At 59.6% G+C, this 114,026-nt stretch carries 106 protein-coding genes (1 of these 106 only partly in view); 68 read left to right on the forward strand and 38 right to left on the reverse strand.

All coding sequences use genetic code 11. The features are described from left to right. The 8 genes from AC07VO_RS15260 to yaaA form a co-directional block, all read right to left on the reverse strand. Window positions 1-57: the 5' portion of an alginate O-acetyltransferase gene (locus tag AC07VO_RS15260; protein WP_018927129.1), read on the reverse strand. The gene continues 1,395 nt to the left of window position 1, outside the view; the window shows 57 of its 1,452 coding nt (coding positions 1-57); the start codon lies at window positions 55-57; its stop codon lies beyond the left edge, outside the window. A 10-nt stretch (window positions 58-67) separates the two neighbouring features. Further along, window positions 68-1,657, reverse strand: coding sequence for a mannuronan 5-epimerase AlgG (gene algG / locus AC07VO_RS15265; protein ID WP_064620193.1), 1,590 nt, complete (start codon window positions 1,655-1,657; stop codon window positions 68-70). A 26-nt stretch (window positions 1,658-1,683) separates the two neighbouring features. Continuing rightward, a complete protein-coding gene (locus tag AC07VO_RS15270) occupies window positions 1,684-3,171 on the reverse strand; it encodes an alginate export family protein (protein WP_086944728.1) in 1,488 nt (495 codons plus the stop codon). Further along, entirely contained in the window at window positions 3,168-4,592 is a 1,425-nt protein-coding gene (gene algK / locus AC07VO_RS15275) for an alginate biosynthesis TPR repeat lipoprotein AlgK (protein WP_018927126.1), read from the reverse strand. The genes AC07VO_RS15270 and algK overlap by 4 nt, the downstream gene beginning before the upstream one ends. Window positions 4,593-4,601: 9 nt before the next feature. Next, window positions 4,602-5,771 carry an alginate biosynthesis protein Alg44 gene (locus AC07VO_RS15280; RefSeq protein WP_086944729.1) on the reverse strand — a complete coding sequence of 390 codons (1,170 nt, stop codon included), beginning with the start codon at window positions 5,769-5,771 and terminating at the stop codon, window positions 4,602-4,604. Between the two features lie 35 nt (window positions 5,772-5,806). Beyond that, window positions 5,807-7,288: a mannuronan synthase gene (gene alg8 / locus AC07VO_RS15285; RefSeq protein WP_370741111.1), complete on the reverse strand. Its 1,482-nt coding sequence runs from the start codon at window positions 7,286-7,288 to the stop codon at window positions 5,807-5,809. A 199-nt stretch (window positions 7,289-7,487) separates the two neighbouring features. Continuing rightward, window positions 7,488-8,804 (reverse strand): nucleotide sugar dehydrogenase, encoded by a 1,317-nt coding sequence (locus AC07VO_RS15290; RefSeq protein WP_064620187.1) that lies wholly within the window; start codon window positions 8,802-8,804, stop codon window positions 7,488-7,490. 835 nt (window positions 8,805-9,639) lie between these two features. Then, the gene (yaaA, locus tag AC07VO_RS15295) at window positions 9,640-10,419 is read right to left on the reverse strand and encodes a peroxide stress protein YaaA (RefSeq protein WP_064620184.1); all 780 of its coding nucleotides are present in this window, start codon (window positions 10,417-10,419) and stop codon (window positions 9,640-9,642) included. A gap of 322 nt (window positions 10,420-10,741) precedes the next feature. Here yaaA and AC07VO_RS15300 point away from each other — a divergent pair, with 322 nt between their 5' ends. The 6 genes from AC07VO_RS15300 to AC07VO_RS15325 all read left to right on the forward strand — a co-directional run bounded on the left by AC07VO_RS15300 (window position 10,742) and on the right by AC07VO_RS15325 (window position 15,932). Next, on the forward strand, window positions 10,742-11,866 hold the full coding sequence (locus tag AC07VO_RS15300) for a polysaccharide deacetylase family protein (protein WP_018927121.1): 1,125 nt from the start codon (window positions 10,742-10,744) through the stop codon (window positions 11,864-11,866). Between the two features lie 335 nt (window positions 11,867-12,201). After that, entirely contained in the window at window positions 12,202-13,593 is a 1,392-nt protein-coding gene (locus tag AC07VO_RS15305; protein WP_018927120.1) for a PhoH family protein, read from the forward strand. Window positions 13,594-13,748: 155 nt separating this feature from the next. Next, window positions 13,749-14,222 carry a cyclic pyranopterin monophosphate synthase MoaC gene (gene moaC / locus AC07VO_RS15310; RefSeq protein WP_086944730.1) on the forward strand — a complete coding sequence of 158 codons (474 nt, stop codon included), beginning with the start codon at window positions 13,749-13,751 and terminating at the stop codon, window positions 14,220-14,222. Then, entirely contained in the window at window positions 14,219-14,461 is a 243-nt protein-coding gene (gene moaD / locus AC07VO_RS15315) for a molybdopterin converting factor subunit 1 (RefSeq protein WP_086944731.1), read from the forward strand. Before moaC ends, moaD begins: the two co-directional genes overlap by 4 nt. Before the next feature lie 3 nt (window positions 14,462-14,464). Continuing rightward, entirely contained in the window at window positions 14,465-14,917 is a 453-nt protein-coding gene (gene moaE / locus AC07VO_RS15320) for a molybdopterin synthase catalytic subunit MoaE (RefSeq protein ID WP_018927117.1), read from the forward strand. 238 nt (window positions 14,918-15,155) lie between these two features. Next, the gene (locus AC07VO_RS15325; RefSeq protein ID WP_064620181.1) at window positions 15,156-15,932 is read left to right on the forward strand and encodes an ABC transporter substrate-binding protein; all 777 of its coding nucleotides are present in this window, start codon (window positions 15,156-15,158) and stop codon (window positions 15,930-15,932) included. An 86-nt stretch (window positions 15,933-16,018) separates the two neighbouring features. Here the strand turns inward: AC07VO_RS15325 and AC07VO_RS15330 are convergent, their stop codons facing one another. The 5 genes from AC07VO_RS15330 to AC07VO_RS15350 all read right to left on the reverse strand — a co-directional run bounded on the left by AC07VO_RS15330 (window position 16,019) and on the right by AC07VO_RS15350 (window position 21,259). After that, the gene (locus AC07VO_RS15330; protein ID WP_018927115.1) at window positions 16,019-16,660 is read right to left on the reverse strand and encodes a helix-turn-helix transcriptional regulator; all 642 of its coding nucleotides are present in this window, start codon (window positions 16,658-16,660) and stop codon (window positions 16,019-16,021) included. A gap of 93 nt (window positions 16,661-16,753) precedes the next feature. Continuing rightward, window positions 16,754-17,881 carry an NAD(P)/FAD-dependent oxidoreductase gene (locus AC07VO_RS15335; protein ID WP_086944732.1) on the reverse strand — a complete coding sequence of 376 codons (1,128 nt, stop codon included), beginning with the start codon at window positions 17,879-17,881 and terminating at the stop codon, window positions 16,754-16,756. 60 nt (window positions 17,882-17,941) lie between these two features. After that, a complete protein-coding gene (locus AC07VO_RS15340; protein ID WP_173861136.1) occupies window positions 17,942-18,889 on the reverse strand; it encodes an ornithine cyclodeaminase family protein in 948 nt (315 codons plus the stop codon). A 140-nt stretch (window positions 18,890-19,029) separates the two neighbouring features. Then, entirely contained in the window at window positions 19,030-20,517 is a 1,488-nt protein-coding gene (gene rhlB, locus AC07VO_RS15345; protein ID WP_018927112.1) for an ATP-dependent RNA helicase RhlB, read from the reverse strand. A gap of 85 nt (window positions 20,518-20,602) precedes the next feature. Beyond that, window positions 20,603-21,259, reverse strand: a complete 657-nt coding sequence (locus AC07VO_RS15350) for an alpha/beta hydrolase (protein WP_018927111.1) — start codon at window positions 21,257-21,259, stop codon at window positions 20,603-20,605. A gap of 469 nt (window positions 21,260-21,728) precedes the next feature. On the opposite strand from AC07VO_RS15350, the gene AC07VO_RS15355 reads away from it, so the two are divergent. The 4 genes from AC07VO_RS15355 to AC07VO_RS15370 all read left to right on the forward strand — a co-directional run bounded on the left by AC07VO_RS15355 (window position 21,729) and on the right by AC07VO_RS15370 (window position 25,891). After that, the gene (locus AC07VO_RS15355) at window positions 21,729-22,760 is read left to right on the forward strand and encodes an amino acid ABC transporter substrate-binding protein (protein ID WP_018927110.1); all 1,032 of its coding nucleotides are present in this window, start codon (window positions 21,729-21,731) and stop codon (window positions 22,758-22,760) included. Window positions 22,761-22,825: 65 nt separating this feature from the next. Beyond that, complete coding sequence (locus tag AC07VO_RS15360; RefSeq protein WP_018927109.1) at window positions 22,826-24,007, forward strand: amino acid ABC transporter permease; 1,182 nt, start codon at window positions 22,826-22,828, stop codon at window positions 24,005-24,007. 10 nt (window positions 24,008-24,017) lie between these two features. Continuing rightward, window positions 24,018-25,115 carry an amino acid ABC transporter permease gene (locus AC07VO_RS15365; RefSeq protein ID WP_018927108.1) on the forward strand — a complete coding sequence of 366 codons (1,098 nt, stop codon included), beginning with the start codon at window positions 24,018-24,020 and terminating at the stop codon, window positions 25,113-25,115. Window positions 25,116-25,126: 11 nt separating this feature from the next. Next, window positions 25,127-25,891: an amino acid ABC transporter ATP-binding protein gene (locus AC07VO_RS15370; protein ID WP_007936266.1), complete on the forward strand. Its 765-nt coding sequence runs from the start codon at window positions 25,127-25,129 to the stop codon at window positions 25,889-25,891. Between the two features lie 142 nt (window positions 25,892-26,033). Here the strand turns inward: AC07VO_RS15370 and AC07VO_RS15375 are convergent, their stop codons facing one another. After that, window positions 26,034-26,492 (reverse strand): REP-associated tyrosine transposase, encoded by a 459-nt coding sequence (locus AC07VO_RS15375; protein WP_086944734.1) that lies wholly within the window; start codon window positions 26,490-26,492, stop codon window positions 26,034-26,036. Window positions 26,493-26,702: 210 nt separating this feature from the next. On the opposite strand from AC07VO_RS15375, the gene AC07VO_RS15380 reads away from it, so the two are divergent. The 5 genes from AC07VO_RS15380 (at window position 26,703) to AC07VO_RS15400 (ending at window position 30,624) form a co-directional block, all read left to right on the forward strand. After that, window positions 26,703-27,362 carry a FadR/GntR family transcriptional regulator gene (locus AC07VO_RS15380; protein ID WP_086944735.1) on the forward strand — a complete coding sequence of 220 codons (660 nt, stop codon included), beginning with the start codon at window positions 26,703-26,705 and terminating at the stop codon, window positions 27,360-27,362. Then, a complete protein-coding gene (locus AC07VO_RS15385; protein WP_086944736.1) occupies window positions 27,352-28,668 on the forward strand; it encodes a CynX/NimT family MFS transporter in 1,317 nt (438 codons plus the stop codon). The genes AC07VO_RS15380 and AC07VO_RS15385 overlap by 11 nt, the downstream gene beginning before the upstream one ends. A 100-nt stretch (window positions 28,669-28,768) precedes the next feature. Next, complete coding sequence (locus AC07VO_RS15390; protein WP_086944862.1) at window positions 28,769-29,239, forward strand: nuclear transport factor 2 family protein; 471 nt, start codon at window positions 28,769-28,771, stop codon at window positions 29,237-29,239. A 40-nt stretch (window positions 29,240-29,279) separates the two neighbouring features. Next, complete coding sequence (locus tag AC07VO_RS15395) at window positions 29,280-29,600, forward strand: GIY-YIG nuclease family protein (RefSeq protein WP_018927103.1); 321 nt, start codon at window positions 29,280-29,282, stop codon at window positions 29,598-29,600. Window positions 29,601-29,688: 88 nt separating this feature from the next. Beyond that, the gene (locus AC07VO_RS15400) at window positions 29,689-30,624 is read left to right on the forward strand and encodes a glutathione S-transferase family protein (RefSeq protein WP_086944737.1); all 936 of its coding nucleotides are present in this window, start codon (window positions 29,689-29,691) and stop codon (window positions 30,622-30,624) included. Window positions 30,625-30,776: 152 nt separating this feature from the next. Here the strand turns inward: AC07VO_RS15400 and AC07VO_RS15405 are convergent, their stop codons facing one another. Further along, a complete protein-coding gene (locus tag AC07VO_RS15405) occupies window positions 30,777-31,127 on the reverse strand; it encodes a glutaredoxin family protein (RefSeq protein ID WP_018927101.1) in 351 nt (116 codons plus the stop codon). Then, entirely contained in the window at window positions 31,127-32,131 is a 1,005-nt protein-coding gene (gene yejK, locus AC07VO_RS15410; protein ID WP_019581084.1) for a nucleoid-associated protein YejK, read from the reverse strand. The genes AC07VO_RS15405 and yejK overlap by 1 nt, the downstream gene beginning before the upstream one ends. A gap of 397 nt (window positions 32,132-32,528) precedes the next feature. On the opposite strand from yejK, the gene AC07VO_RS15415 reads away from it, so the two are divergent. Continuing rightward, window positions 32,529-32,810 carry an HU family DNA-binding protein gene (locus AC07VO_RS15415; protein ID WP_007905514.1) on the forward strand — a complete coding sequence of 94 codons (282 nt, stop codon included), beginning with the start codon at window positions 32,529-32,531 and terminating at the stop codon, window positions 32,808-32,810. A 100-nt stretch (window positions 32,811-32,910) separates the two neighbouring features. Here AC07VO_RS15415 and rlmF read toward each other — a convergent pair whose 3' ends face one another. The 5 genes from rlmF to AC07VO_RS15440 form a co-directional block, all read right to left on the reverse strand. Then, window positions 32,911-33,933 (reverse strand): 23S rRNA (adenine(1618)-N(6))-methyltransferase RlmF, encoded by a 1,023-nt coding sequence (gene rlmF / locus AC07VO_RS15420; protein ID WP_018927099.1) that lies wholly within the window; start codon window positions 33,931-33,933, stop codon window positions 32,911-32,913. Window positions 33,934-34,108: 175 nt separating this feature from the next. After that, window positions 34,109-36,955: a valine--tRNA ligase gene (locus AC07VO_RS15425; protein ID WP_086944738.1), complete on the reverse strand. Its 2,847-nt coding sequence runs from the start codon at window positions 36,953-36,955 to the stop codon at window positions 34,109-34,111. A 265-nt stretch (window positions 36,956-37,220) separates the two neighbouring features. After that, a complete protein-coding gene (locus AC07VO_RS15430; protein ID WP_018927097.1) occupies window positions 37,221-37,604 on the reverse strand; it encodes a hypothetical protein in 384 nt (127 codons plus the stop codon). An 8-nt stretch (window positions 37,605-37,612) separates the two neighbouring features. Next, complete coding sequence (locus AC07VO_RS15435) at window positions 37,613-38,041, reverse strand: DNA polymerase III subunit chi (RefSeq protein ID WP_018927096.1); 429 nt, start codon at window positions 38,039-38,041, stop codon at window positions 37,613-37,615. A 60-nt stretch (window positions 38,042-38,101) separates the two neighbouring features. Beyond that, window positions 38,102-39,592, reverse strand: a complete 1,491-nt coding sequence (locus tag AC07VO_RS15440) for a leucyl aminopeptidase (RefSeq protein ID WP_086944739.1) — start codon at window positions 39,590-39,592, stop codon at window positions 38,102-38,104. A gap of 295 nt (window positions 39,593-39,887) precedes the next feature. Here AC07VO_RS15440 and lptF point away from each other — a divergent pair, with 295 nt between their 5' ends. From lptF to pdxJ, 8 genes are all read left to right on the forward strand, one after another. Next, entirely contained in the window at window positions 39,888-41,006 is a 1,119-nt protein-coding gene (gene lptF / locus AC07VO_RS15445; protein WP_064620163.1) for an LPS export ABC transporter permease LptF, read from the forward strand. Next, window positions 40,999-42,060 carry an LPS export ABC transporter permease LptG gene (gene lptG / locus AC07VO_RS15450; RefSeq protein ID WP_064620160.1) on the forward strand — a complete coding sequence of 354 codons (1,062 nt, stop codon included), beginning with the start codon at window positions 40,999-41,001 and terminating at the stop codon, window positions 42,058-42,060. The genes lptF and lptG overlap by 8 nt, the downstream gene beginning before the upstream one ends. A gap of 237 nt (window positions 42,061-42,297) precedes the next feature. Next, complete coding sequence (gene lepA, locus AC07VO_RS15455) at window positions 42,298-44,097, forward strand: translation elongation factor 4 (RefSeq protein ID WP_018927092.1); 1,800 nt, start codon at window positions 42,298-42,300, stop codon at window positions 44,095-44,097. 5 nt (window positions 44,098-44,102) lie between these two features. Further along, window positions 44,103-44,957: a signal peptidase I gene (gene lepB, locus AC07VO_RS15460; protein WP_018927091.1), complete on the forward strand. Its 855-nt coding sequence runs from the start codon at window positions 44,103-44,105 to the stop codon at window positions 44,955-44,957. 184 nt (window positions 44,958-45,141) lie between these two features. Beyond that, the gene (gene rnc, locus AC07VO_RS15465; RefSeq protein WP_018927089.1) at window positions 45,142-45,831 is read left to right on the forward strand and encodes a ribonuclease III; all 690 of its coding nucleotides are present in this window, start codon (window positions 45,142-45,144) and stop codon (window positions 45,829-45,831) included. Then, the gene (gene era, locus AC07VO_RS15470) at window positions 45,824-46,726 is read left to right on the forward strand and encodes a GTPase Era (RefSeq protein ID WP_018927088.1); all 903 of its coding nucleotides are present in this window, start codon (window positions 45,824-45,826) and stop codon (window positions 46,724-46,726) included. Before rnc ends, era begins: the two co-directional genes overlap by 8 nt. 230 nt (window positions 46,727-46,956) lie before the next feature. Next, a complete protein-coding gene (gene recO / locus AC07VO_RS15475) occupies window positions 46,957-47,646 on the forward strand; it encodes a DNA repair protein RecO (protein WP_018927087.1) in 690 nt (229 codons plus the stop codon). 50 nt (window positions 47,647-47,696) lie between these two features. Then, entirely contained in the window at window positions 47,697-48,443 is a 747-nt protein-coding gene (gene pdxJ / locus AC07VO_RS15480) for a pyridoxine 5'-phosphate synthase (protein WP_007936221.1), read from the forward strand. Between the two features lie 129 nt (window positions 48,444-48,572). Here pdxJ and mltF read toward each other — a convergent pair whose 3' ends face one another. Continuing rightward, complete coding sequence (gene mltF, locus AC07VO_RS15485; protein ID WP_018927086.1) at window positions 48,573-50,033, reverse strand: membrane-bound lytic murein transglycosylase MltF; 1,461 nt, start codon at window positions 50,031-50,033, stop codon at window positions 48,573-48,575. Window positions 50,034-50,307: 274 nt separating this feature from the next. Between mltF and purL the strand changes: the two genes are divergently transcribed. Beyond that, a complete protein-coding gene (purL, locus tag AC07VO_RS15490) occupies window positions 50,308-54,204 on the forward strand; it encodes a phosphoribosylformylglycinamidine synthase (protein WP_018927085.1) in 3,897 nt (1,298 codons plus the stop codon). 19 nt (window positions 54,205-54,223) lie between these two features. Beyond that, complete coding sequence (locus AC07VO_RS15495; protein WP_018927084.1) at window positions 54,224-54,535, forward strand: YqfO family protein; 312 nt, start codon at window positions 54,224-54,226, stop codon at window positions 54,533-54,535. A 185-nt stretch (window positions 54,536-54,720) separates the two neighbouring features. On the opposite strand, the gene AC07VO_RS15500 is transcribed toward AC07VO_RS15495, so the two are convergent. Next, the gene (locus AC07VO_RS15500) at window positions 54,721-55,224 is read right to left on the reverse strand and encodes a L,D-transpeptidase family protein (RefSeq protein ID WP_086944740.1); all 504 of its coding nucleotides are present in this window, start codon (window positions 55,222-55,224) and stop codon (window positions 54,721-54,723) included. 66 nt (window positions 55,225-55,290) lie between these two features. Then, window positions 55,291-55,842, reverse strand: a complete 552-nt coding sequence (locus AC07VO_RS15505) for an NUDIX hydrolase (RefSeq protein ID WP_086944741.1) — start codon at window positions 55,840-55,842, stop codon at window positions 55,291-55,293. A gap of 146 nt (window positions 55,843-55,988) precedes the next feature. Here AC07VO_RS15505 and AC07VO_RS15510 point away from each other — a divergent pair, with 146 nt between their 5' ends. The 5 genes from AC07VO_RS15510 to purT all read left to right on the forward strand — a co-directional run bounded on the left by AC07VO_RS15510 (window position 55,989) and on the right by purT (window position 59,354). Next, a complete protein-coding gene (locus AC07VO_RS15510) occupies window positions 55,989-56,588 on the forward strand; it encodes a CoA pyrophosphatase (protein ID WP_018927081.1) in 600 nt (199 codons plus the stop codon). A 68-nt stretch (window positions 56,589-56,656) separates the two neighbouring features. Beyond that, window positions 56,657-57,181 carry a gamma carbonic anhydrase family protein gene (locus tag AC07VO_RS15515; protein ID WP_007936184.1) on the forward strand — a complete coding sequence of 175 codons (525 nt, stop codon included), beginning with the start codon at window positions 56,657-56,659 and terminating at the stop codon, window positions 57,179-57,181. Beyond that, window positions 57,178-57,399, forward strand: coding sequence for a DUF1289 domain-containing protein (locus tag AC07VO_RS15520; protein WP_018927080.1), 222 nt, complete (start codon window positions 57,178-57,180; stop codon window positions 57,397-57,399). The genes AC07VO_RS15515 and AC07VO_RS15520 overlap by 4 nt, the downstream gene beginning before the upstream one ends. A 215-nt stretch (window positions 57,400-57,614) precedes the next feature. Continuing rightward, entirely contained in the window at window positions 57,615-58,082 is a 468-nt protein-coding gene (locus AC07VO_RS15525) for a VUT family protein (protein WP_018927079.1), read from the forward strand. 90 nt (window positions 58,083-58,172) lie between these two features. Then, on the forward strand, window positions 58,173-59,354 hold the full coding sequence (purT, locus tag AC07VO_RS15530) for a formate-dependent phosphoribosylglycinamide formyltransferase (RefSeq protein ID WP_018927078.1): 1,182 nt from the start codon (window positions 58,173-58,175) through the stop codon (window positions 59,352-59,354). Window positions 59,355-59,467: 113 nt separating this feature from the next. Here purT and AC07VO_RS15535 read toward each other — a convergent pair whose 3' ends face one another. From AC07VO_RS15535 to AC07VO_RS15545, 3 genes are all read right to left on the reverse strand, one after another. Continuing rightward, window positions 59,468-60,784, reverse strand: a complete 1,317-nt coding sequence (locus AC07VO_RS15535) for an MFS transporter (RefSeq protein ID WP_086944743.1) — start codon at window positions 60,782-60,784, stop codon at window positions 59,468-59,470. 252 nt (window positions 60,785-61,036) lie between these two features. After that, window positions 61,037-62,269, reverse strand: coding sequence for a transporter associated domain-containing protein (locus AC07VO_RS15540; RefSeq protein ID WP_064620151.1), 1,233 nt, complete (start codon window positions 62,267-62,269; stop codon window positions 61,037-61,039). A 12-nt stretch (window positions 62,270-62,281) separates the two neighbouring features. After that, window positions 62,282-63,094, reverse strand: coding sequence for a cytochrome C assembly family protein (locus tag AC07VO_RS15545; RefSeq protein WP_018927074.1), 813 nt, complete (start codon window positions 63,092-63,094; stop codon window positions 62,282-62,284). A 210-nt stretch (window positions 63,095-63,304) separates the two neighbouring features. On the opposite strand from AC07VO_RS15545, the gene ffh reads away from it, so the two are divergent. From ffh to rplS, 5 genes are all read left to right on the forward strand, one after another. After that, complete coding sequence (ffh, locus tag AC07VO_RS15550) at window positions 63,305-64,681, forward strand: signal recognition particle protein (RefSeq protein ID WP_007941401.1); 1,377 nt, start codon at window positions 63,305-63,307, stop codon at window positions 64,679-64,681. Between the two features lie 250 nt (window positions 64,682-64,931). Beyond that, a complete protein-coding gene (gene rpsP / locus AC07VO_RS15555) occupies window positions 64,932-65,183 on the forward strand; it encodes a 30S ribosomal protein S16 (RefSeq protein ID WP_003198088.1) in 252 nt (83 codons plus the stop codon). Window positions 65,184-65,188: 5 nt separating this feature from the next. Then, window positions 65,189-65,725, forward strand: a complete 537-nt coding sequence (gene rimM / locus AC07VO_RS15560) for a ribosome maturation factor RimM (protein ID WP_086944744.1) — start codon at window positions 65,189-65,191, stop codon at window positions 65,723-65,725. After that, window positions 65,707-66,480: a tRNA (guanosine(37)-N1)-methyltransferase TrmD gene (gene trmD, locus AC07VO_RS15565; protein ID WP_172901170.1), complete on the forward strand. Its 774-nt coding sequence runs from the start codon at window positions 65,707-65,709 to the stop codon at window positions 66,478-66,480. Before rimM ends, trmD begins: the two co-directional genes overlap by 19 nt. Window positions 66,481-66,525: 45 nt before the next feature. Next, a complete protein-coding gene (gene rplS, locus AC07VO_RS15570) occupies window positions 66,526-66,876 on the forward strand; it encodes a 50S ribosomal protein L19 (protein WP_003175895.1) in 351 nt (116 codons plus the stop codon). Window positions 66,877-67,274: 398 nt separating this feature from the next. Here the strand turns inward: rplS and suhB are convergent, their stop codons facing one another. Beyond that, window positions 67,275-68,093, reverse strand: a complete 819-nt coding sequence (suhB, locus tag AC07VO_RS15575) for a type III secretion system regulator SuhB (protein ID WP_007941397.1) — start codon at window positions 68,091-68,093, stop codon at window positions 67,275-67,277. A gap of 146 nt (window positions 68,094-68,239) precedes the next feature. Here suhB and trmJ point away from each other — a divergent pair, with 146 nt between their 5' ends. The 21 genes from trmJ (at window position 68,240) to AC07VO_RS15680 (ending at window position 87,172) form a co-directional block, all read left to right on the forward strand. Further along, a complete protein-coding gene (gene trmJ, locus AC07VO_RS15580) occupies window positions 68,240-69,010 on the forward strand; it encodes a tRNA (cytosine(32)/uridine(32)-2'-O)-methyltransferase TrmJ (protein WP_018927071.1) in 771 nt (256 codons plus the stop codon). Between the two features lie 2 nt (window positions 69,011-69,012). Beyond that, entirely contained in the window at window positions 69,013-69,789 is a 777-nt protein-coding gene (gene cysE, locus AC07VO_RS15585) for a serine O-acetyltransferase (RefSeq protein ID WP_026286494.1), read from the forward strand. A gap of 184 nt (window positions 69,790-69,973) precedes the next feature. Next, on the forward strand, window positions 69,974-70,465 hold the full coding sequence (iscR, locus tag AC07VO_RS15590; RefSeq protein ID WP_003227911.1) for a Fe-S cluster assembly transcriptional regulator IscR: 492 nt from the start codon (window positions 69,974-69,976) through the stop codon (window positions 70,463-70,465). A 50-nt stretch (window positions 70,466-70,515) separates the two neighbouring features. Then, entirely contained in the window at window positions 70,516-71,730 is a 1,215-nt protein-coding gene (locus tag AC07VO_RS15595) for an IscS subfamily cysteine desulfurase (protein WP_007941393.1), read from the forward strand. An 85-nt stretch (window positions 71,731-71,815) separates the two neighbouring features. Further along, entirely contained in the window at window positions 71,816-72,202 is a 387-nt protein-coding gene (gene iscU, locus AC07VO_RS15600; protein WP_003443374.1) for a Fe-S cluster assembly scaffold IscU, read from the forward strand. 34 nt (window positions 72,203-72,236) lie between these two features. Further along, on the forward strand, window positions 72,237-72,560 hold the full coding sequence (iscA, locus tag AC07VO_RS15605; RefSeq protein ID WP_007941391.1) for an iron-sulfur cluster assembly protein IscA: 324 nt from the start codon (window positions 72,237-72,239) through the stop codon (window positions 72,558-72,560). Window positions 72,561-72,568: 8 nt separating this feature from the next. After that, window positions 72,569-73,090, forward strand: a complete 522-nt coding sequence (gene hscB, locus AC07VO_RS15610; RefSeq protein ID WP_018927068.1) for a co-chaperone HscB — start codon at window positions 72,569-72,571, stop codon at window positions 73,088-73,090. A 51-nt stretch (window positions 73,091-73,141) separates the two neighbouring features. Then, window positions 73,142-75,004, forward strand: coding sequence for a Fe-S protein assembly chaperone HscA (hscA, locus tag AC07VO_RS15615; RefSeq protein ID WP_064620145.1), 1,863 nt, complete (start codon window positions 73,142-73,144; stop codon window positions 75,002-75,004). A 3-nt stretch (window positions 75,005-75,007) separates the two neighbouring features. Next, window positions 75,008-75,349: an ISC system 2Fe-2S type ferredoxin gene (gene fdx / locus AC07VO_RS15620; RefSeq protein ID WP_018927066.1), complete on the forward strand. Its 342-nt coding sequence runs from the start codon at window positions 75,008-75,010 to the stop codon at window positions 75,347-75,349. Window positions 75,350-75,363: 14 nt separating this feature from the next. Further along, entirely contained in the window at window positions 75,364-75,564 is a 201-nt protein-coding gene (iscX, locus tag AC07VO_RS15625; protein ID WP_007941386.1) for a Fe-S cluster assembly protein IscX, read from the forward strand. A gap of 92 nt (window positions 75,565-75,656) precedes the next feature. Continuing rightward, complete coding sequence (gene ndk, locus AC07VO_RS15630; protein ID WP_018927065.1) at window positions 75,657-76,082, forward strand: nucleoside-diphosphate kinase; 426 nt, start codon at window positions 75,657-75,659, stop codon at window positions 76,080-76,082. Window positions 76,083-76,110: 28 nt separating this feature from the next. Continuing rightward, entirely contained in the window at window positions 76,111-77,259 is a 1,149-nt protein-coding gene (gene rlmN, locus AC07VO_RS15635) for a dual-specificity RNA methyltransferase RlmN (protein WP_007941385.1), read from the forward strand. 12 nt (window positions 77,260-77,271) lie between these two features. Beyond that, window positions 77,272-78,030 carry a type IV pilus biogenesis/stability protein PilW gene (gene pilW, locus AC07VO_RS15640; protein ID WP_086944745.1) on the forward strand — a complete coding sequence of 253 codons (759 nt, stop codon included), beginning with the start codon at window positions 77,272-77,274 and terminating at the stop codon, window positions 78,028-78,030. Continuing rightward, window positions 78,030-79,067, forward strand: coding sequence for a RodZ domain-containing protein (locus AC07VO_RS15645; RefSeq protein WP_477743269.1), 1,038 nt, complete (start codon window positions 78,030-78,032; stop codon window positions 79,065-79,067). The genes pilW and AC07VO_RS15645 overlap by 1 nt, the downstream gene beginning before the upstream one ends. 3 nt (window positions 79,068-79,070) lie before the next feature. After that, window positions 79,071-80,180, forward strand: coding sequence for a flavodoxin-dependent (E)-4-hydroxy-3-methylbut-2-enyl-diphosphate synthase (gene ispG, locus AC07VO_RS15650; protein WP_003185136.1), 1,110 nt, complete (start codon window positions 79,071-79,073; stop codon window positions 80,178-80,180). 37 nt (window positions 80,181-80,217) lie between these two features. Further along, on the forward strand, window positions 80,218-81,507 hold the full coding sequence (hisS, locus tag AC07VO_RS15655) for a histidine--tRNA ligase (RefSeq protein ID WP_018927062.1): 1,290 nt from the start codon (window positions 80,218-80,220) through the stop codon (window positions 81,505-81,507). Window positions 81,508-81,547: 40 nt separating this feature from the next. After that, the gene (locus AC07VO_RS15660) at window positions 81,548-82,189 is read left to right on the forward strand and encodes a tetratricopeptide repeat protein (RefSeq protein WP_018927061.1); all 642 of its coding nucleotides are present in this window, start codon (window positions 81,548-81,550) and stop codon (window positions 82,187-82,189) included. Next, window positions 82,182-83,333 carry an outer membrane protein assembly factor BamB gene (gene bamB, locus AC07VO_RS15665; RefSeq protein ID WP_064620135.1) on the forward strand — a complete coding sequence of 384 codons (1,152 nt, stop codon included), beginning with the start codon at window positions 82,182-82,184 and terminating at the stop codon, window positions 83,331-83,333. Before AC07VO_RS15660 ends, bamB begins: the two co-directional genes overlap by 8 nt. 135 nt (window positions 83,334-83,468) lie before the next feature. Beyond that, window positions 83,469-84,941 carry a ribosome biogenesis GTPase Der gene (gene der, locus AC07VO_RS15670; RefSeq protein ID WP_018927059.1) on the forward strand — a complete coding sequence of 491 codons (1,473 nt, stop codon included), beginning with the start codon at window positions 83,469-83,471 and terminating at the stop codon, window positions 84,939-84,941. Between the two features lie 303 nt (window positions 84,942-85,244). Next, window positions 85,245-86,393, forward strand: coding sequence for a pyridoxal phosphate-dependent aminotransferase (locus AC07VO_RS15675; protein ID WP_086944746.1), 1,149 nt, complete (start codon window positions 85,245-85,247; stop codon window positions 86,391-86,393). Continuing rightward, complete coding sequence (locus AC07VO_RS15680; RefSeq protein ID WP_086944863.1) at window positions 86,381-87,172, forward strand: amidohydrolase; 792 nt, start codon at window positions 86,381-86,383, stop codon at window positions 87,170-87,172. Before AC07VO_RS15675 ends, AC07VO_RS15680 begins: the two co-directional genes overlap by 13 nt. 68 nt (window positions 87,173-87,240) lie before the next feature. On the opposite strand, the gene leuA is transcribed toward AC07VO_RS15680, so the two are convergent. The 4 genes from leuA to AC07VO_RS15700 form a co-directional block, all read right to left on the reverse strand. Continuing rightward, window positions 87,241-88,920 (reverse strand): 2-isopropylmalate synthase, encoded by a 1,680-nt coding sequence (gene leuA / locus AC07VO_RS15685; RefSeq protein WP_018927056.1) that lies wholly within the window; start codon window positions 88,918-88,920, stop codon window positions 87,241-87,243. Between the two features lie 429 nt (window positions 88,921-89,349). Beyond that, window positions 89,350-90,171, reverse strand: a complete 822-nt coding sequence (locus AC07VO_RS15690; RefSeq protein WP_064620122.1) for a peptidoglycan DD-metalloendopeptidase family protein — start codon at window positions 90,169-90,171, stop codon at window positions 89,350-89,352. Window positions 90,172-90,174: 3 nt separating this feature from the next. Next, on the reverse strand, window positions 90,175-91,554 hold the full coding sequence (gene xseA, locus AC07VO_RS15695) for an exodeoxyribonuclease VII large subunit (RefSeq protein WP_018927054.1): 1,380 nt from the start codon (window positions 91,552-91,554) through the stop codon (window positions 90,175-90,177). Window positions 91,555-91,651: 97 nt separating this feature from the next. Then, window positions 91,652-92,548: a LysR family transcriptional regulator gene (locus AC07VO_RS15700; protein ID WP_086944747.1), complete on the reverse strand. Its 897-nt coding sequence runs from the start codon at window positions 92,546-92,548 to the stop codon at window positions 91,652-91,654. A 100-nt stretch (window positions 92,549-92,648) separates the two neighbouring features. Here AC07VO_RS15700 and AC07VO_RS15705 point away from each other — a divergent pair, with 100 nt between their 5' ends. The 4 genes from AC07VO_RS15705 (at window position 92,649) to guaA (ending at window position 97,339) form a co-directional block, all read left to right on the forward strand. Beyond that, window positions 92,649-93,416: a sulfite exporter TauE/SafE family protein gene (locus AC07VO_RS15705; RefSeq protein ID WP_086944748.1), complete on the forward strand. Its 768-nt coding sequence runs from the start codon at window positions 92,649-92,651 to the stop codon at window positions 93,414-93,416. An 86-nt stretch (window positions 93,417-93,502) separates the two neighbouring features. Next, window positions 93,503-94,051: a hypothetical protein gene (locus AC07VO_RS15710; protein ID WP_018927051.1), complete on the forward strand. Its 549-nt coding sequence runs from the start codon at window positions 93,503-93,505 to the stop codon at window positions 94,049-94,051. Window positions 94,052-94,192: 141 nt separating this feature from the next. Further along, entirely contained in the window at window positions 94,193-95,662 is a 1,470-nt protein-coding gene (gene guaB, locus AC07VO_RS15715; RefSeq protein ID WP_018927050.1) for an IMP dehydrogenase, read from the forward strand. Between the two features lie 99 nt (window positions 95,663-95,761). Further along, window positions 95,762-97,339 carry a glutamine-hydrolyzing GMP synthase gene (guaA, locus tag AC07VO_RS15720; RefSeq protein WP_018927049.1) on the forward strand — a complete coding sequence of 526 codons (1,578 nt, stop codon included), beginning with the start codon at window positions 95,762-95,764 and terminating at the stop codon, window positions 97,337-97,339. 89 nt (window positions 97,340-97,428) lie between these two features. Here guaA and AC07VO_RS15725 read toward each other — a convergent pair whose 3' ends face one another. Both AC07VO_RS15725 and treR read right to left on the reverse strand, forming a co-directional pair. Next, complete coding sequence (locus AC07VO_RS15725; protein WP_086944749.1) at window positions 97,429-100,476, reverse strand: membrane-targeted effector domain-containing toxin; 3,048 nt, start codon at window positions 100,474-100,476, stop codon at window positions 97,429-97,431. Between the two features lie 99 nt (window positions 100,477-100,575). Then, window positions 100,576-101,280 carry a trehalose operon repressor gene (gene treR / locus AC07VO_RS15730; protein WP_018927047.1) on the reverse strand — a complete coding sequence of 235 codons (705 nt, stop codon included), beginning with the start codon at window positions 101,278-101,280 and terminating at the stop codon, window positions 100,576-100,578. A gap of 237 nt (window positions 101,281-101,517) precedes the next feature. On the opposite strand from treR, the gene treP reads away from it, so the two are divergent. From treP to tadA, 7 genes are all read left to right on the forward strand, one after another. Continuing rightward, entirely contained in the window at window positions 101,518-102,960 is a 1,443-nt protein-coding gene (gene treP / locus AC07VO_RS15735) for a PTS system trehalose-specific EIIBC component (protein ID WP_064620096.1), read from the forward strand. Between the two features lie 40 nt (window positions 102,961-103,000). Then, a complete protein-coding gene (treC, locus tag AC07VO_RS15740; protein WP_086944750.1) occupies window positions 103,001-104,650 on the forward strand; it encodes an alpha,alpha-phosphotrehalase in 1,650 nt (549 codons plus the stop codon). Window positions 104,651-104,743: 93 nt separating this feature from the next. Next, the gene (locus tag AC07VO_RS15745) at window positions 104,744-105,967 is read left to right on the forward strand and encodes a maltoporin (RefSeq protein WP_086944751.1); all 1,224 of its coding nucleotides are present in this window, start codon (window positions 104,744-104,746) and stop codon (window positions 105,965-105,967) included. A gap of 62 nt (window positions 105,968-106,029) precedes the next feature. Beyond that, complete coding sequence (gene ptsP / locus AC07VO_RS15750) at window positions 106,030-108,558, forward strand: phosphoenolpyruvate--protein phosphotransferase (protein ID WP_086944752.1); 2,529 nt, start codon at window positions 106,030-106,032, stop codon at window positions 108,556-108,558. Between the two features lie 2 nt (window positions 108,559-108,560). Then, window positions 108,561-108,848 (forward strand): PTS sugar transporter subunit IIB, encoded by a 288-nt coding sequence (locus AC07VO_RS15755; protein WP_086944753.1) that lies wholly within the window; start codon window positions 108,561-108,563, stop codon window positions 108,846-108,848. 102 nt (window positions 108,849-108,950) lie between these two features. Then, window positions 108,951-110,327: a multicopper oxidase family protein gene (locus tag AC07VO_RS15760; RefSeq protein WP_086944754.1), complete on the forward strand. Its 1,377-nt coding sequence runs from the start codon at window positions 108,951-108,953 to the stop codon at window positions 110,325-110,327. Next, window positions 110,327-110,824, forward strand: coding sequence for a tRNA adenosine(34) deaminase TadA (tadA, locus tag AC07VO_RS15765; protein WP_018927040.1), 498 nt, complete (start codon window positions 110,327-110,329; stop codon window positions 110,822-110,824). The genes AC07VO_RS15760 and tadA overlap by 1 nt, the downstream gene beginning before the upstream one ends. 35 nt (window positions 110,825-110,859) lie before the next feature. Here tadA and cmoB read toward each other — a convergent pair whose 3' ends face one another. The 4 genes from cmoB to AC07VO_RS15785 all read right to left on the reverse strand — a co-directional run bounded on the left by cmoB (window position 110,860) and on the right by AC07VO_RS15785 (window position 113,838). Next, on the reverse strand, window positions 110,860-111,816 hold the full coding sequence (gene cmoB / locus AC07VO_RS15770) for a tRNA 5-methoxyuridine(34)/uridine 5-oxyacetic acid(34) synthase CmoB (protein ID WP_007940467.1): 957 nt from the start codon (window positions 111,814-111,816) through the stop codon (window positions 110,860-110,862). After that, window positions 111,813-112,592 carry a carboxy-S-adenosyl-L-methionine synthase CmoA gene (gene cmoA, locus AC07VO_RS15775; protein ID WP_018927038.1) on the reverse strand — a complete coding sequence of 260 codons (780 nt, stop codon included), beginning with the start codon at window positions 112,590-112,592 and terminating at the stop codon, window positions 111,813-111,815. Before cmoA ends, cmoB begins: the two co-directional genes overlap by 4 nt. A 215-nt stretch (window positions 112,593-112,807) precedes the next feature. After that, window positions 112,808-113,443 (reverse strand): lysoplasmalogenase, encoded by a 636-nt coding sequence (locus AC07VO_RS15780; RefSeq protein WP_086944756.1) that lies wholly within the window; start codon window positions 113,441-113,443, stop codon window positions 112,808-112,810. A 2-nt stretch (window positions 113,444-113,445) separates the two neighbouring features. Further along, entirely contained in the window at window positions 113,446-113,838 is a 393-nt protein-coding gene (locus tag AC07VO_RS15785) for a protease inhibitor I42 family protein (protein WP_018927036.1), read from the reverse strand. Between the last annotated feature and the right edge of the window lie 188 nt (window positions 113,839-114,026).

The raw sequence follows: 114,026 nt of genomic DNA on the forward strand, positions 1-114,026 counted from the left end.
GAGAATACCCGCGGTCAGGGCCGACAGGCTGAGTAATTTGATCAAGTGTGGGTGCATAAAATTATCCTCAGTCCCGCATTTCGGTCTGGCGTTCGACAGGGTCGATCAGCACGGCTTTCTGCTGGCGCACCAGCAGGTCGAGAATTTCATCCTGACGCTCGCCGAGAATTCCCGAGAAGCTGATGCCGCTGGTTTTGGTCGGTGCGAGCATCGACACGCGATACAACTCCACGCTCAGCGGCGAGTCGATCGACAGCGGTCCGCTGCCGTTGGCAGCCAGTTCACCACCGACCACGATCAGCGACACTTCGGCATCGAACGGGTCGAGCTTGATGTCCCGGTCGGTGTCGCTCAGGTCTTTGATGTGCCCGTAGACACCGGTCAGGCCGTTGGCCATCGAGACGTTTTCGTACAGGCGAATGTTCACGCTGTTACGAATACGGATGCCGTGGCGTCGGTTGCTGATCACCTGGTTGCCCCACAGCAGGTTGTCGGCACTCTCGTAGAGGGTGATGCCGTCGGTGTGGTTCTTGTAGATCTCGTTGTAGGCGATCAGGTTGTTCACGCTGTTACGGTCGATCACCAGGCCCGACAGGTGGTTGTCGTAGCTGCGGTTGTTGAAGATGAAGCTGTCGTTGACCTCACGGGAAATAATGATCCCGTGCTTCTTCTTGGTTCCGTACACCGTGTTGTCGGCGATGATCAGGCCGTGGGAACGGTCATGGGGGTCGATGCCGTAGACGATGTTGTCTTTGTAGGTGTTGCCCTTGACCACGAAGTCGCGGGTTTCGTAGCAGTAGAAGCCGTACCACATGTCCGAGAACTCGGAGCCGACGATCCAGCCGGTCGGTTCAGGGCGCTTGAGCACCTTGGCCATGTTCGGCGTGTACTGGGAAATACTCACGCCGTAGGACTTACTGTTGGCGTAACCGAAACTGGCGATCTTGCTGTTGGCGATGTAGGTCTCGGTGCCGCCCCAGGACAACAGGAACGGCCGGAATTCCTTGGGCGACGAGAAGGCCGCCGGACCGTTGGCCTTCTCGCTCCAGCCGGTGATCTTGGTATCACGCACAAACAGCTGACCATCGTTGACCAGGAATGAGCCGGCCTCTTGGGACAGGCGCAATTCCTGGGTCTGTTTGTCGATTTCCAGAATGCCGTGTCTGCCCACCACGATCGGCAACTTTGCCAGGAACACACCTGGCGACGTTTCGCTGAGGTACTGCTTGGGCAGCTTCTTGGTCAGGTCCTTGAGGTTCATGTAGCCGTCGTCGACGAAGATCGCCTGCGGGATGCCGTGCTGACGCACCACCCACTCGGCCATCTTGTTGTCGCCGCCGATGAAGTCCTTCAAGGCGTCTTCCTGCATCATCCGGCGTATGCTGATCTTGCCGGGCTTGGTGCGCACGATTTTCGCGGCAATGGCTTCGGCGGTGTAGCCAGAAGTGTCCGGCAGTTTCGGCTTGGCCAGGTCCAGCGGCGCAGTTGGCGCGCTGCTGACGGTGTAGGTCTTGGCCTGTTGCAGCCCCTTGGCTATGGTCGTCGATTTGCCCTGTTGCACAGACTTGGCCGGTTCGACGGTGGCGAAGGCGGCTGCGCTGGCCAGCAGCAGCGCGCCGGCCAGCAGGCTGATCGAGCCTTTCTTGGCGCTGTTCATGTCGGGCACTCCCTTCGCGGTTTGCATCAGAAGCGCCAGATCACGTCGATAAACGCACGGTGCATGTACGAGTCGACTTCTTTGCCATAGGCATCGCCGGGCTTGAACACACCGCCACGGAACCGCACCAGGGCCGAAGGCTCATCGATCGACTGGCTCAACGCTGCCGGCAACAGGCCTTGCTTGAAGTACTTGGTGACCACCAGGTCCATTTCCTGACCGAGGTCCTTGTTGCCATCTTCCAGCGGCAGGGAGGTGCTGGAGAGGATCGCGCCGGTCGCGTCGTCGGTGTTGTTTTCAACAGCGTTGATGCCGTTGTTGCCCACCGGCTTGTTGCCGTCCACACGCCAGAACTTGTGGTAGATCAGGCTGGCGTCGTATTCGTCGTTGAGCATCCAGGAGCCGAACAGCGTAGCGGTCTGCATGTTGTTCATTTCGCCACGGAAGGCTTCGCCGAAACGGTGAACCCGCGAGCGAGTACCGGTGTAGTTCGAGCGGTTGCTTTCCAGGCCGTTCTGTTGGTACTCGGCGCTGGCGCGGGCATAGGCTGCACCGACTTGCCACTGCGGATCGAGACGCAGACGAACACCCAGGTCGGTAGCCCAGCCGTTCAGGTCTTCACCACGCTTGGCTTCTGCCGGGCGAGTGCCGTCGGCATTCAACGGGTTGACCGTGTCACGGTCGCCGTTCATGCCGGTGATGCTGCCCCAGTAATTGACGGTGTTGGTGTTGCGCCAGTTGTAGGCATCACTGTCGGCGGTGAGGCCGAGCCAGCTGATGTCGCCGTTCTGTTTCTTGTCCAGGGTATCGCCAGCCACGCCCGGCTCCGGATAGTCGAGCTTGCCGTTATCGTGCGTGTGATGACCGCGAATGCCGACCCAGTTACCGGGTGTCCACTGATACGCCGCATCGGCGTAGGCGTGCAGGCGATCCTTGTCTTTGGGGGACAGTTCTTTCAGGTCGGTGCGATATTCGCTGAAGCGTTCGGCGATACCGACGTTGGCGCGCAACAGGGTGGTGTCGAAGGTCCAGTTCAGGGCTTCGATGTTGGTGTCGCGCCATTGGCCGTCGTCGTTTCGCAGGCGTTGGCGACCGAACTTGAGGATCTCGCCAGGGTAAGGCGTGAGGCCCTTGTAACCGACCCAGAACTCGCGCATCGCCAGGTAGTTTTTCCTGGTCTTGCGATCACCGCTGTCGGTGGTCTGGGTGCCGCTGTTGTCGGACTGTTGCAGGGTGTCGGTTTCGATGATGTCGGTGGACGTCACGGCCTGACCCATCGCGTAGGCGCTCCACGCGCCGCTTTCGCCATAGACCCAAGGGCGCAGGTCGAGGCCGACGCCGTTAACGTCGCCGCCACCGGCGGTGCCCAGGTCACTGTCGTTTTCGGACTGGCCGGTAACTTTGACTTCGAGACCGAAGTTCTTGTCTTCGGTCAGGGCCGCCAGGGTCGGGCACGACCACAGCAGGGCGAATGTCAGGCCAATACCGGCCTGCACGAATGGATTGAGTTTCATAGGGATTCCTCGCCGTCTTCTTCTTGCAAAGCGTGCAGTTCCAGCGTGTCCGGACTCACGGTGCTACGAATGGCTTGCTCTTGTTTGAGCAGGCGTTGGGCCTCGGCCAGCCGGTCAGGCGGCAGTTGCGCTTCGAGTGTTTGCGCAAGCTCAGTGGCTTGCGGGGTGTCTTGAGCCTTGGCCAATTGGCTGAAGACGTAAGCGTTGACCGGGTCGGGCCGGGTGCCCTTGCCTTGGGAGAACAGTTGGGCGATGGCGAAATCGGCGCTGTTCTGGCCGTTGCGCGCAGCGGTCAGCAGGTGATCCAGGGCTTTCTGCGGATAGACCTTGCCCAGGTAACCGCGACGGTAAATCTGGCCGAGGTAGTAATCGGCGGCGACTTCCCGGCCGAGGGCTTTCTTGAAGTGCTCTTCGGCGACCTTGGCGTCGGCCGGCACCATCTTGCCTTCGTAGTAGAGCTTGCCCAGCAACAGTTCGGCGCGCGGCTGGTCGGCGGCGCGGCCGTTGTCCAGGTACTTCATCATCGTGTCGACGTCGCCCAGTTCAGGGAAGTCGTAGAGCAATTGCGCCAGGCTGACCCAGGACGCCGGGTAGCCCGGGGCGATGCCTTCGAGCAGCGACTGAGCGGTTTTTTCGTCGGTCTTGCCCAGGCTCGCATCGCCCAGCACGCGGGCCACGCTGTCGACCCGTTGCGCGGAGACGGTGCCACGGCTGTGAGCGGCCTGCATCTGCTTGATCAGCTCGGCCTGTTGCTCGGGCTGGCCACGTTTCTGATAGACCGTGGCCAGTTCGACGTAGCAGATGTCGGTGGTGTTCAACGCCGCTTTGCAGATCTTTTCCACGTCATTCAGGTGTTGGTCGTAAGTGCCCTGGGTGCGATAGAGCAGCACCTGGGCCAGACCTGCTTCCGGTTTGCCTTCGGCGCGCCATTGGCTGATCTGCTGCTGTGCGTTGACGTTGGGGAAGCTGTGCGGGAATTGCAGATACAGCATCGCCAACGGGATCAGGGTGTTGCCTTCGCCATTGGTCGCGGCTTTCTTCAACAGTGCCTCGGCTTCGTGGTGTTCGGCTTCGGTGGCGCCAGGTTTGGCCACCAGCAGGCGACCCAGACGAGCCTGAGCCCGCGGCGAGACGCTGGCTGCGGCGCGGTAAGTCGCCTCGGCCTTTTTGATCTGCGCCGGGTCGCGGCTGTCGACCTGAATGTCGGCCAGCCCAACCTGGGCTTCGCTGTAGCCCAGGTCGGCCAGTTGCTGATAGTTCTGCGCCGCCAGCGTGGTATCACCGCGCTTGAGGGCTTCATTGGCCAGGCGCTGGTCGGGCAGGCCGGCGCAACCGGCCAGGCTTACGGCCAGTGCAACTGCACACAGTGATCCTATGTGGGTGCGCGGTGTTCTGAGGATTTGTGGAGTCGTCACGGGCATGTCCTCTGTTTAAAGACCGGCGGCCATGGCTTTGTTGATCAGCCAGTTCAGGTTCGGGCCACGGGTGCTGTTCACTTCCGCCGGGCGACCGGCGAGTGCGCTGTCCAGCGGCTCGTCAGGTTTGATCTGCACGCGGATATCGGATGACAGGTCTTCGCTTTTCAGGCTGGTGCTGCTGACGATCTTGCCGGTACGGGTCTGGTCTTCGCCGGCGATCTGGAAGCTGACCGTGGTGCCTGGGCGCACGTCGCCGAACTGGCGATAGGAGAAGCGTGCTTCAACGTTGGCTTCGGTATTGCGTGGCACCAGTTGGAAGATCACGTCACCTTTGTTGGCGTATTGACCGTTAGCCACCAGTTGCTGGGCCACGGTGCAATCGCACGGAGAGGTCAGGGTGCCGGTCATTTGCTTGCCGAAGAGCTCTTCAACCTTGGACGGTTGCAGTTGGTTTTCGTCCAGATGGCCTTTGAGTACGTCGAGCATGCTGGTGCTGAAGGTCGCCAGCGGGGCGCCTTTGGCGGCAACGCCGTCAGCCTTGATCAGGCTCTGCACGGTGCCGTCGCGCGGCATGGTGATGTTCATGCCTTGCACGCTGACCAGGCCAGCCTGGGCGTGGCTGACGAAGTACATGCCGTACACCGATTTGAAGATAAAACCGAACGCCACCAGGCCGACCACGAAGATACCGGCGCTGAAGGTCACCGCTTTCAGACGGCCGAGCGCGGTCATGCCATGACCGCCGTCCTTGACCTTGCGCGCCTTGGTGAAGTTGTCGCGTTGCAGGGTTGCGAGCATTTCACCCACGCTGACGATGTCACCGGCCAGGTGCGAAGTAATCAGGTGGCGCAGGGTGGAAATGTCCCGGGGTTCCAGGTTCTGGAACTGGCAACCTACGCGGCCGGTCTGGCGGTCGACGGAGCGGATCTGCAACTCCACGTCCATGGCCAGACCGAGGTTGTCGATGACGAATTGCAGGCGGGCCTTGTGCACATCGCCGACCTTCAGCGGCAACTGACCGGCGTTGAACGCCAGGCCGCCGGCGGAAAGGTCGATGACCCGGGCTTCGACCGGGGTCCGGTCAGGGCCGAAGAAACGCAGCTTGGCCGGAATTTTCACACGGGCGTGTTGGCGCTGGGCTTCGGATTCGTGCACTACGTTGCTGTTGACGGCGATATTCATATGGGCGATTTCCTAGTTAATTCAGGCGAGTTCGGTCAGACCATCATCAGCAGCACGGCGACAAAGATGCTGCCGGCGGAGAAGGTCATGGTCCGAGACGACCAGGTGTTGAACCAACGTTGAAAGCTGGCGAGATCACGGGTCAGAGAAGTGGGCTGGCGAGTCCAGGATTGTTGATCGAGGCGGAAGAACACGTAGATCTTCACCAGCGCGCCGACGATCTGGTTGTAATAGAGAATGGCCGGGTATGCCGGGCCGATCCGGTGACCGGAACAGGACAGCAACAGGGTCAGGATCAGGCGGGTGATGCCGATCCACAGCAGGTAAACCAGGATGAACGCGGTGCCGTACTTGAAGGTGGCGATGAGCGCCACCGTCAGGCCCAGCAGGGACGTCCACATCGACACGCGCTGATCGAACAGCACCACTGACGTGAACAGGCCGAGGCGTTTCATCCCCAGGCCCAGGGCGCGGGAGTTCTGCCGCAGGTTGTTGCCGTACCAACGGAACATCAGTTTGCGACTGGCCTTGATGAAGCTCTTTTCCGGCGGGTGTTCCACGGTATGGATCGCGGCGTCGGGCACATAGAACGTGTCGTAACCCAGGCGCATCAGGCTGAACCAGCTCGACTTGTCGTCACCGGTCAGGAACTTGAAGCGGCCCAGGCGCCAGTGTTGCAGCGAGTCGCTTTCCACGTCGGCGATGAAGTCCGGGTTGGTGACCACGGTGGCGCGGAACACCGACATCCGGCCAGTCATGGTCAGCACGCGCTTGGACAGGGCCATGGAGCACATGTTGATGTGGCGCTGGGCGAATCGCAGTTTGTGCCATTCGCTCATGATGTAGCCGCCGCGCACTTCGCAGAACTCGTTGGTGGTCAGGCCGCCGACATTGCCGAACAGCTGGAACCACGGCACGGTCTTGAGCACGACGCCTTCGGCCAGCACGGTGTCGCCATCGATCACGGCAACCACGGCACGGTCGTCCGGCAGGTGGCGGGAGATGGCGCGGAAACCATAGGCCAGCCCATCGCGCTTGCCGGTGCCGGGAATGCGCACGAAGTCGAGCTTGACCCGTGTCGGTGGGTTCATGCGTTTCCAGAGGCTCTTGACCAGCAGCTCATCGGACATTTCGACGATGGAGCACACCACGGTAGTCGGCAGGCCGCAGTCGATGGCCTCGCGGATCACCGAGCTGTAGACCTGCGCGGTGGTCAGCGCGTCGATACGGAAGCTGGTGACCATCAGGAACACGTGGGACGGGTCTGCCTCTTTGCCCAGCTTGCGCACTTTGCGCCGCAGGTGCGGGTAGACCACGTACAGAAACAGCATGCCGCGCAAAAAGTGCGTGGCACCCATCGAGTAGCGCCAGATACCGACGATACCGATCAGGAAGATGAAGTCCTTCGACTCGGAGTCGAACGTGGACGGAGGCAACGCCAGGGCGATGCCCATTAATAAACTTAGGTAAAACAGCCAACCGGCGGCCTGAAGTAGGCCGTGCTTTAGCCTGTGCATAATCTGCATCCGTCTCGATCTCGGGCGGAGCCCGATTGGGTTAAGGCAGGCTTGTGAAAACTGGCGCCACCCGGTTTGGATAACGCCAGAATCCCTGTAGGAGCTGGCGAAGCCTGCGATCTTTTGATCTTTCGCTTGGGATTCAAGTGAGCTGGGAAAGATCGCAGCCTCGTTTCACTCGACAGCTCCTACAGGCGTGTTACCAGCAGATACCTTCGGTGCGCTTGCTGACGCTGGTGGCTTGAGACATGAAGCCGACCAGGTCGACCACTTGCTTGCCGTGCGGTGCTTCCAGTGCCAGGGCGCGGAATTTCTCATCACGGTTGCCGAGGATGATCACGTCGGAGTTGTTGATCACTTCCTCGAAGTTCGAGTTGAGCAAGGACGAGACGTGAGGGATCTTCGACTCGATGTAATCCTTGTTCGCACCGTGGACACGGGCGTACTCGACGTTGCTGTCGTAGATGCTCAGGTCGTAGCCCTTGCCGATCAGCATTTCCGCCAGATCGACCAGCGGGCTTTCGCGCAGGTCGTCGGTGCCGGCCTTGAAGCTCAGGCCCAGCAGGGCGACTTTGCGTTTGTCGTGGCTGGAGACGATGTCGAACGCGTTCTGCACCTGGGACTCGTTACTGCGCATCAGCGAGTTGAGCAGTGGTGCTTCGACGTCCAGGGAACCGGCGCGGTAGGTCAGGGCGCGCACATCTTTCGGCAGGCAGGAGCCGCCGAATGCGAAGCCAGGACGCATGTAGTACTGGGACAGGTTCAGTGTCTTGTCCTGGCAGACCACTTCCATCACTTCACGACCATCGACGCCGACAGCCTTGGCGATGTTGCCGATCTCGTTGGCGAAGGTCACCTTGGTGGCGTGCCACACGTTGCAGGTGTACTTGATCATCTCGGCAACGGCGATGTCCTTGCGGATGATCGGTGCGTCGAGTTCTTCGTACAGCGATTGCAGAACGTCGCCCGAAGCCTTGTCGAACTCGCCGATGACGGTCATTGGCGGCTGGTCGTAGTCGGCGATCGCGGTGCTTTCACGCAGGAACTCAGGGTTCACGGCAACGCCGAAGTCGACGCCTGCTTTCTTGCCGGAGCAGTCTTCGAGAATCGGGATGACCACGTTTGCCACGGTGCCCGGCAACACAGTGCTGCGCACGACGATGGTGTGGCGGGTGGTTTTGTCACGCAGAACAAAACCGATTTCGCGGCACACGGCCTCGATGTAGTTCAGTTCCAGGTCGCCGTTCTTTTTGCTCGGCGTGCCGACGCAGATCATCGACAGGTCGGTGTCGCGAATCGCCTCGGCGAAGTTGGTCGTGCCGCGCAGGCGGCCAGTCTCGATGCCCTGTTTCAGAAGTTCGCCCAGGCCAGGTTCAACGATCGGCGAACGACCGGCGTTGATCATATCGATCTTGTCTTTGGCAACATCGACGCCAACGACGTCATGGCCCCGTGCAGACAGGCAACCGGCACAGACTGCACCGACGTAACCCAAACCAAATATGCTGATGCGCATCGCATTTACCTCTCAGTTAATCAAGACTGTGTTCAACAAGCCATTACATGGCCGGAGTTAATGGTGTTCAGCGGTCATAATGCACTCGCAAGTGCGGCCTTAAAGGCGTCACAATGCCGGGTGCAGGCATACTAAGTTCCGAGTGTCTAAATAAGTGCACTCAAGAAGTGCGCAACCAGGCCTTATTGTTATGACGTGCCCTGTTATGCAGCCGACCCTCTAATCAGAGGACGTTCGTGCAAAGGTCTTGCGCGCTCAATGCCAGGCCAGAAGCCCGTAAATCAAGCGGTTGGGTGCTCGGGTGAGCACGTTTATAGGGGCGCAGCCGTGGCCTTGTAGGGGATATTAATGATGCGTTATCTCCTGTCCTTCATGTGTTGCCCAAACAAGTGATCCATAAGTTCAAGTTAATATGACAACTTCGCTATCGGGACCGCTTCTCTGTGTAAGTTATCTCGTACGTTCGCCGAGAGAATCGTTACGGGTGGTATGAGCGACGCATTTGGACATAGTTCCAGTCCACCCATCGCGATTTCTGGAATTTCTTGAAATATTGAAAAAGATGGCACTGCTTTCATATTGATAGCACTTGCCGTTTCGCCCTTTATATATAGGGTGATTATTGCCTTGGGTACTTTTTTGCCACTACTCACAAAAATTTTCAGTGCCACTACTGAAAAAAATCAGCAAAGTCGAGTGAAACAAAAGTTAGAAAATCGAGTGCTTGTTTTTTGGCGCCAATAAGTCGGCGAAAAGGGCGGGGATTGTTCGAGGATCGAAGGGGTAGCGCACGACGAAGTTGTTGGTGTCGTGCGCGAATTGAGTGCGGGTCTGGTTACTCCGGTGCGTGATCGCGCAGGAACACCAGATTGTCCGGTTTAGACTGTTCGCTGCTGTAGCGATAACCCTGAACATCGAACTGCTGGAGGGCGACCGGGTCATTGATGCGTTCTTCGATGACGAAGCGGCTCATCATCCCGCGGGCCTTTTTCGCGTAGAAGCTGATGATTTTGTACTGGCCGTTCTTCAAATCCTTGAACTCGGTATTGATGATGCGCGCGTTCAAGGCGCTGCGTTTGACCGCCGAGAAGTATTCGTTGGAGGCCAGGTTCAGCAGCACATCGTCGCCCTGATCGGCCAGCGCTTCGTTCAGCCATTCGCTGATCCGCGTGCCCCAGAAGGCATACAGATCCTTGCCACGGGCATTGGCCAGCTTGGTGCCCATCTCCAGCCGATAGGGCTGCATCAGGTCCAGAGGGCGAAGCAGGCCGTACAGGCCGGAGAGCATGCGCAAGTGCTGCTGGGCGTAATCGAAGTCGGCTTCGCTGAAGGTTTGTGCATTCAGGCCGGTGTACACGTCACCCTTGAATGCCAGCAAGGCCTGCTTGGCGTTGGCAGGGGTGAAGGCCGGGGTCCAGCTGCCGAAACGTGCGGCATTGAGGCCGCCAATCTTATCGGAGACGTGCATCAGCTCGCTGATCTGCGCCGGTGTCAGGTCGCGCAGTTGCAGGATCAGTTCCTGGGAGTGGTCGAGGTATTGCGGCTGAGTGAAGCGCTGGGTCGCCGGCGGTGTTTCGTAATCGAGGGTCTTGGCGGGGGAAATCACCATCAGCATGAAGTCGGCTCCTTTAATCGTGGGGGCGATTCTAGGGGGTTGTCTGTGTTGACTCCAGCTATGGGTGTCATAGGTGATCGGTGGTGTCGCCAGGTTTTGTGGCAGAAGAAGATCCTGTGGCGAGGGAGCTTGCTCCCGCTCGAGCGCGAAGCGGTCGCAATACAGGCGCATGGTTTTATCCAGAGAAAGTATTTGTCGGTTTGGGGCTGCTTCGCAGCCCAACGGGAGCAAGCTCCCTCGCCACAATGAGTTCGGCGCAGATGCGGGAATTTGAACGCTATCGGCTATAGTGCCGCGCGGGTTTTGTTATGGAGACATCCCATTGCGTATCGTTTTTCTATTCTTCGCCTCGCTGTTGAGTTTCGTCGCCCAGGCGGCGCCGGGCGATGTGGCGACGCTGGATCGCAGCACCTGGCCTGAGCGGCTCAGCAACCCGACCCTGTTCGACGTTGCCTCCCGGGCCGAAATCCTCATGTTCGCCCGCGTCCTGCTCGCCAGCGAATCGCTCGATGAAGCAAGCCTGGCTCAACGCCTGGGCCTGCGCACCGTCAATCTGGAGTCGGTCAACCAGCTGCGCCAGCGCATGTGGCAGCGGTTGCTGAGCAACTACAACTTCGCCCAGCAGAGTTGCGATCAGGATGCCTCTTTCTGTTTCCTCGTCGAGGACATGGATACCTTGCGTGAGCAAGCGGCCAAGTTTCAGATCAGCAACGACAGCTACTACATCAAGTGGGCCGAGCCGAGCCGGTTGTTCCACGCCCAGTATCTGGACGAGCAATTGCGCAAGGCCGCGCTGTTCCCGCAGACCAGCAGCGAAGTCGATCGTTTTGGCGACTATGAGCGCAATGGCGATGCCATGAATGATCGCCTGTTCCTGCTGACTTTCGACAGCGCTGCCAATGCCGTGCCGGATAACACTGCCTGGGTCACCGAGTACCTGCGCAAATCGAACATGAGCGCGACGTTCTTCGTCCTCGGCAAGGACATCCAGGCCCGTCTGGCTGAAGGTTCGGCGACCAGCCTGCAAGGGACCTATTCGCAGCAATGCGTTGGTGTGCAGGGTTGGGAGTTCCGTTCCCACAGCCACTGGCAAGACTGGCAGGACTCGGTGCGGCGCAGCGCCGAGCTGGTCAAGGGCAAGCTGCCGGAGAATTACGTGCCGCTGTTTCGTCCGCCCGATGGCCAGCGTCGGTCCGATGCTGAAGGCTTCTTCAGGTCTCAGGGTTTGCAGGTGGCACTGTGGGACATCGATGCCCAGGACGGCGCCGGCAAGCTCAAGGGCAGCCAGAGTGCGCAACGGGTGCTGACCCTGATGCTGCTGTGGCGGCACGGGGTGATCAACTTCAATGTGAAGCAGGACGCGCTGAAAACCGCGATGCCCTGGCTCATCACGCAAACGGCGCCAAGCGGGATCGGTTGGGAAAACTGTCAGGACGCGTTTCGCTGAAACGGGGAAAGCCCGTAAACATTGGGGCAGGGACGTTTTTGGAGGAGATTTCGATGCAGGCGGACTTCCGACTTTAGCGGGGTGCTGGCAGTCCGCCAAGTGCTATTGGTCATTCTGAAAAATAAACTTCAAAAAAACGTCAAAGTGCTTTTTTCTGTCATGTGTTTTGGAGTATTACGAAGACAGACCGCCGAAACCTGCAACACAGGTGGCGTCTTCCAAGACTCCGTTTGGGTTGCAATCACTTGAGTCTGAGCAGGTGATTTCGGTGGCCACTTCGAGGCGCAGCACTGTCATGGTATTGCGTCGACTGGCTCCCACAAAGGTGACCGAGTATGGATGATCACGGACGTAGCCCTTCCAACCAGCCAATCCTTTATGTACTCGATACCAACGTATTGATTCACGATCCAAACGCCCTGCTTAACTTCGAAGAACACCACGTCGCGATCCCGATGACCGTGCTTGAAGAGCTGGACAAGCTCAAGAGCGGGCCTCACAGCGTTGCAGCGGAATGCCGCCAGGCCATTCGGCTGATCGACAAGACCCTGGGCGATGCCAGCCCCGAAGACGTCGAACTCGGCGTTCCGATCCAGCGTGGCAAGGGCGGGCCCAAGGGCTTGCTGTCAATTCTGATGAGCAAGCGTGCCGAGCCGAACATCATTCTGCCCGAGCACCTGAACGACAACATCATCATCAACCAGCTGATCGACCTGCGCGCGCGTGATGCAAAACTGCCCGTGGTGCTGGTCACAAAAGACATCAACATGCGCCTCAAGGCCCGGGCTTGTGGGATCGCGGCCGAGGACTACAGTACCGACCAACTGGTCGACGACGTTTCGTTGCTGCCCAACGGTTACCACAACATGACCGGCTCCTTCTGGGACCGGGTGAGTAAAGTCGAAACCCGGCAGGATCATGGTCGCACCTGGCATCAGGTGCAGCTGATCGACAACCTGCCTGCCGTGCACGTTAACGAGTTCATCATCGACGAACAGGGCTTTGTCGGCTGGATCAAGGAAATCCAGGTCGACAAATTGTTGATCCTCGACCTGCATCAGGAGCCTCTGTTGCACCAGGAAGCCTGGGGCCTGAAACCGCGTGACATCTATCAAAGCCTGGCGCTGTACGCCTTGCTCGATCCGGACATTCATCTGGTGAACCTGTCCGGCGCGGCCGGTTCCGGTAAAACCATCCTGGCCCTGGCGGCGGCCATCGAGCAGACCATGGTCAGCAAACGCTACCGGCGCATCATTGCCACCCGCAGCGTGCAGGGGCTCGATCAGGAAATCGGTTTCCTGCCCGGCACCGAAGCGGAAAAGATGGAGCCTTGGCTGGGCGCCATCACCGACAACCTCGAAGCCTTGCACATGGATGACGAAAACACCCATGGCAGCGTCGACTACATCCTCAGCAAAGTGCCGTTGCAGTTCAAATCCCTCAACTACATTCGAGGCCGTAGCTTCCAGCAGAGCCTGATCCTGATCGATGAATGCCAGAACCTCACGCCGCACCAGATGAAAACCATCATCACCCGTGCTGGCGCCGGTTCCAAAGTGGTGTGCCTGGGCAACCTGGCGCAGATCGACACCCCTTACCTGTCCGCGACCAGCTCCGGGCTGACGTACCTGACCGAACGCTTCAAAGACTTCCCCAACGGTGTACACATCACCCTGCAAGGGGTGCCACGTTCGATTCTGGCCGAATACGCCGAATCGCATCTGTAACCTTGAACCACAAAAACGGGGCGACCTCACGGGTCGCCCCGTTTTTTGTGTCTCGCATTTCCTCTGTAGAAGCGAGGCATGTCGATCGGATAATCGTGCGTGCGGAAAATTGACCCGCAGGTTTACAATCGATGCTCCTGATCAGGAGTAACGCTGTGCTGACTCATCTCGATTCCCAAGGTCGCGCCCATATGGTCGACGTCACCGAAAAAGCCGTGACGTTCCGCGAAGCGACGGCCCAAGCGCTGGTGCGCATGCTGCCCGAAACCCTGCAGTTGATCGTCAGCGGCGGTCATCCCAAGGGTGATGTGTTCGCCGTGGCGCGGATCGCCGGCATCCAGGCGGCGAAGAAAACCAGCGATCTGATTCCTCTGTGCCATCCGTTGATGCTCACCGGCGTCAAGGTCGAACTCAGTGCCGAAGGCGACGACACCGTGCGCATCGTGGCGCGCTGCAAGTTGTCCGGGCAGACCGGCGTCGAGATGGAAGCGCTGACCGCCGCCAGTGTCGCGGCGTTGACCATCTATGACATGTGCAAGGCCGTGGACCGCGGCATGACCATCGAGAGCGTGCGCCTGTTGGAGAAACTCGGTGGCAAGAGCGGTCATTACCAGGCGGATCAGTCATGAAGGTTACCGTGAAGTTTTTTGCCCGTTACCGTGAGGCGCTCGGCGTGGATTCGGTGAAGGTTGAAGGTGATTTCGCCACGGTCGACGATGTGCGTGCGCTGCTGGCCCAACGTGAAGGCGCCGAGGTGTTGAGCGAGCAGAACCTGATGTGCGCCCGCAATGAAGACCTTTGCCAGCTCGATGAACCGGTCGGCGATGGCGATGAAGTGGCTTTCTTTCCAACCGTGACCGGGGGCTGAGCCATGGCGATTCGTGTGCAGCCCACGCCGTTCGATCCGGGCGCTGAAGTCAACGCCATGCACGCGGCCAATGTGGGCGTCGGTGCGGTGGTGAGTTTTGTCGGCTACGTACGCGACTTCAATGACGGCCTCGACGTCGCCGGGATGTTTCTGGAGCACTACCCGGGCATGACCGAAAAAGCCCTGGGCAAGATTGCCGCGGAGGCCGAGCAGCGCTGGCCGCTGTTGAAGCTGGAAGTGCTGCATCGCATCGGCGCACTGGAGCCGGGCGAGCCGATCGTCTTCGTCGGTGCCGCCAGCGCCCACCGTCAGGCAGCGTTCGATGCCTGCGCCTTTGTCATGGACTACCTGAAAACCCGCGCGCCATTCTGGAAGAAAGAAAACACCAGTGATGGCGCGCGCTGGGTTGAAGGGCGCGACAGCGATCATGCGGCGGCGGATCGCTGGAAGCAGTAATTCCTCCAGTGCTTTCGAATACACCTTCGCGGTCCGACTTGTCCGCGAAGAGGCCTTCTGCATCACCCAAAAATCCACTGATTCCCCTCCCGACCAGAGGCTGGAAGATCTGTATGCGCCCGATTGACGGTTAATACATAAAAGTCCAGTATGGATTTATAAGTACAAAAAAGGCGTTCCCTGTTTCAGCTCTTTCTTCTGTCTTGCCAAACCAACAACAACCCGCGAGAGAACGAACATGAAGAAATTCCCCCTCATCACCGGTCTGGCCCTGAGCCTGTTGGCGTGCAGTAGCGTGTTCGCTGCCGAGAAAAGCCTGCGCATCGGTATTGAAGCGGCCTATCCGCCGTTCGCATCGAAAACCGACAAAGGTGAAATTGTCGGTTTCGACTACGACATCGGCAACGCCCTGTGCGCGCAGATGAAGGTCAAGTGTGTATGGGTCGAAGGCGAATTCGACGGTCTGATTCCTTCCCTCAAAGTGAAGAAAATCGACATGGCGCTGTCGTCCATGACCATCAATGAAGACCGTAAGAAGTCGGTGGATTTCACCCACAAGTACTACTTCACCTCATCGCGACTGGTGATGAAGGAAGGCGCGGCGGTCGATGACCAGTACGCCAGCCTCAAGGGCAAGACAGTCGGCGTTCAACGCGCAACCACTACCGACCGTTACGCCACCGAGGTTTTCGAACCGAAGGGCATCAACGTCAAGCGTTACGGCAACAACGAAGAAATCTACATGGACCTGGCGGCAGGTCGCCTCGATGCCATTTTTGCCGACACCATTCCATTGAGTGATTTCCTGTCCATGCCGCGCGGCAAGGGTTACGCCTTTGTCGGGCCGGAACTCAAGGATCCGAAATACGTGGGTGAGGGCGCCGGGATTGCCGTGCGCAAGGGCAACACCGAGTTGGTCAGTGAACTGAACGCGGCCATCGACGGCATTCGCGCCAATGGCGAATACCAGAAGATTTCGGAGAAGTACTTCAAGTCCGACATCTACGGCGATTGATCGGAAAAAGATCGCAGCCTTCGGCAGCTCCTAAAGAGGACCACATTTCTCTGTAGGAGCTGGCGCAGCCTGCGATCTTTTGATTTTCAGCCCTTCAATTCCTTCAAATGCTTGTACACCGTCGCCCGGCCCATGTTCAGCACATTGGCCACGTAGTTGGAGGCGCTTTTGCCTTTGAAGGCGCCTTCGGCGTGCAGCGCCAGCACCAGTTCGCGTTTGTGGTCGCGGGTCAGCACATTCAGGCTCAACTGGCGCTCGCGCAGCCAGGCATGCAGAAAAGTGTTGATCCGTTCCTGCCAGTCATCGCGAAACAGTGAGTCCGGTTGCGGAATCAGCTTGGTCGGCGACAGGAACAAATCCAGTGCCGCCTTCGCGTTCTCGAACAACGAGATATTCAGATTGATGCACAGCACTGCCAGCGGTTGCCCTTCGCTGTCGCGCAGCACGCTGCTGAGGCTGCGAATCTTCTGGCCGTCCCAGTTGAGCTTTTCGTACGGCCCGATATTTCGTTCACTGACCTCTTCGCTGAGCATGTCCTCCAGCGACGAGTCGTCTCCAATTTCCCGTTTGGACAGGTTGTTGGCGATGTAGTCGACCTTTTGTGTGCGCAGGTCGTGCAGCACCACCTCGGCGTGAGGGAAGAACAACGTGGCGATGGCATCGGCAATCGCGCGGAAGTTGTCCATGGACACATTGTCCAGGGCCGAGTTTTTTTCGGGTGCGTTCATACAGTGGAGCTCCAGGCCAGCGTCAGTGCCCCTTTAAAAAGGGGCACTGGAAGTTTGCCGCAATCGTGTGGGCACGTCACCTGAGGATCAGGATCAACCCAGGCGGGCGGGGGAGAGCATCGCGGCGTCCAGACCGAAACGGGTGAGCTGTTCGGGCAAGGCTTCGCCGCGTACCAGTGCAGCACTGGCCTGGCCCATGGCCGGTGACGTCTGGATGCCGTAGCCGCCTTGTCCCGCCACCCAGAACAGGCCCGGTACGTGTTGATCGAAGCCGGACAGCAAATCCCCGTCGTGCACGAAACTGCGCAAGCCGGCCCAGGTGCGGGTCGGGCGGCGGATGGTCAGGGTGGTGGCCTCTTCGATCTGGTAGATGCCCATGGCGATGTCCAGTTCTTCGGGCTGCACGTCGTGCGGTTCCACCGGGTCGGCGTTGGCCGGTGAGCCGAGGAACATGCCGGCGTCGGGTTTCATGTAGAACGATTCATCGAGGCTGACCAGCATTGGCCAGTCATGGCTATCAAGGCCCTCGGGGCCGGCGAAGATAAAGGCTGCCCGGCGCTTGGGTTGCAGGCCCAGAGGTCGTGCACCGGCCAGCTCGCCAACCTTGTCGGCCCAGGCGCCGGCGGCGTTGATGATGATCGGGGCGCTGAAGGTCTGAGTGGCGGTTTGAACCTGCCATAGCCCTTCGGTATCCCGGGCCAGGCTCAGCACTTCACTGTCGGTATGCACCTCGCCTTTATTGCGCCGGATACCGCGCAGATAGCCTTGGTGCAGGGCATCGGTATCGATGTCGCTGGCGGTTGGGTCGTAGATCGCGCCATGGACTTTTTCCCGACGCAGGATCGGCAGACGCGTACAGGCTTCGTCGGCGCTGAGCAGTTGCATCTCCGGCACGGTGGCTTTGGCGCTCAGGTATTGATTGTTCAGCTCGGCCGGATCGCCCGTGAAGTCGACGGTCATCTCACCGCGCGGGGTCAGCAGCGGGTGTTCGCAGAAACCGGGCGGTGGTGCATCGAAGAAATCGCGGCTGGCCAGGGTCAATGCCCGAACCTGGGGCGTGCCGTAGGCGGCGGTATAGAGCGCCGCCGAGCGTCCGGTGGAGTGATAGGCCGGATGGGATTCGCGCTCGAGCACAATCACCCGTCCGTGCTGCGACAGCCAGAAACCGGTGGAAGCACCGGCAATCCCGCCGCCGATAATGATGAAATCTGCCTGGCTCATGAACGTCTCCTGATGGGGCGTAAATGCCGAAATTGTTGGGGATCCCTGTGGGAGCGGGTGTTAGCCCAGTAGGCGGTAAATGGCATTGGCCAGTGCGATGTCTTCCAGGCCCAGGCCGATGGAGCGGAAAAACACAGGTCGGTCGTAGTCCGGGCGCTGCACTTTTCCGCTGAGCAAGTCGGGCAGGTCGCCGACTATCGAGCGCTTGTCCCAGCCATGCTGTTCACCGGCGATCAGCATTTCGCCGGCCGAGCCCGGGGTGGTCTGGCGATAGTCGCAGAATACCTGCATGTCATTGAGGCTCTGCGGCGGCACTTCATGGGCACGCGGAGCATTGGTGCTGATGGACGTGATCAGTGCCGGTTTGCTCAACATGGACGGGTCGATCACCGGGCCGGCGGACGAAGTGCAAAGCATGATTACGTCAGCGTCTTGTATCGCGTTGTCGCAACTGTCGGCGAGGGTCAGCCGTGGATCGAGGCTTTCGAGTTGCGCCAGCGTTTCGGCGTTCTTGCCGCGCAAGCTCGGTGAATACAGGCTGATGCTTTGCCAGTCTCGCAGGTTCTTCACATAGTGCAGGTGCGCCTGGGCCACTTTGCCGCTGCCGATGATCGCCAGGCATTGGGCCTTCAGCGGTGCGAGGGCATCGACCGCCACTGCTGTCGTCGCCGCGGTGCGGGCCGTGGTCAGTTCACCGGCATCGCAGAGCAGCAGCGGCTGGCCGGTCTGCATCGACATCAACAGCGTCCAGGCGGTCACCAATGGGCCTTGCTCACGCACGATGTAGGGCGATGTCTTGACGCCATACACGCCGTCTTCGGCCAGCACGCCCAGGTAGTTGATGAAGTCCCCGGCACCTTTCGGGAATTCCACCAACTGCTGGGCCGGTTGCACGGCTTGCCCGGCGGCCAGGTCGCGGAACAGCTTGCGCAGGATCTGCGGCACGTCGACTTGCGCCAACAGTTCGCGGGCCTGGGGTTGGGTGATCACGTAAGGCGTGCTGGGCATGGTCGACTCCGGGTGCTGAAAGTGAACTAATTTGTCCATTATGGACTTTTAGTTGTCTCGAGCAAGCTCCTGTTGAAAAAACCGGACGAAAAAAAAAGCGCAGTCCGTCTCCGGCTGCGCCTTTTATTCTGCGACCCGTGTTATGGGCGCTTGCGCTCAACCGCCCGCAGCAGATGCGTCGGTGGCGTTTCACAACTGATCTTGCGACCCAGCAGCGCCTCGATGGACGGTAGCTGGTAGGAGTCGTCTTCACCGGCAAAGCTGATGGACACACCATCGGCGCCGGCACGGCCAGTACGACCGATGCGGTGCACGTAGTCGTCCGGGACTTCCGGCAGGGTGAAGTTGATCACGTGGCTGATGCCGTCGATGTGAATGCCGCGACCGGCCACATCGGTGGCGACCAAAACCCGGATCTTGCCTTCGCGGAAACCTTCCAGGGTCTTGATGCGCTTGTGCTGCGGCACATCGCCGGACAGTTGCGCGGCGTTGACGCCATCGCGCACCAGGCGTTCTTCGATGCGCCGCACTTCGTCCTTGCGGTTGGCGAAGACCATCACCCGTTCCCAGCCGTTATCGTTGACCAGGTTATAGAGCAGTTTGTACTTGTCGGCGCCGGCCACCGCGTAGATGTGTTGCTCGACGTTTTCGCTGGCCACGTTCTGCGCTTCGATCTCGACGATCGACGGGTCGGTGGTCCATTGCTTGGCCAGGTTCATCACGTCGTCGGTGAAGGTCGCGGAGAACAGCAGAGTCTGACGTTCGTTCTTCGGTGGAGTCTGGCGAATGATCTGACGCACCTGCGGGATGAAACCCATGTCGAGCATCCGGTCGGCTTCGTCCAGCACCATGACTTCGACCATGTCCAGGTGCACGTCGCCGCGCTGGTTGAAGTCGAGCAAGCGGCCCGGAGTGGCCACGAGGATGTCGCAGTGACGGGCTTCGAGGTGCTTGAGCTGCTTGTCGAAGTCCATGCCGCCGACAAACGTCATGACGTTGAGGCCGGTGTACTTGGTCAGGTCGGCCGCGTCCTTGGCGATTTGCACTACCAGTTCCCGGGTCGGGGCGATGATCAGTGCTCGCGGTTCACCCATGTAGCGTTCTTTGGGCGGCGGGGTTTGCAGCAGCTGCGTGATGATCGAAATCAGGAACGCGGCGGTTTTGCCGGTACCGGTCTGGGCACGACCGATGGCGTCTTTGCCCGCGAGGGTGAAGCCAAGCACCTGCGCCTGGATCGGCGTGCAATAAGGAAAGCCCAGGTCCTGAATGGCGTGCATCAGCTCGGGGGCGAGTTTGAAATCGTGGAAGCGGGTTTTGCCTTCCTGGGGTTCGACGACGAAGTCTTCGAGTTTCCAGGGGATGACCGGCGCCTTTGGCTTCGGTTCGCGGCGTGGTTTTGCCGGTTTCGGGGCTTCGCTGCGCGGCTGTTCAGAGGCAATGGCCGGAGCAGAGGGGGCGGTCGGTGTGGTCACCGGCTCGTGTTTCGGTGCCGCTACGGTTGCGGTCCGGCCAGGCTGATTACCGTCGGTACGGTGGCTGGGGGTATGAGAAGGAGCGCTGGAGCCTGGCGCGAGCTGCTCAGCCTCGCTTTTACCGAACATTTTCTTGAGTGCTTTGAGCACGGTCATCTCATCAATTGGTTAAGGAATGTACGCCGGCCAGTGTAATGCAAGAATCGGGCGCGGCGTAGTGCGATGGATCAAAGGGTAGCTTTTAGCGCAAACGCTCGGCGAGCCAGACGCCGATGTCGCGAATTTCTTCGGGTAACACTTCGTGGCCCATTGGGTATTCCTGCCATGTCACGGTGACACCATGCTGCTTTAAATACTCGTAGGCGGTCCGGCCCATGGAGTTTTGCACGACGTCATCATACTGACCATGCAACGACAACACGGGAATGCGCTGCTGGCTGGCGGAAAGCTCCAGTTCATCGCTGAATGTCGGCGCATAAGTCGAGAGCGCAAGTACACCGCCCAACGGTCCCTGCCATTTCAGGAAGGCTGTGTGCAAAACCACGGCGCCGCCCTGGGAAAAACCGGCGAGAAAGATCCGCGAGGCGTCTATTCCGCCGGCCTTCTGCACTTCAATCAAATTCACGACCCGTTGCGCGGACTCCTCCAACTGCTCGCGGCTGATGGCGCGTGCCGGGCTCATGGCCAATATGTCGTACCAGCTTGGCATCTCGTAGCCACCATTAATGGTGACAGCGCGCGTCGGGGCCTGGGGCAAAACGAAACGGGTAGTGAGCAGGTTTTCCTGTAGCGCTTCAGCTACCGGCAAAAAATCGTAGCGGTCGGCACCCAGCCCATGCAGCCAGATTACGCAGGCGTCTGCGGGCTTGACGGGTTGAAGAATCAGGGGCTCGGTCATGTCTGCTCCATTGTTGTGCATGCGCGCTCATTAAGTGCAAGGTTGGAGTGCGCGATGGGTTGATCAGTTAAGAAGATGTCGCAAGGTTGAAAGTTTTGCTATTGACCTGTCGCTGAAACGCTTTAGCGAGCGGTCTGGTACGGGCTTTGCTATGGGGAACCCTGTGCAACCAATCTCGTGCCTGGCGGTAACACTATCAGTGTATGGCTAGTCGTGGGATAGCAAAGAATCCGGTGATGGATGTTCGCCAGTGGCCGCTACGGGCTTCGCGAACGTGAAAGGGCTACAGCCCGTTCGGCCGATTGGTGAGAAGTGAGTTATCCATGATGTGGATTTTCTCCTACTAGACTCATAGCGACGGTCCTTACGTCGGTTGACCCTAAAAAAAGCCAACAAGGGTCAGCAACGCCTCAAAAGGGTGCGACAGGGCTCAAGCTCCGACACAACAAGAGCAAAACTGGAGGTTTGAATGAAGATGTTGAAATCCACCCTGGCCGTCGTGACTGCAGCTGCAGTGCTCGGTGTCAGTGGGTTCGCTCAGGCGGGTGCAACCCTGGATGCAGTGCAGAAGAAAGGTTTTGTACAGTGCGGTGTGAGTGACGGTTTGCCGGGTTTCTCGGTTCCGGACTCTACCGGCAAGATCGTTGGCATCGATGCTGACTTCTGCCGCGCTGTAGCTGCTGCAGTGTTTGGTGATGCGACCAAGGTCAAATTCAGCCAGTTGAATGCCAAGGAGCGTTTCACTGCTCTGCAATCCGGCGAAATCGACATGCTGTCGCGCAACTCCACCATGACCAGTTCCCGTGACGCGGGCATGGGCCTGAAGTTTCCTGGCTTCATCACCTATTACGACGGCGTAGGCTTCCTGGCCAACAGCAAGCTGGGCGTGAAAAGTGCCAAGGAACTGGATGGCGCGACCATCTGTATTCAAGCCGGTACCACCACCGAGCTGAACGTGTCCGACTACTTCCGCGCCAACGGCCTGAAGTACACCCCGATCACCTTCGACACTTCCGATGAAAGCGCCAAGTCGCTGGAATCCGGTCGTTGCGACGTGCTGACCTCCGACAAGTCCCAGTTGTATGCACAGCGCAGCAAACTGGCCTCGCCGAAAGATTACATCGTTCTGCCTGAAACCATCTCCAAAGAGCCTTTGGGGCCGGTCGTGCGTAACGGCGACGATGAGTGGCTGGCAATCGTTCGTTGGGTTGGCTACGCGATGCTCAACGCCGAAGAAGCCGGTATCTCTTCGAAGAACGTCGAGGCAGAAGCCAAGTCGACCAAGAACCCGGACGTTGCTCGTCTGCTGGGCGCCGACGGTGAGTACGGCAAGGATCTGAAGCTGCCGAAAGACTGGGTGGTGAAAATCGTCAAGCAGGTCGGTAACTACGGCGAAGTCTTCGAGAGAAACCTCGGCAAGGGCACTCCGCTGGAAATCGATCGTGGCTTGAACGCCCTGTGGACCAACGGCGGCATTCAATACGCACCACCAGTGCGCTGATGGTTCTATCGCCCGGTGGGCCAACCACCGGGTGATGTTCTGTTCCATTATTTCCGGGGCACTTCATGCAAAATTCAATCGGCGCACCAAAGCAGAGGTTCAGCCTCAGCGATCCGCGAGTGCGTGCGTGGCTGTTTCAGATTATTACGGTTCTCGCCGTGGTCGGGATGGGTTGGTACCTGTTCGACAACACTCAAACCAACCTGCAACACCGGGGCATTACCTCCGGTTTTAGCTTTCTTGAGCGCAGCGCCGGTTTCGGCATCGCTCAGCACCTGATCGACTACACCGAATCGGACAGTTATGCCCGGGTGTTTGTCATCGGTCTGCTCAACACCTTGCTGGTGACGTTCATCGGCGTGATCCTGGCGACGATCCTCGGTTTCATCGTCGGTGTGGCACGACTCTCGAAGAACTGGATCATTGCCAAGATGGCGACGGTTTATGTCGAGGTCTTCCGTAACATTCCGCCGCTGCTGCAAATCCTGTTCTGGTACTTCGCGGTGTTTCTCACCATGCCAGGGCCGCGCAATAGCCATAACTTCGGCGACACCTTCTTCGTCAGCAGCCGCGGCCTGAACATGCCGGCAGCGTTGATAGCGAACGGTTTCTGGCCGTTTGTGGCGAGCATCGTCGTGGCCATTGTCGCGATCGTGCTGATGTGCCGCTGGGCCAACAAGCGTTTCGAAGAGACCGGCGTACCGTTCCACAAATTCTGGGTAGGCCTGGCGATGTTCCTGGTGATCCCTGCGTTGTGCGCATTGATCTTCGGCGCGCCGCTGCATTGGGAAATGCCACAGCTGCAAGGTTTCAACTTTGTAGGCGGCTGGGTGCTGATCCCTGAACTGCTGGCACTGACCCTGGCCCTGACGGTGTACACCGCGGCGTTCATCGCCGAAATCGTGCGTTCGGGCATCAAGTCGGTCAGCCACGGCCAGACCGAAGCGGCTCACTCGCTGGGGCTGCGCAACGGTCCGACCCTGCGCAAGGTGATCATCCCGCAAGCCCTGCGTGTGATCATTCCGCCGCTGACCAGCCAATACCTGAACCTGGCGAAAAACTCCTCGCTGGCGGCCGGTATCGGTTATCCGGAGATGGTGTCGTTGTTTGCCGGTACGGTGCTGAACCAGACCGGACAGGCGATCGAAGTCATTGCCATCACCATGAGCGTGTACCTGGCGATCAGTATCAGCATTTCCCTGCTGATGAACTGGTACAACAAGCGCATTGCGCTGATCGAGCGGTAAGGAAGAGCGCATGACGACTCATACTTTCAAACCCGACATGCCTCCACCGAGCAGCAGCATCGGTGTCGTGGCGTGGATGCGGGCGCACATGTTTTCCAGCTGGATCAACACCCTGCTGACGTTGTTCGCGTTCTATCTGATTTACCTGATAGTTCCGCCTCTCGTGAGCTGGGCGATTCTCGACGCCAATTGGGTCGGCACCACCCGTGCCGATTGCACCAAGGCCGGCGCTTGCTGGGTGTTCATCGAGCAGCGCTTCGGCCAGTTCATGTATGGCTACTACCCGGTGGACTTGCGCTGGCGCGTGGACCTGACCGTGTGGCTGGCAGTCATCGGCGTGGCGCCGTTGTTCATCGCACGTGTTCCGCACAAGGCAATCTACGGCCTGAGCTTTCTGGTGCTCTATCCGATCATTGCCTACCTCCTGCTGCACGGTGGTGTATTCGGTCTGAGCCAGGTGGCGACCAGCCAGTGGGGCGGCCTGATGCTGACCCTGGTGATCGCTACCGTTGGTATCGTCGGCGCACTGCCGCTGGGTATCGTGCTGGCCCTGGGCCGTCGTTCGAACATGCCGGCGATTCGGGTGGTCTGCGTGACCTTCATCGAGTTCTGGCGCGGTGTGCCGTTGATCACGGTGCTGTTCATGTCGTCGGTGATGTTGCCGTTGTTCCTGCCCGAAGGCATGAACTTCGACAAATTGCTGCGGGCGTTGATCGGCGTGATCCTGTTCCAGTCGGCCTACATCGCCGAGGTGGTGCGTGGCGGTCTGCAAGCGATCCCTAAAGGTCAGTACGAAGCGGCTGCGGCGATGGGCCTCGGTTACTGGCGCAGCATGGGCCTGGTGATTTTGCCGCAAGCCCTGAAGCTGGTAATCCCTGGCATCGTCAACACCTTCATTGCGCTGTTCAAGGACACGAGCCTGGTGATCATCATCGGCCTGTTCGACTTGCTCAACAGCGTCAAGCAAGCCGCCGCCGACCCGAAATGGTTGGGCATGGCCACTGAAGGCTATGTGTTCGCGGCCCTGGTGTTCTGGATTTTCTGTTTTGGTATGTCCCGCTATTCCATGCATTTGGAACGCAAGCTGGACACTGGCCACAAGCGTTAGGAGCGTAGTTTATGAGTGAAGCGATCAAACAGCCTGTGAGTCCTCAAGGCATTATTCAGATGCAGGGCGTAAACAAGTGGTACGGCCAGTTCCACGTGTTGAAAGACATCAACCTGAACGTCAAGCAGGGCGAGCGTATCGTGCTGTGCGGCCCGTCGGGTTCCGGCAAATCCACCACCATCCGTTGCCTCAATCGCCTGGAAGAACACCAGCAGGGCCGTATCGTGGTCGATGGCGTGGAACTGACCAACGACCTCAAGCAGATCGAAGCGATCCGCCGTGAAGTCGGCATGGTGTTCCAGCACTTCAACCTGTTCCCGCACCTGACCATTCTGCAGAACTGCACCCTGGCGCCGATGTGGGTACGCAAGATGCCCAAGCGCAAGGCCGAAGAAATCGCCATGCATTACCTGGAACGCGTACGCATTCCAGAGCAGGCGCATAAATACCCGGGGCAACTGTCCGGTGGTCAGCAACAGCGTGTGGCGATTGCCCGTGCCCTGTGCATGAAACCGAAAATCATGCTGTTCGACGAACCGACGTCGGCACTCGACCCGGAGATGGTGAAAGAGGTTCTGGACACCATGATCGGCCTGGCCGAGGACGGCATGACCATGCTCTGCGTGACCCACGAAATGGGCTTCGCCCGTACCGTGGCCAACCGCGTGATCTTCATGGACAAGGGTGAAATCGTCGAGCAGGCCGCGCCGAACGACTTCTTCGACAACCCGCAGAACGAGCGGACGAAGTTGTTCCTGAGCCAGATCCTGCATTGATAGACGCTTGGCAGTGAAATAAACCCGGACTCTGTTCCGGGTTTTTTTTGCTCCAATGAAACGCTCCACCTGCTGACCGCGAACCCTGTAGGAGCCGGCTTGCTGGCGATGGCGGCATACCAGACGCCACCGAGTATCCCGGCTATAGCCATTTGGCATCCCACAATGGGTAATCGTGCACACGTGTGACAAGCCCCGCACGCAATGGATTGGCAACGATGTATCGGGCGACCGCTTGCAGATCCGCTTCACGGCGAATCGCGCGATCATGGAAACCTCTCTGCCATACCATCCCTCTGCGCTCCAGTCGCGCGTTTACCGCCCGCGCGCTGCGCGATTTGGTTGCCAGCACCAACGCCGACAACGAGTTGTTCTTCAGTTCGACCAGCCAATGAAAATGGTCGGGCATCACCACCCAGGCGAGGGAATCGACCCATTCTTCTTTCTGCGCCTGACGAAAGTGGTCTACCACCAGACGTCCTGCCCGCCAGTCAGTAAAAAACGGGGTGCGATTCCAGGTGACAGCTGTCAGCAGGTAGATTTGGCCGGTTTGGGAATAACGTCCGGCGCGTAAGCGATTGGCATGGGGAAGATCGGGCATTCCATTGCCCTCCTGTGTTTTGAGAGAAACAGAAGGCTAGTACGCAATAGTGAGGGGCATTGCCAAAGTTCAGTTCTGAATGTGTCGGTACGATCGCCATCGCCAGCAAGCCGGCTCCTACAGGGTTTGCGTGAGCCCGTTGCCTTGTCGGACGAAGCTGACTAACATGTCAGAAAATTCATCCTATGATTGGATGAAAGGGCGAATTCTATGTCAGATATTTCTCCATTAATTAAACGGTCCTTGGTCGATCAGGCCCTGGACCAGCTGCGCCTGCGCATTAATCAAGGTGTCTGGACGGTCGGCCAGCGTTTGCCCACCGAGCCGGAATTGGCGGCTGAGCTGGGCATCAGCCGCAACACCGTGCGCGAAGCCATGCGCGTGTTGGCGTTTTCCGGGTTGATCGAGATCCGCCAGGGCGACGGCAGCTACCTGCGGGCGGTAGTCGATCCATTGGATACGATGAAGGCGCTGTCCCGCTGCTCTCAGGAACAGGCTCGGGAAACCCGGCACATTCTGGAAGTCGAAGCCATCGGTCTGGCTGCATTACGCCGCACCGATGAAGACCTGGTGGCGTTGCGCGAGGCGCTGGGCGTCAGCGGCAGTCACTACCACGGCGATCTCGACACCTACATCGCCTGTGACCTGGTGTTTCACCGTCGTCTGGTGGACGCGGCGCACAACCCGACCCTCAGCGAGCTGTATCGCTACTTTTCCAGCGTCGTGGGCGCGCAGTTGCGTCAGACCCTGAACGTCACCCCCCGACGCCAAGCGGTGTTCGACCTGCATATCGAGCTGCTCGATGCCGTCGAACAACGCGACCCGGAACGGGCCAAAGCCCTGATGAGGCAATTGATCAATGAACCTTGAAACCGAGAATCCGATGTCCAGTCAGCAGGCGAGCCACAGCCGCATCACCGAGCTCAAGCGGACGGCGGAGCTCGAAGAGCTGTTGATCGATGCCGAGGCCGATGATGCAGAGGTTCAGCGAAGTCACCCGCTCCTGCGGCGCCCGTGGCTGTTGCTGCTGGGGCTGATTCTGGTGGCGCTGAACTTGCGTCCGGCGCTGTCGAGCATGGCGCCGATGCTCAGCGAGGTCTCGAAAACACTGGGGCTATCGGCTGCCCAGGCCGGTTTGCTGACCACCTTGCCGGTGCTTTGCCTTGGTCTGTTCGCGCCATTGGCGCCGGTGCTTGCGCGACGTTTTGGTGCCGAGCGGGTGGTGCTGGGGATTCTCCTGATGTTGGCCGGCGGGATTATTCTGCGCAGCTCGTTCGGCGAGATCGGCCTTTTCGCCGGCAGCGTGCTGGCCGGCGCCAGCATCGGGGTGATCGGCGTGCTGCTGCCCGGTATCGTCAAGCGCGACTTCCCGAAACAAGCCGGCACCATGACCGGCGTCTACACCATGGCCCTGTGCCTGGGCGCGGCCATGGCGGCTGGCGCGACCGTGCCGTTGAGCGAACATTTCGACAAGAGTTGGGCGCTGGGCCTTGGCTTCTGGGTGGTTCCGGCCTTGGTCGCGGCGATGTTCTGGCTGCCGCAAGTCGGTCAGAAACACGGCGCACATAACGTTGCCTATCGGGTCCGAGGCCTGTTGCGCGATCCGCTGGCCTGGCAAGTGACCTTGTACATGGGCCTGCAATCGTCTTTGGCCTACATCGTATTCGGTTGGCTGCCGTCGATTCTGATCGGTCGCGGTCTGACGCCAACCCAGGCCGGTCTGGTGCTGTCGGGGTCGGTGATTGTCCAGTTGATCAGCTCGTTGGCGGCACCGTGGCTGGCGACCCGTGGCAAGGATCAGCGACTGGCGATCGTGATCGTCATGGCAATGACCCTCGGCGGCTTGTTCGGTTGCCTGTATGCGCCGATCGACGGTCTGTGGGGCTGGGCAATCCTGCTGGGACTGGGGCAGGGCGCTACGTTCAGCCTGGCATTGACCCTGATCGTGTTGCGATCGCGGGATGCTCATGTCGCGGCCAATCTGTCGAGCATGGCACAGGGCTTCGGCTACACCCTGGCATCCATGGGGCCGTTCGCAGTCGGTGTGGTGCATGACTGGACTGGCGGCTGGACCGCGCTGGGCTGGATCTTCGGTGTCATCGGTCTCGGCGCGATCATCGCCGGCCTCGGCGCAGGGCGTTCGCTGTATGTGCAGGTCGAAAGCGAAAAGATCTGATTCGCACACACTGTCGGTATTCGGGGGGCGAATGCTGATGGTGTTTCGTCCGTTTGCAGATTATCGTGCTGGCAATCTGCCTATTTTTCGGAGCCTGCCCATGAGTGACGCCCACGACGCCTTGATCACCCGGTTCTATCAAGCCTTCCAGCGGCTGGATGCCGAGGCCATGAGCGCCTGCTATACCGACGACGTGGTGTTCAGTGATCCGGCGTTCGGCGAGCTGCGCGGGCGCGATGCCGGCGATATGTGGCGCATGCTCACTACCCGCGCCAAGGACTTCTCCCTGACCTTCGATAACGTGCGCAGCGATGAGCGCACTGGCGGCGCCCATTGGGTGGCGACGTACCTGTTCAGCCAGACCGGCAATATCGTGGTCAACGACATTCAGGCGCGTTTCGTGTTTCGCGACGGCAAGATCTGCGAGCACCACGACAGTTTTGATCTGTGGCGCTGGTCGCGTCAGGCGCTGGGTTTCAAAGGGCTGTTGCTGGGCTGGACGCCGGTGGTGAGAAACGCCGTGCGTGCTCAGGCCTTGAAGGGCCTGAAGGCATTCCAGGCCAGTCGCTGATAAGATCGCGGCTTGTTTTCTTTCAAGCCTTGATCGTCACGTGAGCACCTCGAGCGAATCTTCCGTCATTGCCGCCGAACCGTCGGTGCCTGTCAGCAAACCCTGGTTCGTCTACCTCGTTCGCGCGGCCAATGGTTCGCTCTACTGCGGGATCAGCGACGATCCCGTACGTCGCTTCGCCACCCATCAGAGTGGCAAGGGCGCGCGCTTCTTCCTGTCGAGCCCGGCCGTGGCGCTGGTTTATACCGAGCGCTGCCGCGATAAAGGCGAAGCGCTGCGCCAGGAGCGTTTGATCAAGAAACTCAAGAAAAGCGCCAAGGAATGTCTGGTGGCGAGTGCGGCTGCGGGCTTATCAATCTGACTGATAAGTGCCCATCAGGCAGATGGGTAGGCTGCCCGCCGATTGCGCGCTAAGCTGCGGGCTCCTTATCCGAGCGGCGGAGCCGAGCATGTCCGAGTTGATTCTGCATCATTACCCGACGTCCCCTTTCGCCGAAAAGGCCCGCTTGCTGCTGGGTTTCAAGGGGTTGTCCTGGCGCTCTGTGATGATCTCGCCGGTGATGCCAAAACCCGACCTGACGGCCCTGACCGGCGGCTACCGCAAGACGCCGGTGTTGCAGATCGGTGCTGATGTCTATTGCGACACCGCGTTGATCGCTCGTCGTCTGGAGCAGGAAAAAGCGTCGCCGGCGTTTTTCCCGGAAGGCCAGGAAATGGTCACGGCGACCTTCGCGGCATGGGCCGATTCGGTGGTGTTCCAGCATGCAGTCAGCCTGGTGTTCCAGCCAGAATCGGTAGCGGTGCGCTTCGGCAAATTGTCGCCGGAAGCGATCAAGGCATTTCTGGCCGATCGCTCCGGCTTGTTCAGCGGTGGCAGTGCCACTCGGTTGTCGGCCGAGCAGGCAAAGCATCAGTGGCCAACGATCATGGCGCGTCTGGAGCAGCAGCTTCAACGCGAGCAGGGGGACTTCCTGTTCGGCGAACCGTCGATTGCCGACTTTGCCCTGGCTCACTCGCTGTGGTTCCTCAAGGCGACGCACGTGACGTCACCGTTAGTGGATGCTTATCCGGCCGTTTCGGCGTGGTTTGGCCGCGTGATGGGTTTTGGTCATGGCGCATTCAGCGAGATGACGGCCGAGCAAGCGCTAGAGATTGCCCGCAATGCCACACCGGCCCCGTTGCCGGATGAGCAGTTCGATGAGCCGAACGGGTTCGAGGTTGGCCAGCAGGTGGTGATTGCAGCGACCGATTACGGGGTTGATCCGGTGGCGGGTGAGTTGATGTTTGCCGGCAGCGAAGAGTTGATTGTGCGCCGTGAAGACGAGCGGGCCGGTGTGGTGCATGTGCACTTTCCGCGGTTCGGGTTTCGCATAGAGGCTTGCTGACGTACGCACCTGTGGCGAGGGGGCTTGCCCCCGTTGGGTCGCGAAGCGGCCCCAGCATTTCGATGAGAAAACCGTATCCACGGGAAATTGCGACTGCTGCGCAGCCGAACGGGGGCAAGCCCCCTCGCCACAGGATTGTTTGAAGCTGATGGTTATTTCAGCGCCGCAAGCACCTGGTCCGGGTCATACCCGCGAATCAACGTTCCATTCACATCGATGATCGGAATCCCGCGTCCGCCGAGTGCCTCATAGGCTTTGCGCGCCACGGCATCCTTCTCGATATCGAATTCCTTGTACGGAATACCTTTCTGATCGAGGAAGCGCCGGGTCAGCTTGCAGTAGCCGCACCAGTCAGTGGCGTAGAGCACGACGTTGGCCTTGGCCTGGGTCTGCTCGGACACCACCTGCGAGGGGTGAAGTACCCGTTCGATCTTGCCCCAGTTCTGGTAAACCACGACCACCAGCAGGATCAGCAGGAATTTTTTCAACACGCCGCCGAGCATCAGTTGCGTCGCTTGAGCTGGTCGGTCAGTTGGGTCGGCAGGCCTTTGATGATCAGCGTGCCGGCCTCCTCGTCGTATTCGATCTTCGAACCCAACAGGTGCGCTTCGAAACTGATCGACAGGCCTTCGGCGCGGCCGGTGAAGCGGCGGAACTGGTTCAGGGTGCGCTTGTCCGCCGGGATCTCCGGGGACAGGCCGTAGTCCTTGTTGCGGATGTGATCGTAGAAGGCTTTCGGGCGATCTTCGTCGATCAGTCCGGACAACTCTTCCAGGCCCATGGGCTCGCCCATTTTGGCCTGGCTGCTGGCGTAATCCACCAGGGTCTTGGTCTTCTCACGCGCGGACTCTTCCGGCAGGTCTTCGCTTTCGACGAAGTCACTGAACGCCTTGAGCAGAGTGCGGGTTTCACCGGGGCCGTCGACGCCTTCCTGGCAGCCGATGAAGTCGCGGAAGTACTCCGAAACCTTTTTGCCGTTCTTGCCTTTGATGAACGAGATGTACTGCTTGGACTGCTTGTTGTTCTGCCACTCGGAGACGTTTATCCGCGCCGCCAGGTGCAACTGGCCAAGGTCCAGATGTCGCGAAGGGGTCACGTCCAGCTGATCGGTCACCGCCACGCCTTCGCTGTGGTGCAGCAGGGCGATGGCCAGGTAATCGGTCATGCCTTGCTGGTAATGCGCAAACAGCACATGGCCACCGACCGAGAGGTTGGATTCTTCCATCAGCTTTTGCAGATGTTCGACCGCCACCCGGCTGAAGGCCGTGAAATCACGACCACCGTCGAGGTATTCCTTCAGCCAGCCGCTGAATGGAAACGCGCCGGACTCCGGATGGAACAGCCCCCAGGCTTTGCCCTGTTTGGCGTTATAGCTTTCGTTCAAGTCGGCGAGCATGTTCTCGATGGCCGCGGACTCAGCCAGTTCAGAGTCGCGGGCGTGAAGAACTGCGGGTGTGCCGTCGGGTTTTTTGTCGATCAGGTGGACGATGCAATGACGGATCGGCATGGGCTTCTCGGCTGATTGGAGAGAGGAGGGCGTGCTCCCCCGAAAAAGCGCCCAGTGTACCGCAACCACTGGTTTTGGCGTGGTCCGAAGGGCAATTCGAAGCTCTCCGGCGACCCTGATGTGATTTTTTCCCGATTTAGAGCAATAAAGCTGACCAAATGGGTAGCTAGAGGCGGATATTTCCCCGTCTCTGTGCTAGTTTTGCCCGGTCTTACGCGAAGTCACTGCGTTAAGCGTGCATTCAGCATTTGTCAGGTCGAACCAAACCCTGATTTCGGTATCTATAACCCCGACTCGTCGTGGTTATGGCCGAGGGTGCCAGATCCAGAAGATCGGGCTCGATGGCTGACACTGCACTCTGCAATCCATATGAATTTGATAGGGAAGGAACACTACAATGGCTCTTACTAAAGACCAACTGATCGCCGACATCGCTGAAGCTATCGACGCGCCAAAAACCACCGCGCGTAACGCTCTGGACCAACTGGGCCAAATCGTTGCCGATCAGCTGGAAAACGGCGGCGAAATCACTCTGCCAGGTATCGGCAAGCTGAAAGTGACTGAGCGTCCTGCCCGTACCGGCCGCAACCCTTCGACTGGCGCTGCCATCGAAATCGCTGCCAAGAAAGTGATCAAGCTGGTTGTGGCCAAAGGCCTGACCGACGCTGTCAACAAGTAAGACTTGTTAAAAAAACCGTGCTCCGGAGCAATCCGGGCACGGTTTTTTTGTGTCTGCGATTCAGCGATTGATCAGGCTCAATCGCTGTCTCGGTTGTTACTCAGCTTTTGCGGGCCCAGCGCTCGCGCCAGACCTGTTGCTCGGATTTGGTCTGGAAGGTCCAGGCGACGAAGCGACTTTGCTTCTGCCCTTGGGACATTTCCACGACCTGGCTTTCCAATACGCCGGCCTTTTTCAGCGCCGTCTGGATCGCCGGCAGGTTCGAGGCTTTCGAGACCAGGGTGCTGAACCAAAGCACTTTGTGTTGAAAGTGCGCGCTCTCGGCGATTAGTTGCGTCACAAACCGTGCCTCGCCACCTTCACACCACAGTTCGGCCGATTGCCCGCCAAAGTTCAGCACCGGCAGTTTGCGTTTTGGGTCGGCGCGGCCCAGCGCGCGCCATTTACGCACGCTACCCTTGGTCGCCTCGTCCATCGAGGCGTGGAACGGCGGGTTGCACATCGTCAGGTCAAAGCGTTCGCCGGGTTCGAGCAAGCCCAACAGAATGTGCTTGGGATTAGTTTGCTGGCGAAGCTGGATGGCTTTGTTCAGCCCGTTGGACTGCACGATGGCTTTGGCTGAGGCTACGGCTATCGGGTCGATTTCCGAGCCGAGGAAGTGCCAACGGTAGTCGCTGTAGCCGATCAGCGGATAGACGCAGTTGGCGCCCATGCCGATATCGAGCACCTTGACCGGCGCGCCGCGAGGGATCTCGCCGTCGTTGACGCTGGCCAGCAGGTCGGCCAGGAAGTGCACGTAGTCGGCACGGCCCGGAACCGGCGGGCACAGGTAGTCGGCCGGGATGTCCCAATGGGCGATGCCATAGAACGCCTTGAGCAGCGCCCGGTTGAACACTCGCACCGCGTCCGGGCTGGCGAAGTCGATGCTCTCCTTGCCGTACGGATTGATGATCACGAACTTCGCCAGTTCCGGCGTGCTCTTGATCAGCGCCGGGAAGTCGTAACGACCCTGATGGCGATTGCGCGGGTGCAGGCTGGCCTTCTCGCGTGGCTCCACGGCTTTGGCCGGGGTCGCGGGTTTAGGCTTTTTGCGCGCAGGTTTGGGTGTGCTGGGGGCGGTCATGGGCGAGGTCGATTCGGGTATGGCTAAAAGTGGCGGGTATTGTCCCACATCCAGCTGCTGGTCACCCAATTGTGAAGATCGCCGCATGTCCGTGTGGCAGCGGGTGTTTGGGAGAATGTAGCGGGCATAAAAAAGGGAGGCCGCTGGGGCCTCCCTGTTTCATTGCGATGTGCCGTTACAAACTGGCAATCCGCGCATGTTGCTCGGCCAGCTTGCCCAAAGCCTGTTCAGCTTCAGCCAGTTTGGCGCGTTCCTTCTCGATGACTTCGGCCGGAGCCTTGTCGACGAAACCGGCGTTGGACAGCTTGCCGCCGACGCGCTGAACTTCGCCCTGCAAACGCAGGATTTCCTTGTCCAGGCGCGCCAGTTCGGCGTCCTTGTCGATCAGGCCGGCCATCGGCACCAGCACTTCCATCTCGCCAACCAGTGCGGTGGCGGACAGTGGTGCTTCTTCGCCAGCCTTCAGAACAGTGATCGATTCCAGGCGCGCCAGCTTCTTCAGCAGGGCTTCGTTCTCGGTGAGTCGACGCTGATCTTCGGCGCTGACGTTTTTCAGGAACAGGTTCAGCGGCTTGCCTGGACCGATGTTCATTTCACCGCGGATGTTACGGGTGCCGAGCATCAGACCCTTGAGCCATTCGATATCGTCTTCGGCAGCCTGGTCGATGCGTGCCTCAACGGCCACTGGCCAAGGTTGCAGCATGATCGTCTTGCCTTGAATACCGGCGAGCGGTGCGACGCGCTGCCAGATTTCTTCGGTGATGAATGGCATGAACGGGTGAGCCAGGCGCAAAGCGACTTCCAGCACTCGAACCAGAGTGCGACGGGTGCCGCGCTGACGCTCGACCGGCGCGTTTTCGTCCCACAGCACAGGCTTGGACAGTTCCAGGTACCAGTCGCAATACTGGTTCCAGATGAACTCGTACAAGGCTTGTGCTGCCAGGTCGAAACGGAACTGATCGAGCTGACGGGTCACTTCGGCTTCAGTGCGTTGCAACTGCGAGATGATCCAGCGATCCGCCAGCGAGAGCTCATAGGCTTCGCCGTTCTGGCCGCAGTCTTCACCCTTGTCCAGTACGTAGCGCGCGGCGTTCCAGATCTTGTTGCAGAAGTTGCGGTAGCCTTCGACGCGGCCCATGTCGAACTTGATGTCGCGACCGGTGGACGCCAGCGAGCAGAACGTGAAGCGCAGGGCGTCGGTGCCGTAGCTGGCGATGCCGTCGGCGAACTCGTCGCGGGTCTGCTTCTCGATCTTCTTCGCCAGTTTCGGCTGCATCATGCCGGAGGTGCGTTTCTGCACCAGATCTTCCAGTTCGATACCGTCAATGATGTCCAGCGGGTCCAGGACGTTACCCTTGGACTTGGACATCTTCTGGCCCTGGCCATCACGTACCAGACCGTGCACATACACGGTCTTGAATGGAACCTGCGGCGTGCCGTCTTCATTTTTCACCAAGTGCATGGTGAGCATGATCATCCGGGCAACCCAGAAGAAAATGATGTCGAAACCGGTCACCAGCACGTCGGTGGAGTGGAATTTCTTAAGGAATTCGGTCTGTTCCGGCCAGCCGAGGGTGGAGAAGGTCCACAGGCCCGAACTGAACCAGGTATCCAGAACGTCGTTGTCTTGTTGCAGCGCAACGTCCGGCCCGAGGTTGTGCTTGGCACGCACTTCGGCTTCGTCGCGACCGACATAGACCTTGCCCGACTCGTCGTACCAGGCCGGAATCCGGTGGCCCCACCACAGCTGACGGCTGATGCACCAGTCCTGGATATCGCGCATCCACGAGAAGTACATGTTTTCGTACTGCTTTGGCACGAACTGAATGCGGCCATCTTCAACCGCGGCGATGGCCGGCTCGGCCAATGGCTTGGTGGACACGTACCACTGGTCGGTCAGCCACGGCTCGATGATGGTGCCGGAGCGGTCGCCTTTAGGCACTTTCAGGGCGTGGTCGTCGACGCTGACCAGCAGGCCGGCGGCTTCGAACGCTGCCACGATCTGCTTGCGCGCTTCGAAGCGGTCGAGGCCGGCGTATTCGGCCGGGATCTTGCCGTCGATGCTCTCGTTCAGTGTGCCGTCGAGATTGAACACCTGGGCCGCAGGCAGCACATGGGCGTTTTTGTCGAAGATGTTCAGCAGCGGCAGGTTGTGGCGCTTGCCGACTTCGTAGTCGTTGAAATCGTGGGCCGGGGTGATTTTCACGCAGCCGGTGCCGAATTCAGGGTCGCAGTAATCGTCGGCGATGATCGGGATGCGGCGGCCAACCAGCGGCAGCTCGACAAATTTGCCGATCAGGGCTTTGTAGCGTTCATCGTTCGGGTTAACGGCCACGGCGGCGTCGCCGAGCATGGTTTCCGGACGCGTGGTCGCGACGATCAGGTAGTCGTTGCCTTCAGCGGTTTTGGCGCCATCGGCCAGCGGGTACTTCAGGTTCCACAGGAAACCTTTCTCGTCGTGGTTTTCCACTTCAAGGTCGGAAATCGCCGTGTGCAGCTTGGTGTCCCAGTTGACCAGACGCTTGCCGCGATAGATCAGACCGTCCTCGTGCAGGCGCACGAAGGCTTCTTTCACCGCCTCCGAGAGGCCGTCGTCCATGGTGAAGCGCTCACGGCTCCAATCCACGGACGAGCCGAGGCGGCGGATCTGACGGCTGATGTTGCCGCCGGACTGATCCTTCCATTCCCAGACTTTCTCGAGGAATTTCTCACGGCCCAGATCGTGACGATTCTGGCCCTGAGCTTCGAGTTGACGCTCCACCAGCATTTGCGTGGCGATACCGGCGTGGTCGGTGCCTGGCTGCCACAGGGTGTTGCGACCCTGCATGCGGCGGAAACGGATCAGGGCGTCCATGATCGCGTTGTTGAAGCCGTGACCCATGTGCAGGCTGCCGGTGACGTTCGGCGGCGGGATCATGATGGTGTAGGACTCGCCCTCGCCTTGAGGGGCGAAGTAGTTCTCGGACTCCCAGGTGTTGTACCAGGAAGTTTCAATGGCGTGCGGCTGGTAGGTCTTATCCATGCGCGGCGGGACCCTATTGGCATTTATTCAGGAAAAGCCGGGAAGTATAGCGGGGCACGGGGCGTAGGGCGAGCAGGGGCGGACAGGGCGCAGATCAAATTGTGAAAGGGACTCGTGGCGAGGGAGCTTGCTCCCGTTGGGGCGCGAAGCGGCCCCGGACCATCAAGTCAGGTGTATCAGGTACACCGAGTGTTCGGGTTTTGCGGCTGCTTCGCAGCCGAGCGGGAGCAAGCTCCCTCGCCACAGAAGCCCGCTCGGCTCAAGGTTACTCGTACTGGCTAAGCAACCGTTCCATCCGTGCATCAAGGCGGCGTTTGATTTCGGTTTCGATGTGCGGGGCGAAGTCGTCGATCACGTCTTGCATGATCAATTGCGCGGCGGCGCGCAGCTCGCTATCCAGGTGCAACAGGGCATCGGGGCCCTTGTTGGCGGCAGGGGCCGGCTGGGCGGCCGGGGCGGGTGGTGGCGGTTCGACCTGGGGCGCATGGCCGACGGTGTCGAACAGCATGGGAATCTGTTCCTGGTCGCCTTCAATGACGGCGTCGGTCAGCAACGGCGGTTGCAGGTTGTCATCGCCGAGCAGTTGGCGGATCGACTCAAGGTCTTCCAGCAGGTGCACGGACTTTTGCGGTGGTTTTGGAGTGTCCATCGGAATGCTCAGAGTCGCTGTAAACGGTGATCTTGCAGAGGATAGCCCTGTTCGCGGTAGAAACGAAAACTCTCCCGCGCAGCCGCACGAATCGCCGGGTCTTCCACCACCACTTCCGCCACGCGGGCGAATTGTCTGGCAAAGGCCGGGACTTTCAGGTCGAGATTGACCAGCAGATCCTGATGCTGACCGCAGTCATCGCCAAGACCCAACACAATCAAACCGTCCGGCTCGCTTTCGGCAGGGCCGTGGGGCACGAAGCTTTCGCCCTTGAACGCCCACAACCGCGCATCGAGCGCATCACGCTGGGCGGCATCGCTGCAATGCAGGTAAATGCGGTGGCCCATGCGCCAGGCTTTTTCGGTGAGCTTGCAGGCGAAATCCAGCCGCGCCGAAGGATCGGCGCTGGGCAGGATATAGAAGTCGACTTTGGTCATTGCGGTTCCTGAGTTGCAAGCGGCGTCACCCGAGAGTGACGCCGCTGCAAGTCATCGGTTTCAGGCTTTGGCGCGGTCCAGCAGGTATTGGGTCAGCAGGGGAACCGGACGGCCAGTGGCGCCCTTGTCCTTGCCGCCGCTGGTCCAGGCTGTGCCGGCGATGTCCAGGTGTGCCCAGTTCAGGTTCTTGGTGAAGCGCGACAGGAAGCAGGCGGCGGTGATGGTGCCGGCTTTCGGGCCGCCGATGTTGGCGATGTCGGCGAACGGGCTGTCCAGCTGCTCTTGATACTCATCGAACAGCGGCAGTTGCCAGGCGCGGTCGTCGGCGGCTTGGCCGGCGCTCAGCAGCTGGCCGATCAGTTCGTCGTTGTTGCCCAGCAGGCCCGAGGTGTGGGCGCCCAGTGCCACGACACAAGCACCGGTCAGGGTGGCGATGTCGATCACCGCTTGCGGCTTGAAGCGTTCGGAGTAGGTCAGGGCATCGCACAGCACCAGACGGCCTTCGGCGTCGGTATTGAGGATTTCAACTGTCTGGCCGCTCATGGTGGTGACGATGTCGCCCGGACGCGAAGCGTTGCCGCTCGGCATGTTCTCGGCGCAGGCCAGGATGCACACCAGGTTGATCGGCAGTTTCAGCTCAAGCACGGCACGCAGGGTGCCGAACACGCTGGCGGCGCCGCCCATGTCGTACTTCATCTCATCCATGCCGGCGCCTGGCTTGAGGCTGATGCCGCCGGTGTCGAAGGTGATGCCTTTGCCGACGAGGGCGTACGGCTTCTCGGATTTCTTGCCGCCGTTGTATTGCATGACGATCAGGCGCGGTGGCTGGGCGCTGCCCTGGCCAACGGCGTAGAACGAACCCATGCCCAGGTCCTTGATCTTCTTCTCATCGAGGACTTCGACCTTCAGGCTTTTGAACTCTTTGCCCAGGTTCTTGGCTTGTTCACCAAGGAATGTCGGGTGGCAGATGTTCGGCGGCAGGTTGCCCAGGTCACGGGTGAAGGCCATGCCGTTGGCGATCGCGGTGGCGTGGGCCACGGCGCGTTCGACTTCAGCCTGTGCCGCCTTGATGGTCACCAGAGTGACTTTCTTCAGGGAGCGCGGGTCGGCTTTCTGGCTCTTGAACTGTTCGAAGATGTACTCGCCGTCCACCAGTGTTTCGGCCAGCAGGCGGGTCTTGCCATAGCTGTCACGGCCCTTGACCACCACTTCGTCCAGGGCCAGCACTGCATCGCTGCCGCCCAGGCCTTTCAGGGTATTGAGGATGCCGGCGATGATTTTGCGGAACGGGCGATCGCCCAGTTCTTCATCCTTGCCCACGCCCACCAGCAGCACGCGTTCGGCCTTGAGGTTGGGCAGGCTGTGCAGCAACAGGTTTTGGCCGACTTTGCCGGCCAGGTCGCCGCGCTTGAGCACTGCGCTGATAGCGCCGCCGCTCAGTTCGTCGAGTTGTTTGGCAACGGTGCCGAGCTTGCGGCCTTCGCGGACGGAGACTACCAACGTGGCGGTCTTCAACGTTTCCGGGCTAACGCTTTTTACAACCAGTTCCATGTCCGGGTCCCTGAATTAATGGTCAAACTGCGCGACGCGCAGAGGCTTGCCTATAAGTAGAAAGGCGCCGGTGTGTTGCCAGCGACAAAGGCCGCAGTTTGAACCTCGCTGCCTGCGCCTGACAACCCTCGGATATGCGAACTTCAGCGGTTCAGGTGCTTGCTTGAGCATGCGCAGTGACAGGCGCACTCAATCACAGGATAATGCGCCATCTTTTTCGGCGGCCCTGCCCTGCGGGCCGGCTGATACGTTTGTTTGTTTGGCCGCTTAGCCTGACAACCCTGGAGTGTCTGGTTTGATTGTCTTCCGTTATCTATCCCGCGAAGTCCTGTTGACCTTGAGCGCCGTCAGCGCCGTGCTGCTGGTCATCATCATGAGCGGACGCTTCATCAAATACCTCGCCCAGGCGGCCTCTGGGCTCCTGGATCCAGGTTCGCTGTTCCTGATCATGGGCTATCGCCTGCCGGGCTTCCTGCAGCTGATTCTGCCTTTGGGGCTGTTTCTCGGGATCTTGCTGGCCTACGGTCGTCTGTACCTCGAAAGCGAAATGACCGTGTTGTCTGCTACTGGCATGAGCCAGCAGCGTCTGTTCGCCATGACTCTTTTTCCGGCCACCCTGGTTGCCCTGATCGTGGCGTGGCTGAGCCTGAGCCTGGCACCGCAAGGTGCCAACCAGTTCCAGCTGCTGTTGAACAAGCAGGATGCACTGACCGAGTTCGACACCCTCGAGCCGGGTCGCTTCCAGGCCTTGCGCGACGGCACTCGGGTGACCTACACCGAGCAACTGTCGGATGACCGCATCAATCTGGGCGGCGTGTTCATTTCGCAAAAGAATGTCAGTTCCGACAACAAGGATCGGGGGATTTCCGTACTGGTAGCCGAGAAGGGCCATCAGGAAATCAGGCCCGATGGCAACCGTTACCTGATCCTCGACAACGGCTACCGCTACGACGGTAATCCGGGTCAGGCCGACTACCGCGCCATCAAGTACGACGAGTACGGCGTATTGCTGGCCAAGCCGGACGTCAGCGACGAAGTGACCGACCGCGATGCGATGACCACCAGTTCCTTGCTGAGCAGCGACGACATCCGCTCGCGTACCGAACTGCAATGGCGCCTGTCCCTGCCGTTGCTGGTCTTCATCGTGACCCTGATGGCGGTGCCGCTGTCGCGGGTCAACCCGCGCCAGGGCCGTTTCCTCAAGCTGCTGCCGGCGATTCTTCTTTATATGGCTTACCTGACCATCCTGATTGCCGCTCGCGGCGCCCTTGAAAAGGGCAAGATCCCGCCGGTGTTGGGCTTGTGGTGGGTGCATGCAATCTTCCTGGCCATCGGTCTTGGCTTGCTGTATTGGGAGTCGCTGAGCTTGAAGATGGCGAGTCGCCGCAGCGCGCTGGAGGTGGCCCGTGGATAAGCTCGATCGCTACATCGGTAGCAGCGTGTTCATCGCGATCCTGGCGGTGCTTGGGATCATTCTGGGCTTGGCAACGCTGTTCGCCTTCATCGATGAGATGAGCGACGTCAGCGATACCTACACGTTGATGGATGTACTGAGTTACGTGTTGCTGACCGCGCCGCGCCGCCTGTACGACATGTTGCCGATGGCGGCGCTGATCGGTTGCCTGATTGGCCTCGGCAGTCTGGCCAGTCACAGCGAGCTGACCATCATGCGTGCCGCCGGTGTGTCCATCGGTCGGATCGTCTGGGCCGTGATGAAGCCGATGCTGATCCTGATGGTGGTAGGGCTGGTAATTGGCGAGTACGTCGCACCGGCCACGGAAATCACCGCTCAAGCCAACCGCTCGCTGGCCCAGGGCAGTGGCGATGCGCAAAGCGCCAAGCACGGTTTGTGGCACCGTCAGGGTGATGAGTTCATTCACGTCAACTCCGTGCAACCCAACGGTCTGCTGTACGGCGTGACCCGTTATCGTTTTGACGATCAACGCCACATGCTGTCTTCGAGCTTCGCCAAACGTGCGGAATTCGATACCGATCACTGGCAACTGACAGATGTCACGACCACGCTGTTCCATGACAAAAGTACCGAAGTGGTGACTGCCCCTGTGGAGCGCTGGGAAATAGCCCTGAGCCCGCAACTGCTGAGTACCGTGGTGATGGCGCCCGAGTCGTTGTCGATTAGCGGTCTGTGGAATTACATCCACTACCTGGCTGACCAGGGCCTGAGCAACGGTCGTTACTGGCTGGCGTTTTGGGTAAAGGTGTTGCAGCCGCTGGTGACCGCTGCATTGGTGTTGATGGCGATTTCCTTCATCTTCGGTCCGCTGCGTTCGGTGACCCTCGGTCAGCGGGTCTTCACTGGTGTACTGGTGGGCTTCACCTTCCGTATCGTCCAGGATTTGCTCGGGCCTTCGAGCCTGGTGTTCGGCTTCTCGCCGCTGTTTGCGGTGCTGGTGCCGGCCGGTGTCTGCGCCCTGGCCGGGGTCTGGTTGCTGCGCCGGGCCGGTTGATTGTAGGAGCCGGCTTGCTGGCGATGGCATCGCTGCGGTCATCCAGACCCACCGCGGCGTCCCCATCGCCAGCAAGCCGGCTCCTACAAAAGTCGCCAAAAACGCCCCTGTCGCAAGACCGGGGCGTTTTTGTAGGCGCCGTCTGACCTGCAAACGTGACGCTTGCGCCGTGGATCAGGTACAATTCCCGGCTATTTTTCGGCGGGCTATGCCTGCAGCCTTTTTGAGTGTTGATCCGTGAGTGATTTGAGTCATATCCGCAATTTCTCCATCATCGCCCACATTGACCATGGCAAGTCGACGCTGGCCGATCGCTTCATCCAGATGTGCGGCGGCCTTGCCGAGCGCGAAATGGAAGCCCAGGTGCTGGATTCCATGGACCTGGAACGTGAACGCGGGATCACCATCAAGGCCCACAGCGTCACCCTGTATTACAAAGCCCGCGATGGCATTAACTACCAGCTGAACTTCATTGATACCCCGGGCCACGTCGACTTCACCTATGAAGTCAGCCGGTCGCTGGCGGCTTGTGAAGGGGCGTTGCTGGTGGTCGATGCCGGTCAGGGCGTCGAGGCGCAGTCGGTTGCCAACTGCTACACGGCGATCGAGCAGGGCCTGGAAGTCATGCCGGTGCTGAACAAGATCGACCTGCCACAGGCCGATCCGGAGCGCGTCAAGGAAGAAATCGAAAAAATCATCGGCATCGATGCCACCGACGCGGTCGAGTGCAGTGCCAAGACCGGCCTGGGCGTCGATGAAGTGCTCGAGCGTCTGGTTCACACCATTCCCGCGCCGACCGGCAACATCGAAGATCCGTTGCAAGCGTTGATCATCGACTCCTGGTTCGACAACTACCTTGGCGTTGTTTCCCTGGTTCGTGTGCGCCACGGTCGGGTGAAGAAGGGCGACAAGATTCTGGTCAAGTCCACCGGCAAGATCCACCTGGTGGACAGCGTCGGTGTATTCAACCCGAAGCACACCCCTACCGTCGACCTGAAGGCCGGTGAAGTAGGCTTCATCATCGCCAGCATCAAGGACATTCACGGTGCGCCAGTGGGCGATACCCTGACCTTGAGCTCGACGCCGGACGTCGATGTGCTGCCAGGCTTCAAACGCATTCAGCCGCAGGTGTACGCCGGCCTGTTCCCGGTCAGCTCCGACGACTTCGAAGACTTCCGCGAGGCGCTGCAAAAGCTCACCCTCAACGATTCGTCGCTGCAATACACACCGGAAAGCTCAGACGCACTGGGTTTCGGCTTCCGTTGCGGCTTCCTCGGCATGCTGCACATGGAAATCATCCAGGAGCGCCTGGAGCGCGAATACAACCTGGACCTGATTACCACGGCGCCGACGGTAATCTTCGAGCTGCTGCTCAAGACCGGCGAGACGATCTACGTCGATAACCCGTCCAAGCTGCCAGACCTGTCTGCCATCGAAGACATGCGCGAGCCAATCGTGCGCGCCAATATTCTTGTGCCGCAAGAGCACTTGGGTAACGTCATTACCCTGTGTATCGAAAAACGTGGCGTACAGGTCGATATGCTGTTCCTCGGCTCCCAGGTACAAGTGACCTACGACCTGCCGATGAACGAAGTGGTGCTGGACTTCTTTGATCGTTTGAAATCCACCAGTCGCGGCTATGCTTCTCTGGACTACCATTTCGATCGTTACCAATCGGCCAGCCTGGTGAAACTGGACGTGCTGATCAACGGCGACAAGGTCGACGCTCTGGCGCTGATCGTGCACCGTGACAACTCGCACTACAAAGGTCGCCAGTTGACCGAGAAGATGAAAGACCTGATTCCGCGGCAGATGTTCGACGTGGCAATCCAGGCCGCCATTGGCGGTCAGATTGTGGCGCGTACAACCGTCAAGGCACTCAGAAAGAACGTATTGGCCAAATGCTACGGTGGTGACGTCAGCCGTAAGAAAAAGCTGCTGGAAAAGCAAAAGGCCGGTAAAAAACGCATGAAGCAGGTCGGTAACGTGGAAATTCCACAAGAAGCCTTCCTTGCCGTGCTCAGGTTGGATAGTTAGGTCCTATGTCACTAAATTTCCCGCTGTTGCTGGTCATCGCCGTGTTCGTCTGCGGCCTGTTGGCGTTGCTCGATCTGCTGTTCCTGGCGCCACGGCGCCGGGCTGCCATCAACTCCTATCAGGGGAGCGTCAGCCAGGCTGACATGGTAGTGATCGAGAAACTGAACAAAGAGCCGCTGCTGGTCGAATACGGCAAGTCGTTCTTCCCGGTGTTGTTCATCGTGCTGGTGCTGCGTTCGTTCCTGGTGGAACCGTTCCAGATTCCTTCCGGCTCAATGAAGCCAACCCTGGATGTCGGTGACTTCATTCTGGTGAACAAGTTTTCTTACGGGATCCGCTTGCCGGTGATCGACAAGAAAGTCATCGAAGTCGGTGATCCGCAGCGCGGCGATGTGATGGTGTTCCGCTACCCGAGCGACCCGAACGTCAACTACATCAAGCGTGTAGTGGGCCTGCCGGGCGATCAGATTCGCTACACCGCCGACAAGCGCCTGTTCGTCAATGGTGAGTCGATTGCCGAACAACTGGTCGGCTCCGAGCCGGGCACGTTGGGTAGCGCTGAGCTCTACAAGGAAAAACTTGGCGCCGCCGAGCACCTGATCCGCAAGGAAATGAGCCGCTACCGCGCAACGCCGGACCATTCGTGGACCGTGCCGGCCGGGCACTACTTCATGATGGGCGACAACCGCGACAACTCGAACGACAGTCGCTACTGGGATGATCCGAGCATTCCCAAGGATCTGCTGGGCATGGTTCCCGACAAGAATATCGTCGGCAAGGCCTTCGCAGTCTGGATGAGCTGGCCGGAACCCAAACTCGGTCACCTGCCGAATTTCTCGCGGGTTGGTCTGATCAAGTAATCACACACGGCGCTGTTGAACACAGCGCCGAATGCATTTCTGGAGTCGGCACAATCGGCGACAGGAGCATGAAAACAACGATATTCAGGACGTTATTTTTGAACACAGCGTTAATTGTCCCAAGCCTGCGCCGCATCAAGGCCCTGGCGGTGGAATCCAACCACGAACTCAGCGTGGGTAAACCGTGAGCGTCTCCTTAAGCCGTCTCGAGCGTCAGCTCGGTTACACCTTCAAGGATCAGGAACTGATGGTCCTGGCCCTGACTCACCGCAGTTTTGCCGGGCGCAACAACGAACGCCTGGAATTCCTCGGCGATGCCATCCTCAATTTCGTCGCCGGCGAGGCGCTGTTCGATCGCTTCCCGCTGGCCCGTGAAGGCCAGTTGTCGCGTTTGCGCGCACGCCTGGTGAAAGGTGAGACCCTGGCCGTACTGGCTCGTGGCTTCGACCTGGGTGAATACCTGCGCCTGGGCTCCGGCGAATTGAAAAGCGGCGGTTTCCGTCGCGAGTCGATTCTGGCCGATGCCCTCGAAGCGCTGATCGGTGCGATCTACCTGGACGCCGGCATGGAGGTGGCGCGCGAACGCGTGCTGGCCTGGCTGGCCGGAGAGTTCGAAGGCCTGACGCTGGTCGACACCAACAAAGATCCGAAAACCCGCCTGCAGGAATTCCTGCAGTCCCGTGGTTGTGAGCTGCCGCGTTACGAAGTGGTGGATATCCAGGGTGAGCCGCATTGCCGGACGTTCTTCGTCGAATGTGAAATCATCTTACTGAATGAAAAAAGCCGAGGTCAGGGTGTGAGTCGTCGTATTGCCGAACAGGTAGCGGCCGCCGCAGCACTGATTGCCCTGGGTGTGGAGAATGGCAATGACTGATTCAACCGCAACTCGCTGTGGCTATGTTGCCATCGTCGGCCGTCCCAACGTGGGCAAGTCCACGCTGCTGAACCACATTCTGGGTCAGAAACTGGCGATCACCTCACGCAAGCCGCAGACCACCCGCCACAACATGCTGGGCATCAAGACCGAAGGCGACGTTCAGGCGATCTACGTCGACACCCCGGGTATGCACAAGGGCGGCGAAAAGGCCCTGAACCGTTACATGAACAAGACCGCTTCGGCGGCGTTGAAAGACGTCGACGTGGTGATCTTCGTGGTTGACCGTACCAAGTGGACCGACGAAGACCAGATGGTCCTCGAGCGCGTTCAGTACGTGACCGGTCCGCTGATCGTGGCGCTGAACAAGACCGACCGCATCGAAGACAAATCCGAGCTGATGCCGCACCTGACCTGGTTGCAGGAACAGCTGCCGAACGCGCAGATCATGCCGATCTCGGCCCAGCACGGGCACAACCTTGACACGCTGGAGCGAGTGATCGCCGAGCACCTGCCGGAAAACGATCACTTCTTCCCGGAAGATCAGATCACCGACCGCAGCAGCCGCTTCCTTGCGGCTGAACTGGTACGCGAAAAAATCATGCGTCAGATGGGCGCCGAGCTGCCGTACCAGATCACCGTGGAAATCGAAGAGTTCAAGCAGCAGGGCAAAACCCTGCACATTCACGCTTTGATCCTCGTTGAACGTGACGGTCAGAAGAAAATCATCATTGGCGACAAGGGCGAGCGCATCAAGCGCATCGGCACCGAAGCGCGCAAGGACATGGAGCTGCTGTTCGACTCCAAGATCATGCTCAATCTGTGGGTCAAGGTGAAAGGTGGCTGGTCTGACGACGAGCGCGCCTTGCGTTCGCTGGGTTACGGCGACCTGTAAATCGTCAAGCAGCACATCGATTCAATTGTAGGAGCGAGCTTTTGTGGCGAGGGAGCTTGCTCCCGTTCGGCCGATCCGCGCCCGGGCGAAGCAGTCGTAAATCCTGGCATCGCGGTTTTACCTGAAACACTGAGGTGCATGGTTTTGGGGCCGCTTCGCAGTCCAGCGGGACGGTGCGGCGTTCCGACAAGCTCCCTCGCCACAGTGGATCTCCAGAGATTCGGAAACTGATGTCATCCAGCCCGCCCATCGGCCAACCCGCCTACGTGCTCCATTCCCGCGCCTACCGCGAAAGCAGTGCGCTGGTGGATTTCCTCACGCCGCAAGGTCGGCTGCGGGCGGTGTTGCGCAGTGCGCGGGGCAAGGCCGGGACGTTGGCGCGGCCGTTCGTGCCGCTGGAAGTCGAGTTCCGTGGCCGGGGCGAACTGAAGAATGTCGGCCGCATGGAAAGCGCCGGCGTTTCCACCTGGCTCAATGGCGAAGCGCTGTTCAGTGGTCTCTACCTCAACGAATTGCTGATCCGCTTGCTGCCCGCCGAAGATCCTCATCCCGCGGTTTTCGATCACTACGCCGCGACCTTGCTTGCCCTGGCCGAAGGTCGACCACTGGAACCATTGCTGCGCTCCTTCGAATGGCGACTGCTCGATGATCTCGGTTATGGCTTCGCGCTGAATACCGACATCCATGGCGACCCCATTGCGCCGGACGGTCTCTACCGCTTGCAGGTGGATGCGGGTCTTGAGCGGGTTTACTTGTTGCAACCAGGCCTGTTCAACGGTACCGAACTGCTGGCCATGGCCGATGCCGACTGGTCCGCGCCCGGTGCGCTGTCCGCCGCCAAGCGCTTGATGCGTCAGGCGTTGGCCGTTCACTTGGGGGGGCGTCCATTGGTTAGTCGTGAGTTGTTTCGAAAGCCGTAGTCTCCCCGTATGCTGTGCACCGAACTTCCCCCTTCTTCAGGAGCGCTTCCGTGACCACCAGCAATCGCATTCTTCTTGGCGTGAACATCGACCACGTTGCCACCCTGCGTCAGGCCCGGGGTACTCGTTACCCGGATCCGGTCAAGGCAGCGCTGGACGCGGAGGAGGCGGGCGCTGACGGCATCACCGTGCATCTGCGTGAAGACCGCCGGCACATTCAGGAGCGCGATGTCCTGCTGCTCAAGGACGTGCTGCAAACCCGCATGAATTTCGAAATGGGCGTCACCGAAGAAATGATGGCGTTCGCCGAGCGTATCCGCCCGGCGCACGTTTGCCTGGTGCCGGAAACCCGTCAGGAACTGACCACTGAAGGCGGTCTGGACGTAGCGGGGCAGGAAGCGCGGATCAAGGCGGCGGTGGATCGCCTGGCGAAGATTGGCTGCGAAGTGTCGCTGTTCATCGACGCTGACGAGCGGCAGATTGAGGCGTCCCGTCGTGTGGGCGCGCCGGCCATTGAATTGCACACCGGGCGTTACGCGGACGCCGAGACGCCAACCGAAGTTGCTGAAGAGCTCAAGCGTGTGGCCGATGGCGTGGCATTCGGTCTGGCCCAAGGCCTGATCGTCAACGCCGGCCATGGTTTGCACTATCACAACGTCGAGGCTGTTGCGGCAATCAAGGGCATCAACGAACTGAATATCGGCCATGCGCTGGTGGCCCATGCGTTGTTCGTCGGGTTCAAGTCGGCAGTGTCGGAGATGAAGGCGCTGATTCTGGCTGCTGCACTAAAGGGTTGAGATCGGCGGTGCTGCCTTCGCGGGCAAGCCTCGCTCCTACAGTTTCGTGTCGATACGCAATTGTGTGTTCGACGCAAACCTGTAGGAGCGGTGCTTGCCCGCGAAGGCGTCATCGGAGACAACAATAATTTAAAGCGGTGGGGTTTCCTGGCTCGGCTTGGTCTTGTCGACCCCCGGCACATGCAGGTTGCCCTCGGCGACCTGGGTGCCTTCGAGCTGCGGCTGCGTGACCCACGTCAGGATGTCGTAGTAGCGACGGATGTTCGCCACGAAATGCACCGGTTCGCCGCCACGGGCGTAGCCATAACGAGTCTTGCTGTACCACTGCTTCTGCGAAAGGCGGGGCAGTATTTTCTTCACGTCCAGCCATTTGTCCGGATTCAACCCTTCCTTGGCTGCCAGTTTTCGCGCGTCATCCAGGTGACCGCTGCCCACGTTGTAGGCGGCCAGCGCGAACCACGTACGATCCGGCTCCTGGATCGACTCGTCCAGTTGATCCTTCATGTAGACCAGGTATTTCGCGCCGCCCATGATGCTCTGCTTGGGGTCTAGGCGATTGGAAACGCCCATGGCTTGCGCCGTGTTCTGCGTCAGCATCATCAATCCGCGCACGCCGGTCTTGGACGTGACCGCCGCTTGCCACAGCGATTCCTGATAACCGATTGCCGCCAGCAGGCGCCAGTCGACTTTTTCTTTCTTGGCGGACGCCTTGAAGTGCTGTTCGTATTTGGGCAGTCGTTGCTGCAAGTGCTGGGCGAAGGTGGTGGCGCCCATGTAGCCGAGTACGTCGACATGCCCGTAGTAGCGGTCTTTGAGGCGTTGCAGGGTGCCGTTTTGCTTTACTTTGTCGAGGTAGGTGTTGATTTCGTTGAGCAGGCTGTTGTCATCGCCGGCGGCCACGGCCCAGCTCTGGTTGCTGGCATCACCGAGGTCGAAGGCGACCCGCACGTTGGGGAAGTAGACCTGGTTCATCGCCACTTCGTTGGAGTCGACCAGGGTCAGGTCGATTTGACCTTCGTCGACCATACGCAGCAGGTCGACGACTTCAACTGCGTCGGACTCTTCGTATTCAATGCCGGGATATTTCTTTTTCAGCTCTGCCAATTGCTCGGCGTGGGTGCTGCCCTTGAGCACGATGATCTTCTTGCCGACCAGATCGCCTGCGTCGGTCGGCCGCGACTGGCCGTTGCGATAGATGATCTGCGGGGTGACTTCGAGGTAGGAATGGGAAAACCGCACCTGCTTTTTGCGGTCCTCGCTGCTGACCAGGCCGGCAGCGGCCAGCACCGGGCCATTTGGCTTGCCCACCTGATTGAACAGGTCGTCGAGATTGTCGGCGGTTTCGATCTTGAGTTCGACCCCCAGATCGTCGGCGAAGCGCTTCACCAGCTCGTATTCGAAGCCGGTTTCACCATTGCGATCCTGAAAGTAGGTGGCGGGGCTGTTCCGGGTAACCACCCGCAGCACGCCATCCTCCTTTACGCGCTCCAGCGTGTTGGGTTTATCAACACAGCCACTGAGCATCAGGAAGAGTCCGGTTGCGATCAGCCATTTGGCGTACCGCGGACGCAAAGCCGTTGGGAAAAACATCTGCGCAGTATACGCAAAGGACCACGAGCGCCATATCTCGACAGAGAAGGGCTTGTCTGCTAGGGCTTCAAAAACCCGCTTGGAGCCCGCAGGAATGGGCCCGAACAGCATTTTATGACAGAAAAAATAACCCCCGGCGCGCACCTGTTCAGGGCCCGAATACCCGGCCCGACGTTCGGGTGCAACCGCGTGTACCGTTTCGGGTGATGTCGCGGGCGGTTTAGGCTAGAATGCACGGCCTCAAAGCACACCCCTTCCCGAGGCTGTCCCGAAGATGTTGATCCTGCGCGGCGCTCCTGCCCTTTCTGCCTTTCGCCACAGCAAACTCCTTGAGCAACTGAGCCAGAAGGTTCCAGCTGTCAGCGGCTTGTATGCTGAATTCGCTCACTTCGCCGAAGTTACCGGCGTCCTGACCGGCGACGAACAGCAGGTGCTCGCGCGCCTTCTGAAGTACGGCCCTAGCGTTCCGGTACAAGAGCCCACTGGTCGTCTGTTCCTGGTATTGCCGCGTTTCGGCACCATTTCGCCGTGGTCCAGTAAAGCCAGCGATATCGCTCGCAACTGCGGCCTGACCAAGATCCAGCGCCTGGAACGCGGCATCGCGTTCTATGTCGCCGGCCAGTTCAGCGACGCCGAAGCGCAGCTGATCGCAGACGCGCTGCACGACCGCATGACCCAGATTGTGCTGGGCAACCTCGAACAAGCCTCCGGCCTGTTCAGCCACGCCGAACCCAAGCCCCTGACCGCGATCGACGTGCTGGGTGGCGGCCGCGCCGCGCTGGAAAAAGCCAACACCGAGCTGGGCCTGGCCCTGGCCGAAGACGAAATCGACTACCTGGTCAACGCCTTCCTTGGTTTGAAGCGCAACCCGCACGACATCGAACTGATGATGTTCGCCCAGGCGAACTCCGAGCACTGCCGTCACAAGATCTTCAACGCCAGTTGGGACATCGACGGTCAGAGCCAGGAAAAAAGCCTGTTCGGCATGATCAAGAACACCTACCAGATGCACAGCGAAGGTGTTCTGTCGGCTTATAAGGACAACGCATCGGTGATCGTCGGTTCCGTGGCCGGTCGTTTCTTCCCGGACCCTGAAACCCGCCAGTACGGCGCGGTGCAGGAACCGGTGCACATCCTGATGAAAGTCGAAACGCACAACCACCCGACTGCGATTGCCCCGTTCCCGGGCGCATCCACCGGTAGTGGCGGCGAGATTCGCGACGAAGGCGCCACCGGTCGCGGCGCCAAGCCAAAGGCTGGCTTGACCGGTTTCACCGTGTCGAACCTGCAGATCCCGGGCTTCGAACAGCCGTGGGAAGTGCCGTATGGCAAACCCGAGCGCATCGTTACCGCGCTGGACATCATGATCGAAGGCCCGTTGGGCGGCGCTGCATTCAACAATGAATTCGGCCGTCCGGCGCTGACCGGTTACTTCCGTACCTTCGAACAGTCGATCACCACCCCTCATGGTGACGAAGTTCGCGGTTACCACAAGCCGATCATGCTGGCTGGCGGCATGGGCAACATCCGTGAAGAACACGTCAAGAAAGGCGAAATCGTCGTTGGCTCCAAGCTGATCGTGCTTGGCGGCCCGGCGATGCTGATCGGTCTGGGTGGCGGCGCGGCTTCCTCCATGGCCACCGGCACCAGCTCGGCAGACCTGGACTTCGCTTCCGTACAACGTGAAAACCCCGAGATGGAGCGTCGTTGCCAGGAAGTCATCGACCGTTGCTGGCAACTGGGCGACAAAAACCCGATCAGCTTCATCCACGACGTCGGCGCGGGCGGTCTGTCCAACGCCTTCCCGGAACTGGTCAACGATGGCGACCGTGGTGGCCGTTTCGAACTGCGCAACATTCCAAACGACGAGCCGGGCATGGCCCCGCACGAAATCTGGAGTAACGAATCCCAGGAACGCTACGTTCTGGCAGTCGGCCCGGCGGACTTCGAACGCTTCAAGGCGATCTGCGAGCGTGAGCGTTGCCCATTCGCGGTAGTCGGCGAAGCCACTGCCGAGCCGCAACTGACCGTGACCGACAGCCACTTCGGCAACAGCCCGGTGGACATGCCGCTCGAAGTGCTGCTGGGCAAAGCCCCGCGCATGCACCGTTCGGTGGTTCGTGAAAACGAGCTGGGCGACGATTTCGATCCGTCGACCCTCGACATCGCCAACTGCGTCGAGCGCGTCCTGCATCACCCGGCCGTGGCCAGCAAGAGCTTCCTGATCACCATCGGCGACCGCACCATCACCGGCCTCGTGGCCCGTGACCAGATGGTTGGCCCGTGGCAGGTTCCGGTGGCCGACGTTGCCGTTACCGCCACCAGCTTCGACGTTTATACCGGTGAAGCCATGGCCATGGGCGAGCGCACTCCGCTGGCCCTGCTGGACGCTCCGGCGTCGGGCCGCATGGCCATCGGCGAAACCCTGACCAACATCGCCGCCTCGCGCATCGCCAAGATCTCCGACATCAAACTGTCGGCGAACTGGATGTCCGCTGCCGGTCACCCAGGTGAAGACGCACGTCTGTATGACACCGTGAAAGCGGTCGGCATGGAACTGTGCCCTGAGCTGGGCATCACCATCCCGGTGGGCAAGGACTCCATGTCCATGGCCACTCGCTGGAACGACGAAGGTGTCGATAAGGCTGTCACTTCGCCGATGTCGCTGATCGTGACCGGTTTCGCGCCAGTGGCTGACATCCGTCAGACCCTGACCCCGCAACTGCGCATGGACAAGGGCACAACCGACCTGATCCTGATCGACCTCGGTCGCGGCCAGAACCGCATGGGTGCCTCGATCCTCGCTCAGGTTCACGGCAAGCTCGGCAAACAGGCACCGGACGTCGATGACGCCGAAGACCTGAAAGCCTTCTTCGCCGTGATCCAGGGCCTCAACGCCGACGGTCACCTGCTGGCTTACCACGACCGTTCCGACGGTGGTCTGCTGACCAGCGTGGTGGAAATGGCGTTTGCCGGCCACTGCGGCCTGAGCCTGAACCTCGACGGTCTGGCAGAGACTTCCGCCGATATCGCCGCGATCCTGTTCAACGAAGAACTGGGCGCTGTGATCCAGGTTCGCCAGGACGCCACCGCGGATATCCTCGCGCAGTTCAGCGCTGCTGGCCTGGGCGACTGCGTATCGGTGATCGGTCAGCCGATGAACAACGGCGAGATCAGCATCACGTTCAACGGCGATACCGTATTCGAAGGTCAGCGTCGTCTGCTGCAACGTCAGTGGGCTGAAACCAGCTACCAGATCCAGCGTCTGCGTGATAACGCCGACTGCGCCGAACAAGAGTTCGACGTGCTGCTGGAAGAAGACAACCCGGGCCTGAGCGTCAAGCTCAGCTATGACGTCAACCAGGACGTCGCCGCGCCTTACATCAAGAAAGGCATTCGCCCACAGGTTGCCGTGCTGCGTGAGCAGGGCGTCAACGGTCAGGTGGAAATGGCGGCCGCGTTCGACCGTGCCGGTTTCAACGCGATCGACGTGCACATGAGCGACATCCTGGCTGGCCGTGTCGACCTGAACGACTTCAAGGGCATGGTCGCTTGCGGCGGTTTCTCCTACGGCGACGTACTGGGGGCCGGCGAAGGCTGGGCCAAGTCCGCGCTGTTCAACAGTCGCGCTCGCGATGCCTTCCAGGGCTTCTTCGAACGTACCGACAGCTTCACCCTCGGCGTGTGCAACGGTTGCCAGATGATGTCCAACCTGCACGAGCTGATCCCGGGCAGCGAGTTCTGGCCGCACTTCGTGCGCAACCGTTCCGAGCAGTTCGAAGCCCGCGTGGCCATGGTTCAGATCCAGGAGTCGAACTCGATCTTCCTGCAGGGCATGGCCGGTTCGCGCATGCCGATCGCCATCGCCCACGGTGAAGGCCATGCCGAATTCGCCAGCGAAGAAGCGTTGCTGCAAGCCGATCTGTCGGGTTGCGTGGCGATGCGTTTCGTCGACAACCACGGCAAGGTCACCGAGAAATACCCGGCCAACCCGAACGGCTCGCCGCGCGGTATCACCGGTTTGACCAGCCGCGACGGTCGCGTGACCATCATGATGCCGCACCCGGAGCGTGTGTTCCGCGCGGTGCAGAACTCGTGGCGTTCGGAAGACTGGAACGAAGACGCACCTTGGATGCGTATGTTCCGTAACGCTCGCGTCTGGGTGAACTAAGAGCGGGGAGCTGATTGCCGTGTACAAGCTCTGCTTTTTTGTTCCGGCCAGTCATGTTGAAGTGGTCAAAAGCGCTGTATTCGCCGCCGGTGGCGGGCGGATCGGGGCTTATGACCACTGTGCGTGGCAGGTGTTTGGCTTGGGTCAGTTTCGTCCGCTGGAGGGCAGTCAGCCGTTCATTGGCGAGGCTGGGCAGGTCGAGCAGGTTGAGGAATGGAAGGTTGAGCTTGTGGTCAGCGATGAGTTGATCCGGGCGGTGGTGGTGGCTCTGAAAGAGAGTCATCCCTATGAGACGCCGGCTTACGAGGTATGGCGGTTAGAGGATTTTTGATTCTCTGGCCGCTGCAATGAGAAACCCGCTGATTCTTCAGCGGGTTTTTTATTGCTCGGGATTTAACCTCTGACCTGATCCGTGATCTTCTGATCTATTTTTTCGAAGCCGACCGAAGGTAGCAGCCAGAACACACTTGATCATTCCCACGCTCTGCGTGGGAATGATCATTATGGGGGGGGAAGTTACGGGCGGATTTCGATCATCGTGCCGTCCGGTACCAGACCCCAGACTTCACGCATGTCCATGTTGCGCATGGCGATGCAGCCATCGGTCCAGTCCAGCGTGTGGAACAGGTTTTCCGGGTTCTCTTCGGTGTCTGGAGTACCGTGGATCATGATCATGCCGCCAGGCTCGACGCCTTCGCGCCGGGCGCGGGCGGAGTCGCTGATGTTGGGGTAGGAGATGTGCATCGCCAGGTTGAAACGTTCGCTGGTCTTGCGCCAGTCCAGCCAGTAAAGGCCTTCGGGGGTGCGTTTATCACCTTCCATCAGTTTTGGGCCGATGGGGCGTTTGCCCAGGGAAATGCGATAGGTCTTGAACGGCTTGCCGTCGTTGATCAACTGCAACTGATGGGCAGATTTTAGGACCAGAACTTTTTCGATGACTTTGCCGTCCGGGGCGGCCGCGACGGAAGCCTGGGAGACTGCGACGAACGATAAGCAAAACAGGGCAAGCAACCAGCGCATTGAAACGATATCCCTAAGAGGTGTCGCGACTATTTTATTTATAGATGGTTTTTTACTAACAAGTGCTTAGATGATGGCAGGCTGAGCGAGTGGCGGGATCGATTCGGACCGCACGGGGTAGACCTCGGTCCGCCGGTCAGCGAAGAAGCATTCTAATGTACGGCCGACCGTGCGGAAAGCCAGTTCGCCCCAAGGAATGTCGGCCTCTTCGAACAGCTGCACTTCCAGGCTCTCGGGGCCTGCGCGAAAATCCAGATCCACAAGCTCGGCGCGAAAGAACACATGCACCTGACTGATGTGCGGCACATCGATCAGCGTATAGATGCTCAGGTTGCGTACCCGGGCGCAAGCTTCTTCGGCGGTCTCGCGAATGGCGGCCTGTTCGATGGTCTCACCGTTTTCCATGAAACCGGCGGGCAGGGTCCAATAACCGAGCCGTGGCTCGATGGCGCGACGGCACAGCAATACCTTCGAACCCCAGGTCGGCACGCAACCGGCGACGATATTGGGGTTCTGGTAATGAATGGTATGACAGCTGTCGCAGACAAAACGCAGGCGCGAATCGCCTTCGGGAATGCGCTGGGTTACCGGGTTGCCGCATTGACTGCAATATTTCATGCTTGGGTTCCTGAATGCTGCGCCTATCTTGGCGTGCAGCGGTGTCGGTCGGCAAGTTGTCGTTTCGCGACATGAGGCTTTTCGGGGGTTGGGCGGCCGGTGCGATTGGTGCATGATGCAGGGTAAGGCACAGATCGAGAAGACTCATGCTGGACGAGCTACTGCACCGGGTAAGCAATCACACACCGCGTACGCTGGAAACCGACCGACGTTTCCCCGAAGCCGCGGTATTGGTGCCCATCACGCGCAGTGACGAACCTGAACTGGTCCTGACCCTTCGCGCCAGCGGGCTCTCGACCCATGGCGGTGAAGTCGCTTTTCCCGGCGGTCGACGCGACCCTGAAGACCCTGATCTGATCTTTACCGCTCTGCGCGAGGCCGAAGAAGAAATCGGCCTGCCGCCGGGGCTGGTCGAAGTGATCGGCCCACTGAGCCCGCTGATCTCCCTGCACGGCATCAAGGTCACGCCCTATGTCGGCGTGATTCCGGATTTCGTCGAATACCTGGCCAACGATGCCGAGATCGCCGCAGTGTTCAGCGTGCCTCTGGAATTCTTCCGCAAGGACCCGCGCGAGCACACCCACCGCATCGACTATCAGGGCCACAGTTGGTATGTGCCGAGCTATCGTTATGGCGAGTACAAGATCTGGGGGTTGACGGCGATCATGATCGTCGAGTTGATCAACCTGCTCTATGACGCGAAAATCAGCCTGCATCAACCGCCCAAGAGTTTTATCAACACCTGAAGCCATCGCTCGTATGGCGTGAATCCTGCTTTTCGCTAGTGAGCCAGCCTGGTCGTGAGGACAACAAGATGAAATACCGCCTGGGCGACGCCCGCGTCGAGACCCACCCGCAGAGCTGGGTCGCACCCAATGCCGTGCTGGTGGGCAAGGTCAAACTGGAAGAGGGCGCCAACGTCTGGTTCAACGCCGTGTTGCGTGGCGACAACGAATTGATCCTGATCGGCAAGAACAGCAACGTGCAGGACGGCACCGTGATGCACACCGACATGGGCTATCCGCTGACCATCGGTACCGGCGTGACCATCGGTCACAATGCCATGCTCCACGGCTGCACGGTGGGCGATTACAGTCTGATCGGCATCAACGCAGTGATCCTCAACGGCGCGAAAATCGGCAAGAACTGCATCATCGGCGCCAACTCGCTGATCGGTGAAGGCAAGGAAATTCCGGACGGCTCGCTGGTAATGGGCTCGCCGGGCAAGGTGGTACGCGAACTGACCGAGCCGCAGAAGAAGATGCTCGAAGCCAGCGCCGCGCACTATGTGCACAACTCGCAGCGTTATGCCCGCGATCTGGTCGAGCAGGAACAATGAGCACACCTGAACGTGAGCGACCGGTCCCGTCGCCGTGCGTGAACATTTGTGCGCTGGATGAGGATGACATTTGCACCGGGTGTCAACGCACGGTGGAAGAGATCACCCGCTGGAGCCGGATGGACAACGAGGAGCGGCGCAAGGTGCTGGGGTTGTGTCATGAGCGGGCGAAGTCGAGTGGGCTGATCTGGATGTTGCCTTCCAAATCCGATTCCTGATTTTTTGTGGTAGCGCGGCTTTTGTGGCGAGGGGGCTTGCCCCCGTTGCGTTGCGAAGCGGCGCTAAACCTGCGACTTCATTCTTTCAGGCGTACGGCGTTTGCTGATTTCACGACTGCTGCGCAGCCGAACGGGGGCAAGCCCCCTCGCCACAGGTTATCTGTGCGCTGAAGATGAAGTACCCTGTGCACAAAATTGACAGGTATCTCCCGTCCATGCTCTTCCTGATCGCCTACATCAGCAGCGTCGTGCTGATCAATTACGCCTTTTCCACCGCCCCGCACCTGGACATCATCTGGTCGGCCTGGGGTGGCCTGGTGTTCGTGCTGCGCGACATGGTGCAAACCCGCTTCGGCCATGGCGCGATCGCGGCGATGCTGGTGGCGCTGGGGCTGTCTTACGTTACCTCCGATCCCTCAATTGCTCTCGCCAGTGCCACGGCGTTCGCCGTGTCCGAGTGCATCGACTGGCTGGTGTTCAGCCTCACCAAGCGCCCGTTGCACGATCGCCTGTGGATAAGTTCGGCCCTGAGCATCCCGCTGGACACCTTCATCTTCTTCGGCATGATCGATGCGCTCACACCGGGCGTGATCTTCACTGCGCTGGGTTCGAAGTTCGCGGGCGTCACCGTGGTCTGGTTGGCCATGGCATGGCGCCTGCGTAAACAGGCTGTCGTCAGCTGAAGCCAAACCCTCAGGTTCATGTAAAATGCCGCGCTTTCTCCCCATGGGAAGCGCGCTTCCCTCGATGATCCGCTCCTTTGAGGACCTGAGATGACCCGTATCGGAACTCCATTGTCGCCAACCGCCACCCGCGTATTGATGTGTGGCTGTGGTGAGTTGGGCAAGGAAGTGGTGATCGAGCTGCAACGCCTGGGCGTTGAAGTGATTGCCGTGGATCGCTACGCCAATGCGCCGGCCATGCAAGTCGCCCATCGCAGCCATGTGATCAATATGCTCGACGGTGCCGCCCTGCGTGCGGTGATCGAAGCCGAGAAACCGCACTTCATCGTGCCGGAAATCGAAGCCATCGCCACCGCGACCCTGGTGGAGCTGGAGTCCGAAGGCTTCACCGTGATCCCGACTGCCCGCGCCGCACAGTTGACCATGAACCGCGAAGGCATCCGTCGCCTGGCCGCTGAAGAGCTGGACCTGCCGACATCGCCGTACCACTTCGCCGACACCTTCGAGGACTACCGTAAGGCAGTCGAAGACCTGGGCTTCCCGTGCGTGGTCAAACCGGTCATGAGTTCCTCGGGCAAGGGCCAGAGCCTGCTGCGCAGCGTCGATGACGTGCAGAAAGCCTGGGATTACGCTCAAGAAGGCGGCCGCGCCGGTAAAGGTCGCGTGATCATCGAAGGCTTCATCGACTTCGACTACGAAATCACTCTGCTGACTGTGCGTCACGTCGGCGGCACTACGTTCTGTGCGCCTGTCGGTCACCGTCAGGAGAAGGGCGACTACCAGGAATCCTGGCAGCCACAAGCCATGAGCCCGGTTGCTTTGGCCGAATCCGAGCGCGTCGCCAAAGCGGTCACCGAAGCCTTGGGCGGTCGTGGCCTGTTTGGCGTCGAGTTGTTCATCAAGGGTGATCAGGTGTGGTTCAGCGAAGTCTCGCCGCGCCCGCATGACACCGGTCTGGTGACCCTGATTTCCCAGGACCTGTCGCAGTTCGCACTGCACGCACGGGCGATCCTGGGCCTGCCGATTCCACTGATCCGTCAGTTCGGCCCATCGGCGTCGGCGGTGATTCTGGTGGAAGGGCAGTCGACTCAGACCGCTTTCGCCAACCTGGGTGCAGCGTTGAGCGAGCCGGATACTGCGTTGCGTCTGTTCGGCAAGCCTGAAGTCAATGGCCAGCGGCGGATGGGGGTTGCGTTGGCTCGCGACGAGTCTATCGAAGCTGCTCGTGCAAAAGCGACCCGTGCTGCTCAGGCTGTTGTAGTCGAGCTGTAAACCGAGGCGCGGCATTCGCGGGCAAGCCTCGCTCCTACAGGGATCACGTCAAGACGCAAGTGCGTTCGACAAATGACCCGTAGGAGCGAGGCTTGCCCGCGAAGCTTTTGGCTTCAGGCAACCCGATTCAAATCGTTATTGCGTGTCTCCTTCAGGCACAGCACTGCGATCAAGCTCAGTACTGCCGCCCCCGACACATACCCGCCGACATAACTCAAGCCACCCATCGCCACCAGTTTCTGCGCAAAGAACGGTGCCGCCGAGGCACCGACAATACCGCCCAGGTTGTAAGCCGCCGATGCGCCGGTATGGCGCACGTGGGTCGGAAACAGCTCCGGCAGCAGCGCGCCCATCGGCGCAAACGTCACGCCCATCAGAAACAGTTCTATGCACAGGAACAACGCCACGCCCCAGGTCGAGCCATGGGTCAGCAGCGGTTCCATCAAGAATCCGGACAGAATCGCCAGCACGCCGCCGATGATCAGCACCGGCTTACGCCCGAAACGGTCGCTGGCCCAGGCCGACAGCGGTGTTGCGGCCGCCATGAACAGCACCGCGAAACACAGCAGGGCGAGAAAGGTTTCCCGGGTGTAGCCAAGCGTCGACACACCGTAACTCAGCGAAAACACTGTCGAGATGTAAAACAGTGCATAGCACACCACCATCGACCCGGCGCCCAGCAGCATCGGTGCCCAGTATTGGCTGAACAGCTCGACCAGCGGAATCTTCACCCGCTCCTGGCGAGCCACGGCGTTGGCGAACACCGGGGTTTCGTGGAGCTTGAGGCGTACGTACAAGCCGACCATCACCAGCGCGGCACTGAGCAGGAACGGAATCCGCCAGCCCCACGAACGGAATTGCTCGTCGTTCAGGCTCATGGCCAGGGTCAGGAACAGGCCGTTGGCCGCCAGAAATCCGATCGATGGGCCGAGTTGCGGAAACATGCCGAACCAGGCGCGCTTGCCTTTGGGTGCGTTCTCCGTGGCCAGCAATGCGGCGCCGCCCCATTCGCCGCCCAGTCCCAGGCCTTGGCCGAAGCGCAGCACGCAAAGCAGGATCGGCGCCCAGGCGCCAATACTGTCGTAACCCGGCAGTACGCCGATCAGCGTGGTGCACACGCCCATCAGCAGCAAGGACGCAACCAGTGTCGATTTGCGTCCGATGCGGTCACCAAAATGGCCGAACAACGCCGAACCCAGCGGCCGCGCAAGGAAAGCGATGCCGAAGGTGAGGAATGCCGACAGCATCTGCGCGGTGCCGGAGGTTTGTGGAAAGAACACCGGGCCGATCACCAATGCTGCGGCGGTGGCATAGACGTAGAAGTCGTAGAACTCGATGGCCGTGCCGATGAAACTCGCGGTAGCCACGCGGGTGGCGGAGTTCGTCGGTTGGGCAGGCGCGGTGTCGCTGAACGTTGTGCTGGTCGTCATGTCGTTATCCCTGACAGTCATGTGCCCCAGTGGAGCGAATTATTATGGTCGAATACCCAGGGATGTGGGTTGAGGATCGGTCGCTGTTCAAGGTAGGAACAGTCGCCGCAGTGGTACGGATGGTGTCGAAGATCTGGCCGGAACCTGCTGCATGCGGGGTAAGCATGTGGTTCGGTGGGAGGCTTGGGTAAGCCGGCTCGATTATAGGAAGGTGGCTAACTATCGAACAAGAGGGGCGGTTGTTTTAACCCGTTAACGGATAAACGCAGGCGCTGAGCTGGTATGCCAGATCAGCACGCGCGTGACGCGATTTTCTTCAGTCTCCAGAATCTCCAGTCGGTATCGTCCGATCTTCAGGCACACCGCACTGTCCGGAATCGTCTCCAACGCCTCGGTCACCAAGCCGTTTAGGGTTTTCGGACCATCGCTGGGCAAATGCCAGCCGAGGCTCTTGTTCAGCTCGCGGATGGACGCTGCGCCATCAATCACCAGTCGGCCATCGGCCTGCGGGTGAATGTGCGGGTTATCCAGGCTGTGCTGGCTTTCGAACTCTCCGACGATTTCTTCGAGAATATCTTCCAGGGTCACGATACCCAGTACTTCCCCGTACTCGTCGACCACCATGCCCAAGCGCCGCTGCTGCTTGTGGAAATTCAGCAATTGCAGTTGCAACGGTGTGCTTTCCGGCACGAAGTACGGTTCGTGACTGGCCGCCAGCAGCGCTTCCACAGTCAGGCTTGAATCCGGCAACAAATGACGGATCTGCCGGGTGTTGAGCACCGCTTCGACCTGGTTGATGTCGCTGTGGAATACCGGCAGGCGGGTGCGCCTGTTGTGGCGCAGTTGCTCGATGATTTCTTCGAGGGGGTCGTCCAGGTTGATCCCGTCGACGTCGCTGCGTGGCACCAGAATATCGTTGACCGTGATGTTATCCAGTGCGTGGATGCCTGACAGTGGGCGATAAGCCGCATGTTCGTGATCGTCGTGCCGATCTGCCGGTGTCTCGTCTTCGCTTTGCTGCACCACGTTGATTTTGCGGGCGAATGGCCGCATCAGCAGTTGGCTGATGCCATTGAGTAGCCATGCGGCGGGATAGACGATTTTCAGCGGTATGCCGAGCAGTGTGTTGCCCAAGGCCAGGACGGCATCCGGATAGCGTGCGGCGAGGGCGCGTGGCAGGTAGTCGGCGAACACCAGCAACATTGCGCCGGCACCGAGGCAGGCAATCCAGGGGCCGTTTTGCGCCCAGGTGAAAATCGCCAGCAAGGTGCTGATGACCACCACCAGCGCGCGGCATAAGGTGTTGCAGAGGATCAGGCTGTTGAGCGGGAAGCTCAGCTTGGCCACGGGTTTGTCGCTGGAGCGCGAGGCCGTGCGCTGGGCCAGTAATTGCTGTTGCGCAACTTCGATGGCGGTAAACAGCCCCGACCATAAAATCAGCAGGGCCAGCACCGCGAGCATCGGTCCTATGGGCAAGTCGTCCATTAATGCCGCCCGTCAGATGTGCAGAATGTATTCGCGGACCAGCTTGCTGCCGAAATACGCCAGCATCAGCAGGCAGAAACCGGCAAGGGTCCAGCGGATGGCTTTGTGTCCGCGCCAGCCGAGACGGTTGCGCCCCCAGAGCAGCACGCTGAACACGATCCAGGCCAGGCACGCCAGCAGGGTTTTATGCACCAGGTGCTGGGCGAACAGGTTCTCGACGAACAGCCAGCCGGAAATCAGCGACAACGACAGCAGGCTCCAGCCGGCCCAGAGGAAACCGAACAGCAGGCTTTCCATGGTTTGCAGCGGCGGGAAGTTCTTGATCAGCCCGGACGGATGCTTGTGCTTGAGCTGATGGTCCTGAACCAGCAGCAGCAAGGCCTGGAACACCGCGATGGTGAACATGCCATAAGCGAGGATCGACAAGAGAATGTGGGCGAGAATGCCTGGCTCTTCGTCGATGACCTGCACCGTGCCGGCGGGGGCGAACTGTGCCAGCAACACTGTTGCGGCGCCCAGCGGGAACAGCAATACAAGCAGGTTTTCCACTGGAATCCGTGAGCAGGCCAGCAGGGTCAGGGCGATGACCGCTGCGGCAATCAGGCTGGCGGCGCTGAAAAAGTCCAGGGCCAGGCCGACCGGAGTCAGCAGATAGCTGATCAGGCTGGCGCTGTGGGCCAGCACGGCCAGTACGCCGAGCGTGACCAGCAGGCGTTTGTTCGCCTTGGCACCGGTGGCCAGGCGAGTGCCTTGATAGAAGGTCGCAGCGGCATATAAGCAGGCGGCGGCGAGGGTGGTAAGCAAGCTGGGTGACAAGGGGAGCATAAATCCTGTTAGGCAGGCCCGAAAGGCGTTGAGTTTGGCATAGAACCCATACGGCACGAAAGACCATACAAGCTGACGGCGAGGTGTCCGCCAGACGCAGTCTTCGCTATAATCCGCGACCTGCCCACGCCGCAGGCTCGCCGAGCACATGTTGATTCCGGTCTGGGCCGCCATTATCCCGGTCTACACAGGGCCTGAAAGGATCGCGCAATGTTTGAAAACTTAACCGACCGTCTCTCACAGACGCTGCGCCATGTCACCGGCAAGGCCAAGCTGACCGAAGACAACATCAAAGACACCCTGCGTGAAGTGCGCATGGCGTTGCTCGAAGCCGACGTCGCCTTGCCGGTGGTCAAAGACTTCGTCAATTCGGTCAAGGAACGCGCTGTCGGCACCGAGGTGTCGCGCAGCCTGACGCCGGGCCAGGCCTTCGTGAAGATCGTCCAGGCCGAACTCGAAAGCTTGATGGGCGCAGCCAACGAAGATTTGAACCTGAGCGCCGTTCCACCGGCCGTGGTTCTGATGGCCGGTTTGCAGGGTGCGGGTAAAACCACCACCGCCGGCAAACTGGCGCGCTTCCTTAAGGAGCGCAAGAAGAAGTCGGTCATGGTCGTGTCCGCGGACGTTTACCGTCCTGCGGCGATCAAGCAGCTGGAAACCCTGGCCAACGATATCGGCGTGACGTTCTTCCCGTCCGACCTGAGCCAGAAGCCGGTTGACATTGCGCAAGCGGCTATTAAAGAAGCCAAGCTGAAATTCATCGACGTGGTCATCGTCGACACCGCTGGTCGTTTGCACATCGACGAAGAGATGATGGGCGAGATCAAGGCGCTGCACGCCGCGATCAATCCGGTCGAAACCCTGTTCGTGGTCGATGCCATGACCGGCCAGGACGCCGCCAACACGGCCAAGGCCTTCGGTGATGCATTGCCGCTGACCGGTGTGATCCTGACCAAGGTCGACGGTGATGCCCGTGGCGGTGCCGCACTGTCGGTACGTGCCATTACCGGCAAGCCGATCAAGTTCATCGGTATGGGCGAGAAGAGCGAAGCGCTCGAGCCGTTCCACCCTGAGCGTATCGCATCGCGCATCCTCGGCATGGGCGACGTGCTCAGCCTGATCGAACAGGCCGAAGCGACCCTCGACAAGGACAAGGCCGACAAGCTGGCCAAGAAGCTGAAGAAGGGCAAGGGCTTCGACCTCGAAGACTTCCGCGATCAGCTGCAACAGATGAAGAACATGGGCGGTCTCGGCGGCCTCATGGACAAACTGCCGAATATCGGTGGTGTGAACCTGGCGCAGATGGGCAATGCCCAGGGTGCGGCAGAGAAGCAATTCAAGCAGATGGAAGCCATCATCAATTCCATGACCCCGGCCGAGCGCCGCGACCCTGAGCTGATCAGTGGTTCGCGCAAGCGCCGGATCGCCATGGGTTCCGGCACCCAGGTGCAGGACATCGGTCGCTTGATCAAGCAGCACAAGCAGATGCAGAAGATGATGAAGAAATTCTCCGCGAAAGGCGGAATGGCCAAAATGATGCGCGGCATGGGCGGTATGTTGCCCGGCGGCGGCATGCCCAAGATGTAAAGAATTCGCGCAGGAGCTTGCTCCTGCGCCGACCCACACGGACGTGGGATCTCCAGCAAACCCGCACTTGGCGGGAGCTGACTGGCCATCTTCAACGATGGCTCTATAGCAAATCTGGATGGCACGCCGATAGGCGCCGGAAAAAGACATTTGCAAAAGTCCGGATATTCCTTAGAATATGCGGCCTTTCGGGCACCTATGCCCGCTGTGCATTTAGATTTGCAGCACCGACTACAGGAACGATGTTCACATGCTAACAATCCGTCTTGCCCTTGGCGGCTCCAAAAAGCGCCCGTTTTACCACTTGACCGTAACCGACAGCCGCAACCCGCGTGACGGTTCGCACAAGGAACAGGTTGGTTTCTTCAACCCTGTTGCTCGTGGTCAAGAAGTTCGTCTGTCCGTGAACCAAGAGCGCGTAGCCTACTGGCTGAGCGTTGGTGCACAGCCTTCTGAGCGCGTTGCTCAGTTGTTGAAGGAATCTGCTAAGGCTGCGGCCTGAGCAATATGAACGCGACGCCAGCTGTTGCTGATGATTTGATCGTTATCGGCAAGATTTATTCTGTTCACGGCGTTCGCGGCGAAGTGAAGGTGTATTCCTTTACTGATCCGATTAAAAACCTGTTGGACTACAAAACCTGGACGCTCAGGCGCGAAGGCAGCGTAAAACAGGTCGAGCTGGTCAGCGGACGCGGGAACGACAAGTTCCTGGTCGCAAAGCTCAAGGGTCTTGATGATCGTGAAGAAGCTCGTCTTCTGGCTGGTTATGAGATCTGCGTGCCGCGCAACCTGTTCCCTGAATTGACCGATGGCGAGTACTACTGGTACCAGCTGGAAGGTCTGAAGGTCATCGATACTCACGGGCAATTGTTCGGGAAAATCGATCATCTTCTGGAAACCGGCGCCAATGATGTAATGGTGGTCAAGCCTTGCGCTGGCAGCCTGGATGATCGCGAACGCCTGTTGCCGTATACCGAGCAATGCGTGTTGGCCGTCGATCTGGCAGCGGGCGAGATGAAGGTGGAATGGGATGCGGACTTCTAAACGTGGCTAACCTGCGCGTAGAAGTGATCAGTTTGTTTCCCGAGATGTTCTCCGCCATCAGCGAGTACGGCATCACCAGTCGGGCGGTGAAACAGGGGCTGTTGCAGCTTACCTGTTGGAATCCGCGAGACTACACGACGGATCGACATCACACTGTGGATGATCGCCCATTTGGCGGTGGTCCGGGCATGGTGATGAAGATCAAGCCCCTGGAAGATGCTCTGGTTCAGGCCAAGGCAGCAGCCGGGGAGGCGGCGAAGGTAATTTACCTGTCCCCCCAAGGCCGTCAACTGACACAGTCGGCGGTACGCGAGTTGGCGAATCTGGATGCATTGATCCTGATTGCCGGCCGCTATGAAGGCATTGACGAGCGTTTTATTGATGCTCATGTCGATGAAGAGTGGTCGATTGGCGACTATGTCCTGTCTGGCGGCGAGCTGCCGGCGATGGTCCTGATCGATGCGGTTACACGACTGCTGCCTGGAGCTTTAGGGCATGCGGACTCCGCTGAGGAAGATTCCTTTACGGATGGTTTGCTGGATTGCCCGCACTACACCCGACCGGAGGTGTATGCGGATCAGCGTGTTCCCGACGTATTGCTAAGTGGCAATCACGCGCACATCCGGCGTTGGCGTTTACAGCAGTCCCTTGGTCGGACCTATGAACGACGCGCCGATCTTCTGGAAAGCCGCTCGCTTTCTGGAGAAGAGAAGAAGCTGCTCGAGGAATACATCCGCGAGCGGGACGATAGTTAACAACGTATCGATGGTAGATCCGACGATTTACCTTAGGAGCACAGCATGACTAACAAAATCATCCTTGCACTCGAAGCAGAGCAGATGACTAAAGAGATCCCTACCTTTGCCCCGGGCGACACCATTGTCGTTCAGGTGAAAGTGAAGGAAGGCGATCGTTCGCGTCTGCAAGCGTTCGAAGGCGTAGTTATCGCCAAGCGTAACCGCGGCGTAAACAGTGCTTTCACCGTTCGTAAAATCTCCAACGGTGTTGGTGTAGAGCGTACTTTCCAGACCTACAGCCCGCAAATCGACAGCATGGCTGTCAAGCGTCGCGGTGATGTACGTAAGGCCAAGCTGTACTACCTGCGTGACCTGTCCGGTAAAGCAGCTCGCATCAAGGAAAAACTGGCTTAAGTCCAGCTTCCGATGCCGAAAGGCCGGCCTGCTCAGGTTGGCTTTTCAAGAAAATGCCTCGTATCGAAAGATGCGGGGCATTTTTCGTTATGGCTGCATATATAAAAAACTGCGGCGCTCTTTCTGTAGCTGCTGCCGAAGGCTGCGTCTGGCTGTAGCAGCTGTCGAGCTCCAGCGAGGCTGCGTCCGGCTGCGAAGCAGTCGTGAATCCGGCTAATGCGGTCTGTCTGGCGTGCCGTAATCTCTGATTATGCGACTGCTGCGTCCGAGCGCAGGCTTCGCCAGCTGCTACGGATTGCGTTACGGCTTAACTTGGTCGTATTAGTCGCACAAAAGAAAACGCCCCGAACCAGTCGGGGCGTTTGCTTTAAGTGTTGCGGCTTTTTGGGCTTGGGCGCTTAGCGCTTCAGCGAAGCTGGCAGGTGTGGCTGGATCGCTGTCAGTACTGCCTTGAAGCACTTGGTGTTGCCGGCGACGACGTGACCTTTCTCCAGGAAGTCGTGACCGCCGGTGAAGTCGCTCACCAAGCCACCGGCTTCCTGGATTAACAGGGCGCCTGCAGCCATATCCCACTCGGACAGGCCTGACTCCCAGAAGGCGTCGAAACGGCCGGCAGCCACGTAGGCCAGGTCGAGGCTTGCCGAGCCGGCGCGGCGGATGCCGGCGGTCTGGCCAACCAGGGCGCGGAACATGCCCAGGTAGTTGTCGAGGTTGTCCATCTGGTCGTCACGGAACGGGAAGCCGGTACCCAGCAGGGCGCCGTCCAGGCTGGTACGGCCGCTAACGCGCAGGCGACGACCGTTCAGTTGAGCGCCGCGACCACGGCTGGCGGTGAATTCTTCCTGGCGAACCGGGTCCAGAACAACAGCGTGTTCCAGGCGGCCGCGGTATTTGCAGGCGATGCTGACAGCGAAGTGAGGAATGCCGCGCAGGAAGTTGGTGGTGCCGTCCAGTGGGTCGATGATCCACAGGTATTCTTCGCCTTCGATGCCGGTGCCGGCGTGCAGGCCGGTTTCTTCACCCATGATCGAGTGATTCGGGTAGGCCTTGCGCAGTGCGTCGATGATTTTCTGTTCGGCGGCGCGATCCACCTCGGATACATAATCCTTGGCGTCTTTTTCGTCGACCTTGATGGTATCCAGGCGCTCGATGGAGCGGAAGATCAATTCACTGGCGCTGCGGGCGGCGCGCAGCGCGATATTCAGCATGGGCTGCATGGATGTGTCACCTAAGGTTGTTAAAGAAAGCCGGGCATTCTATCAGAAAGTTTCTACAGGAGAAGGTCGACGTTCGCTTTCATGGCTTAACGGTAGGAGGAGCTGTAAGATTCGGCTCCCCCATTCAATGTTCGAGAGCGCCTCCCTTGCTGCAAAACATTCGTGTCGTCCTGGTCAATACCAGTCATCCCGGAAATATCGGCGGTGCTGCGCGTGCCATGAAGAACATGGGCCTGTCGCGACTGGTGCTGGTCGAGCCGCGGTTGTTCCCGCACCACGAGGCCGATGCGCGTGCGTCCGGCGCCGGGGACATCCTTGAAAACGCGCAAGTCGTCGCCACCTTGGAAGATGCCTTGGTCGGCTGCAATCTGGTGCTGGGTACCAGTGCTCGTGATCGTCGCATTCCCTGGCCGTTGCTCGATCCCCGTGAGTGCGGTGCAAGGGTGGTCGAGGAGGCGGGGCAGGGTGCCGAGATCGCATTGGTGTTCGGTCGTGAAGATTCCGGCCTGACCAACGAAGAGCTGCAGCGATGTCATTATCACGTGCACATTCCATCAGACCCCGAGTTCAGTTCGCTGAACCTCGGGGCGGCGGTGCAGGTGTTGAGCTATGAAGTGCGCATGTCCTGGCTGGCGGCCCAAGGTCAGCCGAGCAAGGTCGAGAAGGAGGAAGTGGCGTCCACCAAGAGTGGTGAGCTGGCGACCATGGATGAGCTGGAGCGATTCTATGAGCACCTGGAGCAAACCCTGGTGGCCATCGAATTCCTCGATCCGGAAAAGCCACGGCACTTGATGGCGCGCCTGCGCCGGTTGTACGGACGCAGCTCGGTCAGCCGAGCGGAAATGAATATATTGCGTGGCATCCTCACGGAAACCCAGAAGGCGGCCCGTGGCGAGCTTCTAAAGCGGAAGGATTAATGATGTTCGAGCGTTTGCGTGAAGATATCCAAAGTGTTTTTCATCGTGACCCGGCGGCGCGTAATGCTTTTGAGGTCCTGACCTGCTATCCGGGCATGCATGCCATCTGGATCCATCGCCTGTCATCGCTCCTGTGGCGCACAGAGCTGAAATGGCTGGCGCGGCTGGTGTCGAACTTCGGTCGCTGGTTGACCGGGATCGAGATTCATCCGGGGGCCAAGGTCGGTCGTCGCTTCTTTATCGACCATGGCATGGGCATCGTTATTGGTGAGACTGCCGAGATCGGCAACGATGTCACCCTTTATCAGGGCGTGACCCTTGGTGGCACCAGCTGGAACAAGGGCAAGCGTCACCCGACCCTGGAAGACGGCGTGGTGGTTGGCGCGGGCGCCAAGGTGCTCGGCCCATTCACTGTCGGTGCCGGGGCCAAGGTGGGTTCCAATGCCGTGGTCACCAAGGCAGTTCCGCCGGGTGCGACGGTGGTGGGGATTCCGGGGCGGATTATCGTCAAGTCCGACGATGAGCAGGATGCCAAGCGCAAGGCCATGGCCGAGAAGATCGGCTTCGATGCCTACGGTGTCGGCGAAGACATGCCGGACCCGGTGGCCCGGGCGATTGGTCAGTTGCTCGATCACTTGCAGGCGGTCGATGGGCGTCTGGAGGGTATGTGTGGAGCGCTGAAGGATCTGGGCAGTAATTACTGTGCCAAGGATCTGCCTGAACTGCGTGAAGAAGACTTTGCCTGTGTGAAGGGCAAGGACGAAAGCAGGGCCAGCTGATTCACGGCAGGGTCGCATTCAGGCATTTGCACCGCGCTGGTTGGTGTGCCATTGCACCGCAGACCCTGCTATGATGCGCGCGCTCTTTTGCGGGTAAACCTGAGTAATACGCTAGGTCTTATAGTTGACTTAAATACTCGGGAATTGCATACTCGCCCCATTCCGAACTCCGTGGTAATTGTCCATGCGACTGACTACAAAAGGCCGATACGCCGTGACCGCCATGCTTGACCTGGCGTTACACGCGCAGCACGGGCCGGTGTCCCTGGCCGATATCTCCGAGCGCCAAGGCATCTCCCTGTCCTACCTCGAGCAGCTTTTCGCCAAATTGCGCCGTAGCAATCTGGTGTCCAGTGTTCGCGGTCCGGGCGGTGGCTACCAATTGTCCCGCGACATGCAGGGCATCCAGGTCGCCCAGGTAATCGATGCGGTCAACGAATCGGTCGATGCAACCAAGTGCCAGGGCCAGGGCGATTGCCATTCCGGCGACACCTGTCTGACTCACCATTTGTGGTGCGATCTTAGCCTGCAGATTCACGAATTTCTGAGCGGTATCAGCTTGGCTGACCTTGTAACTCGCCGTGAGGTGCAAGAAGTAGCCCAGCGTCAGGACCAGCGTCGTTGCAACAGCAAGGCGCCACGCCTGGACAAGATTGAAGCGTCCGCCGTCGAATGACAGCCAAAGAGCTAGCGGCACGCCAGCCAGCCTGATTTAGGAGATAGTCCATGAAATTGCCGATTTACCTTGATTACTCTGCGACCACCCCGGTTGATCCGCGTGTCGCGCAAAAGATGAGTGAATGCCTGCTGGTCGACGGAAACTTCGGTAACCCGGCGTCCCGTTCCCACGTGTTCGGCTGGAAAGCCGAAGAGTCCGTCGAGAACGCTCGTCGTCAGGTCGCTGATCTGGTTAACGCCGACCCGCGTGAAATCGTCTGGACCTCCGGTGCCACCGAGTCCGACAACCTGGCAATCAAGGGGGCGGCGCATTTCTACTCCACCAAAGGCAAACACCTGATCACCACCAAGATTGAGCACAAGGCTGTCCTCGACACCATGCGCCAACTGGAGCGTGAAGGTTTCGAAGTGACCTACCTCGATCCTCGTGAAGATGGCCTGGTCACTCCGGAAATGGTCGAAGCTGCCCTGCGTGACGACACCATTCTGGTATCGGTCATGCACGTGAACAACGAAATCGGCACCATCAACGACATCGCTGCCATCGGTGAGCTGACCCGCTCCCGGGGTATTCTGTTCCACGTCGATGCTGCTCAGTCCACCGGCAAGGTCGAGATCGACCTGTCGAAACTGAAAGTTGACCTGATGTCGTTCTCTGCCCACAAAACCTACGGCCCTAAAGGCATCGGCGCGCTGTACGTCAGCCGCAAGCCGCGTGTGCGCATCGAAGCGACCATGCACGGCGGCGGTCACGAGCGTGGCATGCGTTCCGGCACCCTGGCGACTCACCAGATCGTCGGCATGGGCGAAGCGTTCCGTGTGGCCAAGGAAGACATGGCTGCCGAGAATGCACGCATCAAAGCGCTGAGCGACCGTTTCTTCAAACAGGTTGAAGGCCTGGAAGAGTTGTACGTCAACGGCAGCATGACCGCCCGCGTACCGCACAACCTGAACCTGAGCTTCAACTACGTCGAAGGCGAGTCGCTGATCATGGCGCTCAAGGATCTGGCGGTTTCGTCGGGTTCGGCCTGCACCTCGGCATCGCTTGAGCCTTCGTACGTGCTGCGCGCCCTGGGCCGCAACGACGAACTGGCACACAGCTCGATTCGCTTCACCTTCGGCCGTTTCACCACCGAAGAAGAAATCGACTACGCCGCGCAGAAAGTCTGCGAGGCCGTCACCAAGCTGCGCACTCTGTCGCCGCTGTGGGACATGTACAAAGACGGCGTCGACATTTCGAAAATCGAGTGGGCGGCACACTGATATTCAAGTCGCCGCAACCGGGCCCTGCGAATCCACGATTGGCAGGGCTTCAAGAGCGACTCCTGATGAGTGAGGATTAAGAATCATGGCTTACAGCGAAAAGGTCATCGACCACTACGAGAACCCGCGCAACGTCGGCAAGATGGATGCAGAAGATCCTGATGTCGGCACCGGCATGGTCGGCGCTCCGGCGTGCGGTGACGTGATGCGTCTGCAGATCAAGGTCAACGAACAAGGCATCATCGAAGACGCCAAGTTCAAGACTTACGGTTGCGGTTCGGCAATCGCCTCCAGCTCCCTGGCGACCGAGTGGATGAAAGGCAAGACTCTGGATGAAGCAGAGACCATCAAGAACACTCAACTGGCCGAAGAACTGGCCCTGCCGCCAGTGAAAATTCACTGCTCTGTACTCGCTGAAGACGCTATCAAGGCGGCCGTTCGCGACTACAAGCAGAAGAAAGGCTTGATCTGACTTTCAAGATTTGGCGACGAGTAAGGAGTCACCGATGGCTATCAGCATGACAGAAGCGGCTGCTCAACACGTGCGACGCTCCCTCAACGGGCGCGGCAAGGGTGATGGGATTCGTCTGGGTGTTCGCACCACGGGCTGTTCCGGCCTTGCCTATGTGCTGGAGTTTGTCGACGAGGTGGGCGCGGACGATCAGGTGTTCGAAAGTCACGGCGAGAAAGTGATCATCGACCCGAAAAGCCTGGCCTACCTGGACGGCACCGAGCTTGATTTCGTCAAGGAAGGGTTGAACGAAGGCTTCAAGTTCAACAACCCCAACGTACGCGGTGAGTGTGGCTGCGGCGAAAGCTTCAATATCTGAGGCTGCTCGTGGGTACTCCTTGTCATTTCGCTTTATTTGAGCTGCAACCGAGTTTCAATCTGGACCTCGATCAGCTGGCTACGCGCTACCGTGAGTTGGCGCGCGGCGTTCATCCGGACCGCTTTGCCGACGCTTCCGAGCGTGAGCAGCGGCTGGCGCTCGAGCAATCCGCGAGCCTCAACGAGGCCTACCAGACGCTCAAAAGCCCCCCCAAGCGCGCGCGATACTTGCTCGCATTGAGTGGTGGCGAGTTGCCGCTGGAGGTCACGGTGCATGATCCGGAGTTTCTTCTGCAGCAGATGGAGTTGCGTGAAGAGCTCGAGGATCTGCAGGACAGCGCCGACATGGCGGGTATTGCCACGTTCAAGCGCCGCCTCAAGGCAGCTCAGGATGAACTGAACCAAAGCTTCGCAGCTTGCTGGAATGATGCGGCGCAACGCGAACGGGCCGAACGCCTGATGCGGCGCATGCAGTTCCTCGACAAGCTCACCTACGAAGTGCGCCAGTTAGAAGAGCGCCTCGACGATTAACCCAGTGCCGCTCCGGTCGCACGCCTGATATACAGATAAGTCCTGATCACGATGGCCCTACTGCAGATCGCCGAACCCGGCCAAAGTCCTCAACCGCACCAGCGTCGTCTGGCTGTGGGGATCGACTTGGGCACTACCAATTCGCTGGTCGCTGCATTGCGCAGTGGTCTTTCCGAGCCTCTGGCCGATGCGCAAGGGCGGGTTATCCTGCCGTCTGCCGTGCGCTATCACGCCGATCGCGTCGAGGTCGGCGAATCGGCCAAACTGGCTGCCGCTACCGATCCTCTGAACACTGTGCTGTCGGTCAAGCGCTTGATGGGACGTGGTTTGTCCGACGTCAAGCAATTGGGCGATCAGCTGCCATACCGTTTTGTCGACGGCGAGTCGCACATGCCGTTCATCGACACGGTGCAAGGCCCGAAAAGCCCGGTCGAAGTCTCCGCCGATATCCTCAAGGTGCTGCGTCAGCGTGCCGAAGCGACCTTGGGTGGCGAACTGGTCGGCGCAGTGATCACCGTTCCGGCCTATTTCGATGATGCTCAGCGTCAAGCCACCAAGGATGCGGCCAAGCTGGCCGGCCTGAACGTGCTGCGCTTGCTCAATGAACCGACCGCTGCTGCGGTGGCTTACGGTCTGGATCAACAGGCTGAAGGCCTGGTTGCCATTTATGACCTGGGCGGTGGCACCTTCGATATTTCGATTCTGCGTCTGACCGGCGGTGTGTTTGAAGTGCTGGCTACCGGTGGCGACAGCGCGTTGGGTGGCGATGACTTCGATCACGCCATTGCTGGCTGGATCATCGAGAGTGCCGGTCTGTCGGCCGACCTCGATCCGGGCGAGCAGCGCAATCTGCTGCAAACCGCGTGTGCGGCCAAAGAAGCCCTGACTAGTGCCTCGTCCGTCGAAGTCGCATATGGCGACTGGAAGGCGGGGCTGACCCGTGAAGCGTTCAATGCGCTGATCGAGCCGATGGTTGCCCGCAGCCTGAAAGCCTGTCGTCGCGCGGTGCGTGATTCCGGCATTGAGCTGGAAGACGTTCATGCGGTGGTCATGGTCGGCGGCTCGACTCGCGTACCGCGCGTTCGCGAAGCCGTTGCGCAAGCCTTCGGTCGCGAACCGCTGACCGAAATCGACCCGGACCAAGTCGTGGCCATCGGTGCCGCGATCCAGGCCGATACCCTGGCTGGCAATAAGCGTGACGGCGGCGAACTGCTGTTGCTCGACGTGATTCCGTTGTCCCTGGGGCTGGAAACCATGGGCGGCCTGATGGAGAAGGTGATTCCGCGCAACACCACCATCCCTGTCGCCCGGGCCCAGGACTTCACCACTTATAAAGACGGCCAGTCGGCCATGGCGATCCACGTATTGCAGGGCGAGCGTGAGTTGATCAGCGACTGCCGCTCCCTGGCACGCTTCGAATTGCGCGGTATTCCAGCGATGGTTGCTGGTGCGGCGAAGATTCGCGTGACCTTCCAGGTCGACGCCGACGGTCTGCTCAGTGTCTCGGCCCGCGAATTGGGTTCGGGTGTCGAAGCCAGCATTCAGGTCAAACCGTCCTACGGCCTGACCGACGGCGAAATCGCCAAAATGCTCAAGGATTCGTTCCAGCACGCCAATGACGACAAGGTCGCCCGCGTATTGCGTGAGCAGCAGGTCGATGCCCAGCGCCTGATCGAAGCAGTGCAGGGCGCTCTGGATGTCGACGGCGAACGCTTGCTCGACGCCGAAGAGCGCATGGTCATCGAATTGCAGATGCAGGAACTGACCGAATTGATGAAAGGCACCGATGGTTACGCCATTGAGCAGCAGACCAAACGTCTGTCGCAAGTGACCGATGCCTTTGCTGCCCGCCGCCTGGACTCGACGGTGAAAGCCGCTCTGGCGGGGCGCAATCTGAATGAAATCGAGGAATAATTGATGCCGCAGGTCATTTTTCTGCCACACGAGAAGTTCTGTCCGGAAGGCATGGTTGTGGAGGCTGAGCCTGGCATATCCATTCTCGAGCTGGCCCATGAACACCATATCGAGATGGAAAGCGCTTGCGGCGGCGTCTGCGCGTGCACCACTTGTCACTGCATCATTCGTGAGGGTTTCGACTCGCTGGAAGAGGCTGATGAGCTGGAGGAAGACTATCTTGATAAGGCTTGGGGGCTGGAAGCTCAGTCGCGTCTGGCCTGTCAGGCAAAAGTCGGGACTGAAGACCTGACCGTCGAAATTCCGAAATACTCGCTCAACCATGCCGCCGAAGCGCCGCACTGATTCAAGGAACTTTCATGAGCCTGAAATGGGTTGATGTGCTGGAAATCGCGATCCAGCTGGCTGAGTCAAAGCCGGATGTGGACCCGCGTTACGTGAACTTCGTCGATCTGCACCAGTGGGTGCTGGCATTGCCGGAGTTCAGTGATGATCCGACACGCGGTGGCGAGAAGGTGCTTGAAGCCATTCAGGCCGCCTGGATCGAAGAAGCAGACTGAGTCTGCACCGTACGCAGTTAGGCAATACCAAAGAACCCGCGTATAATTCGCGGGTTTAATTTTTCGCAAATTACCGTTTCTGGAGTTACACCATGGCTGTTCAACGTACTTTCTCCATCATCAAGCCTGACGCTGTTGCTAAAAATGTTATCGGCGAGATCACCACTCGTTTCGAAAAAGCAGGCCTGCGCGTTGTAGCTTCGAAACTGAAGCAACTGTCCAAAGCCGAAGCTGAAGGCTTCTACGCTGAGCACAGCGCTCGTGGTTTCTTCAACGACCTGGTTGCTTTCATGATTTCCGGTCCGGTTGTCGTTCAGGTTCTGGAAGGCGAAAACGCTATCGCTCTGAACCGTGAGCTGATGGGCGCTACCAACCCTAAAGAAGCTGCTCCTGGCACCATCCGCGCTGACTTCGCTGATTCCATCGACGCCAACGCCGTACACGGTTCGGACTCCGAAGCCGCTGCTGCTCGCGAAATCTCGTACTTCTTCGCAGCTACTGAAGTAACCACTCGCTAAGCATTGGCTTAAGAGTGAAGGTGAATCCATGACTACATCGACTGTAAAAACCAACCTGCTGGGTCTGACTCAACAGGAAATGGAAAAATTCTTCGACTCAATCGGGGAGAAGCGTTTCCGTGCCGGTCAGGTAATGAAATGGATTCACCACTTTGGCGTCGATGATTTCGACGCCATGACGAACGTCAGCAAGGCCTTGCGCGAAAAGCTCAAGGCTGTTGCTGAAATTCGTGGTCCGGAAGTGGTCAGCGAGGACATCTCCAGCGACGGTACCCGTAAGTGGGTGGTGCGCGTGGCGTCCGGCAGCTGCGTCGAGACCGTTTACATTCCCCAGGGCAAACGCGGCACCTTGTGCGTTTCGTCCCAGGCAGGCTGTGCCCTGGACTGCAGTTTCTGCTCCACCGGCAAGCAAGGTTTCAATAGCAACCTCACCGCCGCCGAAGTCATCGGCCAGGTGTGGATTGCCAACAAATCCTTTGGCAGCGTCCCGGCAACCGTCGACCGTGCCATCACCAACGTGGTGATGATGGGCATGGGTGAGCCGCTGCTGAACTTCGACAACGTCGTGGCCGCCATGCATCTGATGATGGATGACCTGGGCTATGGCATCTCCAAGCGCCGCGTAACCCTGTCGACTTCGGGTGTGGTGCCGATGATCGATGAGCTGTCCAAGCACATCGATGTTTCCCTGGCGTTGTCCCTGCACGCACCAAATGACGCATTGCGTAACCAATTGGTGCCGATCAACAAGAAGTATCCGCTTAAGATGCTGCTGGAATCGTGTCAGCGCTACATGTCGTCCCTGGGCGAAAAGCGCGTACTGACCATCGAGTACACCTTGCTCAAGGACATCAATGACAAGGTCGAACACGCGGTCGAAATGATCGAGTTGCTCAAGAATGTTCCGTGCAAGATCAACCTGATTCCGTTCAACCCGTTCCCGCACTCCGGTTACGAGCGTCCGAGCAACAATGCGATTCGCCGTTTCCAGGATCAGCTTCACCATGCAGGCTTCAACGTCACCGTGCGTACCACTCGCGGTGAAGACATCGATGCCGCGTGTGGCCAATTGGTAGGGCAGGTGCTGGATCGCACCCGTCGCAGCGAACGTTATATCGCCGTGCGTGAGTTGAGCGCCGACAACGATATGCCGCAAAACGCTGCGAACAATAATTAAGAGAGGATCTCTATGTCCCTGCGCTTCGCGCTGCTTGTGCTGTTGGCCAGCCTGTGTGCTGGTTGTGTCCTGTCGGGCGATTTCAACCCGATGAAGACCAGCAAGGGCCGTGATGAAGCGCGTGCCGCCTACGTGCAGCTGGGCCTGGGGTACTTGCAGCAGGGCATGACCGAGCGCGCCAAGGTCCCGCTGAAGAAGGCGTTGGAACTGGATGACTCGGATGCTGACGCCAACGCGGCCTTGGGGCTGGTGTTCCAGGCCGAGATGGAGCCGGAACTGGCCGATCAGCATTTTCGCAAGGCGCTGGCTTCCCGTCCCGCCGATGCGCGAATCCTGAACAACTACGGCAGTTTTCTGTTCGAAGAAAAACGTTACAAAGAGGCGTACGAGCGCTTTGAACAGGCGGCCGCCGATACTCTGTATCCTGAGCGTTCGCGGGTTTTCGAGAACCTCGGCATGACCGCTTCAAAGCTGGGCCAGCGTGACCTGGCTCGCCAGCAACTGGAAAAAGCCCTGCGTTTGAACCGCCAACAGCCACGTGCCTTGCTGGAAATGGCTGAGTTGTCATTCGAAGACAGGCATTATGTGCCCGCGCGTGACTATTACGATCGTTTTAGCCTGCTCACCGAGCAAAATGCACGTAGTCTATTGCTCGGCGTTCGGCTGGCAAAAGTGTTTGAAGATCGCGACAAGGCCGCCAGTTATGGCCTGCAATTAAAACGACTCTATCCCGGTACGCCGGAATATCAGCAATACCTGTCGGAGCAATGATGAAAGCGGCGCATCCCGAAGTTGTAGCAGCGAATCGCGTTAACCCCGGTGAGACTTTGCGCCAGGCCCGCGAAAGCAATGGCTGGTCGCTGGCCGAAGTGGCCCTCAAGCTCAACCTCACCGTCAATTCCCTGAGTAATCTGGAAGCCGGCGCTTTTGACAAGCTGCCTGGCCACACCTTTGCTCGTGGCTATATTCGCGCGTACGCCAAATTGCTGGGCATGGACCAGGCTGTTCTGGTTCAGCAGTTCGACCAATCCACCGGCACCGACTCCCAGGGCAGCAACGTCCACAGCCTGGGGCGTATCGAAGAGCCGGTTCGGGTTTCCCACACCATTTTGCGAATTGTCAGCCTGCTGTTGCTGATCGCGGTGATTGGTGGTGGTTTTGTCTGGTGGCAGGATCAAACCTCATCGCGCACCAAGGACCTGGTCAGCCTGGCTCCGGAACACGTTGAAGTCGAAGGCGCCGATGGCACCACCCAGATCCATCCGCTGGACGAGCCGGAAGACCAGGCGGTTGCGCAAGGTGAGTCTGAAGGTGAAACGCCTCTGGCGTTGCCGCAGGCGGAGGAGCCTGCCAACGCCGAAGCAAGCGCGCCGGCGCCAACACCCGCTCCAGCAGCCCCGGTAGCAACACCTGCGGCTCCGGCCCACAATACTGCTCCGGTTGTCGCGACACCGGCAGCGCCAGTTGTTGCCGCTGTACCGGCAGCGGTTGCGACGGCTCCGATTGCGCCGGCCGTTGCAGCTGCTGCGCCAGCAGCTCCAGCAGCTCCAGCAGCTCCGGTTGCGGGCCAGGGCCAGGTTCAACTGCAATTCAGCGCCGATTGCTGGACTCAAGTGACCGACGGCACGGGTAAAGTGTTGTTGAGTGGTCTCAAGCGTAAAGGCGAAAGTGTTTCCGTCAGCGGCAAGCCGCCCTTTGCCGTGCGTCTGGGCTTTGCCCGTGGCGCGCAGGTCAGCTACAACGGGCAGGTGGTTGATGTCGCTCCGTTCACCAGTGGCGAGACTGCTCGCCTGAAGTTAGGTCAATAAGTCATGCACGGCGAATCTCCAATCAAGCGTCGCGAATCCCGGAAAATCTGGGTCGGTAACGTGCCTGTTGGCGGCGATGCGCCCATCGCTGTGCAGAGCATGACCAACAGCGACACCAATGACGTGGCCGCCACCGTGGCCCAGATCAATCGTCTGGAAGCCGCCGGCGTCGATATCGTTCGGGTTTCGGTGCCGGACATGGACGCCGCCGAAGCCTTCGGCAAGATCAAGCAACTGGTCAAGGTGCCGTTGGTGGCTGACATCCACTTCGACTACAGGATCGCTCTGCGCGTAGCCGAACTGGGCGTCGATTGCCTGCGCATCAACCCAGGCAACATCGGTCGTGAAGACCGCGTACGTGCGGTGGTCGATGCCGCCCGTGATCGCGGGATTCCAATCCGTATCGGCGTGAACGCCGGTTCCCTGGAAAAAGACCTGCAAAAGAAATATGGCGAGCCTACTCCGGCTGCGCTGGTCGAGTCCGCCCTGCGTCACGTCGAACACCTCGAACGCCTGAATTTCCAGGACTTCAAGGTCAGCGTAAAAGCTTCCGACGTGTTCATGGCCGTTGAAGCCTACCGCTTGCTGGCCAAGGAAATCGTCCAGCCGTTGCACCTGGGCATCACCGAAGCCGGTGGTTTGCGTTCAGGCACAGTGAAATCCGCCGTGGGCCTCGGTATGCTGCTCGCCGAAGGGATTGGCGATACTATTCGCATCTCGTTGGCGGCCGACCCGGTCGAGGAAGTGAAAGTCGGCTACGACATTCTCAAATCCCTGCACCTGCGTTCCCGTGGCATCAACTTCATCGCCTGCCCGAGCTGCTCGCGGCAGAACTTCGATGTGGTCAAAACCATGAACGAGCTGGAAGGGCGCCTCGAAGACTTGCTGGTGCCGCTGGATGTCGCGGTAATCGGTTGCGTGGTCAACGGGCCGGGCGAAGCCAAGGAAGCCCATATCGGCTTGACCGGCGGCACGCCAAACCTGATTTACATCGACGGCAAGCCGTCGCAGAAACTGACGAATGACAATCTGGTGGATGAGCTTGAACGCTTGATCCGCCAGAAAGCGGCCGAAAAGGTCGAAGCCGACGCGGCTGTAATCGCTCGCGGCTGAGCCTGACTGAAGAGCCGAACGAATTTAAGGATTTAAAGTGAGCAAGTCTCTGCAAGCCATTCGTGGCATGAACGACATCCTGCCCGAACAGACTCCCCTGTGGCGTCATTTCGAGGGCACCGTTTCGCGTTTGCTGGATAACTACGGTTACAAGCAGATCCGCATGCCGATCGTCGAGTTCACCGAGCTGTTCAAGCGCTCCATCGGTGAAGTGACCGACATCGTCGAAAAAGAGATGTACACCTTCGAAGACCGCAACGGCGATTCCCTGACCCTGCGCCCTGAAGGCACAGCGGCCTGCGTGCGTGCGGTGCTCGAACACGGCATTACCGGCGGCGGCCAGGTGCAGAAACTCTGGTACATCGGCCCGATGTTCCGCCACGAACGTCCGCAGAAAGGCCGTTATCGCCAGTTCCACCAGATTGGTTGTGAAGTCTTCAACCTCGACGGTCCGGACATCGACGCCGAGCTGATCGTGCTGACCTGGCGCCTGTGGGGCGAGCTGGGTATCCGCGATGCGGTCAAGCTCGAACTCAACAGCCTGGGCACTGCCGAATCCCGTGGTCGTTATCGCGAAGCACTGGTCGAGTACCTGACCGCTCGCCTGGATCAACTGGACGAAGACAGCCAGCGCCGTCTGAAGACCAACCCGCTGCGGGTCCTGGATACCAAGAACGCCGACACTCAAGCGGTGCTGGCCGACGCGCCGAAAATGGCCGACTACCTCGACGAAGAATCCCGCGTGCACTTCGAGGGCCTCAAGGCTCGCCTGGACGCCGCCGGCATTCCTTATGTGATCAACCCGAAGCTGGTTCGCGGGCTGGATTACTACAGCAAGACCGTATTCGAATGGGTCACCGACCAATTGGGCGCCCAGGGCACGGTATGTGCCGGTGGTCGTTACGACGGTCTGGTGGAGCAGATGGGCGGCAAGCCGACCCCGGGCGTAGGTTTCGCCATGGGCATCGAGCGTCTGGTGCTGCTGCTTGAAACCCTGGAGCAGATCCCCGAAGAGATCTCCCGTCAGGTTGACGTCTACCTCTGCGCCTTCGGTGAAGCCGCCGAGCTGGCCGGTCTGACCCTGAGCGAGCGTGTTCGTGATCAACTGCCCAACCTGCGCCTGCAAATCAATGCCGGGGGCGGCAGCTTCAAAAGCCAGTTCAAGAAAGCCGACAAGAGCGGTGCGCTGTACGCATTGATCCTCGGTGACGACGAAATGGCCCAGCAAGTGGTAGGTTTCAAACCCCTGCGTGGCCAGGGCGAACAACAAAGCATTGCCTGGGATGCGCTTGCTGCACACCTGGCCACCTGCGTCGTGCAGGGTTGAAGCTGTCAAACAGCCGATTTAGCGATTAAGGAGTATTGGGGTGTCGAGTACCGAAGACGAACATGTGGCGGAGTTGAAGGAGTGGTGGACACGCAACGGCAAGCCCCTGGTTACTGGCGGCCTGTTGGCGCTGGTCATCGTGTTCGGCTGGCAGGCCTTTCAGAAGTATCAGAGCAATCAGTCGCAAGGCGCCTCGATTCTCTACCAGCAGTTGCTGGAAACCACGCTGACGCCTGACGGCAAGCCTGATGCTGCACGTGTTTCGGATCTGGCCGGCAAGCTCAACAGCGAGTTCGGCGGCACTGCCTACGCGCAATACGGCAGCCTGTTCGTGGCGAAAGTCGCGGTCGACAGCGGCAAGCTGGACGACGCTGCCAGCGAGCTGAAAGCCATTGTCGACAAGCCGGCCAACCCGGCTCTGGGTGAAATCGCCCGTCAGCGCCTGGCGCAGGTGCTGGCCGCGCAGAACAAGGTCGATGAAGCCCTGAAACTGCTCGAAGGCGATGCCGACAAGGCCTTCCTGGCCACTCGCGAAGAACTCAAGGGCGACCTGCTGGTGCAACTGGGTCGTACCGACGAAGCGAACGCTGCGTATCAAAAAGCCAAGGCGGCACTGTCGGATGAAGCGGCGGTCGGTGGCCTACAAATCAAGCTGGACGACCTGGCCAAAGGGGATGCGTGACGTGATCCGTTGGAAACATGCAGCATTGCTGGCTCTGGCCATTCTGGCCGCGGGTTGCAGCAGCAACAGCAAAAAAGAGTTGCCACCGGCCGAGCTGACCGACTTCAAGGAAGAAGTGGTTCTGCACAAGCAGTGGAGTCGTTCGATCGGTAACGGTCAGGGCGAAACCTACAACATGCTGGTTCCGGCGATCGATGGCGATACGATCTATGCCGCCGACGTCACCGGTGTGGTGATGGCGATGGATCGCAGCAATGGCGACGTCAAGTGGAAGAAAGATCTCAAACTGCCTGTCTCCGGCGCCGTTGGCGTGGGTTACGGTCTGGTCATGATCGGCACGCTCAAGGGTGAAATCGTTGCCCTGGATGCCAGCAGCGGTGAAGAGAAATGGCGCGCTCGCGTGACCAGCGAAGTTCTCGCACCACCGGCCACCAACGGTGACGTTGTTGTGGTTCAGACCCAGGATGACCGTCTGATCGGTCTGGATGCCTCTACCGGCAACCAGCGCTGGTTGTATGACAGCACGCCAGCGGTCCTGACCCTGCGCGGCACCAGCGCACCGATCGTCACCAACCGCCTCGCGGTGGCTGGCTTGTCGACCGGTAAAGTGGTTGCTCTTGATGTGTCCAACGGCGTGCCGGTTTGGGAACAGCGTGTAGCGATTCCACAAGGTCGTTCGGAGCTGGAGCGTGTGGTCGATATCGACGGTGGCTTGCTGCTGTCCGGCGGTACGCTGTATGTCGCCAGCTACCAGGGTCGCGTCGCGGCACTGGATCTGGAAAGCGGTCGTCAGCTCTGGCAGCGTGATGCTTCCAGCTATGCCGGCGTCGCCCAGGGTTTTGGCAGCGTCTATGTGAGCCTGTCTTCGGGCACTGTTGAAGGCGTCGACGAGCGTTCCACCACTGCATTGTGGAGCAACGATTCGCTGGCCCGCCGCCAACTGTCGGCTCCGGAAGTGTTCTCCAGCTACGTTGCAGTCGGTGACCTGGAAGGTTACCTGCACCTGCTGAGTCAGGTGGACGGTCGTTTCGTCGGCCGCGAGCGCATCGACAGCGACGGCCTGCGTGCCCGTCCGCTGGTGGTGGGTGACACGATTTATGTGTATGGCAACAGCGGCAAACTGGAAGCCCTGACCATCAAGTAAAGACTATGCTTGGGGTTTAACCCCCAAGCGGCCTTGTTCTGCAAGGCTCGCAGCGCTTTCAAGCGCTGCCCCGAGCACCAGCCGCTGCCTCGCAGCGGCTTTTGTATTTTCTGAAATAACGAAGTGGAGAGCCGCATGGTTCCCGTAATCGCCCTGGTGGGCCGACCGAACGTCGGCAAGTCCACCTTGTTCAACCGCCTGACCAGGACTCGCGACGCCATCGTCGGCGACTTGTCCGGTCTGACCCGTGATCGCCAATACGGTGAGGCCAAGTGGCAAGGGCGTTCCTACATTCTGGTCGACACTGGCGGTATCTCCGGTGACGAGCACGGTATGGACGAAAAAATGGCCGAGCAGTCGCTGCTGGCCATTGAAGAAGCGGATGTCGTTCTGTTCCTGGTAGATGCCAAGGCCGGTTTTACCGCCGCCGACCAGATGATCGCCGAGCACTTGCGCAAGCGTAACAAGCGTTCCTACGTGGTCGCCAACAAGGTCGACAACATCGACCCTGAAATGGCCCGCGCCGAATTCGCCCCGTTGGGCATGGGCCACGCGATCCCGATCGCCGGTGCCCATGGTCGTGGCATCACCCAGATGCTGGAAATCGCCCTGAGCGACTTCCCGAAAGACGAAGAAGAACCGCAAGAAGGCGAAGAGGAAGAGATCGTTGCCGAAGGTGAGGAAGCCAAGCGCATTCCTGGCCCAAGCGAAAAAGACGGTATCAAGATCGCCATCATCGGCCGTCCGAACGTCGGCAAGTCGACCCTGGTCAACCGCATGCTCGGTGAAGACCGGGTGATCGTGTATGACCAACCTGGTACCACCCGCGACAGTATTTACATCCCGTTTGAGCGTAACGACGAGAAGTACACGCTGATCGACACCGCGGGTGTGCGCAAGCGCGGCAAGATTCACGAAGAAGTCGAAAAGTTCTCCGTGGTCAAAACCCTGCAGGCGATCAAAGACGCCAACGTGGTGATCTTCGTGATGGACGCCCGCGAAGGCGTGGTGGACCACGACCTCAACCTGCTGGGTTTTGCCCTTGAAGCCGGTCGTGCGTTGGTGATCGCGATCAACAAGTGGGACGGGATGACGCCGAGCGAGCGCGACTTCGTGAAGGTCGAACTGCAACGTCGACTGTTCTTCGTCGACTTCGCCGACATCCACTTCATCTCGGCCCTGCACGGCACTGGCGTAGGTAATCTCTACGCGTCGGTACAGAACTCGTTCAAGTCCGCGGTCACCCGCTGGCCGACCAACCGCCTGACCCAGATTCTGGAAGATGCGGTCGGCGAGCACGCGCCACCGATGGTCAACAACCGCCGGATCAAGCTGCGTTATGCCCACTTGGGTGGTGCGAACCCGCCGATCATCGTGATCCACGGTAACCAGATCGAGAAGGTGCCGAAGTCTTACGTCCGTTACCTGGAAAACACTTACCGTCGTGTGCTCAAGCTGGTCGGTACGCCGATCCGCATCGAGTTCAAGGGCGGCGAGAACCCGTACGAAGGCAACAAGAACTCGCTCACCGACCGTCAGGTCAACAAGAAGCGTCGTTTGATGTCGCACCATAAGAAGGCTGACAAGAAGCGCCGCGACAAGCGCTGATTCAAGGCCTCACTCTTTTTGTGAGGGCTTGTTGTGGCGAGGGAGCTTGCTCCCGCTGGACTGCGAAGCGGCCCCAGTATCTGCAACCGAGATCGTTCAGTTGGAACGCATCGGTTGATTTGCGACTGCTGCGCAGCCGAGCGGGACGGTGCGGCGTTCCGACAAGCTCCCTCGCCACAAGTTATGCGGTGTACATTAGAAGAAGGGTGCCGGTTGGCGCCCTTTTTTTGTGGGCGTCGTTTGGGCTATCCTCGGGCTCTCCCGTGCCGCCGTTAGAGCCGGGTGTAGCCCAGGGAATCACCGATGATCACCAGTAAGCTGCCGAATGTCGGCATCACTATCTTCACGCAGATGTCTCAGCTCGCGACGCAAACCGGGGCGATCAACCTGTCCCAGGGTTTTCCCGATTTCGACGGCCCGCAGGCCCTGCGCGATGCGGTCGGTCGGCATATCGCCAGTGGCCACAACCAGTATTCGCCGATGACCGGCTTACCGGCGTTGCGTCAGCAGATCGCGGCGAAGATCGCTCGCAGTTACGGCGCGCATGTTGATGCCGACAGTGAAGTGACGGTCACCCCCGGCGCGACCCAGGCGATCTTCTGCGCGATTCAGGCGGTGATCCACAGCGGCGATGAAGTGATCGTGTTCGATCCGTGCTACGACAGCTACGAGCCCTCGGTCGAGCTGGCCGGTGGTCGCTGTGTGCATGTGCAACTCGGCCTGAAGGACTTCGCCATCGACTTCCAGAAGCTCGCCGAAGCCCTGAGCCCGCGCACGCGGATGATCATCCTCAATACCCCGCACAACCCAAGCGGTGCGCTGATCAGCCGTGCCGAGCTGGATCAGCTGGCGGCGTTGATCCGCGACCGCGACATCTATGTGATCAGCGACGAAGTCTATGAACACCTGGTGTTCGACGGTGTGTCTCACGCCAGCGTATTGGCCCATGAAGAGCTGTATCAGCGCGCTTTCGTGGTCAGTTCGTTCGGCAAGACGTACCACGTCACTGGTTGGAAAACCGGTTATGTCGTGGCGCCGCCGGCCCTTAGCGCGGAGCTGCGCAAGGTGCACCAGTACGTCAGTTTCTGCGGCGTGACGCCGTTGCAGTACGCGTTGGCCGATTACATGGCCGAGCACCCGGAACACGTCGAAGAGCTGCCGGGCTTCTATCAGGCCAAGCGCGATCTGTTCTGCGATCTGCTGACGCCGTCGCGCTTCAGTTTTACCCGCGTGGCCGGTACTTATTTCCAGTTGGTCGATTACTCGCAGATTCGCCCGGACCTCAATGACTTAGAGATGGCGCTGTGGATGACCCGCGAGCATGGCGTCGCGAGCATTCCGATCTCGGTGTTCTACCAGACTCCACCTGAAGGCCAGCGCCTGGTGCGTCTGTGCTTTGCCAAGCGCGAGGAGACCCTGCGTGAAGCAGCGGCAAAACTATGCCTGATCTGAGTACTCTGCCCAATCTGAATCTTGCGCTGATCCAGACCACCCTGGCCTGGCACGATCGTCAGGCCAATCTGGAGCATTTCGAGCCGTTGCTGGAACAGGCTCGCGGTGCGGACCTGATCATCCTGCCGGAGATGTTCACCACCGGTTTCTCCATGGAATCGGAAACCCTCGCCGAGCCGGAAAATGGCCCCACCAGTAAATGGATGCGGGCTCAGGCAGCGAAGCTGGGCGCGGTGGTGACCGGCAGCATCATCGTCCAGGCGGCTGACGGTAGCCATCGCAATCGTCTGTTGTGGGCACGGCCGGACGGGGAGGTGTGGCACTACGACAAGCGTCACCTGTTCCGCATGGCCGGGGAGAACAATCACTACACCCCGGGCGAGCGTCAGGTGCAGTTCGAATTGAAGGGTTGGCGAGTGCGGCCGCTGATTTGCTACGACCTGCGCTTCCCGGTCTGGAGTCGCGATCCGCAAGACACTGACTTGCTGCTGTACACCGCCAACTGGCCGGGCGCACGGCGTCAGCACTGGAACCGATTGCTGCCGGCACGGGCGATCGAAAACCTCTGCTATGTGGCGGCGGTGAACCGTATCGGTACCGATGGCAAAGGCTTCGCGTATACCGGTGACAGTCAGGTCCTGGATTTTCAGGGCGAGACGTTGCTCGGTGCAGGCGATGCCGATGGCGTATTCAAGGTCGTGCTCGACGCGGCAGAACTGGCGGCATATCGCACACGGTTCCCGGCGAATCTGGATGCGGATACCTTCGAGTTCACCTGACCGATCGTTGAGCAACAAAAAAGGCCCCGAGGTTTTCACCCCGGGGCCTTTTGCATTTGCAGCGAAGCTTACGCCGCTTTCGCTTCCGGCTGGCTCAGGGAGCGGTTCAGTGCGCTGAACAGGGCCTTGAAGCTGGCAGTGGTGATGTTTTCGTCGATGCCGACGCCATGCACCGCACGCTCACCATTCACCCGCAATTCAATGTAGGCCGCGGCCTTGGCATTGGTGCCCGCGCCGATGGCGTGTTCGTTGTAGTCCATGATTTCCACCGGGATCGGCAGGCCGGCCACCAGTGCTTCCAGGGCACCGTTGCCCTTGCCGCGCCAGTGCAGGTTGGTTTCGCCCTGACCTTTGCTGGAAACTTCGACTTCCACGGCGCTGTGTCCGTTTTCTTCCTGCAGGCGATGGCTGACCAGCGCGTACGGGGTGTTGGCCTGCAAGTACTCGCTGTGCAGCAGCGCGTGGATCTGCTGGGCGGTCATCTCCAGGCCCAGGCGATCGGTTTCACGCTGCACGACCTGGCTGAACTCGATTTGCATACGGCGCGGCAAGCTGATGCCGTATTCCTGTTCCAGCAGGTAAGCGATACCGCCCTTGCCCGACTGGCTGTTGACGCGAATCACCGCCTCGTAGCTGCGGCCGATGTCGGCCGGGTCGATCGGCAGGTACGGCACTTCCCACAGGGCGTCCGGTTGCTGCTGGGCGAAGCCCTTGCGGATTGCATCCTGGTGCGAGCCGGAGAACGCGGTGTGAACCAGGTCGCCGACGTACGGGTGACGTGGGTGCACCGCAATCTGGTTGCACTCTTCGACGACTTTGCGCACGCCATCGATATCGGAGAAATCCAGCTCAGGGTTGACGCCCTGGGTGTAGAGGTTCAATGCCACGGTGACGAGATCGACGTTACCGGTACGCTCGCCGTTGCCGAACAGGCAGCCTTCGACACGGTCGGCGCCGGCCATCAGGCCCAGCTCGGTGGCGGCCACGCCGGTGCCACGGTCGTTGTGGGTGTGCAGGCTGATGATCACGCTGTCACGACGGTTGATGTGACGACCGAACCATTCGATCTGGTCGGCATAGATGTTCGGGGTCGCGCATTCGACGGTGGCGGGCAGGTTGAGGATCACCTTGTGCTCAGGCGTCGGGTTCCACACCTCGATCACCGCGTCGCAGACTTCCTTGGCGAATTCCAGTTCGGTGGCGCTGAAGGTTTCTGGCGAGTATTCGAAGGTCCACTCGGTGTCCGGCTGCTGGGCGGCATATTTGACGAACAGCTTGGCGGCGTTTACGGCGATGGCCTTGATCCCGTCCTTGTCCTGGTTGAAGACAATGCGGCGGAAGGAAGGGGAGGTCGCGTTGTACAGGTGAACGATGGCCTTCTTGGCACCGCGCAGGGATTCAAAGGTGCGCGCGATCAAGTCTTCACGGCCCTGGGTCAGCACCTGAATGGTGGTGTCGTCCGGGATGTGGCCGCCTTCGATCAGGGTGCGCACGAAGTCGAAGTCGGTTTGCGAAGCAGCCGGGAACGAGGCTTCGATTTCTTTCACGCCGACCTGCACCAGGGTCTTCCAGAAACGCAGCTTCTTGACCGCGTCCATTGGCTCGATCAACGACTGGTTGCCGTCACGAAGGTCCGAGCTGCACCAGATCGGCGCTGCAGTGATGGTCTTCGATGGCCAGGTGCGATCCGGCAGGTTGATGGTCGGGAACGCGCGGTATTTCGAAGACGGGTCTTTGAGCATGCTCATTGGAAAATCCTTATTGTGTGGGCCGAAAAAAGGCGGCCTGCCGGTGGATCAAATGTTCTGGTAAAGCATCAGACGAGGCACCGCGATTCAGCCTGGCAGTCGTGCACTGACGAGGCACAGGCTGCGGTGCTGGCGGAGCTGAATGAGGGTGTGAGAGGTTTTCATGCCTTCAACCCTAACCGCGGGGGGAAAGGATGGCAAGCAGTCGAAAAACTTTGAGAGGAATACTCGAAAAGCGGGTTTTTGCGAGATTTTATTGCTCGTAAGAAGCAGGATCGTTTTGTCGCTTGCGCAGTGTCTCAGCCATGCGCAATCGATAGAAGAGGGGTTGAGTGGGTTGAGAGTGTTCGGTTTGCCTGCGGGTTTCGGTGATGCTCAGGCCGTCTTCGCGGGCCTGCCCGCGAAGAGGCCATCAGTCTCAACCACTGCTTATGGCTGAAACGCACCAATGAAAATCGCCGGGTCCACCCGCGCATCGTTCAAGCTGACGTTCCAGTGCATATGCGGCCCGGTCGCGCGGCCAGTTGAGCCGACTTTCCCGACCACCTCACCACGCGCCAGTTGCTGGCCGACTTTCACGTCGATCTTCGACATGTGGCAGAACATGCTGATAAAGCCCTGGCCGTGGTCGACGAACACCGTATTGCCGTTGAAGAAGTAATTCCCGATCAGGATTACCTTGCCGGCGGCCGGGGTTTTGATCGGCGTGCCAGCGGGTACGGCAAAGTCGAGGCCCGCATGGGGATTGCGCTCTTCGCCATTGAAAAAGCGGCGCACGCCGAACTTGCTCGACAGCGGCCCATCGACTGGTTTGTCCAGCAACAGGTTGCTCGGGGTATTCGGGCTGAAGCTGCGGTAAGCCTGGATCTGCTCGGCCAACTCGCCCTCGATGCGCTTGAGATTCGCCGGGTTCGGATTGACCTGCTGCGTATTCTTCAGGGTGATGTGCTGTTCCGGGTATTTCTTGTTGCCGACGGTGAAGCTCAGGTTGCGACCACCGCTGCTCAGCGACTGGCTGCCCGGTTTGACCGTCAGCGGCACGCCGACGATGGCCAGCCAGTTGTTCTGCTCTTTGACCACCAATACGGGTTTGCCTTGATAACTGGCTTTCGGCGCCTGGGCGGAGCTGCCCAGATCAACCACTGCCACGCCGCCCGGCACCGGTTTGTTCAACAGGCGGGTGATGTAACTGTCGGCGTGGGCGTTGAAGGTCAGGCACAGCAACAGCAATGGAGCAAAAAAGCGCGGCATGGATCAATCCAGTAAAGAGAGGGTGACAGGCGTCAGGTGATTGTCTTCGACCCGCACTTGCAGTTCGCCATCGCCGAGTTTGGCTTTCAGGCGCTGGCCGGTGTGGGTTTGCGCGGCGCTGCGGATCGCGTTGCCGCGCTCGTCCAGCAGAATGCTGTAGCCACGAGCGAGGGTCGCCAACGGGCTGACCACATGCAGCGTCTGCATCTGACTTTGCAGTTGCAGGCGACGGGATTTAAGCCCTTCGCGCATGGCCCGGGGCAGGCGCTCGGCGAGGCTGTCGAGGCGCTGGCGAAGCATCGCCAGTTGTCGCCCGGGATGTTGCCCGGCGAGGCGGGTTTCCAGGCGGATCAAGCGCTCGCGACGGGTGTTGAGGCTACGTTCGAAAGCGCGGCGCAGGCGCATGTCCAGATCATCCAGGCGTTGCGCTTGCTGACGCAGGCGTTCGCCGGGATGGCGCAAGCGGCGAGAGATGCCTTCCAGACGCAGCCGATCGCGCATCAAGCGGTCACGCATGCGCATCACCAGTCGTCGGTGCAGGCTTTCGACCCGACGCACCAGATCGCTGGAGTCAGGCGCCAGCAGTTCGGCGGCGGCGGACGGCGTCGGCGCGCGAACGTCGGCGACGAAGTCACTGATCGATACGTCGGTTTCATGGCCGACGGCGCTTACGATTGGCGTCACACAGGCGTCCACGGCGCGGGCCACGGCTTCTTCGTTGAAACACCAGAGGTCTTCCAGCGAGCCGCCGCCACGGGCCAGGATCAGCGCATCGAAACCACGGGCGTCCGCCAGTTTCAGCGCGCGGACAATTTGCGCAGTGGCTTCGCGACCTTGTACGGCGGTAGGGATCAGCGTCAGTTGCACCTGCGGCGCACGGCGGCGGAACACACTGATGATGTCGCGGATCACCGCGCCGGTGGGTGAACTGATGATGCCGATGCGTTGCGGGTGCGCCGGCAGCGGCACTTTGCGCTCGGCACTGAACAGGCCTTCGGCGCTGAGTTTTTCCTTCAAAGCATCGAAGGCCAGACGCAGGGCGCCGTCACCAGCCGGCTCCACGGTGTCGAGAATCAGTTGGTAGTCACCACGGCCTTCAAACAGCGAAACCTTGCCACGAACCTTGACCGCCAGGCCGTCCTTCAGCGCCTGGCGAACCCGCGCGGCGTTCTGCCGGAACAGTGCGCAACGCACCTGGGCGCCGCTGTCCTTGAGGGTGAAATACACATGGCCGGACGCCGGGCGGGCGAGGTTGGAGATTTCGCCTTCGACCCAGATGTTGCTGAAAACGTCTTCGAGCAACACCCGCGCGCGGCCGTTGAGCTGGCTGACAGTCAGGACTTCCCGGTCCAGGCCGAGTCTTGCAAAGGGATCTTTAATCATGGGGCGCAGTTTAAAGGCATTCGGCGATCAATCTCCATGATCCGGCGAAAATCCCCTGTGGGAGCCCCCTCGCCACAGGTCGCTCCCCACAGGTTTGCTACGGCAGCCGGGTGAAGTGTTCAACGAATTGCTGAACCAGCGCGGTGGGATCTTGCCGGCAGGCGAGGGCGACGGTGCTGTGGCAATCCGGATCGGCCAAGGGGAGAAAATGGATATCCGGCGGCGCAATGTCCTGCATCGATTCCGGTAACAGCGCGATGCCGAACCCGGCCTGGATCAATTGCAGTTGCGTGGTTTTGCGTGACACCACCCGAGCCGCCCGGGGAAAGAACCCTTGGCGCATGCACAACTCGGCAGATAGATAGCTCAGACCGCCGCGCTGTGGATGAGGGATGGAAATAAACGCTTCATCCTTCAACTGTGCCAGATCGATGCCGTGCGTGGACTTATCCACAGCCAGCCGATGATTCGGCGGCACCGCCAGCAACAGACGCTCGCTGTACAGCGGAACAATCTGCACCCCTTCGCGCTGACGCAGCACCGGCAGGCGCAACAGACCCACATCGAGGCGACCTTCGGCCAATTCTTCCAGTTGTGCCTCCGAGGACAGCTTGACGATGTCCATCGACACCCCGGCATGCAGATCCAGATAAACGCTGATGCCGCGCAGCAGTCGACCACTCATGGGCACGGTGCTGGAATGGCTCAGGCGCAAGACGCCCAGTTGACCGGTGCCCACTTGAGTGGCCATTTCGCTGGCCTTGGTCAGTTCGTTCAGCAGGTTTCTGGCCCGAGGCAAAAAGGCTTCACCCGCTGCCGTCAGGCGGGGCTGGCGGGCGGTTCGTTCGAACAGCGGCGTTTGCAGGCGGGTTTCCATGTCCTTGATCTGTCGGCTCAAGGCTGACTGAGCAATAAACAGTCGTTCGGCCGCCGCGCTGAAGCTGCCGCTCTCGGCGATTTCCACGAAGTAACGCAATTGGCGGGTTGAAAGCACCAGGTATGCCTTTTTGAGATGGGTGATCGATTTTGAAGATATTAGTCGCAACGCCCGGCGCTGGCTAAAGTCATCACAGGAATAAAAGGAAGCCGTGTCGATGAATGTGCTGGAGTTGTTGAGCCAATGGCCGTGGGGTGTGGTGGATTGGTTGGTGATCGGATTGGGTGTTGCCCTGGCCTACATCGTGTTCGGCATTGCCGGTTTTGGCACCGCGCTGGTGGCGGGGCCGATTCTGATTCTGTTCATGCCACTGTCGAAAATCGTGCCGCTGTTGGTGCTGCTGGATTTCGTCGCCGCGTTCGGCAATCTGCTGCCCTCGCGCCGAGATGTAGAGCGGTCCGAATTGCTGCGACTGCTGCCGTGCATGGCGGTGGGTTGCACGTTGGGGGTGATCTTTCTGCTGAACCTGAAATCCGATGTATTGCTGCTGTTGATGGGGTTGTTTATCAGCGCCTATGCGATTTACAGCTTGTGGATTAAAACCCGTCCGAGGCAATTGTCCGCGGGTTGGGCGGTGCCGATGGGCACGGTGGGCGGGATGTTCGGGGCGCTGTTTGGCAGTGGTGGTTTTTTGTATGCGATCTATTTGAACAGTCGGTTGCCCAAGGACGAGGCCCGGGCCACCCAGAGTGCGTTGATCAGTTGCAGCACCGTGGTGCGTTTGAGCCTGTTTGCCGTCGCCGGTGTGTATGCCGAGCTACCCTTGTTGGTATTGGCGCTGTGTTTGTTGCCGGCGATGGCGCTGGGGCTGTGGATCGGTCGGCGATTGATCATGAAATTGTCCCGCGAGGCTTTCGTGCGGCTGGTGACCTGGCTGGTGCTGGCCAGCGGGATTGCCTTGATTGGGCGTTATTTGAGTACTTGACCGGATTTCGTCAGGGATTAAGCTGCCGGCCGCCCTGACAATCGGCGCACCGCAGCAACATCCATTTGACGCAGTAGGCTTGCACCATGAATTCGCAAAGCATCATTGTCCCGAAAATCTCCACACTGCCGGTACACGAACCTCGGGCCCGGGCGGTCGTGCGGTGGCTGGTGCGCAAGAACATCATAAAAGAAGAGCTGACCACCTGTGGCCGCACTGGCAATCACATGGCCCACGCCATCGCCGACGGCGCCCGCGCCGTGGTCCTGCACCCTGAAGCGCTGCCGTTCGGCGAGCCGATCAATGGGCTGGAGATCATCACCAAGCGTTGCATCTATACACCGGCCAAGGGTTTTCTCGAAGAAGCCGGCTGCGCCGAGTGCCGCAAGGAGATCGGCGAAGCGCTGTTCGAAAGCCTGGAAGACTGGATGCCGGGGCGCACCGATAACTTCACCTGCCCTGAATGCGGGCATGAAGACGACATCAACGGCTTTCTGTTTTTGCAGGAATGCGGCTTTTCCAACCTGGGGTTCATCTTCAACAATTGGCTCGAGGCCGGGTTCAAGCAGGACTTTATCGATGAGTTTGCCGATTGGCTGGATCAGCCCGTGAGTTGGGTCAAAGTCGAACTCTAAATGCCGGCGTTGGTCCCCTATGGGGGACAATGTTTCTCCGTATGTCAGTAATGCCAATAATAGACAGAGTTTTACATTGAACCCGAGGGGGTGTCTGACTATAATGGCGCGCTTCCATTTTCCCGCTCGGGAGCCCCCGCGATGCTGCGTATCAGCCAAGAAGCTCTGACATTCGACGACATTCTCCTAGTGCCCGGTTATTCCGAGGTGCTTCCTAACGAAGTCAGTCTCAAGACCCGCCTTACCCGTGGCATCGAGCTGAATATTCCACTGGTTTCCGCCGCTATGGACACCGTTACTGAAGCCCGTCTGGCAATCGCCATGGCTCAGGAAGGTGGCATCGGCATCATCCACAAGAACATGACCATCGAGCAGCAAGCTGCCGAAGTGCGCAAGGTCAAGCGTTACGAAGCCGGTGTGGTCAAGGACCCGATCACCATCGAGGCCGATGCCACGGTGCGTGAACTGTTCGAACTGACCCGCCTGCACAACATCTCCGGCGTTCCGGTACTGCACGATGGCGACCTGGTCGGCATCGTCACTTCCCGTGACGTGCGTTTCGAAAACCGCATGGACGTCAGTGTCCGTGAAGTGATGACGCCTAAAGAGCGTCTGGTCACGGTCAAGGAAGGCGCCAACAAGAACGATGTGCGTGAATTGCTGCACAAGCACCGCATCGAGCGCGTGCTGATCGTCGACGACAAATTTGCCCTCAAAGGCATGATGACCGTCAACGACATCGAAAAAGCCAAGGCTTATCCGCTGGCCAGCAAGGACGATCAAGGTCGTCTGCGCGTTGGCGCTGCAGTCGGTACCGGTAAAGACACCGGTGACCGTGTAGCTGCCCTGGTCCATGCCGGTGTTGACGTGGTGGTGGTCGACACTGCCCACGGTCACTCCAAAGGTGTGATCGACCGCGTTCGCTGGGTCAAGCAGAACTTCCCTGAAGTGCAGGTCATCGGCGGCAACATCGCCACCGGCGCTGCCGCCAAGGCCCTGGCCGAAGCCGGCGCTGACGCAGTCAAGGTCGGTATCGGCCCAGGCTCGATCTGCACCACCCGTATCGTCGCCGGTGTCGGCGTCCCGCAAATCAGTGCCATCGCCAACGTCGCCGCTGCCCTTGAAGGCACCGGTGTTCCGTTGATCGCCGACGGCGGCATCCGTTTCTCCGGTGACCTGTCCAAGGCCATCGTGGCGGGCGCCTCCTGCGTGATGATGGGCTCGATGTTCGCCGGTACTGAAGAAGCGCCAGGCGAGATCGAACTGTTCCAGGGCCGTTCGTACAAGGCTTATCGCGGCATGGGTTCGCTGGGCGCCATGTCCCAGGCTCAAGGTTCCTCCGACCGTTACTTCCAGGACTCCTCCGCGGGTGCCGAGAAGCTGGTTCCGGAAGGTATCGAAGGGCGTGTTCCTTACAAGGGCACCCTGAGCGCCATCATCCATCAACTGATGGGCGGCCTGCGTTCCTCGATGGGTTACACCGGCAGCGCCGACATCGAAGAAATGCGCACCAAGCCTGAGTTCGTGCGGATCACCGGTGCTGGCATGGCCGAGTCCCACGTCCACGACGTACAGATCACCAAAGAAGCGCCAAACTACCGCGTAGGTTGAGGCTTCAAGCAAATCGTTAAGCAACCGGGGCTGTTCTATTCAGCCCCGAGTTGTTTCTGAATCACGACTGTTTCTGAATTACTTAGACGAGACTGAATCATGGCCCTCGACATTCACGCTCACCGCATCCTGATCCTCGACTTCGGTTCCCAGTACACCCAACTGATCGCCCGCCGCGTGCGTGAAATCGGCGTTTACTGCGAACTGCATCCGTTCGACATGGACGAGGAAGCCATTCGCGAATTCGCTCCAAAAGGTGTGATCCTCGCCGGCGGCCCCGAGTCCGTGCACGAAGCCGACAGCCCTCGCTGCCCGCAAGCGGTGTTTGACCTGGGCGTGCCAGTCTTCGGTATCTGCTATGGCATGCAGACCATGGCCGAGCAACTGGGCGGCAAGGTTGAAGGTTCCGACCTGCGTGAGTTCGGTTACGCCCGTGTCGACGTGGTCGGCAAGAGCCGCCTGCTCGACGGCATCGAAGACCATATCGACGCCGATGGCCTGTTCGGCCTCGACGTATGGATGAGCCACGGTGACAAGGTCACCAAGATGCCGGAAGACTTCCACATCCTGGCCAGCACCCCGAGCTGCCCGATTGCCGGTATGTTCAACGATGACCGTGCCTACTACGGCGTGCAGTTCCACCCGGAAGTGACCCACACCAAGCAGGGCGGTCGCATCCTGTCGCGCTTCATCCTCGACATCTGTGGCTGTGAAGCCCTGTGGACGCCGTCGAAGATTGCCGAAGATGCCATCGCCCAGGTCCGTGCCCAGGTTGGCACCGACAACGTACTGCTCGGCCTGTCCGGCGGCGTGGACTCCTCGGTGGTTGCCGCGCTGCTGCACAAGGCCATTGGCGATCAGCTGACCTGCGTGTTCGTCGACAACGGCCTGCTGCGTCTGCACGAAGGCGAGCAAGTGATGGCCATGTTCGCCGAGAACATGGGCGTCAAAGTGATCCGCGCCAACGCCGAGGACCAGTTCCTCAACAACTTGGCTGGCGAGTCCGATCCAGAGAAGAAGCGCAAGATCATCGGCCGTACCTTCATCGATGTGTTCGATGCCGAATCCTGCAAGCTGGACAACATCAAGTACCTGGCCCAGGGCACCATCTACCCGGACGTGATCGAGTCGGCTGGCGCGAAAAGCGGCAAGGCGCACGTGATCAAGTCGCACCACAACGTGGGTGGCCTGCCGGAAGAAATGAACCTCAAGCTGGTTGAACCGCTGCGCGAGCTGTTCAAGGACGAAGTCCGTCGTCTGGGCCTGGAACTCGGCCTGCCGTACGACATGGTCTACCGTCACCCGTTCCCGGGTCCGGGCCTGGGCGTGCGGATCCTCGGTGAAGTGAAGAAGGAATACGCCGACCTGCTGCGTCGTGCCGACCACATCTTCATCGAAGAACTGCGCAAGGCCGACTGGTACCACAAGGTCAGCCAGGCGTTCGTAGTGTTCCAGCCGGTGAAATCGGTTGGCGTTGTCGGCGATGGCCGTCGTTACGCCTGGGTCGTTGCCCTGCGTGCCGTGGAAACCATCGACTTCATGACCGCGCGTTGGGCACACCTGCCTTACGAACTGCTGGAAACCGTCAGCGGTCGTATCATCAATGAAATCGAAGGCATCTCCCGCGTCACCTATGACGTGTCGAGCAAGCCGCCAGCGACGATTGAGTGGGAGTGATCCCGCTCTGACTGATCGTCGGTAACAACCGAAAGGCCCCGTGAATGTGAGTTCACGGGGCCTTTCGCGTTTCACGGTGCGGTGTTTCCCTACACTGGCAAGCGTCCTTCGAGTTTCATGCCCATGCCGGTGAGCGCATGGGAAAGGCTGATCAGGTTGGGGTAAGGTTTTTGATGGATGTCAGTCCAGGCGGGGCGATTGACCAGGTATTGCCCATCGGCCGTTCGTTCAACCAGAGTCTCTGTGATCAGGCCGGTTCTGCTGCGATGGACCAATGTCCAGGTTCCGTCAGATTCCTTGAAAGTGAACATTCCCTGGCGGAACAGCAGTTGAGCGATTTCGTCCGGGGTTCGTTGCAGCATGGGCATCGGTACTTGCAGGTGGATATCGGCATACAAGGTGTCGAAATCTCCATGAAAGTTAACGGGGGGCGGGCTGGCATTGCGGCCCACCTCTATGCCGTGGTCTATCTCCATATGCAGGCTGCGCTCGGGAAGTACTTCCTCGATACGCAAGCCGATACCGCCATTCATTTCACTGAGGCCGGCAATGCCTCTAAAGGTATTGGTGTTTTCCTGGCCCGTCAGCACGACCCATTTACCTGATCTGCCAAGCGCTTCATTGGCACGCATGATCGTGGTGGTGAGGTAGTTTTTAATGGATTGTTCCTGAACATCAATGAGGGACGATTCTGGATATCGGTAACTTGCCAGGCAATCGGTCGACTGGATCCGGATACCGTTCTCGCGAGCCACCTTGACGACCTCAAGAGGGGTGAACTGCCCGGCAGGATCGCTTTGTAACTGTTTCAAATACTTTTCGAGCATGCCGTCCATCTTTGCGCCTCTGCCGAAAATATTCAGGTCCATTTGATTGAAGTCATTGAGCAAGCGATGCATATAGATCGTCTTGACGCCTTGCCTGGCCAACGTCTGCATGTTCTCGATGAGGAACCGCATGCTGGCAATACGATCCTGGCTTTCTCCAATCACTAATCCCGGCGAAGCATCGAATATTTCCTGAATGAGTTCCGGGACAGTCATCGACGGCGTGATGACGGGTTGTACCGGGCGTGTCGGCAATGAGGCAAAAAAGTTTTCTTTGGAGAAGAAAGCACGAGCATCTCTCAATAGAGCTGTGCGATGTCCCGCGACGAACTCTTCATAGGGTGTCACCCCTTGTATGCGTCCGTTGGGAAGGTTGATTATTTTTATGTGCGTTTCTTTCTTACCTAGCCCCAGGAAGTTGAGCGACCGCCCATTGGAGGTGTCGTACTTCGTCGAGGGCACGCTAAATGATTCCGGTGGTCGGACATGGTCGGGAAACCGGGAAGGACCCGGAACAGCGGCGAGGTCGTCGTTGCCACCACCCTTCAAACCGGATTTGGGCGTCAACTCCCACTCGCCATCGGCGTTCAAACGCACGGGGATCGATCCTGAGGACGCGTGAGGGTTTGCCGGGTCGATGATGGCCCAGGTGCCACCGCCGTTGATGTCGGTTTCGTAACGCACGTAATAGGCTGCGTCGTTCATCATGATGGCAGTCGAGGGGTTGGAGTTGAGCGAGTAGATGCCCTGGAACTTGCCGCTGGTGGCAAGTGGCGCCTCACTTTCCAGAATCTCGTTACTTTGCCAGTGCTCCGGTACTTCAAGGTCCTGTGCCGGCACCGGTTTCAGGGGGATGAACTCTGGAAGTTGAGTGGTTGCGCGCTCTGAACCGTCGGACAACTCCTGTTCTTGCGTACCGATCGGTTCGGCAGGATTGTTGGCCTCCCGCAGGCTGGCCATTTCGGCGGCTTCGGCGGCCTCGGCCGAAGCGCCGACCTCTTCCAGAACATCGACCTCCTTGAGCAGCGGAAGGTTGAACAGAAGGTTGATTCCAGCCAGTACGGCGCCTTTTACGCCGGCCTTGCGCTCCGCCACCGTTTTGCCGTTCACGGCCTTGTCGATGTTCAAGCCCATTGAGGCGATGCTGGCGCCAATCACCGGCAGTGCAATCGGCCAGCCGAGCAGCGCCAGCGGCCCGAAGACGTGCAGACCGGCGCTCAGGTAACCCAGCCACATGCCTTTACGCAGTTGTCCGTTGGTTACCAGAGACAGATCGGCCTCTTGCGACATTGCGCTCTGCACATTACGGCTCAACCAGGAGAACGCGTCACCACTGATGGTGATGTTTTTCTGATTGATCAGATGGTGATCGTATTTGCCCCACGTGCCCACCAACTGGTTCATCAGGGGCGTAATGTTGTCGTGGATCTCCTGACGCACCGACAGCGGGAAGTGAGTCATGAACTCGGTATAGCGCGCGTCATCATTCATTTGCAGCAGGATCCACCAGTGCATGTCCGTCAACGTCGGGTGCACGTGAAACGCTTCTGTGGCCCCCGGGACATAGGTGATTTGCCGTCCGCTACCGTCATCGATACGCAGAATATCCGTGGCGACATGCCCGGCGACGTCCAGGGCGCACACCCGCAGATCTGCTGGTGCAGAGGTTTGCGCACGCAAGGTCTCCAGGGAGATCGGCCAGCATTTGTCAGCGGCGACGGCCCGGATGACGGTTTGGAACTCTTCCTCCTGCAGCGTACCGTTTTCCCGCGCCTCGATGGCTTTACTCAGATAGTTGCATTTCGCCAAGGTCCGGTAGTCATCGAAATGCGCGCTCCAGTAGGCGTTCAGCTTGTCCCGGTAACGGTCACTGAAGGTCTCGTGCCAGAAATCCTTGAGCACTGCGCTGGGGTACATCCGGACTTCGTTGGTTTCGTTGTAAATGCTGGCGGTTGCGTCGGCGGTGTAAAACCCGCCGTAACAGTCCAGCTGATCGAAATAGTCCTGATCAGTGACGTAGTACCGATGAATCACCAGCTGCGTCAGGGTCATTGACTGACTGGGTTTAGGGTAATGCTCCCAGCCCAGGAAGGTCTGGGTGCTGCTGGCCGTGACATTGCCAAAGCGATGCCACCAGACCTGATCCGGGTCCAGGCCGGTAATGCCGTGTTTTTTCAGGATTTCAGTGGCCATCACATGGGCTTCTTCGTGCAAATCGGGACAGGCAGTCACGATGACGGGTGCGATGGTCAGCAGGTGCTGTTTGTCTGCGGTATCGGGCAGCGTTTCACTTGTTTGATCGGTAGGCATGTTCTCGCTCCTTGAGAAATGGGCTGAGAGGATTGCCCATTTGCTCGAGGGAGGTGCACTACATAGTTATGTACAAACACGATTCTGGAACGTGTAGGGTCAGCGCCGTGCCACATCCGAAAAGTAGAACTTGTCGAGGGTATGCCGCGATTCGGTGTACTCGAACTGGCGGCCGTCCTGCAGGAACGTCTGGTTGCTGACCACAATCACATGGCTCTGGCCGTCGAGGTCCAGGTGTTGCTGGTCGTCCTTGCTGCGCGGCACCGCTTCGATGGTGCGCTGGGCATAGGCGATCTGCAGTTGCAGGGTTTGCTCGATGAAGGCATAGATCGAGTGCTCGGCGATTTCGCGGGACAAGCCGGGAATCACGTCGCTGACGAAATGGTTGATGTCCAGGATCACGCGTTTGCCGTCGATCCGCCGCACGCGCTTGATCCGCGTGATCACGCTGCCCTCAGCCGCCTTGATGTGTTCGAGCAGCGGGCCTTCGAGAGGAATCTGGGTGAATTCGACCACTTCGGTGCTGACGTCGTTGCCCAGTCGCGGGTAGGTTTCCTGGAAGCTGACGATGCCGCCGAGCTGAAACTCGATCGGGTTGGTGGACAGCACGAAGGTGCCTTTGCCATGGACTTTCTGGGCGAAACCGCGCTCCTGCAATTGCTCGATGGCCTTGCGCACGGTGCCGCGACTGGCTTGATAGCTGTCCATCAGTTCGGTTTCGGAAGGCAATCGGGCGCCGCGTTCCAGACGTTCGGTGGTAATGCTGGCAAGCAGATCGCTGTAGATCTGGTTGTATTTACTCATGGGGATGGCTCTGTGCCGCGTTGTGCTCAAGGTTTTGAACCTTAAGGGCAGGGTAGGGGTTTGTCCATGCGGCTTTGGGTTTCTTTGACTTAGGGGGTAGGAAATATCGCCGCCTGTCGGGTTCAGGATAAACAAAATCAAACTCGTCTGTACGAGTTGTTGCTTTAACTCGTACAGACGAGTATTTTTCGCTTCGGCGTGCTGCCAATAACAAAAAACTACAGCGGAAGAACAAGCATGAGCCATGACTATCCGAACATCGTCACCGAGCTGCTGCACAGCCTCGGTGGCAGCGACAACCTCGAGCAGGCCGCGCACTGTGTCACACGGCTGCGCCTGGCCCTCAAGGACCCGAGCCTGGTCGACAGCGCCACGCTGAACCGGATCGATCTGGTCAAGGGTTCGTTCTATACCGGCGGCCTGTTCCAGGTGGTGATCGGCCCTGGCGAAGTGGAAAAGGTCTACGCCGAGCTGCGCCGACAGACCGGTCTCGCCGTCTCGACCATCGCCGACGTCAAACAGAAAAGCGCCGACAAGATCAACGCCATGCAGCGACTGGTGCGGGTGTTTTCCGACGTATTCATGCCGATTCTCCCGGCGCTGATCATTGCCGGCCTGCTGATGGGCATCAACAACCTGATCGGCGCCAAGGGCATGTTCATCGAGGGCAAGACCCTGCTGGACGCCTATCCGACGCTGGACGGGCTCTGGAGCCTGATCAACCTGATGGCCAACACGTCCTTCGTGTTCCTCCCGGCGCTGGTGGGCTGGTCGGCGGCCAAGCGCTTTGGCGGCAGCGAAATCCTCGGCATTGTGCTCGGCCTGATGCTGGTGCACCCGGATCTGCTCAACGCCTGGAACTACGGCAAAGCGGTGGCCGGGCTTGAGGGGCAGAGCTTGCCGTACTTCGACATCCTCGGTGTGTTCCAGATCGAGAAAGTCGGTTATCAGGGCCAGATCCTGCCGATCCTGCTGGCGGCCTATGTGATGAGCGTCATCGAAAAGTGGTTGCGGGCACGGGTGCCGAACGCCATTCAACTGCTGGTGGTGCCGATCACCACCATCGTCGTCACCGGTGTGCTGGCGCTGGCGGTAATTGGTCCGGTGACCCGCCATCTGGGGATTCTCATCACTGAAGGCGTGGTCACCCTGTTCGACCTGGCGCCGATGGTTGGCGGGGCGATTTTCGGCCTGCTCTACGCACCGCTGGTGATCACTGGCATGCACCACATGTTTCTGGCGGTCGACCTGCAACTGATCTCCACCCAGGGTGGCACGTTCATCTGGCCGATGATCGTCATGTCCAACCTCGCACAAGGCAGCGCGGCATTGGGGGTGTTCTACATGACCCGCAGTGTGCGGGACAAAAGCATGGCCTCGACCTCGGCGATTTCTGCCTACTTCGGCATCACCGAGCCGGCCATGTTCGGGGTCAACCTGCGCTACAAGTTTCCGTTCTATGCGGCCCTGATCGGCTCGGCCCTGGGCTGCATCTTCCTGTCGCTGAACAAGGTCCAGGCCTCGGCGATCGGCGTTGGCGGCTTGCCCGGTTTCATCTCGATCATCCCGCAGTTCATTCCGATGTTCGTGGTCGGGATGGTGATTGCCATGGTCGTGCCGTTTGTTTTGACCTGCGGGTTGAGCATGAAGATTGTCCGGCCCGGGTATCGGGTCGCCTGATAGATCGCATTCGCAGTACCTATTCAAAAAGGAATCCGCCATGCAAGACTGGCAACGTTCGGTGATCTACCAGATCTATCCGAAGAGTTTTCACAGCCACGCCGGCAACCCCACGGGGGATTTGCTCGGCGTCGTGGCCAAGCTCGATTACCTGCACTGGCTGGGTGTCGATTGCCTGTGGATTACGCCGTTCCTGCGTTCGCCCCAGCGTGACAACGGTTACGACATCAGCGATTACTACGCCATCGACCCGAGTTACGGGACCATGGCTGACTGCGAGTTGCTGATTGCCGAAGCCGCCAAGCGCGGGATCAAGCTGATGCTCGACATCGTGGTCAACCACACCTCGATCGAACACACCTGGTTCCAGCAGGCCCGAAGCAGCCTCGATAGCCCTTACCGCGACTTCTATATCTGGCGCGACCAGCCGAACAACTGGGAATCCAAGTTCGGCGGTTCGGCTTGGGAGTACGAAGCCCAGACCGGTCAGTATTACCTGCACTTGTTCGACCACACGCAGGCCGACCTGAACTGGGACAACCCCAGGGTGCGCGCTGAAGTCTTCAAGATGATGCGGTTCTGGCGCGACAAAGGCGTGGGCGGTTTCCGTCTGGATGTGATCAACCTGATTTCCAAACCGGCGGATTTCCCTGAGGACAACACTGACGGTCGACGTTTTTACACCGATGGCCCGAACGTCCACGAGTACTTGCAGCAGATGCACCGCGAAGTGTTCGAAGGTCATGACCTGATCAACGTCGGCGAGATGTCGTCCACCAGTCTGGAACACTGCATTCGCTACTCGCGGCCGGAGTCGAAAGAGCTGTCGATGACCTTCAACTTTCATCACTTGAAGGTTGATTACCCGAACCTGCAAAAGTGGATTCGCGCCGATTTCGATTTCCTCGAACTCAAGCGCATCCTCTCCGACTGGCAGACCGGCATGCAGGCCGGCGGTGGCTGGAACGCGCTGTTCTGGTGTAACCACGACCAGCCGCGGGTGGTTTCGCGGTTTGGTGATGACGGCGAGCATCGGGTGGTGTCGGCGAAGATGCTCGGCACCGCGCTGCATTTCCTCCAGGGCACGCCGTTTGTGTATCAAGGCGAAGAGCTGGGCATGACCAATCCGGGGTTCGATCACATCGATCAGTACCGCGATGTCGAGACTCTGAACATCTTCCGGCTCAAGCGCGAGGCCGGTGCAACCGACGCCGACAACATGGCGGCGATCATGCAAAAGTCTCGGGACAACAGCCGCACGCCGATGCACTGGAGCGCCGAGCCGAACGCCGGTTTCAGCGCTGTCGAACCGTGGATCGGGGTGCCGGCCAATGCCGCGCAAATCAACGTCGCCCACCAACTCGACGACCCGGACTCGGTGCTGCATCACTACCGTCTGCTGATTGCCCTGCGCCGCAGTGAAGCGCTGATGTCCGATGGTGTGTACCGACAGTTGTTGCCTGAACACACGCAAATCTGGGCGTACGTGCGTGAAGGCAATGGTGAGCGTTTGCTGGTGCTGAATAACTTTTATGGCACACCGTGCGAAGTTGAACTGCCGTCGGAGGTGATCAGCGAAGCGATGGCACAACGTCTGGTGATCAGCAATTACCCGGACTGTCCGCCACAACATCGGCAGGTCTTTTTACGGCCCTATGAGTCGTTCGTTCTGCACCTGACCAACATTTAAAAACACTGTTTCGAACAACACGCAGAACACTGCGCGGGGGAGTTTTGCGCGCCGGTTTTGCTGCATCACACAATAAAAATAATGAGGTGGTTCTTGAAAACAACAATAAATCGCAGTCTTGTAGCGGCGGGTGTGTGCCTGGCGTTACCACTGTCAGCCCAGGCGCTGGAATTCGCCGGTTACTTGCGCAGCGGCGTCGGGACCTCGGTTAACAGCGGTAAACAGCAGTGTTTCCAGCTACCGGGAGCGCAGACCAAATACCGCTTGGGTAACGAGTGTGAGCAGTACGCTGAACTTGAATTGCGCCAGGATCTGTACACCCTGGACGATGGTTCGGTGCTCAGCGTCGACGGCATGGCATCGCTGTATAACCAGTACGACAAGGACCTGACGTTCAACGGTGACAACGGCTCGGTGCGCATGCCGCAGCTGTATGCGCAATGGTCGAACATGCCCAGCCTCAATGGTGGTTCGCTGTGGGCCGGTCGGCGTTACTACAAACGTAACGACATCCATATTTCCGACTTCTACTACTGGAACCAGAGCGCCACCGGCGGCGGTATCGAGGACGTGCTGATCGGCGATCTGAAGTACAGCTACGCCTTCTCGCGCAAGGACAACCTGTACCAGAAGGACTACATCAACCGTCACGATTTCAACGTCGCCGGCTTCAACACCAACCCCGGCGGTGAGCTGGAGTTCGGCTTGAGCTACATCGACAAACCCGACAGCCGCGACGCTCACCGTGGCTGGGCGATCACCACCCAGCATGTGCAGAAGGGCTTTCTGGGCGGCAAGAACAAACTGGCCTTTCAGTACGGCGAAGGCCCCGGCACCGGGTTGGGCTATACCGGTAACGTGAAGCTGGACGACAGCAGCAAAAGCTACCGGGTGGTGGAGTTCTTCGACTGGCAAGTGACGCCGCGCTTCGGCGGGCAGGTCGAGGCGGTTTATCAGAAGGACATTCGCCCCGACGGCGCTGACCAGAACTGGATTTCCCTCGGGATTCGCCCGGCCTATGCGATCACCGAGCAAATCAAACTGGTGACCGAGCTGGGCCACGATCAGGTCGAGGCCACAGGCGGCACGCGCAAACTGAGCAAGTTCACCATCGCTCCGACCTGGTCACCCAAGGGCCCGGAATTCTGGGCGCGCCCCGAGGTGCGTCTGTATTACACCTATGCCAGTTGGAACGAGGCGGCCAAACGGGCGGCCAATGAACTGGCGGCAGGTTCGGCGTTATCTGACACCGGTGCCTTTGGCACGGCGCGGCATGGTTCGAACGTCGGATTGCAGGTCGAGTACTGGTGGAAATAAGCGATGCTGTCGGGGCCTCGCGCTCCATCGGCACTTCAAAGAACAAAACAGCAGGTGACGTCATGGCCATACCCCAACAATTGCAACTGCTGGCACCCTTGTCCGGCGTGCTGATGCCGCTGGACCAGGTGCCCGATCAGGTGTTTTCCAGTCGCGTGATCGGTGACGGTCTGTGCATCGACCCGACCACGTCCACCTTGTGCGCACCGCTGGCTGGAGTGATCAGCAATGTGCAGGCCAGCGGGCATGCCGTCAGCATCACTGACGACAACGGCGTGCAGGTGTTGATGCACATTGGCCTCGACACTGTGAACCTGGCTGGCAAGGGCTTCACCCGGTTGGTGGAGGAAGGTCAGCGGGTTGAGGGGGGGCAGGCGCTGATCGAGTTCGATGCCGATTACATTGCCTTGAACGCCCGCAGTTTGTTGACCTTGATGCTGGTGGTCAGCGGCGAGCCGTTTACCTGGCTGGCCCCTGAAACGGGGGTGGTGCAAAACGGTCAGCCGTTGCTGAGCTTGAATCCGTCTGAAGTAGTGGCCGATGAGCCGGAGGAGGGCGAGGCACTGTTCTCAAAACCGCTGACGCTGCCCAATCTCAATGGCTTGCACGCCCGCCCTGCGGCGGTGTTTGCCCAGGCGGCGAAAGGTTTTTCGGCGAGTATTTGTCTGCATAAACAGCAGGACAGCGCGAACGCCAAATCCCTGGTGGCGATCATGGCGTTGCAGACCGCTCACGGCGACATCGTGCAAGTCAGCGCGGCGGGCGCGGATGCCGAAGTGGCGATCAAGACCCTGGTCGAGTTGTTGGCCGCCGGGTGCGGAGAAGCCGTGACGGTGATGGCAGAGGTTGAAACGGTTGCGGCTGATGCTTCATCGCTGAAGGTGCTGCACGGCGTCTGTGCATCGGCGGGGTCGGCGTTTGGTCAGGTGGTGCAGATCGCGCAGCAGACCCTTGAAGTCATTGAATCCGGTCGGGGCGCGCAAGTTGAGCGCGAGCACCTGTCCCAGGCGTTGGCGACGGCGGTCCTGGACCTGCAGCAGTTGCGTGACCAGGCCACGGGGGACGCCCAGGCAGATATCTTCAAGGCGCATCAGGAACTGCTCGAAGACCCAAGCCTGCTGGATCAGGCCCTGGCACTGATCGACGCCGGCAAAAGCGCCGGTTTCGCCTGGCGGGCGGCCACAGAGTCGACGGCTACCTTGTTCAAAAAACTGGGCAATGCCTTGCTGGCCGAACGGGCAGCGGATTTGGCCGACGTTGGTCAACGGGTGCTCAAGTTGATTCTCGGCGTAGAGGATCAAGCGATGGAGTTGCCGGAAGGGGCGATTCTGATTGCCGAGCAACTGACGCCCTCCCAGACCGCTGGCCTGGACACGCGCAAGGTGCTGGGGTTCGCGACGGTCGGCGGTGGCGCCACCAGCCACGTGGCGATTCTCGCCCGGGCCTTCGGCTTGCCGGCGATCTGCGGTTTGCCGGTTCAGGTGCTGACACTGGCCAATGGCACCCGGGTTTTGCTCGATGCCGACCAGGGCGAGTTGCAGCTGGATCCCGAGCTGGCCGCCATCGAGCAGTTGCAAGCCAATCGTCAGCGACAAAAGAAACGCCGGCAATATGAATTGGAAAATGCCGCGCTGGCTGCCTGTACCCGCGATGGTCATCACGTTGAAATCACCGCCAACATCGCTTCGCTGGCCGAAGCCGAACAGGCCATGACACTGGGTGGCGAAGGCGTCGGTCTGTTGCGTTCGGAGTTTCTGTATCTGGATCGCAACCATGCACCGAGCCATGACGAGCAAGCGTCCACCTACAGCGCTATCGCCCGAGCATTGGGGCCAGCGCGCAGTCTGGTGGTGCGGACCCTGGATGTCGGCGGCGATAAACCATTGGCCTACGTGCCGATGGACCGCGAAACCAACCCGTTCCTGGGCATGCGCGGCATTCGTTTGTGTCTGGAGCGTCCGCAGCTGTTGCGCGATCAGTTCAAGGCGATCCTGAGCAGTGCCGGGTTGGCTCGGCTGCACATCATGTTGCCGATGGTCACGCAATTGTCGGAGTTGCGGCTGGCCCGTCAGCTGCTTGAAGAGGAAGCGCTGGCAGCAGGGCTCACGGAACTGCCGAAACTGGGGATCATGATCGAAGTGCCGGCAGCGGCGCTGATGGCGGATCTGTTTGCGCCCGAGGTGGATTTCTTCTCCATTGGCACCAACGACCTGACCCAATACACCCTGGCCATGGACCGCGATCACCCGCGACTGGCCAGTCAGGCGGATAGCTTTCATCCATCGGTGCTGCGCTTGATCGCCGGTACAGTGAAAGCTGCCCATGCCCATGGCAAATGGGTCGGTGTGTGCGGTGCCTTGGCTTCGGAACATCTGGCGGTGCCGTTGTTGCTGGGGCTTGGCGTGGATGAGTTGTCGGTGAGCGTGCCGCTGATTCCGGCGATCAAGGCGGCGGTTCGCGAAGTGGACCTGCTGGACTGTCAGGCCATCGCCCAGCAAGTGCTGGGGCTGGAAAGTGCCGGGCAGGTACGCGAGGCATTGCGGCTGCACCACGAGGCCACGGTCGATACTTCACTGGTTCTGGAGAACTGAGCATGTTCGAGAAAATGCAGCGGGCGTTCTGGAAAGCGTTGACCCCGGATCTGGTGGTGGATGAGTCGAAAGCGGTAGCTCAAGCCGTTTCCGGACTGGCACCGAATGTCGTGGCCGCACTGGGCGGTGTGGATAACCTCAAGTCGCATCAGCCCGTGGCGCTGACCAGGATGCGGGTGGAGTTACGGGATGTGGCGCGGATGGATCGGCAGGCGTTGACGGCGGCTGGAGTGCCAGGCGTGATGATGCTGGACAGTGGAGTGGTGCATCTGCTCACCGGTTTGCAGTGATCGTTCCCACGCGTTGCCCTTACTGTTTCTCATCCGCAGGTGTATCGTATTCGCCTTTTGCAGGCACCGCGCCTGTGGCTGATACGTGAGGTAGTTGAGTTCATGTCCTTTACCCGTCGACAAATACTCGGTGGTCTGGCCGGTCTTGTGGTGGTTGGCGTGGGGGCCGGTGGCGCGTCGCGTTACTGGCTGGGCAAGATGGCCGACGCTGAGGCCGGCCACGACTATGAGCTGATCGCCGCCCCGCTGGACGTCGAACTGGTGACCGGGCACAAGACCGAGGCCTGGGCGTTCGGCCCCTCGGCGCCGGGCACTGAGTTGCGCGTGCGTCAGGGCGAATGGCTGCGGGTGCGTTTCATCAACCACTTGCCAGTGGCGACCACCATTCACTGGCACGGCATCCGTCTGCCGCTGGAAATGGACGGCGTGCCCTACGTGTCGCAATTGCCGGTACTGCCGGGCGAATACTTCGACTACAAGTTCCGTGTGCCCGACGCCGGCAGCTATTGGTATCACCCGCACGTGAACAGCAGCGAAGAACTCGGTCGCGGGCTGGTCGGTCCGCTGATCATCGAAGAGCGCGAGCCCACCGGTTTCAAGTACGAAAAGACCTTGAGCCTCAAGAGCTGGCATGTCGATGAAGAAGGCGCTTTCGTGCCGTTCAGCATTCCTCGTGAAGCGGCCCGTGGCGGTACGGCTGGGCGCCTGTCGACCATCAATGGCATCTCGCAAGCAGTGATCGACTTGCCTGCCGGGCAGATCACCCGCGTACGCCTGCTCAACCTCGACAACACCCTGACTTATCGCCTCAACATCCCCGGCGTCGAAGCGCAGATCTATGCGCTGGACGGCAACCCGATTGAACCGCGCCCACTGGGCAAGGAATACTGGCTCGGCCCGGGCATGCGCATTTGCCTGGCAATCAAGGCTCCGCCGGCCGGCGAAGAACTGTCCCTGCGCAACGGTCCGGTACGCCTGGGCACCTTGCGCTCAGTGGCCAATACCGACGCGCCGACCGAGTGGCCGCCGGCACTGCCCGCCAACCCGGTGGCCGAGCCAGACCTGGCCAACGCCGAGAAACTCAACTTCAATTTTGAATGGGTGGGCTCGGTGTCGGTCAACGTCGACAATGGCAAGCCGCCCAGCCTGTGGCAGATCAACGGCAAGGCCTGGGATATCACCGACAAGACCTGCGCCGACCGACCGATTGCCAAGCTCGAAAAGGGCAAAAGCTATATTTTCGAATTGAAAAACATGACTCAGTATCAGCACCCGGTCCATTTGCACGGCATGAGCTTCAAGGTTATTTCTTCGAACCGGCACAAGGTTATCCCGTACTTCACCGACACTTACCTGTTGGGCAAGAACGAGCGCGCGCAAGTGGCGCTGGTGGCGGATAACCCGGGCGTCTGGATGTTCCACTGCCATGTGATCGACCACATGGAAACCGGCCTGATGGCCGCCATCGAGGTGGCGTGATGCGTCAGATACGCCCCGCGGCAATTATCGACCGCAGCCGTGATCGTGATTTCATGCGCGAAGCCCTGGCCCTCGCCGCCGAAGGCGCGGCGCTGGGTGAAGTGCCGGTGGGTGCTGTGCTGGTGCAGGACGGTGAAATCATCGGGCGCGGTTTCAATTGCCCGATCAGCGGCAATGACCCCAGCGCCCACGCCGAGATGGTCGCGATCCGCGCCGCCGCCCAGGCCGCCAGCAACTATCGCCTGCCGGGCAGTACGCTATACGTGACGCTGGAGCCGTGCAGCATGTGCGCCGGGCTGATCGTGCATTCGCGGATTGCGCGGGTGGTGTATGGCGCGCTGGAGCCCAAGGCCGGAATTGTGCAGAGCCAGGGGCAGTTTTTTACCCAGGGCTTTTTGAATCACCGGGTGCTGTACGAAGGCGGGGTGTTGGCCGAGGAGTGCGGGGCAGTGTTGAGCGAGTTCTTCAAGGCCCGTAGGGCCAAGCCAGCGGATTAGGCGGCGACAGGTAGGCCGCCTTGCCCGCGAAGCTTTTACTTGCGGGCAACAATCACCGCACGCATCGGCGCCGGCAGCCCTTCGATCGTTTTGCTGTGATCATCCGGATCAAGGAAATCGCTCAACGACTGATACTTCATCCATTCCGTCCCGCGTTGTTCCTCGACCGTGGTCATGCTCACATCCACGCAACGCACATCGCTGAACCCGGCGCGACGCAGCCACAGCTCCAGCGCCGGCACCGACGGCAGGAACCAGACATTGCGCATCTGTGCGTAACGGTCTTCCGGCACCAATACCTGTTGTTGATCGCCTTCGATCACCAGCGTCTCCAGCACCAGTTCACCGCCCTTGACCAGGCAATCCTTCAGCGCCAGCAAATGCTCGATCGGCGAACGACGGTGGTAAAACACGCCCATGGAAAACACGGTGTCGAACCCTTCCAGGTTCGGCGGCAGGTCTTCGAAAGGGAAGGGCAGGTGCCAGGCATTGGGCTCGGACAGGTAACGCTGCACCGCCTGGAACTGGCAGAAGAACAGCCAGTTGGGGTCGACGCCGATTACGCTGTCGGCCCCGGCACCGAGCATGCGCCACATGTAATAGCCGTTGCCGCAGCCGACATCGAGGATGCGTTTGCCCTTCAGGTCCAGATGCGGAGCCACTCGGGACCATTTCCAGTCCGAGCGCCATTCGGTGTCGACATGCACGCCGAACAGGTCAAACGGCCCTTTGCGCCAAGGAGACAAACCCATCAGCGCGGTGCGCATTTGCGCGCGGGTTTCATCGTCGCAATCGGTGTCCAGCTTAAGGCCGTTCAACAAGTCGACTTCGCTCGGCTGGATCTTCGGCAATGCATCCAGTGCGCTCTGCCAGCGCTCCAGGTCGCCGTGACCTTTTTCCATTTTCTTGTCGAGTTGCACTTGCAGGGTGTTGGCCCATTCGGCCAGCGGAGTACCGGCCAGACGGCGGGCGAGGGGGGACAAATCAATCATGGCAAGGCAATCAACGAGGCAAAGTTAAGACACTGGAACCACGGCACGACTTTCGAGAAACCGGCGGCCAACAGGCGCTCGCGATGTTCTTCGAGGCTGTCGGGCTTCATGACATTTTCGATGGCGCTGCGCTTCTGGGCGATTTCCAGTTCGCTGTAGCCGTTGGCGCGTTTGAAGGCCACGTGCAGGTCAGTGAGCAGCGCGTGTTCTTCGGGGTCATTGAAGCGCAGCTTCTCCGAGAGAATCAGCGCGCCACCGGGCAACAGCGATTGGCGGATGCGCGCGAGCAGCGCGGTGCGCTGGTCCGGGGCGATGAATTGCAGGGTGAAGTTCAGCGCCACCACCGAGGCCGGCTGAAATTCCAGGGCAAGGATGTCGCCTTCGATCACTTCCACCGGCAGCAACTCCTGGAACATCGAGTCCTGGCCGTTGAGGTATTCGCGGCAACGCTCGACCATGGCCGCGGAGTTATCCACAGCGATGACGCGGCAGCCGTCGGTGCGCACGTGGCGGCGCAAGGCCTGGGTCACGGCACCCAGCGACGAGCCCAAATCGTAGAGCACGCTGTTTGGCTGAGCGAATTGCGCGGCGAGCACGCCGAGGTTTTCAACGATGGTCGGATAACCCGGCACCGAGCGCTTGATCATGTCCGGGAACACCCGCACCACATCCTCGTTAAAGGCGAAGTCAGGCACCTGGGCCAAAGGCTGGGCGAAAAGGCGATCGGATTCTTTGCTCACGGCGGTTCCAGCGGTGTAGGTGGAAAAGGCCGGCATTTTAGCCAACTTGGCGCGGGGATGCGCGGGTTTGCTGATAAACCGCCGGACTAACCTCGGTTAATGCAGAGACATGCTGTTGTGGCGAGGGAGCTTGCTCGCGCTCGGCTGCGCAGCAGTCGTCATCCGGTAAGTGGGTTTTGTCTGGGAAGTTGGTGTCGCCTGGGTTGGGGCTGCTGCGCAGCCCAACGGGGGCAAGCCCCCTCGCCACAGGGTTAGCGTTGCCGCTGGGTGAACGCCGACGCCGCAATCCCCCATTGCCCCAGCCAGTAACTCAGGATGGTCACGTAAGGCGCGGCATGAAATGGCATCACAAACCGGTTAATGCCAATCACGCTGTCAGAACACACAAACGCCACCGCGCCCGCCGCAGCCAGCAGCGCCGAGCGTTTGGGCACATCGGTGCCGAGTCGGGCCAGGGCGCGCCAGAGCATGGCGCTGATGGCCAGGCCGTAGACGATCACCGGGACCAGCAGCGGCCCCAAGCCATTGGAAATCAGAATCCCCAGCAGCACGGCACCCACGCCGAAGGCGAGGATCAGCGGCAACACAGCCAGACGCCGGCAATCGCTCAAGTAAGCCTTCAGATACGCCAGATGCGCGAGCAAAAATGCTCCAAGTCCAAACACGAACAAGTCTTGCGGCCATGCCAGCAACACATCGCCGACCAAGGAGAAAATCAAACCCAGGCTGATCCAGCGCCGATACGCGCTGGGCGGTGCATCGTGCAACCAGCCGAGCAGGGCCAGCACAGGCATCGGTTTGACCAGCAGGCAGAGCAGCGCGGCATGCACGCTCAGGCCATACATAAAGGTCACCGCGCCCATCAGCGCCAGAATCAGCCAGCCCACGATCAGTTAACCGCGATGGCGCAGTCGAAGGTTTGCACCGCCGGTACTTCCGGTGCCCACGGTTGTGAGTAAGTCAGCCGCAGGCGGCCAGTGCCGGTGGCGAAGGCCTGGAAACGCCAGGTCGAGACGCCGGCACTGCCGACGATCCCGGCGTCTTCCGGGTTGCTGTAAACCTCGGGGCTGAGCGCGCGCAACACACCACCGGCTGAATCCTGGATCGCCCAGCGGTAACCCGTGGTCGGGTTGCTCGGCAGCGTCAGGATCAGGGTTTGCCCGTTGTGCAGTTTCGCCGGGCATTCGCTTTGTTTTTCCACGGTCAGGTTCTGTTTCGGTTGCGAGGCGCAAGCACTCAGCAGAGCAAGGGCGAGGGGGACAAACAGGCGAGTGGGGGACATAAGATCAGCGGCTCCGGCGTTCACGACGAACGGCGAGCATAACTGAAGATGAGACAAATTGTGACGGCCGCCCATTAGGGATGATCGGGCGCGGGAGGTGGGTAATGCCCGTCAGTCAAGTGCAGTCCATGTGGGAGCGGGCCTGTGGCGGTGCGGCATTCCGACAAGCCCCCTCGCCACAGGCCCGC

Source organism: Pseudomonas sp. GW821-FHT03E01 (assembly GCF_059420765.1).

Excerpts from the sequence above, each read along its gene's own strand:
- algG (WP_064620193.1), bottom strand. The coding sequence starts at position 1,657 with ATGAACAGCGCCAAGAAAGGCTCGATCAGCCTGCTGGCCGGCGCGCTG.
- AC07VO_RS15270 (WP_086944728.1), bottom strand. The coding sequence starts at position 3,171 with ATGAAACTCAATCCATTCGTGCAGGCCGGTATTGGCCTGACATTCGCC.
- algK (WP_018927126.1), bottom strand. The coding sequence starts at position 4,592 with ATGCCCGTGACGACTCCACAAATCCTCAGAACACCGCGCACCCACATA.
- AC07VO_RS15280 (WP_086944729.1), bottom strand. The coding sequence starts at position 5,771 with ATGAATATCGCCGTCAACAGCAACGTAGTGCACGAATCCGAAGCCCAG.
- alg8 (WP_370741111.1), bottom strand. The coding sequence starts at position 7,288 with ATGCACAGGCTAAAGCACGGCCTACTTCAGGCCGCCGGTTGGCTGTTT.
- AC07VO_RS15290 (WP_064620187.1), bottom strand. The coding sequence starts at position 8,804 with ATGCGCATCAGCATATTTGGTTTGGGTTACGTCGGTGCAGTCTGTGCC.
- yaaA (WP_064620184.1), bottom strand. The coding sequence starts at position 10,419 with ATGCTGATGGTGATTTCCCCCGCCAAGACCCTCGATTACGAAACACCG.
- AC07VO_RS15305 (WP_018927120.1), top strand. The coding sequence starts at position 12,202 with ATGGATGATCACGGACGTAGCCCTTCCAACCAGCCAATCCTTTATGTA.
- moaD (WP_086944731.1), top strand. The coding sequence starts at position 14,219 with ATGAAGGTTACCGTGAAGTTTTTTGCCCGTTACCGTGAGGCGCTCGGC.
- moaE (WP_018927117.1), top strand. The coding sequence starts at position 14,465 with ATGGCGATTCGTGTGCAGCCCACGCCGTTCGATCCGGGCGCTGAAGTC.
- AC07VO_RS15325 (WP_064620181.1), top strand. The coding sequence starts at position 15,156 with ATGAAGAAATTCCCCCTCATCACCGGTCTGGCCCTGAGCCTGTTGGCG.
- AC07VO_RS15330 (WP_018927115.1), bottom strand. The coding sequence starts at position 16,660 with ATGAACGCACCCGAAAAAAACTCGGCCCTGGACAATGTGTCCATGGAC.
- AC07VO_RS15335 (WP_086944732.1), bottom strand. The coding sequence starts at position 17,881 with ATGAGCCAGGCAGATTTCATCATTATCGGCGGCGGGATTGCCGGTGCT.
- AC07VO_RS15340 (WP_173861136.1), bottom strand. The coding sequence starts at position 18,889 with ATGCCCAGCACGCCTTACGTGATCACCCAACCCCAGGCCCGCGAACTG.
- rhlB (WP_018927112.1), bottom strand. The coding sequence starts at position 20,517 with ATGACCGTGCTCAAAGCACTCAAGAAAATGTTCGGTAAAAGCGAGGCT.
- AC07VO_RS15350 (WP_018927111.1), bottom strand. The coding sequence starts at position 21,259 with ATGACCGAGCCCCTGATTCTTCAACCCGTCAAGCCCGCAGACGCCTGC.
- AC07VO_RS15355 (WP_018927110.1), top strand. The coding sequence starts at position 21,729 with ATGAAGATGTTGAAATCCACCCTGGCCGTCGTGACTGCAGCTGCAGTG.
- AC07VO_RS15360 (WP_018927109.1), top strand. The coding sequence starts at position 22,826 with ATGCAAAATTCAATCGGCGCACCAAAGCAGAGGTTCAGCCTCAGCGAT.
- AC07VO_RS15365 (WP_018927108.1), top strand. The coding sequence starts at position 24,018 with ATGACGACTCATACTTTCAAACCCGACATGCCTCCACCGAGCAGCAGC.
- AC07VO_RS15370 (WP_007936266.1), top strand. The coding sequence starts at position 25,127 with ATGAGTGAAGCGATCAAACAGCCTGTGAGTCCTCAAGGCATTATTCAG.
- AC07VO_RS15375 (WP_086944734.1), bottom strand. The coding sequence starts at position 26,492 with ATGCCCGATCTTCCCCATGCCAATCGCTTACGCGCCGGACGTTATTCC.
- AC07VO_RS15380 (WP_086944735.1), top strand. The coding sequence starts at position 26,703 with ATGTCAGATATTTCTCCATTAATTAAACGGTCCTTGGTCGATCAGGCC.
- AC07VO_RS15385 (WP_086944736.1), top strand. The coding sequence starts at position 27,352 with ATGAACCTTGAAACCGAGAATCCGATGTCCAGTCAGCAGGCGAGCCAC.
- AC07VO_RS15390 (WP_086944862.1), top strand. The coding sequence starts at position 28,769 with ATGAGTGACGCCCACGACGCCTTGATCACCCGGTTCTATCAAGCCTTC.
- AC07VO_RS15400 (WP_086944737.1), top strand. The coding sequence starts at position 29,689 with ATGTCCGAGTTGATTCTGCATCATTACCCGACGTCCCCTTTCGCCGAA.
- AC07VO_RS15405 (WP_018927101.1), bottom strand. The coding sequence starts at position 31,127 with ATGCTCGGCGGCGTGTTGAAAAAATTCCTGCTGATCCTGCTGGTGGTC.
- yejK (WP_019581084.1), bottom strand. The coding sequence starts at position 32,131 with ATGCCGATCCGTCATTGCATCGTCCACCTGATCGACAAAAAACCCGAC.
- AC07VO_RS15415 (WP_007905514.1), top strand. The coding sequence starts at position 32,529 with ATGGCTCTTACTAAAGACCAACTGATCGCCGACATCGCTGAAGCTATC.
- rlmF (WP_018927099.1), bottom strand. The coding sequence starts at position 33,933 with ATGACCGCCCCCAGCACACCCAAACCTGCGCGCAAAAAGCCTAAACCC.
- AC07VO_RS15425 (WP_086944738.1), bottom strand. The coding sequence starts at position 36,955 with ATGGATAAGACCTACCAGCCGCACGCCATTGAAACTTCCTGGTACAAC.
- AC07VO_RS15430 (WP_018927097.1), bottom strand. The coding sequence starts at position 37,604 with ATGGACACTCCAAAACCACCGCAAAAGTCCGTGCACCTGCTGGAAGAC.
- AC07VO_RS15435 (WP_018927096.1), bottom strand. The coding sequence starts at position 38,041 with ATGACCAAAGTCGACTTCTATATCCTGCCCAGCGCCGATCCTTCGGCG.
- AC07VO_RS15440 (WP_086944739.1), bottom strand. The coding sequence starts at position 39,592 with ATGGAACTGGTTGTAAAAAGCGTTAGCCCGGAAACGTTGAAGACCGCC.
- lepB (WP_018927091.1), top strand. The coding sequence starts at position 44,103 with ATGTCACTAAATTTCCCGCTGTTGCTGGTCATCGCCGTGTTCGTCTGC.
- era (WP_018927088.1), top strand. The coding sequence starts at position 45,824 with ATGACTGATTCAACCGCAACTCGCTGTGGCTATGTTGCCATCGTCGGC.
- recO (WP_018927087.1), top strand. The coding sequence starts at position 46,957 with ATGTCATCCAGCCCGCCCATCGGCCAACCCGCCTACGTGCTCCATTCC.
- mltF (WP_018927086.1), bottom strand. The coding sequence starts at position 50,033 with ATGTTTTTCCCAACGGCTTTGCGTCCGCGGTACGCCAAATGGCTGATC.
- purL (WP_018927085.1), top strand. The coding sequence starts at position 50,308 with ATGTTGATCCTGCGCGGCGCTCCTGCCCTTTCTGCCTTTCGCCACAGC.
- AC07VO_RS15500 (WP_086944740.1), bottom strand. The coding sequence starts at position 55,224 with ATGCGCTGGTTGCTTGCCCTGTTTTGCTTATCGTTCGTCGCAGTCTCC.
- AC07VO_RS15505 (WP_086944741.1), bottom strand. The coding sequence starts at position 55,842 with ATGAAATATTGCAGTCAATGCGGCAACCCGGTAACCCAGCGCATTCCC.
- AC07VO_RS15510 (WP_018927081.1), top strand. The coding sequence starts at position 55,989 with ATGCTGGACGAGCTACTGCACCGGGTAAGCAATCACACACCGCGTACG.
- AC07VO_RS15515 (WP_007936184.1), top strand. The coding sequence starts at position 56,657 with ATGAAATACCGCCTGGGCGACGCCCGCGTCGAGACCCACCCGCAGAGC.
- AC07VO_RS15520 (WP_018927080.1), top strand. The coding sequence starts at position 57,178 with ATGAGCACACCTGAACGTGAGCGACCGGTCCCGTCGCCGTGCGTGAAC.
- AC07VO_RS15525 (WP_018927079.1), top strand. The coding sequence starts at position 57,615 with ATGCTCTTCCTGATCGCCTACATCAGCAGCGTCGTGCTGATCAATTAC.
- purT (WP_018927078.1), top strand. The coding sequence starts at position 58,173 with ATGACCCGTATCGGAACTCCATTGTCGCCAACCGCCACCCGCGTATTG.
- AC07VO_RS15535 (WP_086944743.1), bottom strand. The coding sequence starts at position 60,784 with ATGACGACCAGCACAACGTTCAGCGACACCGCGCCTGCCCAACCGACG.
- AC07VO_RS15540 (WP_064620151.1), bottom strand. The coding sequence starts at position 62,269 with ATGGACGACTTGCCCATAGGACCGATGCTCGCGGTGCTGGCCCTGCTG.
- AC07VO_RS15545 (WP_018927074.1), bottom strand. The coding sequence starts at position 63,094 with ATGCTCCCCTTGTCACCCAGCTTGCTTACCACCCTCGCCGCCGCCTGC.
- ffh (WP_007941401.1), top strand. The coding sequence starts at position 63,305 with ATGTTTGAAAACTTAACCGACCGTCTCTCACAGACGCTGCGCCATGTC.
- rpsP (WP_003198088.1), top strand. The coding sequence starts at position 64,932 with ATGCTAACAATCCGTCTTGCCCTTGGCGGCTCCAAAAAGCGCCCGTTT.
- rimM (WP_086944744.1), top strand. The coding sequence starts at position 65,189 with ATGAACGCGACGCCAGCTGTTGCTGATGATTTGATCGTTATCGGCAAG.
- trmD (WP_172901170.1), top strand. The coding sequence starts at position 65,707 with ATGGGATGCGGACTTCTAAACGTGGCTAACCTGCGCGTAGAAGTGATC.
- rplS (WP_003175895.1), top strand. The coding sequence starts at position 66,526 with ATGACTAACAAAATCATCCTTGCACTCGAAGCAGAGCAGATGACTAAA.
- suhB (WP_007941397.1), bottom strand. The coding sequence starts at position 68,093 with ATGCAGCCCATGCTGAATATCGCGCTGCGCGCCGCCCGCAGCGCCAGT.
- cysE (WP_026286494.1), top strand. The coding sequence starts at position 69,013 with ATGTTCGAGCGTTTGCGTGAAGATATCCAAAGTGTTTTTCATCGTGAC.
- iscR (WP_003227911.1), top strand. The coding sequence starts at position 69,974 with ATGCGACTGACTACAAAAGGCCGATACGCCGTGACCGCCATGCTTGAC.
- AC07VO_RS15595 (WP_007941393.1), top strand. The coding sequence starts at position 70,516 with ATGAAATTGCCGATTTACCTTGATTACTCTGCGACCACCCCGGTTGAT.
- iscU (WP_003443374.1), top strand. The coding sequence starts at position 71,816 with ATGGCTTACAGCGAAAAGGTCATCGACCACTACGAGAACCCGCGCAAC.
- iscA (WP_007941391.1), top strand. The coding sequence starts at position 72,237 with ATGGCTATCAGCATGACAGAAGCGGCTGCTCAACACGTGCGACGCTCC.
- hscA (WP_064620145.1), top strand. The coding sequence starts at position 73,142 with ATGGCCCTACTGCAGATCGCCGAACCCGGCCAAAGTCCTCAACCGCAC.
- fdx (WP_018927066.1), top strand. The coding sequence starts at position 75,008 with ATGCCGCAGGTCATTTTTCTGCCACACGAGAAGTTCTGTCCGGAAGGC.
- iscX (WP_007941386.1), top strand. The coding sequence starts at position 75,364 with ATGAGCCTGAAATGGGTTGATGTGCTGGAAATCGCGATCCAGCTGGCT.
- ndk (WP_018927065.1), top strand. The coding sequence starts at position 75,657 with ATGGCTGTTCAACGTACTTTCTCCATCATCAAGCCTGACGCTGTTGCT.
- rlmN (WP_007941385.1), top strand. The coding sequence starts at position 76,111 with ATGACTACATCGACTGTAAAAACCAACCTGCTGGGTCTGACTCAACAG.
- pilW (WP_086944745.1), top strand. The coding sequence starts at position 77,272 with ATGTCCCTGCGCTTCGCGCTGCTTGTGCTGTTGGCCAGCCTGTGTGCT.
- AC07VO_RS15645 (WP_477743269.1), top strand. The coding sequence starts at position 78,030 with ATGAAAGCGGCGCATCCCGAAGTTGTAGCAGCGAATCGCGTTAACCCC.
- ispG (WP_003185136.1), top strand. The coding sequence starts at position 79,071 with ATGCACGGCGAATCTCCAATCAAGCGTCGCGAATCCCGGAAAATCTGG.
- bamB (WP_064620135.1), top strand. The coding sequence starts at position 82,182 with ATGCGTGACGTGATCCGTTGGAAACATGCAGCATTGCTGGCTCTGGCC.
- der (WP_018927059.1), top strand. The coding sequence starts at position 83,469 with ATGGTTCCCGTAATCGCCCTGGTGGGCCGACCGAACGTCGGCAAGTCC.
- AC07VO_RS15675 (WP_086944746.1), top strand. The coding sequence starts at position 85,245 with ATGATCACCAGTAAGCTGCCGAATGTCGGCATCACTATCTTCACGCAG.
- AC07VO_RS15680 (WP_086944863.1), top strand. The coding sequence starts at position 86,381 with ATGCCTGATCTGAGTACTCTGCCCAATCTGAATCTTGCGCTGATCCAG.
- leuA (WP_018927056.1), bottom strand. The coding sequence starts at position 88,920 with ATGAGCATGCTCAAAGACCCGTCTTCGAAATACCGCGCGTTCCCGACC.
- AC07VO_RS15690 (WP_064620122.1), bottom strand. The coding sequence starts at position 90,171 with ATGCCGCGCTTTTTTGCTCCATTGCTGTTGCTGTGCCTGACCTTCAAC.
- xseA (WP_018927054.1), bottom strand. The coding sequence starts at position 91,554 with ATGATTAAAGATCCCTTTGCAAGACTCGGCCTGGACCGGGAAGTCCTG.
- AC07VO_RS15705 (WP_086944748.1), top strand. The coding sequence starts at position 92,649 with ATGAATGTGCTGGAGTTGTTGAGCCAATGGCCGTGGGGTGTGGTGGAT.
- AC07VO_RS15710 (WP_018927051.1), top strand. The coding sequence starts at position 93,503 with ATGAATTCGCAAAGCATCATTGTCCCGAAAATCTCCACACTGCCGGTA.
- guaB (WP_018927050.1), top strand. The coding sequence starts at position 94,193 with ATGCTGCGTATCAGCCAAGAAGCTCTGACATTCGACGACATTCTCCTA.
- guaA (WP_018927049.1), top strand. The coding sequence starts at position 95,762 with ATGGCCCTCGACATTCACGCTCACCGCATCCTGATCCTCGACTTCGGT.
- AC07VO_RS15725 (WP_086944749.1), bottom strand. The coding sequence starts at position 100,476 with ATGCCTACCGATCAAACAAGTGAAACGCTGCCCGATACCGCAGACAAA.
- treR (WP_018927047.1), bottom strand. The coding sequence starts at position 101,280 with ATGAGTAAATACAACCAGATCTACAGCGATCTGCTTGCCAGCATTACC.
- treP (WP_064620096.1), top strand. The coding sequence starts at position 101,518 with ATGAGCCATGACTATCCGAACATCGTCACCGAGCTGCTGCACAGCCTC.
- treC (WP_086944750.1), top strand. The coding sequence starts at position 103,001 with ATGCAAGACTGGCAACGTTCGGTGATCTACCAGATCTATCCGAAGAGT.
- ptsP (WP_086944752.1), top strand. The coding sequence starts at position 106,030 with ATGGCCATACCCCAACAATTGCAACTGCTGGCACCCTTGTCCGGCGTG.
- AC07VO_RS15755 (WP_086944753.1), top strand. The coding sequence starts at position 108,561 with ATGTTCGAGAAAATGCAGCGGGCGTTCTGGAAAGCGTTGACCCCGGAT.
- AC07VO_RS15760 (WP_086944754.1), top strand. The coding sequence starts at position 108,951 with ATGTCCTTTACCCGTCGACAAATACTCGGTGGTCTGGCCGGTCTTGTG.
- tadA (WP_018927040.1), top strand. The coding sequence starts at position 110,327 with ATGCGTCAGATACGCCCCGCGGCAATTATCGACCGCAGCCGTGATCGT.
- cmoB (WP_007940467.1), bottom strand. The coding sequence starts at position 111,816 with ATGATTGATTTGTCCCCCCTCGCCCGCCGTCTGGCCGGTACTCCGCTG.
- cmoA (WP_018927038.1), bottom strand. The coding sequence starts at position 112,592 with ATGCCGGCCTTTTCCACCTACACCGCTGGAACCGCCGTGAGCAAAGAA.
- AC07VO_RS15785 (WP_018927036.1), bottom strand. The coding sequence starts at position 113,838 with ATGTCCCCCACTCGCCTGTTTGTCCCCCTCGCCCTTGCTCTGCTGAGT.